This window comes from Pseudomonas sp. GCEP-101, assembly GCF_025133575.1.
In the GTDB taxonomy this organism is placed as follows: domain Bacteria; phylum Pseudomonadota; class Gammaproteobacteria; order Pseudomonadales; family Pseudomonadaceae; genus Pseudomonas; species Pseudomonas nitroreducens_B.
Genome location: NZ_CP104011.1, coordinates 3,445,502 through 3,555,956, shown reverse-complemented (window position 1 = coordinate 3,555,956; position 110,455 = coordinate 3,445,502). Strand labels below are relative to the sequence as shown.

Genomic DNA, 110,455 nt, shown 5'->3' with positions numbered 1-110,455 from the left:
ATGGGGGACTCCGAATGAAGCCGCGCATTATACGCAAGCGATCCGCTCGCGGCCGGCACCTTGTCCGGGAAACTGCGGAAAAATCCGTCACATGCATCCGAGCTCTGCGTCGGAGCCCTGCGTCGGCGCGGGCTGCGCGGGCATTTGGCTTTTGCCGCGAGCCGGCGGAAAGACTACAATTCGGGACCGATCACCTCCGAGGTAGTACCCGATGTCCTTCGCCGACCAATTGTCCCGCCTGCAAGCCTTTCTCGATGCCGATGACCTGCACGAGGAAGCCTTGGATTACGTGGCGGCACACGGCTACCTGACCGCCCTGGCGATCTGCCCGGAGGAAGTGCCCGAGCGCGAGTGGATCGACGCCCTGTTCGCCGAGCCGCCGCACTACCGCAGCGAGGACGAGCGCACCCAGATCGAATCCACCCTGGTCCAGCTCAAGGCGCACATCACCCGCCAGATGGCCGGCGACGAGGAGCTGGAGCTGCCCTGCGAACCCTACCTGGGCGACGAGCCGGACGACTCCGATATCCGCGGCTGGTGCATCGGCTTCATGGAAGGCGTGTTCCTGCGAGAAGCGGTGTGGTTCGAGCAGGCCGAGGAAGAGGTCAGCGAGCTGCTGCTGCCGATCATGGTCGGTTCCGGCCTGTTCGACGAACAGCCCGAGTTCGACGAAATCGCCCGCGACCGCCAACTGGTGGACGACATGGTCGCGCAGATTCCCGAGCTGCTGACCAACCTGTTCCTGCTCTGCCAGGCGCCGGAAGAAAAGCCGGCCCTGCTCAAGCCCCGCAGCCATTGATCCGCCGCCGGAGCCGCGGCATGCGGCTCCGGCTTCGCTTCGCGCCCGTCGATGCCACCGGAAATCCGCCAAAGCCGTCACGCCTGGGTTCGCTACTGCCTGCTTGGCGTGGGCTGGCTCAGCGTGGCGCTGGGCGTGATCGGCATCTTCCTGCCGGTGCTGCCCACCACCCCGTTCCTCCTGCTGGCCGCCGCGTGTTTCATGCGCAGCTCCCGGCGTTTCTATGACTGGCTGGTGAACCACCCGAAACTCGGCCCGTGGATCCGCGACTACCTCGACGGCGAGGGCATCCCGCTCAAGGGCAAGGTCTACGCCATTGGCCTGATGTGGTGCAGCATCCTCCTCTCCGGCTTCCTGGTGCAGCGGCCCTGGGCCTGGGCGTTCATGCTGACGAGTGCGACGCTGGTGAGCCTCTATCTGATCCGGATGAAGACCCGGCGGTTGGATTGAATCCTCAGTGGGGAGAGGGAAAACCTCCAAACGCCGAAGCCCCCGACACCACCTCTTCCGTGCCTCACGCGCATTCCCCCCAGCCCCGTCCCCCGCTGCCTCGCGCCACGTGGCGATGCGCCAGCGCAAGTTTGCGAAGAGCGCCTAGACTCCACACATCCCACATGGAGCGCTGGCGATGCAGCCACCCCGAGGAGCCCTTAGGCTGTTCGCCAGCCCGCTGCGTCTGCGGGCCGGTGCGCTGCTGCTCGGGCTCCTTGCGCTGACGGCCGGCGCCGCGTGGAACTTCGACGCCATCCTGAAGAACGCCGAGCAGAAATACGGCAATCTCGGCACCGCCAAGAGCCGCATCGAATCCTGGGGCCGGCTGATCGACGACAGCGAAAACCTCGACGAAATGGCCAAGCTCAAGGCGGTCAACGCCTTCTTCAATGGCGCCCTGGTGTTCACCGACGACCGCACCGTGTGGCACCAGGAGGACTACTGGGCGACGCCGGTGGAGTCGCTCTACAAGGGCGCCGGCGACTGCGAGGACTACTCCATCGCCAAGTTCGTCACCCTGCGCCGCCTGGGCGTGGCCAGCGACAAGCTGCGCATCACCTACGTCAAGGCATTGCAGCAGAACCAGGCGCACATGGTGCTCACCTACTACGCCTCCCCCACTGCCGAGCCGCTGGTGCTGGACAACCTGATCCCGCAGATCAAGCCCGCCTCCCAGCGCAAGGACCTCCTGCCCGTCTACGCCTTCAATGCCGAGGGCCTGTGGCTGCCCGGCCCGGGCGGCGGCAAGCGCACCGGCGACAGCAAGAAACTGTCGCGCTGGCAGGACCTGTTGACCAAGATGCGCGCCGAGGGCCTGGACCTCGACGAGACGCGATAGGAGAAACCCGGCATGTCATTGCTCAAGCAACTGTTCCTGGCGATCTGCCTGTTCCTCGTGGTGGCCTTCGCCGGCAGCTTCGCCGCCAGCCTGGAAAGCTCCCGCGAGCAGATGATCAGCCAGTTGCGCTCCCACGCCCAGGACGCCGCGACCGCGCTGGGGCTGTCGCTCACTCCGCACGTGGACGACCCGGCGATGATCGAGCTGATGGTCAGCTCCATCTTCGACTCCGGCTACTTCGCCACCATCCGCGTGGTGAGCATTCCCGAGGGCAAGGTCATCGTCGAGCGGGAGAGCGACACGCAGAACCAGCAGGTGCCGGCCTGGTTCGCCAGGCTGGTCAACCTCAAGGCACAGGGCGGCGACGCATTGATCATGCGCGGCTGGGAGCAGGCCGCGCGGGTCGAGGTGGTCAGCCACCCGCAATTCGCCCTGGCCAAGCTGTGGGACGGCGCCCTGGGCAGCCTCGCCTGGCTGCTCGCCTGCGGCCTGGTCAGCGCCGTGCTCGGGGGCTGGCTGCTGCGCACCCAGCTCAAGCCGCTGGACCAGATGGTGCAACAGGCCCACGCCATCACCCGCCGCGAATTCCTCACCCTGCCCAAGGAGCCGCGCACCCCGGAGCTCAAGCGCGTGGTGCAGGCGATGAACCAGATGGTCGACAAGCTCAAGGCCCTGTTCGCCGAGGAAGCCACCCGCAGCGAGAAACTGCGCGAGGAGGCCTACCAGGACAGCCTCTCGGGCCTGGCCAACCGCCGCCTGTTCGACGCGCGGCTGGACGCGCAGCTCTCCCCCAGCGAACAGAATGCCGCCGGCTACCTGCTGCTGTTGCGCCTGAATGACCTGGCCGGTCTCAACCAGCGCCTGGGCGGCCAGCGCACCGACGCACTGATCCGCGACGTCGCCGAGCTGCTGGAGCGCGAACGCCAGCAGCACGGCACCCCCGACTGGCTGGCCGCGCGCAGCCGTGGTGGCGAGTTCACCCTGCTCGCGCCGGGCGTCGACAGTGCCAGCGCCGAACTGTTGGCCGACCAGCTCAGCGCCGCCCTGGAAAACCTGCGCAACACCGGCGCCAGCGACTGCACGCCGGTGGCGCACCTCGGCCTGGCGGCGTTCCGCCCCGGCGAGGCGGCGGCCAGCGTTCTGTCGCGTGCGGACCAGGCCCTGGCGCAGTCGCAATCCTCGCCGGATCGCCCCTGGCAGCGCCTGGACAGCTCCGGCAGCCAGCCCGTGCAGGACTCCCGCAGCTGGCGCGAGTGGCTCGACGACGCCCTGCACAAAGGCAAGCTGCAGCTATGGTTCCAGCCGGTGCGCGCCTGCGCCGAGAACGGTGAACTGCTGCACCAGAAGGTCCTCGCACGGCTGCTCGACCCCAAGGGCGAGGCCGTCGCCGCCGGGCAGTTCCTGCCGTGGATCGAGCGCTTCGGCTGGTCCGCGCGCTTCGACCTGGCGATGCTCGAACACGCCCTCGCCCACCTCGCCCAGCAACCGGGCCCGCTGGCCCTGTCGCTGTCAGCGGAGACCGTGCGCAGCGCCGAGCCCCTGCGCCAGCTGTTCGAGACCCTGCGCGCGCACCCGCAGGAAGCGCGACTGATGACCCTGGAAGTGGACGAACGCTACCTGCCGCCACCTGCCGAACTGGAGCGGCTCGCCCAGTCCGTGCAGGAAGTCGGCGCCAAGCTCGGCCTGCAGCACTTCGGCGGACGCTTCAGCCTGATCGGCAACCTGACCCGGCTTGGCCTTGCCTACCTGAAGATCGACGGCAGCTACATCCGCGCCATCGACCAGGACAACGACAAGCGCCTGTTCATCGAGGCCATGTACCGCGCGTCCAACAGCATCGACCTGCCGCTGATCGCGGAGATGGTCGAGACCGAGGGCGAGTTGCAGGTGCTGCGGGAGATGGGTATCGCCGGCGCGATGGGACGGCTGGTCGGGGCGCCGAAGCCTTCGCAGAGGAATGGCGGGTAGACCGTCGGCCCTGCCGGCGGATCGCGGGCGTGGCCCGCTCCTACAAAGGGCGGCCGCTCACTCTTGCAGGCTTCCAGAGAAACAACCGCGCACTCCGAATGCCCCGTTCAGGAGGCCTCGTTGAAGCGGAGTTTCAGGGGTTGAGCGACATGGATGTCGCGAGAGCTGCGATGGGCCAGGGATGGCCCTTCGCAGCGTGCCCCTGAAACTTCGCTTCAACGAGGGAATTTTTCGCCTAAGCGAAAAACCGAATGTCCGGGGCAAGACTTTTTGGTTCCTTTTGTGGCGTTTGACAAAAGGAACTCGCCGAGAGGCGAAACCAAATGTCCAGCGTACACCGAAGCGGCGCTGGAACACCCTGGTCAACGCAGCAAGCCGGCGAAACCGGAGCGAAGGCCAACGTCGGCCCTGCCGACGGATCGCGGGCATGGCCCGCTCCTACAGGGAAGCGCCGAGCGGGCCTAGTTCGCGAGCAAGCTCGCTCCTGCGAAAAACCGAACGTCTCAGTCCTTCTTGCCCTTCTTCGCACTGGCATACGCCGCCTCCAGCGCGTCGTTGATGGTCCTGAGCACCTTCACCCGCGCATAGCGCTTGTCGTTGGCCTCCACCAGCGTCCAGGGGGCGATCTCGGTGCTGGTGCGGTCGACCATGTCGCCCACCGCGTCCACGTACTGGTCCCACTTGTCGCGGTTGCGCCAGTCTTCCTCGGTGATCTTGTAGCGCTTGAAGGCAATCGACTCGCGCTCCTTGAAGCGCTCCAACTGGGTTTCCTGGTCGATGGACAACCAGAACTTCACCAGCACGATGCCGTAATCCGACAACTGCTCCTCGAAGTCGTTGATCTCCGCGTAGGCGCGCAGCCAGTCGGCGTCGCTGGCAAAGCCCTCGACCCGCTCCACCAGCACCCGGCCATACCAGGAGCGGTCGAAGATGGTGAACTGCCGGCGCGCCGGAATGTGCCGCCAGAAGCGCCACAGGTAAGGCTGCGCACGCTCCTCCTCGGTGGGCGCGGCGATCGGTACGATGCGGTACTGCCGCGGGTCCAGCGCGTCGGTGACACGGCGGATGGCGCCGCCCTTGCCGGCGGCGTCGTTGCCTTCGAACACGGCGATCAGCGAGTGGCTGCGGAAACGCTTGTCGCGCATCAGCGTCGCCAGGCGCGCCTGTTCCTTGGCCAGCTGCTCCTTGTACTGGTCCTTGTCCAGCTTCAGGCTCAGGTCCAGGGCGTCCAGCAGCCCTTTGTTGTCCAGGCTGGACACCAGCGGCGCCGCATGGGGTTGCGGGGTCGGGCGGTCGGTGCGCTTGAGCGCGGCCTGGAGGCTTTCGAGAATCGTGCGGCCGACCGTCAGGCTGCGGTAGCGCTCGTCGGAACCCTCCACCACGTACCAGGGCGCGTAGTCGCGGCTGGTGCGGCGCAATACGCGCTCGCCGTAGCGCACGAACTTGTCGTAGACCTCGTTCTGCTTCCAGTCGATCTCGCTCAGTTGCCAACTGCGGGTCGGGTCGTTCTCCAGCGCCTTGAGGCGTTCCTTGAGCTGCTTCTTGGAGAGATGGAACCAGAACTTGAAGATCAGCGCGCCTTCGTCGGAATACATGCGCTCGAAGCGCTCGGCGTCACCGATCAGGCCATCGAGCTGGCTGTCCTTGATCTCCCCGGTGACCCGCGCGTAGAGCATCTGGCTGTACCAGTTGCCGAAGAAGATGCCGGTGGTGCCCTTGGGCGGCAGGCGGCGCCAGAAGCGCCACTGCGGCGGCCGCGAAAGTTCCTCGTCGGTGGGCAGCATGAAGCTCTCGACGCGGATCAGGCGCGGGTCCATCCACTCGTTGAGCAGCTTCACCGTCTCGCCCTTGCCGGCGCCCTCGATGCCGTTGATCAGGATGATCACCGGGAAGCGCGCCTGCTGCTTGAGCTCGTACTGCGCCTCGAGCAGGGCCTCGCGCAGTACCGCGACTTCCTTCTCGTAGGTTTCCTTGTCGATGGAATGGCCGATCTCGGCGGACTCGAACATGCACCTCTCCTTGTTTCGAAGTGTCTAAAAGGTAGCGGATGTCGGTCGGGGTCTGCTGAGATTTTCCATTGCGCGTCCTACGCCACTTTCCTCGTGCGGCGTTCGGCAGAAAAACGCAACGTATCCCGCCGATGACCGCCCTGCCGCTTGATCTGGCGCGGCAACCGGGCGCATGCCGCAGGCGCTGAGATGGGGCCCGGGAATCGGCTAAACTGCCGCCTTCGTTTACCTGCCCTGCCCTTTTCCATGCCAGACATCAGCAGCGCCCAGATCGACTGGGACGAGAACGGCCAGCCAACCTCCCGCGTCTATGGCGACGTGTACTTTTCCCGCGACTCGGGCATCGCCGAGACGCACCACGTGTTCATCGACGGCAACCGCCTGCCGGAGCGCTTTGCCGCGCTGCCTGCCGGCGGGCGCCTGTGCATCGGCGAAACGGGCTTCGGCACCGGGCTGAACTTCCTCTGCGCCTGGAAGCTGTTCGAGGAACGCGCACCGCGCGATGCGCGACTGCACTTCGTCACCACCGAGAAGTACCCGGTGGCGCCGGACGACCTGCGCCGCGCATTCGCCCTCTGGCCGGAGCTGGCGCCGCTGTCCGCGCAGTTGCTGGAGCAGTATGTGGCGATCAACCCCGGCTTCCAGCGCCTGGTCTTCGCCGGCGGCCGCGTGGTGCTGACCCTGCTGGTGGGCGACGTGCTCCAGACCCTGCCGGAGCTGGACGCACGTATCGACGCCTGGTTCCTCGACGGCTTCTCCCCGGCGAAGAATCCGGAGATGTGGAACGATGCGCTCTATGCCCAGCTCGCCCGCCTGTCCGGGCCGGGCACGACCCTGGCCACCTTCACCAGCGCCGGCTTCGTGCGCCGCGGGCTCGGCGCTGCCGGCTTCAAGATCCGCCGTACACTGGGCTTCGGCAAGAAATGGGAGATGTCCCAGGGCGACTTCATCGGTGAGATGGCAACGGCCGGCAAACCCTGGTACGCCAGACCGTCCGGGGCAAAGTCGGTGCGCGAAGCGCTGGTGATCGGCGGCGGCATGGCCGGTTGCGCCAGCGCCGCCAGCCTCGCCGCGCGGGGTTGGCAGGTGACGCTGATCGAACGCCACGCGGGCCTTGCCGAAGAGGCCTCGGGCAACCCGCAGGGCGTGCTGTACCTCAAGCTGTCCGCCCACCACACGGCGCTCTCGCGGCTGATCGTCAGCGGCTTCGGCCACACGCGGCGGCTGATCCAGCGGCTGCGCCAGGGCGAGGAATGGTCCGATTGCGGCGTGCTGCAACTGGGCTTCGATGACGCCGAAACCCAGCGCCAGGGAAAACTGGCCGACGCCTTCCCGCCCACGCTGCTGCGCCAGTTGGACAAGGTCGAGGCGGAAAGTATCGCCGGCATCGGCCTGCCCGCCGGCGGGCTGTTCTACCCCGAAGGCGGCTGGGTGCATCCGCCCGCGTTGTGCCGGCACCTGGCGCACCATCCGAACATTCGCGTGCTGACCGGCGAGGAAGTCCGCCTGGAACGCGACGCCGATGGCTGGAGCGCCTGGAATGGCGAGCAGAAGCTTGCCAGCGCGCCGATCGCCATCCTCGCCACCGCCGCCGAGGTGCGCCGCTTCGCCAGTGCCCAAGGCCTGCCGATGAAGCGTATCCGTGGGCAGATCACCCGCCTGCCCGCCACCGCCGAGAGCGCCGCGCTGAGCACCGTGGTCTGCGCCGAGGGCTACGTCGCCCCGCCGCGCCTGGGCGAGCACACCCTGGGGGCCAGTTTCGAATTCAAACGAGACGACACTGAGCCATCATTGGAAGAGCACCTGGGCAACCTCGACCTGCTGGCGGAGATATCCATGGACCTGCGCGAACGCCTGCACGTCGCCCAGCTCGACCCGGCCACGCTGCAAGGCCGCGCCGCCTTCCGCTGCACCACGCCGGACTACCTGCCGCTGGTGGGCCCGCTGGCGGACCGCGAGGCCTTCACCCAGACCTACGCGGTGCTCGGCAAGGACGCGCGCCAGGTGCCGGAGACGCCCTGCCCCTGGCTCGACGGGCTGTACCTGAACAGCGCCCATGGCTCGCGCGGGCTGGTCACCGCGCCGCTGGCCGGCGAACTGCTGGCGGCCTGGATCGACGACGAGCCGCTGCCCGTGCCGCGCGCCGTGGCGGAGGCCTGCCACCCGAACCGTTTCTTCCTGCGCGACGTCGTGCGCGGCCAGAAGAATTCCTGATCACCGCACGGCCCGCCAGCGGGCCGTGCCAGCTTCCAGAGCGGACCACCGACATGGATGCACTGCTGTTCGAATCCTCCGCCATCGGCCTGATCCTCGGGCTGCTGCTGGGGCTTACCGGCGCCGGCGGCTCGCTGGTGGCCCTGCCCCTGCTGCTCAGCCTGCACCTGCCGCTGCACGACGCTATCGGCGTCAGCCTCGGTGCCGTGGCGCTGTCGGCAGCCATCGGCGCCGTGCCGCGTGCACGCCAGAGGCAGGTGGCGTGGAAGCCGCTGTTCTGGCTGGTGATCACCGGCTGGCCGGGCAACGCCGTGGGTCAGTGGCTGGGCAAGTTCGTGCCGGACGCCTGGCTGATCGTCGGCTTCTGCCTGCTGGTGCTGTGGTCGGCCTGGCGCATGTGGCAGGGCTCGGGCCAGCCACGCACGGGCGACAAGCCGATGCGCAACGCGCCGCTGCTGGGGGTGGGGTTGGCGGTGGGGTTGCTGTCCGGCCTGATGGGCGTAGGCGGCGGCTTCCTCATCGTGCCGGGGCTGCTGTGGTTCACGCCGCTGTCGATGCTGGCGGCAACGGCGACGTCCATGGCGGTCATCGCGCTGGTATCCGGGGGCGGCTTCCTGCTGTACCTCACCCATGCGCAGCCGCCGCTGCCCTTGCTGGCGTGCCTGGCGGCCGGCGGCGCCCTCGGCGTGCTGTTCGGCAATCGCCTGGCGGTACGCCTGGGCGGGGCAACGCTGCAGCGCCTGTTCGCCCTGATGCTGGTGGCGGTGAGCCTGTCGCTGGCCGCGCAGAAACTGGTAAGCGCCTAGCGCCCTAGCACTCTTCCTCCTCGGCGCCGGCGCCGGGGGTTTCGAACAGCTCGGCCGCGCGCAGCAGGCCGGCGAGAATGGCGTGCTGCTCCCACTCCGGCAGCCCGGCGAAACGCTCCAGCGCATGCTCGGGCAGTAACGCCGGACCGTACTTGAGCGCCCGTTGGCCGGCGGCGGCCAGGCTCAGCCATTGCTTGCGGCGGTCGTCCTCGTCGCGCCGCCGACTGAGCAGGCCCTTGCTTTCCAGGCGGGTCAGCGCGCTGGAAATCGAGGATTGCGACAGCGCCACCTGCCGCGCCAACTGACCAGCGGTAATTTCCCCCTCCAGGTCGACCACCTGCAGGATCAGCAGCTGCAGCGGCGTCAGTTCGCCGTCACGGCCCAGGCTCTTGGAGTGCACTTCCGCCGCCTGCTGCAGCCGTCTCAAGGCCTGCAACATCGCGAGTGCATGGGCGTTGCGCGTCGAAGTCTTGCTCTCGGCCATCTCAGTCCACCTGCTGCTTCGTCACTTTTCCTCAATGAAATCAAATAGAACTCTCGCCAGATCGCCGGGTCATCCCCTAAGGCGCCCATGAGACGCCACCCACTTCATCCCCAACGGAGATCCGGTAAGGACATGTGCGGAATAGCAGGAGAACTACGTTTCGATAACCAGGCTGCGGACCTCGCCGCAGTCGAACGCATCACCCATCACCTCGCCCCCCGGGGCCCCGATGCCTGGGGCTTCCACAGCGAAGGGCCGGTGGCCCTGGGGCACCGGCGGCTGAAGATCATGGACCTGGCCGAAGCCTCGGGTCAGCCGATGATCGATACCGCGCTGGGCCTGTCGCTGGTGTTCAATGGGGCAATCTACAACTACCCCGAGCTGCGCAGCGAGCTGGAAGCCCTGGGCTACCGCTTCTTTTCCGGAGGCGATACCGAAGTCCTGCTCAAGGGATACCACGCCTGGGGCGAACAACTATTGCCACGCCTCAATGGCATGTTCGCCTTTGCCATCTGGGAACGCGACAAACGGCGCCTGTTCATCGCCCGCGACCGTCTCGGCATCAAGCCGCTGTACCTGTCGCAGACCGGCAAGCGCCTGCGCTTCGCCTCCAGCCTGCCGGCGCTGCTCAAGGGCGGTGACATCGACCCGACCCTGGACCCGGTGGCGCTCAACCACTACCTCAACTTCCACGCCGTGGTCCCCGCGCCGCGCACCCTGCTGGCCGGCGTGCAGAAACTGCCGCCGGCCACCTGGATGAGCATCGACGCCAACGGTCACACCGAGCGCCAGCGCTGGTGGAACCTGGACTACGGCCCGCTGCCCGATGAGCGCGAGCTGACCCTGGATGACTGGGAAGACCGCCTGCTCGCCAGCCTGCGCGACGCCGTGAGCGTGCGCCAGCGCGCCGCCCGCGAAGTCGGCGTGCTGCTCTCCGGCGGGGTGGACTCCAGCCTGCTGGTGGGCCTGCTGCACGAGGCCGGCGTCGAGGACCTGCTGACCTTCTCCATCGGCTTCGAGGATGCCGGCGGCGAGCGCGGCGACGAATTCCAGTACTCGGACCTGATCGCCCGGCGCTATGGCACCCGCCATCACCAGCTGCGCATCGACGAAAACGAAGTGATCGCGCAGTTGCCCGCGGCCTTCCGCGCCATGAGCGAGCCGATGGTCAGCCACGACTGCATCGCTTTCTACCTGCTCTCGCGGGAAGTCTCCAAACACTGCAAGGTGGTGCAGAGCGGCCAGGGCGCCGACGAGCTGTTCGCCGGCTACCACTGGTACCCGAAAGTCGCCGGTGCCAAGGACCCGCTGCAGGCCTACCGCGCGGCCTTCTTCGACCGCAGCCACGGCGAATACCTCGCCACCGTGCGCGAAGCGATGCGGGTGGAGGACGTGGCCAGCGAGTTCGTCCGCGAGCACTTCGCCCAGCCCGGCGCGCAGGACCCGGTGGACAAGGCGCTGCGCCTGGACAGCACCATCATGCTGGTGGACGACCCGGTCAAGCGCGTGGACAACATGACCATGGCCTGGGGCCTGGAGGCCCGCGTGCCGTTCCTGGACTACCGCGTGGCCGAGCTGTCGGCGCGCATTCCGTCGCGCTTCAAGCTCGGCGATGGCGGCAAGCAGGTGCTCAAGGCCGCCGCACGCAAGGTCATCCCCAGCGAAGTGATCGACCGGCCCAAGGGCTACTTCCCGGTGCCCGGCCTCAAGCACCTGCAAGGCAATACCCGCGCCTGGGTCAGCGAGCTGTTGCTGGACCCGAGCCAGGACCGTGGACTGTTCGAGACGGCGATGTTCGACCGTCTGCTCAGCGACCCGGCAAGCGACCTCACCCCGCTGCGTGGCTCCAAGTTGTGGCAGTTGGCGGCCCTCAACCTCTGGCTGACGGAACAAGGCCTCTAGAGCCCGGCGGCGTCGGGTACGACGCCGCCTTTCCCAACCGCCCAGGACAGATGCCTTATCAGGGAGCGCACGATGAAACCCCATTCCAACCTGCCCCACCCCCACAACCAGCGACTGCTGCGCGGTCAGGCACCGACCTACGAGCGGCTGCAGGCGCGCCTGGCCGGCGAGCATGCGCAAAGCCACGGCCCGCTGATCCTGCAATGCGGCTGGGGGCGCCTGCTGATCGGCCACACCTTCCCCAATGCGGAAACACTCGCCGCCGAGTTGCTCAACGAGCAGCCGGGCGAGCGCGACATCGCGCTCTACGTCGCCGCGCCGCAGCAGGTGCTGGCCCATGCGCCGCAGCAACTGTTCCTCGACCCCTCCGACGCGCTGCGTCTGTGGTTCACCGATTACCGCCCCGCGCGCCGGCCCTTCCGTGGCTTCCGCATTCGCCGCGTGCACAGCGACGACGACTGGGCAGCGATCAACCGCCTGTACCTGTCACGCGGCATGCTGCCGGTCGACCCGGCCAAGGTCACCCCGCGCCACCAGGGCGGCCCGGCCTACTGGCTGGCCGAAGACGCCGAGACCGGCACGGTGATCGGCACCGTCATGGGCATCAACCACGCCAAGGCGTTCCGCGATCCGGAGGGCGGCTCCAGCCTCTGGTGCCTGGCGGTGGACCCGCAATCCAGCCGGCCGGGAGTGGGCGAAGCGCTGGTGCGCCACCTCATCGAGCACTTCATGAGCCGCGGCCTGGCCTACCTCGACCTGTCGGTGCTGCATGGCAACCAGCAGGCCAAGTCGCTCTATCGCAAGCTGCGCTTCCGCGAGCTGCCGACCTTCGCGGTGAAGTGCAAGAACGGCATCAACCAGTCGCTGTTCCTCGGCCCCGGCCCGGAAGAAGGGCTCAATCCCTACGCCCGGATCATCGTCGACGAGGCCCATCGGCGCGGCATCGAGGTGCAGGTACAGGACGCCGACGCCGGCCTCTTCACCCTCACCCAGGGCGGCCGACGCATCCGCTGCCGCGAGTCCCTGAGCGACCTCACCAGCGCCGTGAGCATGAGCCTGTGCCAGGACAAGACCCTCACCCACCGCGCCCTCGACCGCGCCGGCCTGCGCCAGCCGCAGCAGCGCCTGGCCGGCACCGCGCAGGAGAACGCCGCGTTTCTCGAGGAGCACGGCGCGCTGGTGGTCAAGCCGGTGGATGGTGAACAGGGCCAGGGCGTGGCCGTGGACCTGCGCACCGCGGAGGAAGTGGAGAACGCCGTCGCCCACGCCCGGCAGTTCGACAGCCGGGTCATCCTCGAGAGCTACCACGCCGGCCAAGACCTGCGCATCGTGGTGATCGGCTACGAAGTGGTGGCCGCCGCGATCCGCCGCCCCGCCGAGGTGATCGGCGATGGCCGGCACAGCATCCGCAAGCTGATCGAGGCGCAGAGCCGCCGTCGCCAGGCCGCCACCGGCGGTGAAAGCCGCATCCCGCTGGACGGCGAAACCGAGCGCACCCTGGCCGCTGCCGGCTTCGGCTACGACGACGTGCTGCCCAGCGGCCAGCGCCTGGCCGTGCGGCGCACCGCCAACCTGCACACCGGCGGCGTGCTGGAGGACGTCACCGAGCGCCTGCACCCGACGCTGGCCGACGCCGCCATCCGTGCCGCGCGGGCGCTGGAGATTCCGGTCACCGGCCTCGATCTGCTGGTCACCGAGGCCGACCAGCCGGACTACGTGATCATCGAAGCCAACGAGCGGCCCGGACTGGCCAACCACGAGCCGCAGCCCACCGCCGAACGCTTCGTCGACCTGCTCTTCCCGCTCAGCCGGGAACTGCTGCACCGCGACAACCGTGACCAGCCACACCCCAACGTGGAGGCCCCGGCATGAGCCAACTGCCCCAACCGGACCTGAACTACCTGCAGCGTGTGCTGCTGGAAATGCTCGCCATCCCCAGCCCCACCGGCTTCACCGACACCATCGTGCGCTACGTCGCCGAGCGCCTGGAAGAGATCGGCGTGCCCTTCGAGATGACCCGCCGCGGGACCATCCGCGCGACCCTGCTGGGACGGCGCAAGAGCCCGGACCGCGCGGTCTCGGCGCACCTGGACACCATCGGCGCCATCGTCCGCGAGATCAAGCCCAACGGCCGCCTGGCCCTGGCGCCGGTGGGTTGCTGGTCGAGCCGCTTCGCAGAGGGCAGCCGGGTCACGGTGTTCTGCGAGAACGGCGTATTCCGCGGCAGCGTGCTGCCGCTGATGGCCTCCGGGCATGCCTTCAATACCGCCGTGGATACCTTGCCGATCAGCTGGGACCACGTCGAACTGCGCCTGGACACCTACACCGCCAGCCGCGCCGACAGCGAATCCCTGGGCGTGGCCATCGGCGATTTCGTCGCCTTCGACCCGCTGCCAGAGTTCACTGAGAGCGGCCACATCAGCGCCCGTCACCTCGACGACAAGGCCGGCGTCGCCGCACTGCTGGCCTCGCTGAAGGCCATCGTGGAGAGCGGCCAGGTGCCGCCCATCGACTGCCATCCACTGTTCACCATCACCGAGGAAATCGGCTCCGGCGCAGCTGGCGCACTGCCCTGGGACGTCAGCGAGTTCGTCGGCATCGACATCGCCCCGGTGGCCGAGGGGCAGAACTCCAGCGAGCACGCGGTCAGCGTGGCCCTGCAGGACTCCGGCGGGCCGTATGACTTCCATCTCTCCCGTCATCTGCTGCGACTGGGCGAACGCCACGAGGTGGCGGTGCGGCGCGACCTGTTCCGCTACTACCACAGCGACGCGCAGTCGGCGATCACCGCCGGCCACGACATCCGCACCGCCCTGCTGGCCTTCGGCTGCGACGCCACCCACGGCTACGAGCGCACCCACATCGACAGCCTCGCCGCCCTGGCGAAACTGCTGACCGCCTACATGCTCAGCCCGCCGGTATTCGACAGCGACGCGGAACCCAGCGAGGGCACGCTGGAGCGCTTCAGCAAGCAACTGGAGCATCCGGTCCACATGGAAAGCACCACCCACGTACCGCCGGTGGACGAGCTGATCGACAGCGGCGATGGGGCGTCCGACAAGGGCAAGGATGCGGACAAGGGCAAGAAGTGAAGCTGCGCGCAGCGCAGCGCGGGACTACAATCCTGCGCTGCGATTTGCGAGTACCCGCCATGCTGATTCCCTTTGAGCTCATCGAAGCCGACACCCTCAACAACCTGCTGGAAGACTTCGTCACCCGCGAAGGCACCGACAACGGCGACGACACGCCGCTGGACGTGCGCGTGGAACGCGCCCGCCATGCGCTCAAGCGCGGCGAGGCGGTGATCGTCTTCGACCCGGAAAGCCAGCAGTGCCAGCTGATGCTCAAGAGCGAAGTGCCGAGGGAATGGCTGGAGGAGTGAGCCAGTGGGTGAGCCTGGGCCTGTTGTCGGAACGGTTTCAGCCGCGACTTCGGCACGTTGGATCAACCGCTGCCCTCTCCCTAACCCTGGCTACGCGCCCCGCTCCGAAGGGAGAGGGGACTGGATTGGCGCCGGCTGAAATCAAGGCATCAGCCGGCACGTATAGCCCCCTCTCCCTTCAGGGAGAGGGCTGGGGAGAGGGTGTCCAGCACAAACGTCGAGGCATGCATAACCAGAACGTAGGGTGCATAACGCCCACGGCGTTATCCGCCAACTGCTGAACGGCGGATCAGAGCGCGAGACGCTCACCGACCGCTCCGTCGCCGCCGGTCATTCTGTTCGCGAGCAAGCTCGCTCCTACAGGTTTGGCCGGAGCGCGGGCGACGTAGGGCACTTAACGCGGAACGCTTTATACGGCCTTCGGAATCCCGCTCAAGGCGCGAGGCGCGGTCCGAGCAGCACGACGCTGGCGCCGATCACGCACAGCGCCACGCCCACCCAGTCGCTCCACAGCGGGCGGCTCTTTTCCACGAAGGCCAGCCAGAACAGTGAGGCGGCGACGTAGATGCCGCCGTATGCGGCATAGGCGCGCCCGGCGTAGTTCGCCTCGACGCGGGTGAGCAGCAGGGCGAACAGCGTCAGGCTGAGCAGGCCGGGGACGATCCACAGGGCGCTCCTGTCCAGGCGCAGCCAGAGGTAGAAGGCGTAGCAGCCGGCGATCTCGCAGAACGCGGCGAGGACGAACCAGAGGTAATTGATCACAGCGGTCTTCTCTTGAAGGGCAGTCGGGAGAATTCAGCCGCGCAGACCGCCCTCGCGTTCCCAGGCGCAGCGCACTTTCAACTCGCCTTCGCGCGGGCTGTGGAAGCCGTTCTCGGACTCCCAGCGGAAGGTGTGGCTGCCGTTCACTTCCGTTTCCAGGTGCACCACCGCGCTGGCCCAGTAGAGGCGGCGCAGCAACGCTTCGAACTGTTCGACCCAGAGTTTCCACTCGTACTCGATGGCCGGGTAGCTGGCGCCGAAATGGATCACCTGGGACTGGTAAAGTCCCGCGCCTTCGGTCTCGCAGCGGCTGAACATCTCGCGGCCGAGGAACGGCCAGGCTTCGCCCATGGGCAGGCTGTCGAGCACCTTGCGGTTGGCGGCGCGGCGCAGGCGGCGCTCCATCGAGTCGCCGGGCCAGTCGCGAATGCAGCCATAGACGATGGATTCGGAGTGCAAGCGGGTGATTCCTTCAATGACACCGGTGCCTTCTAACACAGGCCTGGCATCGCGCAAAGCGCGAATCCCCGACGCTGCGCAGTAGCCCGAAAAAGCAAAAGCCCCGCGACATTCGCGGGGCTTTCACCGGGGTCCAACGTACATCAGCCAGGCAGGCCGGTGACTAAAACTAACCCTTTGCACCGAGCTGGGCAAGCCCTCTCTTTCACTGCACCGAAAGGGGGCAAATTTCTACGTCAAAACCTGCCGAGCGAGCGTGCGAGCCGGAACGGAACAAGGCACCGCCGTGCCGACGCGCAGCAGATCGTCATCCGCTTCTCAGCCCAGGCTGCGGCGCTTGGCCTGCATCTTCTCCGCCATCTTCGCCATCTCGTCGTACAGCGCCTGGGGGTTCTGCTGCTTGATCTGCCAGGCCAGACGGCCCTGCTCGTGGGGCAGGATCATGAACACGTCGCGGGCGACTTCCTGGTGGATGTAGTCGGCGATGTAGGCGGCGCTGATCGGCGAGCTTTCCAGCAGCTTGCCCACCTGGGTCTTCATTTCCGGGCTGGGGCCGCGGAAGGAGTCCAGCAGGTTGGTCTGGAAGAACGACGGGCAGACCACGTGCACCTTCACGTCCACCAGGCTGAGGTCGGCCAGCAGGCTTTCCGAGAGCGCCACCACGCCGGCCTTGGCGACGTTGTAGTTGCTCATCGCAGGGCCCTGCATCAGCGCAGCCATGGAGGCGATGTTGATGATGCGCCCCTTGCTCTTCTCCAGCAGCGGCAGGAAGGCCTTGCAGCCCTTGACCACGCCCATCAGGTTGATCGAGATCTGCCAGTCCCAGTCCTCCAGCGACAGTTCGCTGAAGAAGCCGCCGGAGGCGACACCGGCATTGTTGACGATGATGTCGATGCCGCCGAATTTCTCTTCGCAGGACTGCGCCAGCTGGGTCAGCTGGCTGTAGTCGCGCACGTCGCAGCGCTGGGTGAAGCCGTCGCCGCCGGCCTCGCGCACCAGCTTGAGGGTTTCCTGCAGGCCTGCCTCGTTGACGTCGGCCAGCGCCAGCTTCCAGCCCTCGCGGGCCCAGCGCAGGGCGATTTCGCGTCCGAGGCCGGAACCGGCGCCGGTGATCATGATGCGATTTTGCATAGGGGAGGTCTGCCTTTTCTTGTCGTGTTCGGGACGGAGGGTCGACAAGGACATGTCGACCACTGTGGCCCGAAGTGTAACCAAGGCTTTCAGCCTCCAGCGGCGAAATCAGGGCGCTGAATGCCCCCGGCAAACCGCCGGCGCACCAGCGCGGATCAGGCCTGGAGCAGCACGCAGAGTTTGCCCAGCACCAGGGCGATGCCGGCACAGACGAGCAGGTGGGCGGCGCAATTGAAGCGCTCGCGCTTGAGCTGGGCGAAGCCGCTGATACGGTAGCGCAGCATGAACACGCCCAGCGCCAGGGGAATGGCCGGGCCAAGGAAGGCGAACTGCCAATAGCGGTGCGGGTTGGCAACCGGGTCCAGGGTCATGGCTTCGGCCAGCGGCGGCAGGCCCAGCCCGCACTGGACGAGCAACCACACCACGCCCAGTACAAGCAGTACAACACCGAGCATCCCTACGACTCCCTGATGGCAAAGGCCCAGTATGGTAGTGCAGGTCTTGGCGATGGGATGTGCGACGAATCACCCTGTGGCGTATCGGCGCGGTGACAAAGGCGGGGAACGTTTAAAGCTGCGGCGAGGGTCGAGCGATCGCGGACGGAGTCCGCTCCTATGCACGACTCAGTGCTTTTCGTAGGAGCGGATTCATCCGCGATGCTCTCAGCGAAGCTCGGTCAGATCCTCCCGAGCAACAGCAACACCAGCAGCACGACCAGCACCACGCCGATCACGCCCGAGGGGCCGTAACCCCAGTTGCGCGAGTGGGGGAAGACCGGCAGGCCGCCGATCAGCATCAAGATCAGGATGATCAACAGGATAGTCCCGAGTCCCATATCGTCTCTCCTCTTTCAGTCGACGAGGGGCGATGGCTCGCGGGATGCGATTGGCCAGCGCTTGTAGATACCGACCGGGACGGCGACAGGAAGATTCAAAGAATCTGCGCAGGGTCGGCCTCAGCTCAGGTCGCGCGGCAGCGAGCCCTTGCGCAGGCGCAGGAACATCAGCGCGGCGGTGCGCGCGTCGCCGATGGCGGTGTGGCGGCCTTCGATGGGGATATCCAGATTCCGCGCCAGGGTGTCGAAGCGCAGGTCCAGGTGCAGGTCGGGGAAGCGCCGGCTCATCTTGCGGTGGTAGATCTCCGAGACCTCCACCCGCGGGTTGTCCAGCCGCGCGCCGAGCTGCTCGCGCAGGTGGCGACGCAGCACGGCGACGTCGAAGGACAGGTAATACCCCAGCAGCGGCCGCTCGCCGATGAAGGCCTGTACCCGACGCAGCGCCTCCACCAGCGGCAGTTGGCCTTCGAGGTCGGCGCGGCGCAGCTTGTGGATGCGGATCGACTCCCCGTCCAGCGACGGCGGCGGCTCCACCAGCAGCTCCAGGCGCTCGCCGAGGATCAGCTTGCCATGGCGGATCACCACCGCGCCGATACTGAGGATGTCGGCCTTGCGCGGGTCCAGGCTGGTGGTTTCCAGGTCCAGCGACACCAGCTCTTGCGCCTGCGCCGGGTCGTGCCGCCACCAGTACAGGCGGCGGCGCCAGGCGGACCAGTGCGGATCGGGTGCAGCAACGCAGGCGTTCATCGGGTCTCCAGGTGGAATTGGCGGGTCAGGCTCTGCTTGAACTTCTTCACCGTGTGCAGCCCGAAGCGCAGCAGGTCGCGCTCGTGACGACTCAGGCGCGATACATCCAGGCCCTGCACGCGGCCGTCGCGCTGGCCGTCCAGTTGCTGGCGCAGGCGCAGCTGGAGCAACAGCTCGAAGGTTTCGGCCAGGTTGTCGGCCAGCGATTCGTCCAGCACGCCGAGCGCTTTCAGGGCAGCCAGGCGGCCGAGGGTGCCGCGCTCCTCCAGCCCATGCCGCACCGCCAGCACGCGGGCGCCGTGGACGATGGGAAAGAGGCCGCCACGCTTGACGTCCAAATGCGCGTCCTGGGTCTTGAGCTGACCGAGGAAGGTCAGCGGCGTGTCGAACTGCAGCGCCGGCATGGCCAGGTCGCTCATCCAGCGGCCCGTGTCGCCGGCCAGTGCGTTCAGGCACTCGCGCAGGCCGTCGAAAAGCTGTCGGTTGCCCGCCACCGGCCAGGCATCGGCGAGGATCGACAGGCGCATCAGTTGCTCGGGGCGCCCCTGCAATGGCAGCTCGCGCAACTCGCGCTGCCACTGGGCCAGTGGTTTGCACCACTCCGGCCGGCTGGCCATGACCCCGCCGGGGCACGGCGGATAGCCGAATTCCAGCAGCGCCGCGGAGAAGCGCTGCATCAGCAGCAGCCCCTGCTCCACCGGCAGGCCGTCATCGAGGATCAGCGCGTTGTCCTGGTCGGTCTTGAGCAGCTGTTCCGCGCGCCCTTCGCTGCCCATCACCAGCAGGCAGCAACGGCCGCGCAGTACCGGCGGGACCTGCAGTTCGAACAGACGCTCGAGCAGCTGTTCGTTGAGGGCGCTGACCAGCTGCATGATGAAACGCAGGCGAATGCCATTGCCCGCCAGGGTCGCGATCAGCGTGTGCAGGGTCTCGGCGGCGGCGCGCAGCTCGGCCTCGCTTTCGGCGCGGGCGATACGCAGCGCCAGCACATGGGAGTGGGTGGAGAACAGGCTGAGCACCTGGGTCAGGTGCAGCAGGCCGACCACCCTGCCCTCCTCGCACACCGCCACCCGTTCGATGCGCTGGCGGGTCATGAGGATCATCGCGTCGAAGAGGAAGTCCCCCAGCTCCACGTGGCTCAACGGGCGGTGCGCCAGCGGGCCGATGGGTTGCGCCTCGCTGAAGCCGTCGCGAAAGTGCGCGGTCATCAGGTCGGTGCGGGTGACGATGCCCAGCGCGCCGTCCTCGCGCACCAGCAAGGCGTCCGCGCCACGGCTCAGCTGCAGGCGCGCGGCGTCGCCCAGGGGCAGCGCAGGCTCCACTTCGAGGGCCGGCAACAGGTGTTCGCGGGCGATGCGGGTGAGGATGAATTCGGCGAGGTTCTGCCCGTCCCGACGCTCCAGCTGGCGCTTGCTGGCCAGGTCCGCGCGGAAGAAGCGGGCGAACTGCGGGTTGTCCGCGCACAGCTGGTGGAACACCGTGGCCGGCAGTTCGTAGACGATGCTTTCTTCCACCGCCTGGTAGCGGTGCTTGCTGCTGCCGGAGAACAGCCCGCGCACGTCGAACAGGTCCTCGGCGCCGTACTGGGCGAACAGCTTGCCGTCCTCGCCGCGCTCCTCGATCACGCCCTTGAGCACGACGAACAGGCACGGCACCGGCGCGCCGGCGTCCAGCAGTACTTCATCGACCGTGTAGTAGCCCACGCTCAGCGCGTCGCGCAGCTGCTCGCGCTCCAGCGGGCGGAGCTGGTCGAAGGGTGGCGAGGCGAAGTTGAAATCGTCGGACATCCGTCATCCGTCCCTGTCAAAAAAGCGGGGCCGGAGGTGTCGCCACCCCCGGCCCCGGCAGGTTAGCTCAGGCTGTCAGTGGGCGACGGCGCCCGTGGCACCCAGGCCGGTCTGCGAGCGGATGAACTGCGGGAAGAAGCGCGCGCGCTCTTCGTCGGCCGCAGTGGACTTGTCGGTGATGGAGAAGAACCAGATACCGATGAAGGCCACGGCCATGGAGAACAGCGCCGGGTATTCGAACGGGTAGATGGGCTTCTCGTGGCCGAGGATCTGCACCCAGATGGTCGGGCCGAGGATCATCAGCACCACGGCGGTGATCAGGCCCATCCAGCCGCCGATCTTGGCGCCACGGGTGGTCAGCTTCTTCCAGTACATGGAGAGCAGCAGCACCGGGAAGTTGCAGCTGGCGGCGATGGAGAAGGCCAGGCCGACCATGAAGGCGATGTTCTGCTTCTCGAACAGGATGCCGAGGATGATCGCGACCACGCCGAGGCACACGGTGGTGATCTTCGACACGCGCAGCTCGTCCTTCTCGTTGGCCTTGCCGCCTTTCAGCACGCTGGCGTACAGGTCATGGGACACGGCCGAGGCGCCGGCCAGGGTCAGGCCGGCCACCACCGCGAGGATGGTGGCGAAGGCCACGGCGGAGATGAAGCCCAGGAACAGGCTGCCGCCCACGGCATCGGCCAGGTGCACCGCCGCCATGTTGTTGCCGCCCAGCAGGGCGCCGGTGGCGTCCTTGAAGTCCGGGTTGGTGCTGACCAGCAGGATCGCGCCGAAGCCGATGATGAAGGTCAGGATGTAGAAGTAGCCGATGAAGCCGGTGGCGAAGAACACGCTCTTGCGTGCTTCCTTGGCGTCACTGACGGTGAAGAAGCGCATCAGGATGTGCGGCAGGCCGGCGGTGCCGAACATCAGCGCGAAGCCCAGGGAGAACGCGGAGATCGGGTCCTTCACCAGGCCGCCGGGGCTCATGATCGACTCACCCTTGGGGTGAACCTTGATGGCTTCGGAGAACAGGGTGCTGATGTCGAAGTTGACGTGCTTGAGCACCATGATCGCCATGAAGGTGGCGCCCGAGAGCAGCAGCACGGCCTTGATGATCTGCACCCAGGTGGTGGCGAGCATGCCGCCGAACAGCACGTAGAGCACCATCAGAATGCCAACCAGCACTACCGCGACGTGGTAGTTCAGGCCGAACAGCAGCTCGATCAGCTTGCCGGCGCCGACCATCTGCGCGATCAGGTAGAAGGCCACCACCACCAGCGAACCGCAGGCGGACAGGGTACGGATGTCCTTCTGCTTCAAGCGGTAGGAGGCCACGTCGGCGAAGGTGTACTTGCCCAGGTTGCGCAGGCGTTCGGCGATCAGGAAGAGGATGATCGGCCAGCCGACGAGGAAGCCGATGGAGTAGATCAGGCCGTCGTAGCCGGAGGTGAACACCAGCGCGGAAATGCCCAGGAAGGACGCGGCGGACATGTAGTCGCCGGCGATCGCCAGGCCGTTCTGGAAGCCGGTGATGCTGCCGCCGGCGGTGTAGAAGTCGGCGGCGGACTTGCTGCGCTTGGAGGCCCAGTAGGTGATGCACAGGGTCAGGCCGACGAAAGCGACAAACATTACGATGGCGGAGACGTTCAGCGGCTGGCGCTGCACCTCGCCAGTGAGGGCGTCAGCCCAGAGTGCGGGGGCAAATGCGGCCAAAGCGAGGGCCGCTGAGATTCGGCCTTTCATTGCTGGGCCTCCTTGAGGATTTCCTGGTTCAGGCGGTCGAATTCACCGTTCGCGCGGCGCACGTAGATGCCGGTGAGCACGAAGGCAGAGAGGATCAGCCCGACGCCCATGGGGATGCCCCAGGTGACGGACGAATCGGCACTGATCTTCGCGCCGAGCAGCTGCGGCTGGAAGGCGATGAGCAGGATGAAGACCACGTACAGGCCCAACATGATCAGGGAGAGCAGCCAGGCGAATCGCTCGCGCTTGGCCACCAACTCTTTGAAGCGCGGATTGGTATCAATCCGCTGGTAGATGCTGTCGTTCATTTTGTTCTTGTCCTCACAGCGGGGATGACGCGGATGTCGTCGATCCCTAATTTATGTCGCCGCTGCAAGCGCTCCAGACGACTTTAGTCGTAGCGGGAGGCGGACCGGTTTCGCGTTTTTTTCGAACAAGCCCGGAATAGACGCTGCCGCATGAAAAAATCCCCCGCGAACCTTCCGGTTCGCGGGGGATTTTTCTGTGTCGAAGGCGGGGTTGGCGCTAACGGCTTACAGCCATTGCTTCACCCGATCCGGGTGCGCCTCGACCCACTTCTTGGCAGCCACTTCCGGCTTCTCGCCGTTCTGCACGGCGAGCATGACTTCGCCGATTTCCTGGCCGTCCTTCCACTGGAATTTCTTCAGGAAGGCCCAGACTTCCGGCGCCTTCTTCTCCAGCGCCGGGTTGGCGACGCTGTCGACGTGCTCCTCTTCGCCGTAGACCTTTTTCGGGTCTTCGAGGAACTTCAGCTTCCACTTGGCGAACATCCAGTGCGGAATCCAGCCGGTGACGGCGATGGCCTTCTTGTCGTTCTCCGCGCGGGTCAGCTCGGCGATCATGCCGCTGCCGGAACTGGCCACCAGTTTGTAGTCCAGGCCGTAGTCCTTGATGGCCTGGTCGGTCTTGAGCATCACCCCGGCGCCGGCGTCGATGCCGACGATGCGGCCGTCGAAGTCGGCCTTCTGCGCCTGCAGGTCGGCGATGCTGTTGGCTTTCACGTACTCGGGCACGATCAGGCCGATCTTCGCGCCCGGGTAGTTCACGCCCAGGTTGACCACCTTGTCCTTCATCTTGTCGTAGTAGGCGCCGTGGGTGACCGGCAGCCAGGCCGAGAGCATGGCGTCGAGCTTGCCGCGCGCCACGCCCTGCCACATGATCCCGGCCGCCACCGGCATCAGCTTGACCTGGTAGCCGAGCTTCTCGCGCATGATCTCGGCGGCGACGTGCGTGGTCGCCACGCTGTCCGACCAGCCGTCCACGTAGCCGATGGTAATTTCCGGCTTGGCCGCCGCAGTGGCCAGCCCGGCTGCCGCCGACAGCACCAGCCCTGCGCCCAGGCCCAACAGGCGTCGCATCATTCGCATGGTTTTCTCCCCGTGATTTTATCGGCGCGCCTGGGCGAACCCGGCGCATTTCGCGGTCTTGGCCGCCCCTTCATGATCGGCGCACGCTGCTGGCGAACTGCTCTGAGAGCGACGCCAAGCCGTCCGATCCGCGACAGAACCCGTCCATCCACGACCGCGCCTTTCCATCCACGACGAGGGTGCCGGCCTATCGCCTCCATGCAGAGGCTCGATTACCGGAATGGGCGCGGGCGCAGTAGTCTTTCAGCAACGGAGAATCATTCTCACCTGAGGATCGCCACCATGCTCAAGACCGTCACCTTCACCCTGATGCACTTCACCATCGCCTTCAGCGTCGCCTACGCGCTGACCGGCAGCATCACCGTGGGCGGTCTGGTGGCGGTGGTCGAGCCGCTGTGCAACGCCGTGGGCTTCCACTTCCACGAGAAGTTCTGGAAGCGCATCGAAGGCGCTGGCGCGGGCGACGCCGCACCGGCGCACAACTGGATTCACCGCCACGCCTGAGCGGCGGTGCAGGTGGGCACTGACGGCGGCCGAAGGCGTTGCTAAGATGCGCGCCTCGTCACGGTTCGCGTGCCCCCATGCCCCAGTCCTCGCGCTTTCCGCTCCTCCCCTATTGCCTCGCCCTGCTGCTTGCCGTGACCGCCCTCTGCGGCCTCTGGTACGGCCTGGGCAAGCCGGTGATCCTGCCGGACGCGGCGACGCCCACGCACAAGCTGCAGTGCGCGTCCTACAGCCCGTTCGCCAAGGACCAATCGCCCTTCGACCAGCCCTTCGTCCTGCGCCCGGAGCAGATGGACGCGGACCTGGCCCTGCTGGCGACGCGCTTCGAATGCGTGCGCACCTATTCGATGACCGGCCTGGAAGGCATTCCGGCGCTGGCCCGCAAGCATGGGCTGAAGCTGATGCTCGGCGCCTGGGTCAACGCCAACCCGGTGGACACCGAGCGTGAGGTCGAGGCGCTGATCAAGGCGGCCAACCAGTACCCGGACGTGGTCCAGGCGGTGATCGTCGGCAACGAGACCCTGCTGCGCAAGGAAGTCACCGGACGCTACCTCGCCGGACTTATCCACAAGGTGAAGGCCCAGGTGCGCCAGCCGGTGACCTATGCCGACGTCTGGGAGTTCTGGCACCAGCACCCGGAAATCGCCCCGGCGGTGGACTTCCTCACCATCCACCTGCTGCCCTACTGGGAAGACAACCCCACCCGCATCGACGACGCCCTCGCCCACGTGGCGAAGATCCGCGAGGACTTCGGCCGCGAGTTCGCGCCCAAGGACATCCTCATCGGCGAGACCGGCTGGCCCAGCGAAGGCCGCCAGCGCGAAACCGCCCTGCCCAGCCGGGTCAACGAGGCGCGCTTCATCCGTGGCTTCGTGCACATGGCCGAGGAAAAGGGCTGGCACTACAACCTGATCGAAGCCTTCGACCAACCGTGGAAGCGCCAGAGCGAAGGCGCCGTGGGCGGCTACTGGGGCCTGTTCAGCGCCGACCGCGAGGAAAAGGGCGTGCTTGCCGGGCCGGTCAGCAACCTGCCGCGCTGGCCGCTGTGGCTGGGGCTCTCCGGCGCGATCCTGCTCGCCGGGCTGCTGGCGGGCGGCCGCCCGGGTTCTGCGCGCAATGCCGTGCTGCTGCCGCTGGCCAGCGCGCTGGGCGGCGGCTGCATCGGCCTGTGGCTGGAGCAATCGGCGATCACCAGCCGCTTCTGGGGCGAATGGCTATGGGCCGCGGCGCTGACGGGCCTGAACCTGCTGGTGCTGCTGCATGTCAGCCTGGCCCTGTCGGCTCGGGCGGGCTGGCGCTCGTCGGCGTTCGCCTGGCTGCAACGCCGCGCCGGCCTGTGGCTGGGGGCCGCCGGTTTCGCCGGCGCGGTGCTGATGCTGGGGATGGTCTTCGATGCGCGCTACCGCAGCTTCCCCAGCGCCGCCCTGCTGTTCCCCGCGCTGGTCTACCTGTGCCGGCCGGTCGCCGCGCCGCGCCGCGAAGCGCTGCTGCTGGCGCTGATCATCGCCCTGGGGATTCCGGCGCAACTGGCGCTGGAAGGGCTGAGCAACCTGCAGGCGCTGGGTTGGGCGGCGGTGAGCCTGCTTCTGCTCGGCGCCCTGCTGCGTGGGCTGCGCGCCGAACGCTGCGCATGAGTCAGTGCGGTTGCGCGCGGACCAGGCGCAACCCCGCCAGCACCACGGCGAACACGGCAAACCCGGCGTTGTAGAGCACCAGCGCCGGCAGGCCGAACAGCATCGCCAGCACCGCCAGCCACCAGCCCGCCTGGCGCGGCGCGAAGAACGCCAGCAGCGAAAGGCCCAGCGCCAGCTTGCCGAACACGGCGAAATGAATCGCCCAACCCAAGCGCTCGCGCACACCGCACTGCCAGCGCGCGGCCTCGTCGGCGCAGATGCCGACCCAGCGGCCATCCTCCATCAGCCCGTAACGCAGGCCATAGCTGGCAGCCAGCCAGAGCGCCAGGGCGAGCAGCAGGAGGATCACGGGGAAACGACGGGACATGGCGCCACGACTCCGGGCAGGCGGGGAAATCGGCGCCCAGCATAGCGAGCATGGGGGCCGATGCAAGGGGCGCCGATTCGCGCCTAGACTTCGTCCATCCACGGAGCCTTCGATGAAGCGATCGTCCCTGTTCCTGCTGGTCTGCCTGGCGACCAGCTTCTGGTGGCTATGGCCGACCGACCGGCCCGCGGCGCCGCAGCCGCGCAGCCAGGCCTTGGCCGACGGCGGGTGGCGCGTCGAGCGCTATGCCATCTACCCGTTGCAGGACTTCAGCATCGAGGCGCGCGTACTGGGCCGCGAGGATTACCACCTGGGCCGCGAGGCTGAGCTGTCGCCCACCGACCTCGCCCTGGGCTGGGGCCCGATGGATGACCCGATGGTGCTCGCCGATATCCGCATCACCCAGGGCAACCGCTGGTTCTACTGGCATGCCGACACGCTGCCGATACCGCGCCGCGAGTTGGAAACCCACGCCGCCAACATGCACATGATCCCGGCCGACGACGCCGTGGCGCGCGCCCTGGCCCAGGTCCGCGCGGGCGAGCACGTTCGCCTGGCGGGCAAGCTGGTGCGCGTCGAGGGCGACGACGGCTGGCGCTGGGTCAGTTCGCTGACCCGCGAGGACACCGGCGCCGGCGCCTGCGAACTGGTCTGGCTGGAGCGCCTGGAGCACTATTGAAAAGCCCTGTTGCCAGCGGCGCGGGGCTTTGGGCATGCTCGGCAGGTTTCGCTTTCCAAGGAATTGCCCATGCCTCGCGTCACCCTGCGCCCCGCCACTCCCGACGACATCCCGCTGATCCTCGAACTGATCCGCGAACTGGCCGACTACGAAAAACTGGTCCACGAAGTGAAGGCCGACGCCCAGCGCATGCGGGATCACCTGTTCGGCCCGCGCCCCTATGCCGAGGTGCTGATCGGCGAAGTGGACGGCACGCCGCAGGGGTTCGCGCTGTTCTTCCACAACTACTCCACCTGGCTCAGCCAGCCCGGCATCTACCTCGAAGACCTCTACGTGCGCCCCGCCGCCCGTGGCGCCGGCCTGGGCAAGGCGCTGCTGACGGAACTCGCGCGGCTGGCGGTGGAGCGTGGCTGCGGGCGCCTGGAATGGTCGGTGCTGGACTGGAACGAGCCGGCCATCGGCTTCTACCGCAGCCTGGGCGCTCGCCCGCAGGACGAATGGACCGTCTATCGTCTAACCGGCGACGCGCTGAAAGACCTCGCGCGCAAAGGCTGACAAGCGAGTCGCACTTGTAGGAAATATGCTGGTCTTACTCGGCGGCCAGCCTAGAGTTGGCCCTCCTTTGAAAGGACTCCGAACCATGACACTTCTTCGCCGCGTGGCCGCCTTGATCGGCGGCCTCGCACTGGGACTCGCCGGGCCGGCTTTTGCCCGCGATGTGGATCAGGCCAACTACGGCTTCCCGCTGCTCAACCCGTTCGAGGCGACCATCGCCACCACCCCGCCGGAGCTGCGCCCGCAGCTGCCGGAAGACGATGACATCCGCCAGTCCGACTACGCCCTGAAGCTGCGTCCGGAGCGCGAGTACGAGCTGCCGAGCAACTTCTGGCCGGTGAAGAAGCTGCATTACCGCCTGGCCCGCCAGGACCACGAGGCGCCGCTGGTGTTCATCATCGCCGGCACCGGGGCGAACTATGCCAGCAGCACGCCGGAGTACCTCAAGCGCCTGTTCTACGGCGCCGGCTACCACGTGGTGCAGCTGTCCTCGCCGACCAGCTGGGACTTCATGGTCGGCGCCTCCCGCGTCGCCACCCCCGGCTATACCCCCGACGACGCCGACGACCTGTACCGGGTGATGCAGGCCGTGCGCGCGCAGCATCCGGACCTGCCGGTCAGCGACTACTACCTGACCGGCTACAGCCTGGGCGCGCTGCATGCGGCGTTCGTCAGCAAACTCGACGAGTCCCGCCGCAGCTTCAACTTCAAGCGCGTGCTGCTGCTCAACCCGCCGGTGAACCTGTACACCTCGGTGAGCAACCTCGACAAGCTGGTGCAGACCCAGGTCAAGGGCATCAACGACACCAACACCTTCTATCAGGTGGTCCTGGCCAAGCTGACCCGCTACTTCAAGCAGAAGGGCTACGTCGACCTGAACGACGCCTTCCTGTTCGACCTGCAGCAGTCCAAGCAGCACCTCTCCAACGAGGAGATGGCCATGCTGATCGGCGCGGTGTTCCGCTTCTCCTCCGCCGACATCGCCTTTACCTCCGACCTGATCAACCGCCGCGGGCTGATCACCCCGCCCAAGTACCCGATCACCGAAGGCACCAGCCTGACGCCCTTCTTCAAGCGCGCCATGCAGTGCGACTTCGAGTGCTACATGACCGACCAGCTGATGCCGCTGTGGCGCGCCAAGTACGACGGCGGCAGCCTGCCGCAACTGGTCGACCAGGTCAGCCTGTACGGCGTCCAGGATTACCTGAAACAGAGCCCGAAGATCGCCGTCATGCACAACGCCGACGACGTCATCCTCGGCCCCGGCGACATCGGTTTCCTGCGCCGCACCTTCGGCGATCGCCTGACGCTCTACCCGCGCGGCGGCCATTGCGGCAACCTCAACTACCGCGTGAACGCCCAGGACATGCTGGATTTCTTCAAGGGACAGAATGCCGCTTCCGCAGGCATCGCCACCGCGCAGACAGGGAACTGACGCCATGCCATCACGCCACTCCTGGACCCTCGCCCTGCTGCTGGCCTGCGGCTTCGCCCAGGCCGAGACGCCGCAGCCGGTCAGCACGCCGACCACCACCGCCTTCGACATGGCGCCGGACGACGACGGCTTCAAGCACCCGCTGGACGCCCTGAAGTTCAACCCCGGCCTCGACCAGCGCGAGTTCGAGCGCGCCACCTTCGACGCGCTCAACGTCTACGACCCCTGGGAGTCGTGGAACCGCCGCATCTACCACTTCAACTACCGCTTCGACGAGTGGGTATTCCTGCCCGTGGTGCACGGCTACGAATACGTCACCCCGCGCTTCGTGCGCACCGGCGTGAGCAACTTCTTCAGCAACCTGGGCGAAGTGCCGACGCTGCTCAACAGCGTCGCCCAGCTCAAGCCCGAGCGCGCGGCCAACAGCACCGCGCGGCTACTGTTCAACACCATCATCGGCATCGGCGGCCTGTGGGACCCGGCCACCGCCATGGGCCTGCCCAAGCTCAGCGAAGACTTCGGCCAGACCCTGGGCTACTGGGGCGTGCCCGAAGGCCCGTACGTGATGCTGCCGATCCTCGGCCCCTCCAACCTGCGCGACACCGGCGGCCTGGTCACCGACTTCATCGCCGCCCGCGAGGTCAATTACCTTAACTACTCCGAGCTGAGCCGCGAGTACTGGGAACTGCCGGTGCTGGAGATCATCGACAAGCGCTACAGCAACGGCTTCCGCTACGGCCAGATGAACACGCCCTTCGAGTACGAGAAGCTGCGCTACTTCTACACCGAAGCCCGGCGCCTGCAAATCCAGGAGTGACACGGCACCGCCGCCCTCGGGCGGCGGTTTTCTTCGCGACCAACAATCGAATCCATCGATAGTTAAACTGAAAAACTCGCAACCATTTATCCATCCAATGGGACTAGGATGATCTCCATTCACAGATCAAGGAGGTCCCCATGACCCGCTTACGTACCGTGATCGACCAGCACATCGGCCACCCGGCCTCCGACGGCGCCGGCGTGCGCCTGACCCGTGTGATCGGCGGCCCGGGCATCGAACGCTTCGACCCGTTCCTGATGCTCGACCAGTTCGACACGCAGAACCCTGACGACTACATCGCCGGCTTCCCCGCGCACCCGCACCGCGGCTTCGAGACCGTAACCTACATGCTCGAGGGGCGCATGCGCCACGAGGACCACCTGGGCAACACCGGCCTGCTCAAACCCGGCGGCGTGCAGTGGATGACCGCAGCCCACGGCATCATCCACAGCGAGATGCCCGAGCAGGTGGAAGGCGCCATGCGCGGTTTCCAGCTGTGGCTGAACCTCCCGGCCAAGGACAAGCTGGCCCCGGCCGGCTACCGCGACATCGAGCCCGAAGACGTGCCGCGGGTGACCACCGCGCAGGGCGTCGGCGTGACCGTGATCGCCGGGCGCTTCGACGACGGCGAGACCGCCATCGATGGCGCCGTGCAGCGGCCGGGCACCGAGCCGCACTACTACGACCTGGTGCTGCCGGCAGGCGCCGCCGTGGCGCCGCGCATTCCGGCGGGCCATCGGGTCATGCTGTACGTCTACGAAGGCTCGCTGCAGGTGCCGGGCGAGCGTGGCGACGACACCGTGGCCACCAACCGCCTGGTGCGCCTGGGCCAGGGCGATGAGATCCGCCTGTCCAGCGACCAGGGCGCGCGCGTCCTGCTGCTGGCCGGCAAGCCGCTGAACGAGCCGATCGTGCAGTACGGCCCGTTCGTGATGAACAGCCGCGAGGAAATCGAACAGGCCCTGCGCGATTACCGCGACGGTGTATTCGCCGTCTGAAGCCTCGCCGGCCTTCTGTAGGAGCGGGCCATGCCCGCGATCAGCGGACAAGGTCCGCTGTTACAGACCTCTGCGGTTTACAGCGACCAATCCTCCATCCCCAGGAAGCGCGCGATCTCCGCGCGCTTTTCCATGGCATCGCGGTAGCCCAGCTCGATCAGCGCGTTGCAGTACCCCGGTTCGAACAACAGGTAGCTGAGCACCCCTGCCCCGCTCGCCTTGGTCGCGCCCGGCCCGCGCAGGAACAGGCGCAGCGCGCGCGGCAGCTCGTGGCGATACTGCGCGGCGATCTCGTCCAGCGGCCGGCTCGGCGAAATCAGCAGGACATCCACCGGCGCCAGTCCCAGCGTCGCGCGGCGCGCCTCTTCGGGCACCAGCGAGCTGAGGAAATTGATGCGGTGCAAGAGTTCGATATCACCCTCGAGGCTGTCGATGAAGGTGCTGTTGAGCAGGTGGATGCCCACCTGCGCCAGGCTCGGCGGCTGGCCCGTGCGGTAGTTGGCCACCTGCTCGTTGGCGCTGCCCACCGTGGGGTTGCCGCTGACGCCGATCACCAGCACGCGGTTGGCCCCCAGGTGCAGCGCCGGGCTGATCGGCGCCTGCTGGCGCACCGCCCCGTCGCCGAAATACTCGCGGAAAATCTTCACCGGGCGGAACAGCAACGGGATCGCCGAACTGGCCAGCAGGTGCTCGATCTGCAGCCGCGTCGGAACGCCGATGCGCCGATGACGCAGCCAGGGATCGATGGTCGCGCGGCCCTGGTAGAAGGTCACCGCCTGTCCGGATTCGTAGCCGAACGCGGTGACCGCCACCGCCCGCAGATTGCGCCGACGCACGGCCGCGGCGATGCCGGAGAGGTCCAGTTCCCGCTCGAGGAGGTAGCGCAGCGGCGTGCTGTCGAGCAGCGCCACCGGCTCGCGCTTGCCCAGCCCCAGCAGACTGTGGCCAAGAAACCTGAAGGCCTGGCTGAACACGCCGGGCCAGTCGGCGCGGTACACCTGGCCGGTGCGAAAGCCCTTCCAGACCTTGGTCAGGCGCTCCACCGCGGCGGTGAAGGACAGCGCCCCGCAGGCCAGCCCGACGGCGTTGATGGCGCCGGCGGAGGTGCCGACAATCACCGGGAAGGGATTCTCCGCGCCCTCCGGCAACAGCTCGGCAATGGCGGCCAGTACACCGACCTGGTAGGCCGCCCGCGCGCCGCCACCGGAGAGGATCAGGCCGGTGACAGCCGGCGATTCGTGGGGAGTGGCAGGGGCAATGGCGGAGTCGGTCACGGCACAGATCCTTGTCGCGTCGTTTCCAGCGTAGCCCGCCGGAGCGTCACTTCTTCTTGGCGTAGAGCTTCGGCTCGCCCTCGGGGCGGCTCTTGAAGCGCCGGTGCGCCCAGAGGTATTGCTCGGGCTGGCGGCGAATCTCGCTTTCAACCCACTGGTTGATGCGAATGCAGTCGGCCTCTTCGCTCTCGCCGGGGAAGTCTTCCAGCGGCGGATGGATGGTCAGGCGATAGCCCGAGCCATCGGCCAGGCGCGACTGGGTGAACGGCAGCACCAGCGCGCGGCCCAGGCGCGCGAACTTGGTGGTGGCGGTGACGGTGGCGGCCTGGATGCCGAACAGCGGTACGAACAGGCTCTGCTTGGCGCCGTAGTCCTGGTCCGGCGCGTACCAGATGGCGCGGCCGGCGCGCAGCACCTTGAGCATCGCGCGCACATCTTCGCGCTCGATGGCGGTGGCGTCGGCATTGTGCCGCTCGCGGCCGGTGCGCTGGACGAAATCGAACAGCGGGTTGTCGTGCTCGCGGTACATGCCGTCGATGGTCTGCACCTGGCCCAGCAGCGCCGCGCCGATTTCCAGCGTGGTGAAGTGCGCGGCCATGAGGATCACGCCCTTGCCCTCGGCCTCGGCCTTCTTCAGGTGCTCCAGGCCCTCGATGTGGGCGAGCCTGGCCAGCCGCGCCCTGGGCCACCACCAGCTCATGGCCATCTCGAAGAAGGCGATACCGGTGGAGGCGAAGTTTTCCTTGAGCAGACGCTTGCGCTCGCCGGCAGACAGCTCCGGGAAGCACAGCTCCAGGTTGCGCGCGGCAATCGCCCGGCGGCTGCCGACTACGCGGTACATCACCGCTCCCAGCGCGCGGCCCAGGCCCAGCAACGCCGAGTACGGCAGTTGCACCACCAGCCAGAGCACGCCAAGGCCGAGCCAGAGCGGCCAGTGGCGGGGATGGAGGAATTCTCGGCGAAAGGTGGGGCGGTCCATGGAACTTTCCGGTGACGATCAAAGCCCGACATTCTACCTTGCCGACACGTCCTGCGCCGCAAGCGTTGCCTAGCACTCGGCCACGCTTGCGGCTGCCGGGGCGGTCCGCTATAAGTCCACCCATTTTGACGACGCAGTCCGACCATGAGCCAAGCTGACCTTCTCGACCACGATCCCGTATTCCAGCTCAAGGGCAGCATGCTGGCCGTCACCGTCCTGGAACTGGCCCACAATGACCTGCCGCGCCTGGATCGCCAGCTCGCCGACAAGGTTGCCCAGGCGCCCAACTTCTTCCGCGACACACCGCTGGTGCTGGCGCTGGACAAGCTCCCCGACGGCGAAGGCCAGCTCGACCTGCAGGGCGTGCTGGACATCTGCCGCCGTCACGGCCTGCGCACCCTGGCCATTCGCGCCAGCCGCGAGGAAGACATCCGCCTGGCGACCATGTTCGATATCCCGGTGCTGCCGCCGTCCGGCTCCTCCCGCGAGCGCGTGGTCGAGGCCAGGGATGCCGTGCCGCAGGTGACCGGCGCCGCGCCGGTTCGTCGCCCACGGGGCGAGAAGCTCGCGGAAAAGGTGGTCGAGCAGGCCGCCGACGCGGGCGCACAGGCCCAGGCGCCCGCCGCCAGGCCCTCCGACAACGCCCAGGAAGCCAAAGCCGAGAAACCGGCTGCATCGGTCGAGGAAAAGTCTGCCGACGCGGCGGAAACCGCGCCGGAGGCTGCGGTTGAAAAGCCGGCCGAGCCGCCGGCACCGGTGGTCCGACCGACCAAGCTGGTGACCAGCCCGGTGCGTGGCGGCGTGCAGATCTACGCCGCCGGCGGCGACCTGATCGTGCTCGCCCCTGTCAGCCCGGGTGCGGAACTTCTCGCCGACGGCAATATCCATGTGTACGGTCCGATGCGCGGCCGCGCCCTGGCAGGCGTCAAGGGCGATACCAGCGCACGTATTTTCTGCCAGCAACTGGCCGCCGAACTGGTGTCCATCGCTGGTAATTACAAGGTCGCCGAAGACCTTCGACGCAGTCCGCAATGGGGGCAGGCGGTGCACGTCAGCCTGTCGGGTGACGTGTTGAACATCACCCGCCTTTAACGGATACTGCCGCGACTTTCAGGGACCAGAATTCTTCGTTTTTTCTTTGGGGTGAATCACCTTGGCCAAGATCCTCGTAGTCACTTCCGGTAAGGGTGGCGTCGGTAAAACCACCACCAGCGCAGCCATCGGCACCGGCCTGGCCCTGCGCGGCCACAAGACCGTCATCGTCGACTTCGACGTGGGCCTGCGTAACCTCGACCTGATCATGGGCTGCGAACGCCGCGTGGTGTACGACTTCGTCAACGTCATCAACGGCGAAGCGACCCTGACCCAGGCCCTGATCAAGGACAAGCGCCTCGAAAACCTGTTCGTGCTGGCCGCCAGCCAGACCCGCGACAAGGACGCCCTGACCCAGGAAGGCGTCGGCAAGGTCATCGAAGAACTCAAGCAGTCCTTCGACTACGTGATCTGCGACTCCCCGGCCGGCATCGAGAAAGGTGCCCACCTGGCCATGTACTACGCCGACGAGGCGATTGTCGTGACCAACCCGGAAGTCTCCTCGGTTCGCGACTCCGACCGCATGCTCGGCCTGCTGGCGAGCAAATCCGCCCGCGCCGAGAAAGGCGAGGAAGCGATCAAGGAGCACCTGCTGCTGACCCGCTACAACCCCGAGCGCGTCACCAAGGGCGAAATGCTCGGCGTCGAGGACGTCGAGGAAATCCTGGCCATCCGTCTGCTCGGCGTGATCCCGGAATCCCAGGCGGTGCTCAAGGCATCCAACCAGGGCGTACCGGTCATCCTCGACGAAGAAAGCGATGCCGGCCAGGCGTACAGCGACGCCGTCGAGCGGCTGCTGGGCAAAGACATGCCCCACCGCTTCCTCGACGTGCAGAAGAAAGGATTCCTGCAACGACTGTTCGGAGGACGTGAATGAGCCTTTTAGATTTCTTCCGCAGCCGGAAGTCGCAATCCAGCGCCTCTATCGCGAAAGAAAGACTCCAGATCATCGTCGCCCATGAGCGCGGCAACCGTTCGCAACCGGACTACCTCCCGCAGCTGCAGAAAGACCTGCTGGAAGTGATCCGCAAATACGTGCCCATCGACCAGGAACAAGTCCAGGTCGAGCTGGCCAACCAGGGCAGCTGTTCGATCCTGGAACTCAACATCACCCTGCCGGAGCGTTGATCCGGCTTGGGTGAACCTGCGGCGGCCTCGGCCGCCGCAGTCATTTCTGTCCTTTTTATTCGCCTACGAGCTTCCATGCCGCTTTCCCAGATCGAATTCGTCCACGAGGACGCCGCCCTCTTGGTGGTGAACAAGCCCACCCTGCTGCTCTCGGTGCCCGGCCGCGCGGACGACAACAAGGACTGCCTGATCACCCGCCTGCAGGAAAACGGCTATCCGGAAGCGCGCATCGTCCACCGCCTGGACTGGGAAACCTCCGGCCTGATCGTGCTGGCCCGCGATGCCGACAGCCACCGCGAGCTGTCCCGCCAGTTCCACGACCGCGAGACCGAGAAGGCCTACACCGCGCTGTGCTGGGGCGAACCCGAGCTGGACAGCGGGCGAATCGAAGCGCCGCTGCGCTATGACCCACCGACCAAGCCGCGCCACGTGGTGGACTTCGAGCAGGGCCGCCATGCGCTGACCTTCTGGCGGGTGATGGAGCGCCACGGCAACTGGAGCCGCGTCGAGCTCACGCCGATCACCGGCCGCTCCCACCAGTTGCGCGTGCACATGCTGAGCATCGGTCACCCGCTGCTGGGCGACCGCCTGTACGCCGAAGGCGAAGCCCTCACCCTGCGCGACCGCCTGTGCCTGCACGCCAGCATGCTGGCCCTGACCCACCCGCAGACCGGCGAGCGCCTGCGCTTCGAATCGCCCGCGCCGTTCTGACGGCTTCGGCTGTTGCCGGAGCGACTGCCTTCCTTCTGGCAGGTTTGTGCCGACGCTTCCCCCTCACCCCAGCCCTCTCCCGGAGGGAGAGGGAGCAGTCTGACGGCTTCGGCTGTTGCCGGAGCGACTGTCTTCCTTCTGGCAGGTTTGTGCCGACGCTTTCCCCTCACCCCAGCCCTCTCCCGGAGGGAGAGGGAGCAGATTGTGCCGGCGGACGCTGTAGTTTCATCCTGCACCGAACAGTCCCCTCTCCCTCCGGGAGAGGGTTAGGGTGAGGGCAGCCCCGAGCGCTGGAGCGTCACTGTATGAGCGGACGCTGTCCGCGATGCTTAGCCGGCCAGCTCGGAGCAGCCGGAACTGATCACGGACGAAGTCCGCTCCTACGGGCGCCTCACTTTCCGGCGGCCCTGTAGGAGCGAGCTTGCTCGCGAACGTGACTGACGCCGGAGCTCGGGTGGGTTCGCGAGCATGCTCGCTCCTACGAAGAGCCCCAGGCCGCAGAATCGTGCATTTACGTTAAACTTCCGGCCATTCGCTGTCCGGAGTTACCCATGCGTACAGAACTCAACCAGGGCCTGATCGATTTCCTCGCGGCCTCCCCCACCCCGTTCCACGCCACCCAGGCCCTCGCCCGGCGCCTCGAAGAGGCCGGCTACCAGCGCCTGGACGAGCGCGACGCCTGGCGCACCGAGGCCGGCGGCCGCTACTACGTCACCCGCAACGACTCCTCGCTGATCGCCTTCAAGCTCGGCACCGCGCCGCTGCTGGAGAACGGTCTGCGCCTGGTCGGCGCGCATACCGACAGCCCCTGCCTGCGCGTCAAGCCGAACCCCGAACTGGTGCGCAACGGCTACTGGCAACTGGGTGTCGAGGTCTATGGCGGTGCGCTGTTCGCGCCCTGGTTCGACCGCGACCTGTCCCTCGCCGGCCGCGTCACCTTCCGCCTGGCCGGCAAGGTCGAGAGCAAGCTGATCGACTTCAGGACGCCCATCGCGGTGATCCCCAACCTGGCGATCCACCTCAACCGCGAAGCGAACATGGGCTGGTCGATCAATGCGCAGACCGAACTGCCGCCGATCCTCGCCCAGGTCGCCGCCGGCGAGACCCGCGACTTCCGCGACCTGCTCGGCGAACAGCTGCAGCTGGAGCACGGCATCACCGCCGACGCCATCCTCGACTATGAGCTGAGCTTCTACGACACCCAGCGCGCCGCCGTGATCGGGCTCGACCAGGCCTTCATCGCCGGCGCCCGCCTGGACAACCTGCTGTCCTGCTTCGCCGGCCTGCAAGCGCTGCTGGGCAGCAGTGACGAGCAGAGCGGTCTGCTGGTCTGCACCGACCACGAAGAAGTGGGTTCCTGCTCCGCCTGCGGCGCCGACGGCCCGTTCCTCGAGCAAGTGCTGCGCCGCCTGCTGCCCGAGGGCGACGCCTTCACCCGCACCGTACAGCGCTCGCTGTTGGTGTCCGCCGACAACGCCCATGGCGTGCACCCCAACTACGCCGACAAGCACGACGGCAACCACGGCCCGAAGCTCAACGGCGGCCCGGTGATCAAGATCAACAGCAACCAGCGCTACGCCACCAACAGCGAGACCGCCGGGTTCTTCCGCCACCTGTGCCTGGAGAACGAAGTGCCGGTGCAGAGCTTCGTGACCCGCAGCGACATGGGTTGCGGCTCCACCATCGGCCCGATTACCGCCAGCCAGATCGGCGTGCGCACCGTGGACATCGGCTTGCCGACCTTCGCCATGCACTCCATCCGCGAACTGGCCGGCAGCCAGGACCTGCACTACCTGGCCAAGGTCCTCAGCGCCTTCTACGACAGCGCCGACCTGCCCTGACCCGAACGCCCGGCACCCGCCGGGCGTTTTGTTTCTGGAGAGTCCACGAGGAGAGCCAGCCATGCCAATCACCGGAAGCTGCCTGTGCGGCGACATCGGCTATGAGATCGACGGCCTGGACATGCCCATCGGCCATTGCCACTGCCGCACCTGCCAGAAAGCCCACTCGGCAGCCTTCGCCAGCACCGCCGGGGTAGTGCGCGAACACTTCCGCTGGACCCGCGGCGAGGACAAGGTGGCGGCGTACGAATCGTCGCCCGGCAAGCTGCGCAAGTTCTGCCCGCGCTGCGGGACGCAACTGATCGCCGAGCGCGCCGGCCAGCTCCACGTCATCGTCCGCGTGGCCAGCCTGGACGACGACCCGGGCGCGCGCCCGATGCGGCATATCTGGGTGTCCCATGATCGGCCGTGGCTGGCGCAGGACGGGATTCCGGCTTATCCGGAGTGGAACCCGGATCGCTGACGGCAGCTGCTTTTCGTAGGAGCGAGCTTGCTCGCGAATCGTGAAGCGTCGGAGTTGCCTGATACACCCTCTCCCTAACCCTCTCCCTGAAGGGAGAGGGGACTGTCTTGAACGTGCGGAAAGTTGAGAGCTCGCCGGTTGACTCAAAAGCATCAAGGCACACCGATCTACTCCCTCTCCCTTCGGAGCGGGGCGCGCAGCCAGGGCTGGGGAGAGGGGGCAAACCGGCAGTGACGTCGTTGGGCGGTTCGCGAGCAAGCTCGCTCCTACACGTCTGGTTCAGCGCCAGAGGGTCAATCCGGCACTTCCACGCTTACGTGAATGGCATCGTGCCGCCAGAACTCCAGGTCGCAGTCGATGATGCGCCCGTGCTGGTCGCCGTTGATGCGGGTGATGCGCAGCGCCGGGCTGCCCTCGGCGACGCGCAGCACGCTGGCCGCCTCGCCGTGCAGGGCGGTGGGCACCATGTCGAAGCGTACGCGGCCGTAACGGATGTCGTAGCGGCTGGCGTACAGCTCGGTCAGCGAACAGGTCAGGTCACTGTCGAGAATGCCCGGGAAGTACGCCGGGTTCAGGTAGTGCTCGACATAGAGCACCAACCGTCCATCCACCCGGCGCACGCGGCGGATCTGGTAGACGCTGGACAGCGCCGGCAACTCCAGCAGTTCGCAGATCGCCGCGCTGGCGGGCACCTGGCGGGCCGAGAGGACTTCGGTTGCCGGCAGCCGGCCCTGCCCTTCCACCATGGCGTGGAAGTGGCTGCGCACCAGCGGGTTGTACAACAGGCGCGGCGGCGAGACGAACCAGCCGCGGCGTTCCTCGCGATAGATCAGCCCCTGCGCCTCCAGCTGCCCCAGCGCCTCGCGCAGGGTGATCCGCGTGGTGTCGAACAGCTCGCTCAGCTTGCGTTCGGCCGGCAGCTTGCCGCCGGCGCTGAGCAGGCCGCTGTCGATCTGTTCGATCAGGGCGCGGCAGATCGCCGTCACCGTGGGTAGCGCCGTATCGCGCATTCGTTTCCCTCTTTTGGACTAGTCCAGCCCCAGAACAGGGCATTTCCTTCCCCAGCCGGGGCACGTTCATCCTAGGAAAACCCGATGACCGTCCCGTGACAATGCCTTTTCAAGCAGCCGCCATGCCAGTTAACGACACCAGCGTAGCCCAGGCGAATCGCGGTATTGGCGATGGTCTACGCTTTTCCCCGACGACTCGCTGGCAGCGCGCGGCCGGGTCAGCGCGCCAGCGGCTTACATCAAACTGTCATCCGCCTTGCTTAGATTGGCCTGCGTCTTGCTGATCTAGACCACGTTTGAAAACACCAAAACCGAAGGAGCACCGAATGAAACGCTTGCTTGCTTCACTGCTGGGATCGGCCATTGCCCTGGGCAGTGGCCTCGCCATGGCGGCCAACGCCGATCTGCAATCGCTGGAAGCCGCCGCCCGCAAGGAGGGCCAGGTCAACAGCGTGGGCATGCCCGATAGCTGGGCGAATTGGAAAGACACCTGGAAGGACCTGGAAAGCAAGTACGGCCTGAAGCACATGGACACCGACATGAGCTCGGCCCAGGAACTGGCCAAGTTCAAGGCCGAGAAGGAAAACGCCAGCGCCGACATCGGCGACGTCGGCGCCGCCTTCGGCCCCATCGCCATCCAGATGGACGTCAGCCAGCCCTACAAGCCCAGCACCTGGGACCAGGTGCCGGAGTGGGCCAAGGACAAGGACGGCCACTGGGCGCTGGCCTACACCGGCACCATCGCCTTCATCGTCAACAAGCAACTGGTGAAGGACGTGCCGCACAGCTGGGCCGACCTGCTCAAGGGCAAGTACAAGGTCACCATCGGTGACGTCAGCGCCGCGGCGCAGGCGGTCAACGGCGTGCTGGCCGCCAGCATCGCCAACGGCGGCGACGAGAAGAACATCAAGCCGGGCCTGGAGTTCTTCGCCCAGCTCGCCAAGCAGGGCCGCCTGTCGCTGACCAACCCGGTGATCAACACCCTGGAGAAGGGTGAAGTGGAAGTCGGCATCGTCTGGGACTTCAACGGCCTGAGCTACCGCGACCAGATCGACCCGTCGCGCTTCGAAGTGCTGATCCCCTCCGACGGTTCGGTGATCTCCGGCTACACCACCATCATCAACAAGTACGCGAAGAACCCGAACGCCGCGAAGCTGGCGCGCGAGTACATCTTCAGCGACGCCGGGCAGATCAACCTGGCCAAGGGCAACGCCCGGCCGATCCGCGCCGAGCACCTGACCCTGCCGGCGGACGTGAAGGCCAAGCTGCTGCCCAACGAGCAGTACGCCAAGGCCCAGCCGATCAAGGACGCCAAGGCCTGGGAAGAAACCTCCAAGCGTCTGCCGCGCCTGTGGCAGGAAAACGTCATCATCAACATGCAATGACGCCCAGCCGCCCCGGTTCGCGCCGGGGCGGCCGCGTTTCGACGAAGGCCCCGCCCCATGCGCCACGACGTCATCCTGGTTGTCCTCGACGGCCTCAACTACAGCGTCGCCCACGATTGCATGGGCCACCTGCAGGCCCTGTGCAACGCCGGCCGCGGCCAGCTGTACCGGCTCGAATGCGAGCTGCCCTCGCTGTCGCGCCCGCTGTATGAATGCATCCTCACCGGTGTGCGCCCCATCGACAGCGGCATCCTGCACAACGATGTGTCGCGCCTGTCCAACCAGCGCAGCCTGTTCCACTACGCCCGCGACGCCGGCCTGACCACTGCCGCCACGGCCTACCACTGGGTCAGCGAGCTGTACAACCGCACGCCCTTCGACCCGGCGCGCGACCGGCATACCGACGACCAATCCCTGCCGATCCAGCACGGCCACTTCTACTGGACCGACCATTACCCCGACTCGCACCTGTTCACCGACGCCGAGTCGCTGCGCCGCCGGCATGCGCCCAACTGCCTGCTGGTGCACCCGATGAACATCGACGACGCCGGCCACAAGCACGGCCTGGGTACGCCACAGTATCGCAACAGCGCGCGGCACGTGGACATCATCCTTTCCGAATACCTGCACCAGTGGCTGGCTGCCGGCTATCAGGTGATGGTCACCGCCGACCACGGCATGAACGACGACCGCAGCCACGGCGGCATCCTTGCCGAGGAGCGCGAAGTGCCGCTGTTCGTCTTCGGCGAGGCGTTCAGCCTCGATGACCAGGCGCGCCCACGCCAGGTCGAACTCTGCGGCACGCTGTGCGAGATCCTCGGCGCCGCCCACGACAAACCGGTCTGCCGGGAGTTGCTCAAGGCATGAGATCGAACACCGGAAAACTCTTCGCCCTGCTCTGCCTGCTGCCCTTCGCGCTGTTCTTCTTCGCCTTCCAGCTCGCACCGCTGCTGTGGGTGATGATCAACAGCGTGCGCACGGGCGACGGCTGGGGCCTGGCCAACTTCGGCGAGATCTTCGGCTCGCCGTTCTACCGGCAGGCGATCCGCTACAGCCTGGAAATCTCGGTGTGGTCGAGCCTGATCGGGCTGTTCGTCGCCATCCTCGGCAGCTACTCGCTGCGCCAGGTGGACAGCAAGCTGCGCGACTTCGTGATGGCCTTCGCCAACATGACCAGCAACTTCGCCGGGGTGCCGCTGGCCTTCGCCTTCATCATCATCCTGGGCTTCAACGGCGCGATCACGCTGCTGCTGAAACAGGCGGGGATCATCGAGGACTTCAACCTCTACTCGAAGACCGGCCTGATCATCCTCTACACCTACTTCCAGATTCCCCTGGGGGTGATGCTGCTCTACCCGGCCTTCGACGCCCTGCGCGAGGACTGGCGCGAATCCGCCGCTCTCCTGGGCGCCAGCCACTGGGCGTTCTGGCGGTACATCGGCATCCCGGTGCTGACGCCGGCCCTGCTGGGCACCTTCGTCATCCTGCTGGCCAACGCGCTGGGCGCCTACGCCACGGTCTACTCGCTGACCACCGGCAACTTCAACGTGGTGCCGATCCGCATCGCCGGGCTGGTCTCTGGCGACGTGTTCCTCGACCCGAACCTGGCCAGTGCGCTGGCGATGGTGCTGGTCGGCCTGATGAGCATCATTACCCTGGCCCACCAGTGGCTGCTGCGCCGGAGCTACCATGTCGCGAAATAGGATCTGCCATCAGTCATTTCCTCTGATTGCGTTGCCGCCAGAAAGTGGCCCAGGCAAGGCGCAGCCTGCCGCCAATGGCATTCCCTTGGCAAAGGCTGCAACGCGGCATGGGCCGCTTTCTGGCGCAACCCGAAGGGACGGGCCAGCTATTGCGCAGTGCAGCGTTGCTCGTCGCTCATTTGGAATGACCAAACCACCCTCCTCGCGTCTCGCCCTGCGCAATAACTGGCTCCGTCGCAACAGAGGAAATGACTGATGGCAGACCCACGTTCGCTGTACCACCGCGTGGTGGTCTACGCGCTGTTCCTCATCCTGCTGGTGCCGCTGGCCGCCACCCTGCTCTACTCGCTGGCCACCTCGTGGAGCGCCAGCGTATTGCCGGACGGCCTGACCCTGAAGTGGTTCCTGACCCTGTGGAGCGACCCGCGCTTCCTCGTCGCCTTCGGCCAGTCGCTGCTGGTGTGCTTCGGCGCGCTGATCCTCAGCGTGGTGCTGGTGCTGCCGCTGATGTTCGTCATCCACTACTACTTCCCGCGCCTGGACGCGCTGATGAACGTGCTGATCCTGCTGCCCTTCGCGGTGCCGCCAGTGGTGTCGTCGGTGGGCCTGCTGCAGCTCTATGCCTCGGGCCCGGTGCCCATCGTGGGCACGCCGTGGATCCTGATCGGCTGCTACTTCACCATCGCCCTGCCGTTCATGTACCGGGCGATCAGCAACAACCTGCAGGCGATCAACCTGCACGACCTGATGGACGCCGCCCACCTGCTCGGCGCCAGCACCTGGCAGGCCGCCCTGCTGGTGGTGCTGCCGAACCTGCGCAAGGGCCTGATGGTGGCGCTGTTCCTGTCCTTCAGCTTCCTCATTGGCGAGTTCGTCTTCGCCAACCTGCTGGTGGGCACCCGCTACGAAACGCTGCAGGTGTTCCTCAACAACATGCGCAACAGCAGCGGCCACTACACCAGCGCGGTGGTGGTTTCCTACTTCCTCTTCGTCCTGCTGCTCACCTGGGCGGCGAACCGTTTAAGCAAGGACAAGGCATGAGCTTCCTCAGCGTCGAGACACTGAACAAGAGCTACGGCACCACCACGGTGTTCCAGGACATCGATTTCGCCGCCGAGCGCGGCGAGTTCGTCACCCTGCTCGGCCCCAGCGGCTGCGGCAAGTCCACCCTGCTGCGCTGCATCGCCGGCCTCACCGCGGTGGACAGCGGGCGCATCCTGCTCGATGGCGAGGACATCGTGCCCAAGAGCCCGCAGAAGCGCGGCATCGCCATGGTGTTCCAGAGCTACGCGCTGTTCCCCAACATGACCGTGGAGCAGAACGTCGCCTTCGGCCTGCGCATGCAGAAGGTACCGGCGGCGGAGTCGGCCCAGCGCGTGCGCGAGGCCCTGGAGATGGTCGAGCTCGGCCCGTTGGCCGCGCGCTACCCGCACCAGCTTTCCGGCGGCCAGTGCCAGCGCGTCGCCCTGGCCCGTTCGCTGGTCACCCGCCCCCGCCTGCTGCTGCTCGACGAGCCGCTGTCGGCGCTGGACGCGCGCATCCGCAAGCACCTGCGCGAGCAGATCCGCCGCATCCAGCAGGAATTGAAACTGACCACGGTGTTCGTCACCCATGACCAGGAAGAAGCGTTGACGCTGTCCGACCGCATCGTGCTGATGAACGCCGGGCGCATCGTCCAGAGCGGCGACGCCGAAACCCTCTACACCGCGCCGGAGAACGCCTTCGCCGCCGGCTTCATCGGCAACTACAACCTGCTCGATGCCGCCCAGGCCACCAGGCTGCTGGACCGGCCGTTCCGCCAGCAGGTGGCGATCCGCCCCGAATCCCTGCGCCTGAGCGTGGAGCCGGGCGAAGGCATCCCGGTTCGGGTACTCTCCCACAGCCTGCTGGGCAACGTGATCCGCTACCGGGTCGACGCCAATGGCGTCGAGCTGACCGTGGACGTCCTCAACCGCAGCGCCGAGCGCCTCTACCCGGCCGGCACCCAGCTCGGCCTGCAAATCGATAGTGAAAGCATTCGGGAGGTGGCCTGATGGCCCTGGTGATATTCGACCTCGACGACACCCTGATCGACGGCGATTGCGCGAGCCTGTGGAGCCAGCGCATGGCCGATCTGGGCTGGGTGGACGCGGAGTCGTTCCTCAAGCGCGACGCCGAACTGATGGCGCTGTACGCGCAGGGCAAGCTGCCCATGGAGGATTACATGGCCTTCACCCTGGAGCCGATGGCCGGGCGCAGCGTGGAGGAAATCGAGCGCGAAGTGGGCACCTTCGTCGAGGACGTGATCGAACCGCTGATCCACAGCGACGCCTGCGCCACCCTCGCCCGCCATCGCGAGGGCGGCGACCGCCCGCTGGTGATCTCCGCCTCCGGCGTGCACCTGGTGCAACCGATCGCCGAACGCATCGGCATCGACGAGGTACTGGCCATTGACCTGGAGGTGGTGAACGGCCACTACACCGGTCGCACCGTCGGCGTGCTCACCTACCGCGAAGGCAAGGTGCTGCGCCTGCTCGACCTGCTCGAAGGCGACGACAGCCAACTGGCCGAGGCGCACTTCTACTCCGACTCGCGCAACGACCTGCCGCTGCTCAAGCTGGTGGGCAAGCCGCACGTGGTGAACGCTGACCCGGTGCTGCTGGAACACGCGCAGAAGATGGGCTGGGACGTCCTCAACTGGAAGTGACGTCGCGCAATGGAAAAGGGCCGCGGAAGCGGCCCTTTTCATCTGCGGTTCTGCAGGCGCGAGCTGGCTCGCCGAGCCTCAGCTCAGGCTCTCGTCGATCAGCACCACCACCTTGCCCTGTACCTGGTTGCTCGCCAGGGCATCGAAGGCGCTCTGTGCATCCCGGATCGGGAAGGTGCGCTCCAGCTGCGGGCTGAGCTGGCCGGATTCGAACAGCGGCCAGACCTTCTGCCCCAGCTCGGCGATCAGTCGCGCCTTGTAGTCGGCATCGCGCGAGCGCAGGGTGGAGCCGATCAGCTGGATACGCTTGCCCAGCAGCAGGGCGAGGTCCAGCTCGGCCTTGCGACCACCCATCAGCCCGATAACCACCCATCGTCCGTCGCGGCCGAGGATTTCCAGGTCCAGCTGGGCGTAATTCGCGCCCACCGGATCAAGGATGACGTCGAACGGGGCAAAATCCCGCAGCGATTCCAGGCTCTCGCCGCGCAGCGCGCCGCCTTCGGCCCCCAGCGCTTCACAGTAGGCCAGGCGGTCGGCGGACCCGACGCTGACCCAGCACGGGCTGCCGAACGCCTTGCACAGCTGGATGCCGGCGGAACCCACACCGCTGGCGCCCGCGTGCAGCAACACCTTCTCGCCCGGTTGCAGCGCGCCGAGCATGAACAGGTTCAGCCAGGCCGTGGCGTACACCTCCGGCAGCGCGGCGGCTTCGGCCAGGCTCAGGCCCGCGGGCACCGGCAGCGCATGGCGTTCGTCCACCACCACCTGCTCGGCCATGCCGCCGCCGGCCAGCAGCGCACACACGCGGTCGCCCACCTGCCAGGTGCTGCCGGCGCCGACTTCGGTCACCACGCCGGCGCATTCCAGGCCGATGACGTCGCTCGCCCCCGGCGGCGGCGGATAATGGCCGGCCACCTGCAGCAGGTCGGCGCGGTTGAGCCCGGCCGCCGCGACCTGGATGCGGATCTGCCCCTGCGCACAAGTCGGATTGGCGCGCTCAGCCCATTCCACTCGCCCTTCGATACCTTGCAATGCGTTCACGCTGCCTCCATAGTGACTTCGCAGGGCCCGCTCCGTATGGTCGGGCCCTTTTTCTGCGCCGAATTCACCTGCGATTGAACCCGGCGCCGCCAATTACGGCCTAATATGCGTCATAACTCCGCGATCAGTCGAATCAGCATGAAGCGATTTTTGCCCCGTACCGCCCTGTTGTTCATCCTCGGCGCAACCGCCCTTTCCTCGTTCGCAGCGACCACCAGCCCGAACGTCTGGGACGGCCTGCAACCAGACCGGGATCAGGTGATCGCCAGCCTCAACATCGTTGAGCTGCTCAAGCGCCATCACTACAACAAGCCGCCGCTGAACGACGAGCGCTCGGCAAAAATCTACGACAGCTACCTCAAGACCCTCGATCCGGCGCGCATGTACTTCACCGCCGCCGACATCGACCAGTTCGCGCCCTGGCGCACCCAGTTCGACGACTTCCTCAAGAGCGGCGAGCTGGAGCCCGGCTTCACCATCTACAAGCGTCACCTCGATCGCCTTAAGGAGCGCCTGGACTTCGCCCTGGCAACCCTGAACAAGGGCGTCGACAAGATGGACTTCACCACCGACGAAACGCTGGAAATCGACCGCGAGAAGTCGCCCTGGGCGAAGGACAGCGCCGCGCTGGATGAGCTGTGGCGCAAGAAGGTGAAGGACGAGGTCCTGCGCCTGAAGATCGCCGGCAAGGACAACAAGGCCATCCAGGAACAGCTGACCAAGCGCTACAAGAACCAGCTGATGCGCCTGGAGCAGACCCGCAGCGAAGACATCTTCCAGGCCTACATCAACGCCTTCGCGCAGACCTACGACCCGCACACCCAGTACCTGTCGCCGGACAGCGCGGAAAACTTCGACATCAACATGAGCCTCTCGCTGGAAGGCATCGGCGCCGTGCTGCAGAGCGACAACGACTACGTCAAGGTCGTGCGCCTGGTACCGGCCGGCCCCGCTGAGAAGAGCAAGCAGATCGCCACCTCCGACAAGATCATCGGCGTCGCCCAGGGCAAGGGCGAGATGGTCGACGTGGTCGGCTGGCGCCTGGATGAAGTGGTCAAGCTGATCCGCGGCCCGAAAGGCTCGCAGGTCCGCCTGGAGGTGATCCCCTCGACCAACGCGCCGAACGACCAGACCAGCAAGATCGTCACCATCACCCGCGAGGCGGTGAAGCTGGAAGACCAGGCGGCGAAGAAGTCGGAAATCACCATCGACCACGAAGGCAAGAACTACAAGCTGGGCATCATCGACGTGCCGGCGTTCTACCTCGACTTCAAGGCCTACCGCGCCGGCGATCCGGACTACAAGTCCACCACCCGCGACGTGAAGAAGCTGATCGGCGAACTGCAGAAGGACAAGGTCGACGGCATCGTCATCGACCTGCGCAACAACGGCGGCGGCTCGCTGCAGGAAGCCACCGAGCTGACCGGCCTGTTCATCGACCAGGGCCCGACCGTGCTGGTGCGCAACAGCGACGGCCGCGTCGACGTGCTCAACGATGACGAAGGCAAGGCCTACTACACCGGCCCGATGACCGTGCTGGTCAACCGCCTGTCCGCCTCGGCGTCGGAGATCTTCGCCGGCGCCATGCAGGACTACCATCGCGCGCTCATCGTCGGTGGCCAGACTTTCGGCAAGGGCACCGTGCAGACCATCCAGCCGCTGAACCATGGCGAGCTGAAGCTGACCCTGGCCAAGTTCTACCGCGTCTCCGGCCAGAGCACCCAGCACCAGGGCGTGATCCCGGACATCAGCTACCCGTCCATCGTCGACGACAAGGAAATCGGCGAAAGCGCCCTGCCCGACTCGATGCCGTGGGACACCATCAAGCCCGCGCTGAAGGCTCAGGCCGATCCGTTCAAGCCGTTCCTCGACCAGCTGCGCACCCGTCACGATGCGCGCACCGAGCACAACGCGGACTTCGTCTACGCCCGCGAGCGCCTCGCCCTGGCCCAGGAGCTGATGAAGGAAAAGACCGTCAGCCTCAACGAAGCCAAGCGTCGCGCCCAGCAGACCAGCATCGAGAACCGTCAACTGGCCATGGAGAACGCCCTGCGCAAATCCAAGGGCCAGGAACCGCTCAAGGAGCTGAAGAAGGAAGACGAGAACGCCCTGCCGGAAGAGGACAAGACCAAGCCGCAGGACGACGCCTACCTCACCGAATCCGGGCATATCCTGATCGATTACCTGAATCTGGATTCTCAGGTGGCCAAACACTGATCGGGTGACATCAAACAGTCATGACACTGTCGTGAAATGCACAGGGCCGGGAAACCGGCCCTTTGCTTTTCCAGCCACCGAGAACCGTCATGACCGTCACCGAGCAGTTGAGCGCGCTGGACCAGATCCTCGCTCACGGCGACCTGCACTGCCTGTTCCAGCCCATCCTGTCGCTGTCGGAACGGCGCCTGGTGGGCTACGAGGCCCTTACACGCGGCCCGTCCAACGGCCCGCTGCACTCTCCGCTGACGCTGTTCAGCATCGCCCGCAGCAGCGGTCGTCTGAGCCAGCTGGAGCTGCTTTGCCGGCGCAAGGCCTGCGCGCGTTTCCGCGACCTGAAGCTGGCGGGCAAGCTGTTCCTCAACGTCTCGCCGGAGTCGCTGCTGGAACCGACCCACCAGCCCGGCCGCACGCTTCAACTGCTGCAGACCTTCGGCATCTCGCCCAGCGACGTGGTGATCGAGCTGACCGAGCAGACGCCCATCGAGGATTTCACCCTGCTCGACACGGCGCTGCACCACTACCGCGCCATGGGCTTCTCCATCGCCCTCGATGACCTGGGCGCCGGCTATTCCAGCCTGCGCCTGTGGTCCGAACTGCGCCCGGACTATGTGAAGATCGACCGCCATTTCATCGAAGGCATCCACCTGGATGCGGTGAAGCGCGAGTTCGTCGGCTCGATCCTGAAGATGGCCCACGCCTCCCGCGCCCAGGTGATCGCCGAAGGCATCGAGATTGCCGAAGAACTGGCGGTGCTCTCGGAAATGGGCGTGGACCTGGTGCAGGGCTACCTGCTCGGCCGCCCCAACGAATCCCCTCCGCGCGATGCCCGCGCCCTGCTCCCGGAAGTCGACAGCGCCGGCGCCCTGCTCGCCGAGGACCAGTCGGACCTCGAACCCCTACTGCTGGAGCAGCCGGCGGTGCGCGACAGCACGCCCATCGGCGACGTGCTGGAAGCCTTCCGCGCCCAGGCCAACCTGAACTCCCTGGCGGTGCTGAACCGCGACGAACAGCCGGTGGGCATCGTCCATCGCCATGCGCTGTCGGATGCCCTGCTCAAGCCCTTCGCACCGGAGCTGTATGCGCGCAAGCCGATCAGCCGGCTGATGAGCGAGGACTTTCTCGCGGTGGAGCGCAGCCAGTCGCTGCAGCAGGTCAGCCGCCTGCTCACCAGCCGCGCGCGGCAACGCATCGAGGAGGACTTCATCATCACCCTGAACGGCCGCTACCTCGGCCTGGGCCGGGTGATCGACGTGCTCAAGCTGATCACCGAACTGAAGATCCGCCAGGCCCGCCACGCCAACCCGCTGACCCTGCTGCCGGGCAACGTGCCGATCCAGCAGTGTCTGTCGCGCCTGCTGCAACAGGGCCGCGAAGCCGTGGTGTGCTACGTCGACATCGACAGCTTCAAGCCCTTCAACGACCTCTATGGCTACGCCCGTGGCGATGAAGTGCTGCTCTGCCTGGCGCAGTGCCTGGGCGAGCGCGTGGACCCGACGCGGGACTTCGTCGGCCACATCGGCGGCGACGATTTCATGCTGGTGCTGGGCACGCAGGACTGGCGCGAACGGCTCAATCACCTGCTGGAGGATTTCCAGGGCCAGTGCCGGCGCTTCTACAACCGCGAGCATCTGGACGCAGGCTGCTTCGTCGCGCACAACCGCCAGGGCCGGCGCGAGGAATATCCGCTGCTGTCATTGTCGATCGGCGTGGTGCACGTGAAGAGCGGCGCTGGGCAGCGGCTGGATGCCAGCCAACTCGCGGGGCTGGCGTCGGAGGCCAAGCGACACGCGAAGAACATGCCCGGCTACAGCCTGCACATCCTCACCGCCGAGTGAGTCAGAGGCCCAGCTGGCGGGCGCGCGCCTCGTAGCGCTCGGCCTGGCCCTCATCAGGCACCAGACCAGGGCCCCCGCTGCGGTACAGTTCGCCGAGCTTGCGCGCCGCCAGCGGGTGGCCCGCCTCGGCGGCCTGCGCCCAATAGCGCGCGGCTTCCTGCGCATCGCCGGCGTGACGGGTGTCGCCCTTGAGTGATTGCACGCCCACCTGGTAGGCGGCCTTGTCATCGCCGGCCGCCGCCGCAAGGCGCAACAGCCGCAGGCCCTCCTCGCGGGCGCCAAAACCCTGCCCGCGAAACAGCAGCAGATGCCCATAGAAGCTCTGTGCGCCAACATCGCCCAGCGCGGCCATGCGCGCGAACTGGCCCTGCATCCAGGCCCAGGCGCGCGGCTGGCGAACCATCCAGGGCCAGCCCATGAGGCGCCGCGCCACGGCGTAGCTCAACCGCGCGCGCAGGCGCCAGAACAGCTCGCGGGGCGTTGCCACCTCAGGGCTCCTCGGGGTACTCGAACTCGAATACGCGCACCACTTCAGCCGCATGCCAGCCGGCGGCGGCGGGGCCATCCGGTGCGCCGGAGAATCGGCCGAGGCGCTCGACGTATTCGAAGAAGCCGGTGCGCGGCAGGCGGCTGGCGCCCTGGCTGATCACCAGCGAGCTGCGCAGCGGACGGCCGGCCCGCGCATCCAGCGCCGCCAGATGTTCCAGTGCGGCGGTCAGCACGGTCATCGCCGGGGTCGGCAGTTGCAGGCGCTCGATCAGCGCCCGGTAGGTGAGCAGATGGCGTTGGCGGCGGGCATCTTCCAGCTCGCCGAGCAGGCCTTCCCAATGCTTGCGACTGATCTGCACGCTCAAGAAGCCGACTCCCCAGTGCCCAGGGCACGACGCAGGCCATGCTGGATGGCGTCGCTGGCTTCGCGCTCGCCGTTCTCGATCTGCCCCAGGTAGGACGGGCTGATGCCCACCGCCCGCGCCAGCGTCTCGATGGACAGGCCGCGGGCTTCGCGCAGTGTTTTCCAGTCCGGCTTCTCGTCGAATGCCGGGGCGGCAACCGGCTTGACGACCTGGGCGACACCGCGGCCGGCGGCGGCCAGGAGGGCCTGGTAGTCGGCCCAGGGAACCACGGCGTACTCCGCTTCGCCGTCACGCATGATGACTTGAACGTTCATGACAACACTCCTTGCAGGCGGCCATCTTAACAGCCTGATGCGCGCCTGTGCCGGCTATACTGCGCAGCGCCCATGCCACCAGACCAGGGGACCGACTTGCAGCGTTTCCTTCCGTTCTGCCTTTGCCTGGCCAGCGCCCTGTGTGGCGCCGAGGAACTTCGCTGGGGCTATTCGCCAAGCAATGGCATGCCCTACGCGGAAAGTATCGACCATGAATTGGCACCTGGCTTCATCCGCGACCTGGGCGAAACCGTCGGACAGCGTCTGGGGCTCGAGGTTCGCTTCGTGGAAATGCCGGACAAGCGCGCCGAAACGGCACTCGCCCAGGGCACTATCCACCTGCTGTGCATCAACAACCCGCAGTGGATGAAGGCGCCGGAAAAACTGCATTGGTCGCCCAGCCTGTTCGAAGAAGAGGACGCACTGGCCCAGCGGGTGGACGCGCCCCCTATGGAAGACCTCGCCCGGCTGCACGACGTCCGCATCGGCACCAGCCTTGGCTACGTCTACCCTGCCCCGCTGATGCAGGCCTTTGCCGAAGGCCGGGCGAAGCGCGTGGATGTGCGTGACCTGGATACCCGCCTGCACATGCTCGAAGCCGGTCGCCTGGAGGCGCTGATCGATATGCGTCGGCCGCTGGAATTTCTCCTCGCCCAGCATCACGACCTGCCGGTGGCGATCAGCCGCAGCAACGTGCAGCGCTATTCCATCTACTGCTCGTATGGCCCGGCGTTGCCGATACCTGCCGAACGCCTGGATGCCGTGCTGCAGGCCCTGGTGGAGGACGGCTCCATCCAGCGCCTGCTGGGCGAGCAGAGCGCGCGGCTGCGTCAGAGGCGCTGAATGGCCTCCGGCGGCGGCAACTGTTTCAGGGCTTCGCGGGTTTCCACCCCCTGCGCATCGCGCCAGACCTTGAACGCATCGATTTCCGACTGCCAGCGGCGCACGACCCAGGCGAGCACCGCCAGGTCATCGAGGAAGCCGACACCCAGCAGCCAGTCCGGAATCAGGTCCACCGGCGACAGGAAGTACAGCAAGGCCGCCACCACGGATACCAGCGCCTGGGAACTGATGCCGCGGTAATCGCCACGCACCCAGGCCACCAGCAATTCCTGCAGCAGCTTCAGATCGGTCTTCGCCAGCTTCACCCGGCCACTCTTGCGCGCCACGGCGAACAGCAGCGCAGGCACCCGGCCGCCGGCGATAAACCGGCTGGCCAGCTTCAGGAAACGATCGAATCCCGGAGGCTTTTTCATCGACTCACCTCGATAGGAAAATTCGCACAGGGCAGGTTCAGGTTATCCACCTTTCCTGTGGATAACTCTGTTGAAAGCCACCCACGATATCGCCCAAACGCCCGCGCCATGAGGGTTGCAGACAGATCGGCGATTTTTTGTTCACCCCTGTAAATGCGTTAAAAATCATGCAGTTGCGGCTATGCGAAGGGCCCGGCAATGTCAAGGGGAGGCGATTGTTTCAACTGCGTCAAATATGTGCATAAGGGTAACACCGGGCCAAAGGTTACTCCCTTTCAGACCCGACGGTCAGCGCGCCGTTCCAGAGCGCTTGGCGCAGAAACGAAAACGCCCCGTGGATCACGGGGCGCTCTCACTGGTACGAAGGTACTCAGTTATTTCTTGGGCGCTTCTGCCGCCGGGGCCGGAGCGTCGGCCTCAGGCTGGTTCGGGTCCTTGATGGCCAGCAGCTCCAGGTCGAATACCAGGACGGAGTTGGCCGGAATGGTCGGGCTCGGGCTCTGGGCGCCGTAGGCCAGCTCGCTCGGGATGTACAGCTTGATCTTCTCGCCGACGTGCATCAGTTGCAGGGCTTCGACCCAACCCGGGATCACGCCGCCAACCGGCAGGTCGATCGGGCTGCCACGCTGGATGGAGCTGTCGAAGACCGTACCATCGACCAGCTTGCCTTCGTAGTGAACGGTGACTACGTCGGTGGCCTTGGGCTGCGGGCCGTCGGCTTTCTTCACGACTTCGTACTGCAGGCCGGACTTGGTGGTGACCACGCCGTCACGCTTGCCGTTTTCCGCGAGGAATTTCTTGCCGGCTTCCAGGGCCTCGGCATTCTTCTTGGCAACCTGCTCTTCAGCGCGCTTCTGCAGGGCGGTGAAGGCCTCGGTCAGCTCTTCGTCGGTCAGCTTCTGCTTCTGCTTGCCAACGGCATCCTCGATGCCCAGGGCGACGGCTTTCGAATCCAGGTCACTCATGCCTTCCTGGGCGAGGCTCTTGCCCATGTTCAGGCCGATGCCATAGGAGGCTTTCTGCGCAGGCGTCTTGAGTTCCACTTCGGCGGCCTGTTTGTCGCAGCCCGCGAGAACCAGGCCGACCAGCGCGATCGCTGCCGCCAACCGATGTTGTTTCATGCTGAATCCTTGTCTTTGCGCCGTCATGGCTGAAGTGATGAAGCCGCGAGCTTATCAGGCGCTCGTGGCCAGTGGCTATGGGCAATAGGAACCACGGCTGGGAGAGAAGTTCCCACACCAAACTTATAAGAAAATTAACAGGATAAGTCTGACGGCCAGCCCGCATTCGCCGACTCAGGCTCGGCAGATTTTTAAGGGAAAAATCGCAGGCAAAGAAAAAGCCCCCAGGTATTGCTACCTGAGGGCTCTTTGAAATGTGGCGCAGCGGACGGGACTCGAACCCGCGACCCCCGGCGTGACAGGCCGGTATTCTAACCGACTGAACTACCGCTGCGTCGGACCTCGAGTGGTGGGTGATGACGGGATCGAACCGCCGACCCTCTGCTTGTAAGGCAGATGCTCTCCCGGCTGAGCTAATCACCCTTCGTCTCGAAGTGGGGCGCATTCTACGGAGGACATTTGAACCTGGCAAGCCCCCGGATGAAAAAAATTTTCAGATGTTCCAAAGGCTTAGAGGACGAGAGCGAATGACGAAACGGGGTTGGCCTGAACCGCGCCGAACGGAATAATGGGTCCTTTGTGTCCAGGAGTTAGCCCCTCATGTGGTTCCGCAACCTGCTCGTATACCGCCTCACCCAGGATCTGCAGATCGACGCCGATGCCCTGGAGAAGGCCCTGGCCAGCAAGCCGGCGCGCGCCTGCGCCAGCCAGGAACTGACCACCTACGGTTTCTCCGCGCCGTTCGGCAAGGGCCCGGACGCTCCGCTGGTGCATGCCAGCGAAGGCTTCTTCCTGGTCAGCGCGCGCAAGGAAGAGCGCATTCTTCCCGGCAGCGTGGTGCGCGATGCGCTGAAAGAGAAAGTCGACGAGATCGAAGCGGCGCAGATGCGCAAGGTCTATAAGAAGGAACGTGATCAGCTCAAGGACGAGATCGTCCAGACCCTGCTGCCGCGCGCCTTCATCCGCCGCTCGGTGACCTTCGCCGCCATCGCGCCGAGCCTCGGCCTGATCCTGGTCGACACCTCCAGTGCGAAGAAGGCCGAAGACCTGCTCTCCACCCTGCGCGAGGCGCTGGGTTCGCTGCCGGTGCGACCGCTGACCGTGAAGACCGCGCCGACCGCCACCCTGACCGACTGGGTGAAGACCCAGGAAGCCGCCGGCGACTTCTTCGTGCTCGACGAGTGCGAACTGCGCGACACCCACGAAGACGGCGGCGTGGTGCGCTGCAAACGCCAGGACCTGACCAGCGAGGAAATCCAGCTGCACCTGACCTCCGGCAAGCTGGTCACCCAGCTGTCCCTGGCCTGGTCGGACAAGCTGTCCTTCGTCCTCGACGACAAGGTGGCGATCAAGCGCCTGCGCTTCGAAGACATGCTGCAGGAGAAGGCGGAGCAGGACGGCGGCGAAGATGCGCTCGGCCAGCTCGACGCCAGCTTCACGCTGATGATGCTGACCTTCGCCGAGTTCATCCCGGCGCTGATCGAAGCGCTCGGCGGCGAGGCGATGCCCGAAGGCATCTGATGCCCCGTCAGGCGCCGCGCCCGCGCGGCGCCTGACACCCCAAACAGGCCCACCTGAAAAGAAGGACGACCCATGCGTGCTCTCATCCTGCTCAGCCGCTTCATGGGCAACACCTTCGCCCTCTGGGTGCTGCTCTTCGCCATCCTGGCATTCTTCGTTCCCGCCCTGTTCACGCCGCTCACCGTCGCCATCGTGCCCCTGCTCGGCGTGGTGATGTTCGGCATGGGCCTCACGCTCAAGGTCGAGGACTTCGCCGAAGTCGCCCGGCACCCATGGCGCGTCACGCTCGGCGTGATCGCCCACTTCGTCATCATGCCCGGCATGGCCTGGCTGCTCTGCCAGCTGATGCACCTGCCGCCGGAAATCGCCGTGGGCGTGATCCTGGTCGGCTGCTGCCCCAGCGGCACCGCCTCCAACGTGATGACCTGGCTGTCGCGCGGTGACCTGGCGCTGTCGGTGGCCATTGCCGGCGTCACCACCCTCCTCGCCCCGCTGCTCACCCCGGCGCTGATCTGGCTGCTGGCCTCGGCCTGGCTGCCGGTGTCGTTCGGCGCGCTGTTCTGGTCGATCCTGCAGGTCGTGGTGGTGCCCATCGTGCTCGGCCTCGTCGCCCAGCGCCTGCTCGGCGCACGGGTACGCCACGTGGTGGACGTGCTGCCGCTGATCTCGGTGATGTCCATCGTCATCATCGTCGCCGCCGTGGTCGCCGCCAGCCAGGCGAAGATCGCCGAATCCGGCTTGCTGATCATGGCCGTGGTGATGCTGCACAACGGCTTTGGCTTCCTCCTCGGCTACTTCACCGCCAAGGTCTTCGGCTTGCCGCTGGCGCAGCGCAAGTCGCTGGCGCTGGAAGTCGGCATGCAGAACTCCGGGCTCGGCGCGGCCCTGGCCAGCGCGCACTTCTCGCCGCTGGCAGCGGTGCCCAGCGCGCTGTTCAGCGTCTGGCACAACATCTCCGGCGCCACGCTGTCGACCTGGTTCCGGCGCATGACCGACGAGCCATCGCCGCAGAAACACGCCCCGCAATAGGGCAGGAATCCGGCGCCGGGTTGCCCGGCGCCCTGATTTTGTGCAAAATAATGCACATCGTGAGGACGACCTCACCACCTTCCGGTGCTCCAGCGGGGACGGCCCTTCGTATCCATCCACCGTCTGGAGAGCGTCATGTCCTGGATCATCCTGTTCATCGCCGGCCTGTTCGAAGTCGCCTGGGCCGTCGGCTTGAAATACACCGAAGGTTTCACCCGCCCGATACCGACCGCTCTGACCGTGCTGGCAATCATCACCAGCATGGGCCTGCTGGGCCTGGCCATGCGCAACCTGCCGCTGGGCACCGCCTACGCCATCTGGACCGGCGTCGGCGCAGTGGGCACCGTCATCGTCGGCATCGTGCTGTTCGGCGAGTCCATGGCGCCGGTACGCCTGCTCAGCGTCGCGCTGATCCTGTGCGGACTGGTCGGCCTGAAATTGAGCCACTGACGCTGTATCGGTTCTCGATACCGGCGGGCTGTCGCTTTCCCGAAAATTTGTCGGTATGCTGCGGGCCACTGTGTTTGCTAGGGTCACTGTGGCTCGTGACCTGGCGGGGCCATTCCCCGCCACCCGGCTTCGACTGCACCTTGCAACTCAGGACGAGCGCGGACCTTTTTTTTCCGCACAACAATATTCAATTGTTCAAGGTGTAATTCCATGTCGAATCGTCAGACCGGCACCGTCAAGTGGTTCAACGACGCCAAGGGCTTCGGCTTCATCACTCCGGAAAGCGGCAACGATGTCTTCGTGCACTTCCGCTCCATCCAGGGCACCGGCTTCAAATCGCTGCAGGAAGGCCAGAAGGTCTCCTTCATCGTGGTTGAAGGCCAGAAGGGCCTGCAGGCTGACGAAGTTCAGGTCATCTGAACCGCGACACGCCCATGAAAAAGCCCCGGCACTGCCGGGGCTTTTTCTTTGCCGCGGGAAAACTCAGCGAGCCGCCCCGCGCAGCGCCGCCACCTGTTCCTGCAGCACCTGGCGCCGGGCCTCCTGCGGCGCCACCGGCTCGCCGGCCACCAGGCTGACCCGCGACCACAGGCGGCGGAAGAAGCCCTTCTGCGGGTCGCGGCTGAAGAAGCTGCCCCACAGGCCCTGCAGCGCCATCGGGATCACCGGTACCGGGGTTTCCTCGAGGATGCGCTCCACCCCACCGCGGAACTCGTTCATCTCGCCGTCCAGGGTCAGCATGCCCTCGGGGAAGATGCACACCAGCTCACCGTCGCGCAGGTACTCGGCGACCTTGGCGAAGGCCTTCTCGTAGGTTTCGGCATCCTCGTTGCGCCCGGCGATGGGCACCGCGCCGGCGGTACGGAAGATGAAGTTGAGCACCGGGATGCGGAAGATCTTGTAGTACATGACGAAGCGCACCGGACGACGCACGGAGCCGGCGATCAGCAGCGCATCGACGAAGGACACGTGATTGCACACCAGCACCGCCGCCCCTTCATCGGGGATGGCGTCGAGGTTGCGGTGATCCACCCGGTACATCGAATGGGTCAGCAGCCAGACCAGGAAGCGCATGGTGAACTCGGGCACGATCTTGAAGATGTACACGTTCACCGCGACGTTCATCAGCGAGAGCACCAAGAACAGTTCGGGGATCGTCAGCTTCGCCACCGACAGCAGCAGGATCGAGACGATCGCCGCGACCACCATGAACAGCGCGTTGAGGATGTTGTTGGCGGCGATCACCCGCGCGCGCTTGTCCTCCTCGGTGCGCGCCTGGATCAGCGCGTACAGCGGGACAATGTAGAAGCCGCCGAAGATGCCGATGCCGAGGATGTCCGCCAGTACCGCCCAGGACTGCGAATGCTCCAGCACCGCGAGCCAGTTGTACGGCTGCTCGCCCTGCGGGAAGCCGCCCGAATGCCACCACAGCAGGATGCCGAACAGGCTCAGGCCAATGGAGCCGAAGGGCACGAGGCCGATCTCCACCTTCTTGCCGGAGAGCTTCTCGCACAGCATCGAACCCAGCGCGATGCCCACCGAGAAGACGGTGAGGATCAGCGTCACCACACTCTCGTCGCCGTGCAGCAGCTCCTTGGCGTAGGTCGGAATCTGCGTCAGGTAGACCGCGCCGAGGAACCAGAACCACGAGTTGCCCACCAGCGAGCGCGACACCGCCGGGCGCTGGCGCAGGCCGAGCAGGAGGATGCTCCAGGACTGGCGGAAGATGTTCCAGTCGATCTTCAGCTCCGGCAGCGCGGCGGCCGCGCGGGGAATCTCGCGGCTGGCGAGGAAGCCGCAGGTCGCCACCAGCACCACGGCGATGCCGACGCCAGCGGCGTAGTCCTGCCGCGACATCAGCACACCGGCGCCGATGGTGCCGCAGAGGATGGCGAGGAACGTGCCCATCTCCACCAGGGCGTTGCCGCCCACCAGCTCGTCCTCGCGCAGGTGCTGCGGCAGGATGGAGTACTTCACCGGGCCGAACAGCGCGGAGTGGGTGCCCATGGCGAACAAGGCGAGGAACAGCAGCGGCAGGCTGCCGAACAGGAAGCCCGCGGCGCCCACCAGCATGATGACGATCTCGGCCAGCTTCAGCCCGCGCATCAGCGCGTCCTTGTTGAACTTCTCGCCGAACTGTCCGCCCAGGGCGGAGAACAGGAAGAACGGCAGGATGAACAGCAGCGCGCAGAGGTTGACCAGCAGGTTGCGGTCACCGCCGACGGTGAGGTGGTAGAGGATCGCCAGGATCAGCGACTGCTTGAAGATGTTGTCGTTGAACGCACCCAGCAGCTGGGTGATGAAGAAGGGCAGGAATCGCTTGGTGCCCAGCAGGGCGAATTGCGAATGTTGAGACATCGTCCTTGTTTACCTGCGTAGCGGCCTCGGGCCGGAATGACAGCACGGATATGACGGCAACAGCGTGAAGAAAAGCCACATTTTCCGCACAAATCCATTGCGCTGGCGACAAATTCGCAAAGCGCGGGCCAAGAAAAAGCCCGTCACGCAGGACGGGCTTTTCCAGGTGTCGGCACCGATCAGAAGCCGACGCTGCCCTGCACATAGAAGGTGCGCGGCTCGCCGAGGTAGATGCCGGCGTTGTTGTCGCTCGAACGGGTGTAGTTCATCTGGTCGAAGAGGTTCTTCACCCCGGCGGCGACCTTCAGGTTCGACGCCTGCGGACCGAAGTCGTAGCCCACGCGGGCGTTCCACAGCACGTAGCCGGGGATGTCGCCGTACTGGCCATCGGCGCTCGGCTCGGTGATGTAGTTGCCGGTGAAGCTGCCGTTGGCGTTGGTGGTCGGGCCGGGCGCGCGCTGCTTCGACTGGGCGAAGCCGTCGAAGTTGTAGGTCCAGCGGTCATGCTCGTAGCGCAGGCCGATGGTGGCCACCTGGCGCGAGTAGAGCGGCAGGTCGCGGCCCTTGAAGCCGGGAATGTCGCCTTCGTAAGTCGCGCGGGTGTAGGTCAGGGTGCCGTAGGCGGTCAGGCCGGCGAGGACCGGGTCGAGCGCGGCCATGTCGTAGTGCGCCGAGGTCTCGATGCCCTGGTGCTTGGTGGCGCCCAGGTTGGTCCAGCCCACGTCGTTGCTGATGTACTGCAGCTCGTCGTCGAAGTCGATGTAGAACAGCGTGACTTCGCCGCCCCAGCTGCCGTTGTCGTAGCGCGTGCCCACTTCGTAGGTCTTCGCCTTCTCCGGCTGCAGGCCGCTGGCGGTATTGTTGCCGCTGCCGCCCTGGCCGAGCTGGAAGTACTGCAGGCTGCCGAAGGACGTCTCGTAGTTGGCGAACAGCTTCCATTCGTTGGACAGGTGGTACATCACCGCCAGCGCCGGCAGCGGCTCGTTGTAGTCCTTGCTGCGGTTCTTCTCCTGGACCGGCTTGCCCTTGTTGTCGATGACGGGGCGCTCGTGCCAGTCGGTGGAGATGCGCTCGAAGCGGATGCCCGGGGTGACGGTCCAGTTGCCCACATCGATCTTGTCGTCGAGGTAGACGGAGTTCGCCTCGGTGCCGCCGGTGCGGTCCTGGTAGGTGTGGCCGTCGCCGCCGGGGGTCGGCAGCGTGGTCGGGATGTTGTTGATCAGCGCGACCTGGCTGGCGCGCTCGTGCATCGCTTCCTTCAGGTAGCGGTAGCCGATGCTGGCTTCCTGGGTGGTCGGGCCGACCATGAAGATCTTCGAGACGCGCGGCTCGATGCCGAAGGTGTGGTAGTCGCGCGGGTAGGATGCCAGCGTCTTGAGGTCGCGGTTGGCGATGGTGCTGCCGCGGAAGCTGTCGCTGTAGTAGGTCAGCACTTCGACCTGGGTGAGGTCGTCGATCTGCCGCTTGTACTTGAGCGACACGTCCTTGCGGCGGCCGGTGAAGTTATCGTAGTCGCGCACCGACTGGTACGGGTCCTTGTCGAACTGCGCCTGGTTCAGGCCGCCGGGCATGTCGGCGCTGCCGTCGTAGTAGTGGAAGTTGGCGGAGAACTCGTCGACGTCGGTGGGCGCCCAGTGGGTCTTGAACATCACGTCGTCGATGTCGGTGGCGTCGTTGCTGTCGCGGTAGCCCGCGCCCTTCACGCCCGAATACAGCAGTGCGGCGCCCATGCCGTTGTCGGCCGTGCCGCCGAGGAAGGCGTTGTAGAGCTTCTTCCAGCCGCCGTGGGAGGCGGTTTCCACGGTGCTGCCGACATCGCCGGAGAACTCCTTGGGAATCGCGCGGGTGACGAAGTTGATCACCCCGCCGACGTTCTGCGGACCATAGCGCACGGAGCCGGCGCCACGCACGACGTCGACGCTGTCGAGGTTGCCCACCGACAGCGGGAACATCGACAGCTGCGGCTGGCCATAGGGCGCGACGGCAGCCGGTACGCCATCGATGAGCACGGTGGAGCGCGGCGACAGGCGCGAGGTGAGGCCGCGCACGCCGACGTTGAGGGACACATCGCTGCCGCCGGTACCGTTGTTGTCCTGCACCTGGACGCCGGGAATGCCGCGCAGCACGTCGCGCACGTTCTGCGCGCCCTCTTCGATCATCTGCTCGCGGCGCACCACGGTGCGGGCGCCGGGGTGGTTCTGCACCACCTGCTGGTCGGCCTCGCCGAGCCAGTCACCGACCACGGTGACGGTCTCCAGCTCCTTGGTGTCTTCCTCGGCCTGCGCCGGCAGCAGCGGCGCGGCCAGGGTGATGGCGATCGCCAGGCGCGACCACGAACGGACTTGCGACATGCTTCCCCCTCCCCGGGTACTTCGTGAAGGGGGAGGAAATTAGAACTGATTGTAAATTTTGTAAATGCAAATGTATCGCAAATGAAAAAATATTCCGGTTGACTCAGATTATCTTTTCGGTTTTTGAAGACGCCTCTTCGGCCGCCGCACGAGGCCAGCCAGCGTTGGGGCAGAAGGTGGACGGCGGACAATCAGACCGAACGGAACGAGCGGGCGCACGCCTGGCGGTATTCGCCGGGGCCGACGCCATAGGCCTGCTTGAACTGCCGGCTGAGGTGGCTCTGGTCGGCGAAGCCCAACTGCATCGCCACGGTCAGCGGCATGCAACCCTCCTTGAGCAGCGCCCTCGCCTGCTCCAGCCGGCGCTGCTTGAGCCAGGCGTGGGGCGGCAGGCCGGTGGCCTTGCGGAATACGCGGGCGAAGTGGAACGGCGACAGGCCGACGGCGGCGGCCAGTTCCTCCAGCGAGGGCGGCTCCATCAGCCGCGAGCCGAGCAGCTCGCGGGCGCGCGCCACGGCCACCGGTTCGTGGCCGGCCGGCGGCGCCTCGGGTATCCGCGCGTGGCGCTGGAACAGCAGCAGGAGCGCCTCGCGCCAGCAGGTCTGGCGCTGCAGCACGCTGGCATCGGAATCCACCAGGCGGTGCGCCGCGAACAGCGCCTGGACCAGTTCCGGATCGAACACCACGCTGGCGTCGAACGACGGCGTGCCACCACCGCCCAGCTCCAGTTCCTCCAGCACGCCGGAGACCTGCGCCAGCTCCGGGTAGAAGCCGCGGTAACGCCAGCCGGCCTCGTCGGCCTTGGAGCCGGTGTGGACCTCGTCGGGGTTGATCAGCACCACGCTGCCGGCCGGCGCGACGTGCTCGGCGCCGCGATGGTGGAAGCGCTGTGCACCCTGCTCGATCATGACGAAGGCGAAGCCCTCATGGACGTGGGGCGAGAACACCTGCTCGATGTAGCGCGCGTGCAGCAGCTCGACGCCGCCCAGCTCCTGGGCGCGCCAGAAGCGGGTGCGTTCGCCGCTCGCGTGGTGTTCTGCCATGGATTACACCGCCCTGGAATTATCTGAACGCCGCGCCATCGCGGGCACCTCCGTGCCTGTGCTGGCCCTCACCCCAGCCCTCTCCCAAAGGGAGAGGGGACCGTTCGGCGCAGGATGAAACTATCGCACCAGGCGGCGCGGATAGCTCCCTCTCCCTCTGGGAGAGGGCTGGGGTGAGGGGGGTTGCAAGCACAGCACAGAGTACCACTCAGCCGTTGAAGCCCGCCTCCAGCGCGGCCTTCACCTGCGGCCATTCCTGGTCGGTGATGCTGTAGAGGATGGTGTCGTCGAGCCGCCCGCCGGCCAGGCGCCGGTGGTTGCGCAGGATCCCCTCGCGCACTGCGCCGAGCTTCTCGATGGCGCGCTGCGAGCGCAGGTTGCTGGCGGCGGTCTTGAGCTGCACGCGCACCATCTTCCAGCTGTCGAAGGCGTGGCGCAGCATCAGGTATTTCATCGTGGCGTTGAGGCCGCTGCCGTGCTGGGCCTGGTCCAGCCAGGTGGCGCCGATCTCGCACGCCGGCAGCGCCGGGAGGAAGTCCATGAAGCGCGTGGTGCCGACTATCTGGTTGCCCAGGCGCACCACCAGCGGCAGGGCGCGGCCCTCGCGCTGTTCGGCCAGACCCTGGCGGTACCAGTCCGGGCGCCCCGGCGCGCTCATGAACTGCAGCACGTCGCGGTTCGCTTCCGCCAGGCTCACCAGTTCCGGCACGTCGGCCTCCACCATGGGCTCCAGGCGCAGGGCCCCGCGCTGCAAGGTGATGGGTAACGGTCTGAACATGGCGCCCTCCTCGACACACGACGCGAAATCATCGCTCACATCAGAGCGTAGCGGCCCGGCGAAGTGCCGCGCACCAGTTCAGGTGCGACGGACGGACCGCGAGAAGGCCGGCACGCTACCAGTACGGCGCCCGGCTCTCAAGTGTGAGACAGGGCACAGCGCCACTGAGACATTGGTAGCAGGCGTCTGACAGTTCCGGACTTTGGTGCGAAACTGCTGCGAGCGCTCCTGCGGGGGAGCCAGTCATTTCCGGAGTCAGCATGTCGTTGTCCAGTGGGCTGATCGCAACGGTCGCCCTGCTCTACATGGCGGTCCTGTTCGCCATCGCGTTCTATGGCGACCGCCGTCGCGCCCCTCTTTCGCCGCGTGTCCGCGCCTGGGTCTACAGCCTGTCGCTGGCGGTGTACTGCACCAGCTGGACCTTCTTCGGCGCCGTCGGCCAGGCCGCCGACCAGCTCTGGTCGTTCCTGCCGATCTACGTCGGCCCCGTGCTGCTGATGCTCTTCGCACCCTGGGTGCTGCAGAAGATGATCATGATCAGCAAGCAGGAGAACATCACCTCCATCGCCGACTTCATCGCGGCACGCTACGGCAAGTCCCAGGCGCTGGCGGTGGTGGTAGCGCTGATCTGCGTGGTCTGCGTGCTGCCCTACATTGCCCTGCAGCTCAAGGGCATCGTCCTCGGCGTGAACCTGCTGATCGGCGCCGGCCCCGACTCCACCGGCATCCGCGCCCAGGACACGGCGCTGATCGTGTCGCTGATCCTCGCGCTGTTCACCATCGTCTTCGGCACCCGCAACCTGGACGTCACCGAACACCACCGCGGCATGGTGCTGGCCATCGCCTTCGAGTCGCTGGTCAAGCTCACCGCCTTCCTCGCCGTGGGGATCTTCGTCACCTACGGGCTCTATGACGGCTTCGGCGACCTGGTGGACAAGGCCCGCGTCGCGCCGCAGCTCAACGAGTACTGGAAGGAGACCGTGCACTGGCCGGCGATGCTGCTGCAGACCGGCGTGGCGATGACCGCCATCATGTGCCTGCCGCGGCAGTTCCATGTGCTGGTGGTGGAGAACATCGAGCCGCGCGACTTGAACCTGGCGCGCTGGGTGTTCCCGATCTACCTGGTGCTGGCCGCGCTGTTCGTCGTGCCCATCGCCCTCGCCGGGCAGATGCACCTGCCCGCCGGCGTGATGCCCGACTCCTTCGTCATCAGCCTGCCGCTGGCCGAGGCGCACCCGGCGCTGGCCCTGCTGGCCTTCATCGGCGGCGCGTCGGCGGCCACCGGCATGGTGATCGTCGCCAGCGTGGCGCTCTCCACCATGGTCTCCAACGACATGCTGCTGCCCTGGCTGCTGCGCCGCAAAGGCGAAGCCGAGCAGCCCTTCGAGGTGTTCCGCCATTGGCTGCTGACCGTGCGCCGGGTGAGCATCGCGCTGATCCTGCTGCTGGCCTATGTCAGCTACCGCCTGCTCGGTTCCACCGCGAGCCTCGCCACCATCGGCCAGATCGCCTTCGCCGCCATTGCCCAGCTGGGCCCGGCGATGATCGGCGCGCTGTACTGGAAGCAGGCCAACCGCCGCGGCGTGTTCGCCGGCCTCGCCGCCGGCTCTCTGCTGTGGGCCTACACCCTGGTACTCCCGGTGGTCGCCAAGGGCCTGAGCTGGCCGCTGCACACCTTCCCCGGCCTCGCCTGGCTCGCCGGTCGCCCGTTCGGCCTGTCCATCGAACCGCTGACGCTCGGCGTGCTGCTGTCGCTGATCGGCAACTTCGCGTTGTTCGGTCTGGTCTCGGTGTTCTCCCGCACCCGCGTCTCCGAGCACTGGCAGGCGAGCCGCTTCATCGGCCAGGAAATCTCCCAGAAGCTCAGCTCGCGCTCGATGCTCGCCGTGCAACTGGAAGACCTGCTGATGCTCGCCGCCCGCTTCGTCGGCGAGGAGCGCGCGCGGCAGAGCTTCATCCGCTTCGCCTACCGCCAGGGCAAGGGCTTCACCCCCAGCCAGAACGCCAACGACGAGTGGATCGCCCACACCGAGCGCCTGCTCGCCGGCGTGCTCGGCGCGTCCTCCGCGCGCGCCGTGGTGAAGGCCGCCATCGAAGGCCGCGAGATGCAGGTGGAGGACGTGGTGAAGATCGCCGACGAAGCCTCCGAAGTGCTGCAGTTCAACCGCGCGCTGCTGCAGGGCGCCATCGAGAACATCACCCAGGGCATCAGCGTGGTGGACCAGTCGCTGCGCCTGGTGGCCTGGAACCATCGCTACATCGAGCTGTTCGAGTACCCGGACGGGCTGATCTACGTCGGCCGGCCCATCGCCGACATCATCCGCTACAACGCCGAGCGCGGCCTGTGCGGCCCCGGCGACCCGGACCTGCACGTCGCCAAGCGCCTGTACTGGATGCGCCAGGGCACGCCGCATACCTCCGAGCGGCTGTTCCCCAACGGCCGGGTGATCGAACTGATCGGCAACCCGATGCCCGGCGGTGGTTTCGTCATGAGCTTCACCGACATCACCAACTACCGCGACGCCGAGCAGGGCCTGAAGAACGCCAACGAGAGCCTGGAGCAGCGCGTGCAAGAGCGCACCTTCGAGCTGTCCCAGCTCAACCACGCGCTCATCGAAGCCAAGGGCACGGCCGAGGCGGCGAACCAGTCCAAGTCGCGCTTCCTCGCCGCGGTCAGCCATGACCTGATGCAACCGCTGAACGCCGCGCGGCTGTTCTCCGCCGCCCTCGCCCACCAGGAACAACTGCCCGAGGAAGCCACCGAACTGGTGCGTCACCTGGACTCCTCGCTGCGTTCAGCCGAAGACCTGATCACCGACCTGCTGGACATCTCGCGTCTGGAAGGGGGCCGAGTCAGCGCGGAGGTCGCGGCCTTCCCGCTGAGCAACCTGTACGACACCCTGGGCGTGGAATTCCGCGTGCTGGCCCAGGAGCACGGCATCGACTTCCACGTGCGCGGCAGCAAGCTGCGCGTGGAGAGCGACATCAAGCTGCTGCGCCGGGTGTTGCAGAACTTCCTCACCAACGCCTTCCGCTACGCCAAGGGCCACGTGCTGCTGGGCGTACGCCGCGAGGCCGGGCACCTGCGCCTGGAAGTCTGGGACCACGGCCCGGGCATCCCGCCGGACAAGCTGCAGGTGATCTTCGAGGAGTTCAAACGCCTGGACAGCCACCAGACCCGCGCCGAAAAAGGCCTGGGCCTGGGCCTGGCCATCGCCGATCGGCTGTGCAAGGTGCTGGGGCATCGCCTGGAAGTACGCTCCTGGCCGGGCAAGGGCAGCGTGTTCAGCGTCAGCGTGCCGCTGGCCCGCCAGCCGGCACCGGCCCCCTTGAACGGGCACAAGGTGGAAACCCCGCAACAACTCAACGGCGCGCAGGTGCTCTGCGTGGACAACGAAGACAGCATCCTCACCGGCATGAACAGCCTGCTCAGCCGCTGGGGCTGCCGCGTGCTCACCGCGCGCAGCCGCGCGGAATGCCAGGCGCTGCTCGACGAGGACGCGCGCCCGCAACTGGCGCTGATCGACTACCACCTGGACGACGGCGAACTGGGCACCGACCTGATGGCCTGGCTGCGCACCCGCCTGGGCGAGCCGGTGCCGGGCGTGGTGATCAGTGCCGACGCCCGCCCGGAGCTGGTGGCGCAGATCCACGCGGCAGGGTTGGACTTCCTGCCCAAGCCGGTGAAGCCGGCGGCATTGCGGGCGTTGTTGAGTCGGCATTTGAGTCTGAGGTAAGTCGCCCAGCCGAGCTTTGGCTGCGGCGGCGGTTCGCGAGCAAGCTCGCTCCTACAGGCGCGGTATACGCGCTCTTCGTAGGAGCGAGCTTGCTCGCGAACCGCCCACCGTCATCAGCCAGATCATCCTCACGCTACCCTCCCCCGCCACTGCAACAGCACCACGCCGGCAATGATCAACCCAACCGCCAGCAGCCCCTCCGGCGAAAGCCGCCGCACCGGGAAGCCGGCCCAGCCGAACTGATCGCACAGCGCCGACATCAGCATCTGCCCCGCCACCACGCAGGCCAGGAAGGTCGCCGCGCCCAACTGCGGCGCCAGCATCACCGCGACCGTCAGGTACGCCGCGCCAAACAGCCCGCCCAGCCAGCCCCACCAGGGCGTGGTGGCGATGCCCGCTGCCGGCGGCAGCGGCACACGAAAGGCCAGCAAGGCGACGATCACCGCCACCAGGCTCACGCCCAGGGACGTCAGGCTGGCGCTCAGCGGATGGCCCAGCTGGCGGCCGAGCAACGAATTGCTGCCCGCCTGCAAGGCGACCAGCGCGCCCACCCCAATGGCGGGCAATAGCAGCAGCAGTTTCGACATCGAGTGATCTCCCTGGCTTGTCGATGCCGTGCAGCTTCTGCTATCCATCCTGCGCATGGAAATGAATGATTGGTACAACCGGAATGCACTCGATTCATGACCTGCGCCGCATCGATCTGAACCTGCTGGTGGTCCTCGACGCCCTGCTGGAGGAGCGCCACGTCTCCCGCGCCGCGCAGCGCCTGGCGATGACCCAGCCGGCGGTGAGCCACGCGCTGGGCCGCCTGCGCGACCTGCTCGACGACCCGTTGCTGGTGCGCGCCGGCAACCAGATGCAGCTGACCCGCCGCGCCTTCGAGCTGGCCGGGCCGCTGCGGGAGATTCTCGGCGGCGTGCGCCGGCTGGTGCTGGGCGATGAGTTCGACCCGGCCAGCGCCGAGCTGGAGTTGCGCCTGGGCATGTCCGACTACGGCGCGTGGGTGGTACTGCCCGCCCTGCTGCCGACCCTGCGCCGCGAAGCGCCGGGCATTCGCCTGGACGTGCGTCAGGCCTCGCGGGTGGGGATGGCCGAGCAGGTGGCCAGCGGCGAACTGGACGGCGCCCTCGGCGTGTTCCCGATGCTGCCCGAGGGCCTGCGGGTGCAGCCGTTGTTCGAGGAGCGCTTCGTCTGCCTGTGCTCGCTCGAAACCCTCGGCGGCAGGAAGCGCCTGGACCTGGAAGACTACCTCGCCGCCCCCCACCTGCGGGTCGCCCTGCAGCAGAGCCCGGCCGAAGAGATCGACAGTCACCTGGAAAAACTCGGCCGGCGTCGTCAGGTGGCCGCCACCGTGCCGCACTTCAGCGTCGCGCCCAGCCTGCTCGCCGGCACCGACCTGGTGCTGACGATTGCCGAACGGATGCTCCCGGAGGACCTCGACGCCCACGGCCTGGCCAGTTTCGAGCCGCCGCTGCAACTGGCGCCGTTCGACTTCGTGCAGATCTGGTCGGACACCAGCGAAGACGACCCCGCGCGGCGCTGGTTGCGCGGCAAGCTGGCCCGGGCGGCGAGCTGAGCCTTACTCCGGCGTCTCCAGACGGCGGAGGATTTCCCCGACGCGCTCGCCAAGCATCTCGTTGGCCGAGCGCTTCAGGCCGCGCGCCAGCTCCACCAACACCACCTGCTCGGCGACCGGCCGCAGGCGCTGGAAGACTTCGGCGAGGCGCTCCAGGTCCGCCGCGCCGGGTAGCAGGTCAGCACCGGGCTTGTCCACCAGATGGGTCACCACCAGCCGCACGATGCCGGCGGCCAGGTGTTCGGTGTCCGTGCGCAGCACCGCCAGATGCTCCAGCAGCGCCGCCAGGGGAATGCCGGCGCGGTACAGCTCGACCCCGGCATTGAACAGCCGCGGGCTGGGGATGCTGATGCGTTCGCCATCGAAGGCCAACAGGCCCTGCGCCAACGCCTGGTCGATCACCGCGTCATCGAGTTCGTCGCCGAACAGCGCCTGCAGTTCGCTGAACTCGATGCTGCCAGGCGACTCCAGGTTCCACGGGCCGACGATGGCCTGGTCGAGACCGAGCACATGGTCCAGGTCGTGGCCGTGCTCCCAGCTTTCCAGCAGTTCCTTGATGTTGGCGATGTTGTAGCCGCGCTCCAGCAGCCGGTTGATCAGGCGCAGACGGCGCAGGTGGCTGGCGAAGTACACCCCGGCGCGGCCACGGCGCTCGGGCGGCGGCAGCAGGCCGCGGTCCTGGTAGGCGCGCAGGTTGCGCACGGTGCTGCCGGCCTCGCGGGCCAGTTCATCCACCGTGTATTCGCGCTCCTCTTCCAGCGCCGAGGGTGCATCGTCGGGGCGCTGCAACAGGCGCTGCAGGAGGTTAAGGGGTGTGCTCATGGGGCGGATGATAGCCAGCGCCAGCGTGGCGCCACAATCCAAAGCGCTAATCCATTCGTGACCGTTCGCGCGGCCGCAAGGCCCAACCAAAGACGGGACCTGCACCCGGCGAAAATCCGCCGCCTCGCCACAACCCGCGCCGCCAGCGGTTCCCCACGACGGTAACACCCGACGTCGGTGCGCACGGCATGGCGCAACACGCGCCGATGGGTCAGCATCGATCGTGACATCAACCGATGTAAAGATAACAACAACCAGCCTGGAGAAAGTCATGTCCCAAGGCGCGTGGGGGTCTACTCCCGACGATCTGGCTGCCGAAGACCTGCTGCATTTCCGCGAGACTCAGCAACTGGCCTACCGCTGCTGCGAAACCATTGCCGGCGAACTGCGCCCCGGCATCAGCGAGCGCGAGACCGCCGCGCTGATGAAGACCTGGCTGCTCGATCACGGCGTGCGCGACTGGTTCCACCAGCCCTTCGCCTGGTTCGGCCCGCGCACGGCGTTCAAGGGCTTCGACGGCCTGCGCCACCTGGGCGGTTTCAACCTGGCCTTCTACCCCGGCAAGCAGCGCCTGGAAGAAGGCATGCCCTTCATCCTCGACTGCGCGCCGACCCTGGGCGCCTACACCGCGGACGTCGGCTATTCCGGCGCGCTGGGCCACAACCTGCTGCTGGAGCGCCTGCTGGACGACCTGCTGGCGCACCGCAACCTCATCGTCGAGCAGGTGCGCCAGCGCCTGCCGCTGGCCGAGGTCAGCCAGGCGGTGGACCGCCTCTGCCAGCGCCAGGGCACCCAGCCGCGGCACAAGGCCTACCCCTTCCAGGTGCTGGCCCACCGCGTGGAAAAGCTTGGCGCGCGGAACAGCGGCCCGTCACTGGCGCGCTTCGGGGTGCGCAATATCGCCACGCTGATGAAGAACGCGTGGATCACGGGCCGCCGCGAGGGCTGGTCGCCGCTGTGGTCGAGCAACGAGCGCTCGCGGCACGCGCCAACGCCCGGCCTCTGGGCGGTCGAACCGCACCTGGGCCTGCGCGGTGTCGGCGCCAAGTTCGAGGAGCTGCTGGTGGTCACCGAGGATGACGCCTACTGGCTGGACGACGACCTGCCCCACGTGCGCCGCTGGATCGCCCGCGGCCTGATCAGCGCCCCGGCTCGGCGGGAGGTGGCATGAACGCCATGCTGGAAAAGTCCCTGCCGACGCCCGAACGCCTGGAGGTGCAGTCCGGCAACGTACGCCTGGCTGTGTGGCGCTGGGGCGAACCGCATCTGCCGATGCTGCTGTTCGTCCACGGCTACCCGGACAACCACGAGGTCTGGCTGCCGCTGATCCGCCAGTTGGCCGGGCGCTACCAATTGGTCGCCTATGACGTGCGCGGCGCCGGTGAATCCGACAAGCCACGCAAGACCCGCGACTATCGCCTGGAGCTGCTCAGCCAGGACCTCAGGGCGGTGCTCGATGCCGTCAGCCCGCAACGCGCGGTGCACCTGGTGGCCCACGACTGGGGCTCGATCCAGACCTGGGAGAGTGTTACCGATCCGCAGCTGCGCACGCGCATCGCTTCCTACACGAGCGTCTCCGGGCCGTGCCTGGACCATGTCGGCTTCTGGATGCGCGACCGCCTGCGCCGCAAGACGCCGCGCGCGCTGCTGCAGGTGGCCAGCCAGCTGCTGCACTCCTGGTACATCTACTACTTCCACCTGCCGCTGCTACCGTCGCTGTCGTGGCGCTTCGGCGCCGCGAAGGCCTGGCCGCAGTATCTGCGCAAGGTCGAAGGCATTCGCAACCCGGTACGCAATCCGCACCAGGCCAGCGACGGCGAACATGGGGTGAAACTCTACCGGGCCAACTTCATCCCCTCGATCTTCACGCCGCGCAAGCGCCATACCGAGGTGCCGGTGCAGCTGATCGTGCCGACCCGCGACCGCTACGTCGGCCAGCAGTTGTTCCAGCAACTCTCCTTGTGGGCACCGCGCCTGTGGCGCCGCGACGTCACCGCCGGGCACTGGCAACTGCTCGCCGAGCCGACTCAATTGGGCCGCTGGATCGACGAGTTCGTCAGCCACCTCGAAGGCGGCGAAGCCACCCCGGAACTGCAACGTGCCGCGCTGAAACCCGGCGCCGGCCCCTTCGCCGGCAAGCTGGTGGTGGTGACGGGCGCGGGGGGCGGCATCGGCCGTTCGACCCTGCTGAGCTTCGCCGAGCGCGGCGCCAGCGTGCTGGCCGCGGACATCGACCCGGCCGCCGCCGAACGCAGCGCCGAGCTGGCCCGCGCGGTGGGCGCCAATGCCTACAGCTATTGCGTCGACGTGGGCGACAGCGCGGCCATGGAGCGCTTCGCCCAGTGGGTGAAGAACAGCCTCGGCGTGCCGGACGTCGTGGTCAGCAATGCCGGCATCGGCATGGCCGGGCCGATGCTCCAGACGACCCCGGCGGAGTGGGAGCGCCTGCTGCGCATCAACCTGTGGAGCGTGATCGACGGCTGCCGGCTGTTCGGCAAGCAGATGGTGGAGAGCGGCAAGCCGGGGCACCTGGTCAACGTCGCCTCCGGCGTGGCCTTCGCGCCGTCGCGCAACTATCCGGCCTACGCCACCAGCAAGGCGGCGGTGCTGATGCTCAGCGAATGCCTGCGCGCCGAACTGGCCGGCAACGGCATCGGCGTCAGCGCGGCGTGCCCGGGCTTCGTCGACACCGGCATCGTCCAGGCCACGCGCTTCGCCGGCCTGGACGACGAACAACAGGCCAGGCAGCGCGCGACAGTGCAGCGCTTCTACCGTCGGCGCCGGCTCAGCCCGGACACCGTCGGCGAGCGCATCGCCCGCGCCGTGGAACGCAACCAGCCGGTGGTGAAGGTCGGCAGCGAAGTGCACCTGGGCGCCCTGCAATGGCGCTTCATGCCCTGGCTGTCGCGCCTGTTCGCCCGTCTCAATCTGACTGCCTAGGGGTCTCCATGAACGACCACCACCATAAGCTGGTACAACGCAAGGTGCAGTTCGACTACAGCGATTCGCCGCTGCACTGGATTCCCGGCGAGCCCGAGGCATCGCACGTGGTGAACGTCATCCACATGATGCTGCCGGCCGGCGAGCTGTGGTTCTGCCGGCTCTACAACAAGGCCTTGCCCTTCGTGACGGACAACCGGCTGCGCGACGACGTGCAGGGCTTCATCCGTCAGGAGGCGATGCACGCCCGCGCCCACAGCGGCGCGCTGGAGCGCTACCTGAGCCACCACGGCATCGACTCCACGCGCTACCTGAAGGTGATGGATTACCTGTTCGAACAATTGCTCAGCGACACCCCGCTGGGGCTGACCTTGTTCAACCGCACGGCCTGGCTCAGGCGCTGGTGGATCGGCCAGCGCTGCGCCATCGTCGCGGCGGTGGAGCACTTCACCTGCGTGCTGGGCAAATGGATCCTGGAGGCCGACGCACTGGACCGCGCCAAGGCCGACCCGGTGCTGCTGGACCTGTTCCGCTGGCACGGCGCCGAGGAGGTGGAGCACCGCAACGTGGCCCACGACCTGCACGTGCACCTGGGCGGTACCTTCGTCAGCCGGCAGTTATGGATGTTCGTGGTCTGGCCGCTGATCATCTACCTGTTCGCCTTCGGCACCCGCACCCTGTCGAGGCAGGACCCGAGCCTCACCCGGCCGCGCTCCTTCGCCGCGATCTGGCGCGACGGCTCGAAGACCGGCGTGCTGCCTAAGATCAGCTCGGTGACCACCAGCTTCCTGCGCTACTTCAAGCCCTGGTACCATCCCGACCACGAGGCCAACACCCAGGAAGCGCTGGATTATCTCGCCCGCTCACCCGCCGCCAGCCGCGCCGCGCGCGCGTCGTAAGGCCTGCCGGCGCGCCCGCGCAGTGGATGCGCGGCGCGCGTCGATCGCATACTGCGGCATCCGTTATTCGACTCAGGGATGCCGCCGTATGCCGATGGGAACCTACCCGCTTTACCCCGCCCTCGCCGCCCGCGTGGAACGCCTGCCCGAGCAGGTGGAGGTGGTCATCGCCGGCAGCGGCATCATGGGTTGCGCCACCGCCTGGTACCTCGCCGGCCTGGGCCTGAGCGTGCTGGTGCTGGACAAGGCCGGCCTCGCCAGCCAGCAGTCCACCCGCGCCTGGGGTTTCGTCCGCCAGCAGGCGCGCGACCCGGCGGAAGTGCCGCTGATGATGGCCGCGATTTCCCTGTGGGAGCGTCTGGAAGAACAGCTGCAACTGCCGCTGGAATGGCGCCAGGGCGGCTGCCTGTACCTGGCCGAAACGCCGGAGCAGCAGCACAAGTACGAGGACTGGCTGAAGGTCGCCGCCAACTTCGGCCTCGGCACCCGGCTGCTGGGCCGCGCGGAGGTCGCGCAACTGATGCCGGCACTGAGCGACCCCGCACGCGGCGCCCTGTATACCGCCAACGACGGCCAGGCCGAGCCTCGCCGTGTCGCCCCCGCCTTCGCGCTGCGCGCCATCGAGCGCGGCGCGGTGTTCGTCGAAGGCTGCGGCGTCACCGGCATCGACCGTGCGGCCGGCGCCATCTGCGGCGTGCAGACCGAACGTGGTTATGTGAAGACTCGCCAATTGCTGGTCTGCGCCGGCGCCAGCAGCTGGCGCCTGGTGGAAAGCCTCGGGCTGCCGCTTCCGCAGCAGGCCGTGCGCTGCACGGTCTCGCGCACCAGCCCGGGCCCGGACATCGGCGCACAGAGCTTCATCGGCCACGGTATTGGCTTGCGCCAGCGCGCCGATGGCAGCCTCAACCTGGCGGACGAAACCCAGGCCGATATCGACCTGAACCTCGATTATCTGCGTGGGGCCCGTCACTACCTGCCGCACCTTCCGGAGCACCGCGCGGGCTTTTCCCTCAAGCTCAACGGCGCGTTCCTCCACGACCTGCGCCAGCGCCTGCCCGGTTCTGAACGCAGCGTGAACGGCCCGCTGCTCGGCGAGCGCGATCCGCAGGTGAAGGCGAACACCTCACGCGTGTTCCAGGCACAGCGCAACCTGGCCAGGGCATTCCCGGCGCTGCGCGAGGTGAAGGTGGTGGAAAGCTGGGCCGGCCTGATCGACGTGCTGCCCGACGGTATCCCGGTGCTCGACGCACCGCCTGAGGTGCCCGGCCTGCTGGTCGCCACCGGCTTCTGCGGCCACGGCTTCGCCATGGGGCCCATCGTCGGCCAGTTGATGAGCCAGTGGATTCACACGGGCGAGCCGGGCATGGACCTGCACGCCTTCCGCCTGCGGCGCTTCGCCGATGGGACGGCGGGCAAGCCCTACTCGTTATTCTGAAAGTAGGCGCTTCGCTCTACGTAGGAGCGAGCTTGCTCGCGAACCGGCATTTCCCGAAACGTCGATTCCACCGGCAGACTCTTCAAGGAGCGCGCCCTGCGCGCATTCGCGGGCCTGGCCCGATTGCCCGATAGTCCCGCGTTCGGGTCGGCCCTCACCCTCTCCCAGAGGGAGAGGGGACCGTTCGGTGCAGGATGAAACCACAGCATCAGCCGGCACGATCTGCCCCCTCTCCCTCTGGGAGAGGGCTGGGGTGAGGGAGAGACGCAGGCACAAAGCTGCCAGAAAGGATCCTCGTCTCTACACAAACGCAGCGTTACTCGCCCTCTTCCACCACCGGCGAATCATCGCTCAACGCGCGCTCCAGCCAATCCGTCGGCAGGCTCTTGCTGGCCCGCGCGCCCAGCAGCTTGACCTGCTCGGCACGGCTGATCAGGTTGCCGCGCCCTTCGCTGAGCTTGTTGCGCGCGGCGGCATAGGCCTTGTCCAGCTGCTGCAGGCGCGTGCCCATCTCGTCGAGGTCCTGCACGAACAACACGAACTTGTCGTACAGCGCCCCGGCGCGCTCGGCGATTTCCCGGGCGTTCTGGTTCTGCCGCTCCTGGCGCCACAGGCTGTCGATCACCCGCAGCGTCGCCAGCAGCGTGGTCGGGCTGACGATCACGATGTTGCGCTCGAAGGCCTCCTGGAACAGGTTCGGCTCGGCCTGCAGCGCCGCCGAGAAGGCCGCTTCCACCGGCATGAACAGCAACACGAAATCGAGGCTGTGCAGGCCTTCGAGGCGGCGGTAATCCTTCCCGGAAAGCCCTTTCACGTGATTGCGCAGCGACAGCACATGGGCCTTGAGGGCCTGCTGGCGAATCACCTCGTCCTCGGCTGCGATGAACTGCTGATAGGCCGTCAGGCTGACCTTGGCATCCACCACCACCTGCTTGTCGCCGGGCAGGCGGATCAGCACGTCCGGCTGGAAGCGCTCGCCATCCGGCGCGCGCAGGCTGACCTGGGTTTCGTACTCGCGGCCCTTTTCCAGGCCGGCATGCTCCAGCACGCGTTCGAGCACCAGCTCGCCCCAGTTGCCCTGGGTCTTCTGGCCCTTCAGTGCGCGGGTAAGGTTGGTGGCCTCCTCGCCCAGGCGCAGGTTCAACTGCTGCAGGCGCTCCAACTCCTTGGTCAGAGAAAAACGCTCGCGGGCCTCGGCCTGGTAGCTCTCCTCCACACGCTTCTCGAAGGACTGGATACGCTCCTTGAGCGGGTCGAGCAACTGCCCCAGGCGTTGCTGGCTGGACTCGGCAAAGCGCTGCTCGCGCTCGTCGAAGATCTTCCCGGCCAACTCGGCGAATTGGGCGCGCAAGTCCTCCTTGGCGGCTTGCAGGTCGCCCAGGCGCTGCTGGTGATGGTCCTGCTGCTCACGCAACTCGGCGGACAACGCCGCGTGCTCGGCGGAAAGGCGGCGCAGTTCGGCCTCCTTGTCGGCGCGCTCGGCCTGCCAGTCCTGCTCGGCATTATCCAGGCGGGCCAGCGCCTGCTTGTTCAACTCGATTTCCCGACGCAGCGCGGCGGCCTCGGCGGACAGTTCGTTATGCCGGCCGCTCAGGCGCTGGAAGGCCTCGCGGTCCGCCTCGGCCTGGGCGCTGAGTCCGTCCTGCGCCAGTTGCGCCGTGGCCAACCGTTCGCGCAGCAGGCCGGCCTCCTGCTCCACCGCCAGCCTGCGCGCCTGCAAGCGCCAGGCAAGCGCCGCCATGGGCAGCAGACCGGCAAGCGCACCGAGCAACAGGGCGGTCAGATCGAGGGGCATGCAGGACTCCGAGGTGTGGCAATCGATCGCGCCAGTCTATCAGTCACCCACCCGAAGAGCCTTCGTCCACTGTAAAGGCCCTGGAACAAGGCTCCTGAGCAAGCGCTCGGGACAATCCACAGAAGCTGTGGATAACTCAGTGGAGAACTTGCTGAAAACCGTCCATACCCCCAGTGAACTGGGGCCATGTGACAGATTGGTGATTTTTTCACCAATCAAAATTTCCCTTATTTTTCAACAAGTTAAAAAACGCAAGGAAATTTGTGGGGTGGCGATGTGCAATGTTCCGAGGGCTTGACAGAGTGCGTCAGCATTGTGCACAAGTGCGCGCCACGCAGCAGCCGACCGCCCCGTTTCAGGGCAGTGGATAGGAAGTGTTCTCAGGCAGACAGTGCATTCAACCGGACACGGGAAGCTCCCGCTCCCCCGCCACTACCGGTGAATGTCAGGCAATCTGCACCTGGCGGCGCGGCATACGCTGCGGCCGGACAATACGCGGTGGTTCGGGAAGCTGGATCGCTTGCTGCTCGGCGGCACAGACCCGCGCATACATGCGCTCGGCCGCGCTGCGGCTGCTGCAGTCGTAGAAGAACTGGTTGAGGTACACGCGCCAGCGACGATGGTCGCTGGGATGGACGGCTATCCGTATATCCATGGTCTGGCGCTCCCTGCTTGGCCATCCCGCAACATACACCGCCCACCGCCAGGCGACAGTGGCAGACGATGAACGGTCAGGCCGGATGCGGCAGCCTGCCATTCACCAAGTACTGTTCGCGCCGGTACAGTCGCGGGCTGTCGGGCACCTGGGCATGCTTGAAGGCGACGTACTCCGCAGTGGTTTCGCACAGCCAGGGCATGAGGTTGCGCGGGCGCTTCTCGGTGAAGGCCGAGGGCACGAACAGCGCCACGTTGATCCCGCCCTGGGGACAGCGTGCCGAGCGATACTCGAACGCTTCGATGCCCGCTTCGCGCATCGCGCTGCCCAGCCCCTGGGTCACGCTGTAATCCTGCGGATCGGTCAGGGCCGCGTGTTCACGGAAGGGCGGCAAGTGCAGGCGCACACCCTTCTGCACCTGGAAGCGCGCCTCGAAAGATGCGTGCTCGGACAGGATTCGCCCGCTGGGCGGCGGCGTCGCCATGCCCTCCCACAGCACGAAGCGGTAGAACGCCGACTCGGCCATGGCGGTTTCCAGCTTCAGCGCACCGTAGAACAGGCTCGGCTCATGCCGGCGGCCGAAGCGCGAACCCCAGCGCAGCGGCGGATAGCGGAACGGCGTCTTCAGCAGGTAATGCAGCGGCTCGGCGGGCGGCGGCATGCGTGGCTTGCTGGTTTCCAGCAACTCCTCGAGCAGGGCCTGTTCCTCCAGGGTGTCCACCAGTTGCAGCGTGGCCACCTGGCCCTGGCTTTCCACCAGGCGCACCAGACGCCCGCGCATGGGGGCGACGACCGAATCCTCGTAGTTCGCCCAGAGCCGGGCACCGGCGGCGAAGGACATTCAGACCTTGCCCCGAATGGCGTCCAGATACTCGACCACCGCGACCAGCCCTTGTACCTGCTCCATCAACTGCAGCGGCACGCCGCCCAGGTGGCGGTTCTCGGTACACAGGAAGTGACGCATGTCCTCATGGTTGCCACCGAACAGGGCGAACAACGCACGGTAGATGCGCACCAGCAACAGCGCCAGTTCGCCGGTCTTGCTGTCCACACGCAGGCCGTTCTGCTTCCAGCGGCTCACCGCGCTGCGGTCCACGCCGACGATGGCGGCCAGCTGCTGCTGGGTCATCGCCAGGTGCTCGCGGGCAGTCAGCACCGCCTTGGCCAATACGGCATCGGCAGCCGGGTTTTCCCTCAGCAGAGCGCTCATGACAGAACTCCATCCAGTGCATTTACCGCAAACATATCATCAAATGCCGCAAACACACAAAACAGAAGAAACCGGGAGGCACCCTGAGCGCTGTGTATCGGCAGGCTGACAAATCGGGAAAACTCTTTACCGGACATTTACTTGGCCTTGGCACTCCTTGACGCAACGGCGAGGTCTCATGAAGTACCCGGATTGTCCGGGACTTGAAAATGGCAACACGCACCGCACCGCCGGTTGCGCCAGGAGAACACCATGAAGAAGTCCGTCGCCCTACTCTGTGCCGCCCTGATGCTCGGCAGCCCGCTGGCCAGTTTCGCCCAGCCCGGCCCCGGCCCGGACAACGGCCCGAACTGGCAGGACAACCGCGGGCCGCAACAGCAGCAACGTCAGCAGCCGCCGCGCGGCCCGCAGGGCAACTACCCTGCGCAAGGCCGACACGGCGAGCACTACGACCACGGCTACCGCAATCCGGATTACCGGCCGCAGCCCGGCTTGCCGGTGCCCCATCGCGACTGGCGCCGCGGTGTCGTCGTGGAGCCGGTCTATCGCGGCGACCGCTACTGGGTCACCGACTGGAATGCCCGCCACCTGTACGCCCCGCCGCGCGACCATCGCTGGCTGTACGTCAACGGTGACTACATTCTGGTGGCCATCGCCAGCGGTGTGATCGTCAACATCCTCAGCGGCTACTGATGCGCCTCAGGCGCTGGCGCTGACCATTGAGCCAGCGCCACTGCCACCGGCCCGGCGGATGGCATCGGCCAACGCCGCGGCGGTCTGCTGCATTGCCGCACTGGTACTGGCGATGCGGCTCTGCACGGACATCAGCGCAGCGGTGCGCTCGGCATCCGAGGCGTAATGGCGCTGCTGCGCCTCGGCCAGCTCGCGCTGTTCCTGCTGCAACTGCTTCTGCAACTCCTTCAGGCGCTTCTGCAACTGCTCGACCGCCGTGCTGGCGGTGCTTCCCGAGCTTTGCTGGCTCTTGCCGCCGGCCGCAGCGGCGCTGGTTTGCAGACGCGGACTGTCGGTGGCGCTGCCGCTCTGGGTCGCGCCTGCCGACGCAGTGGTTTCGCCAGCCACGCGCAACTGGCTGGCAAATGTCTGGATGGAGGGGTTGATGGAAAGGCTCATGCCGGATGTCCTTTGTTCCGGGAATTCAGCCGTTCTATCGGCCGCCGGAGCAAAAGCTTGAAAGCGCCTTCGCACGCCTGCGCAAACGCCCTAGGATAGACGCCTTTATTTGCAGCCCGCCGCCATGGACAAGAAACGCGCTTACCAACTGATCCTCGCCCGCCTCGCCGAAGACCTGGACATCGCCGTACGCGCCGCCCAGACCGCCCACGAGACGGCAACCCACGAGGAGAACATCGCCGAGAACAAGTACGACACCCTCGGCCTGGAAGCGGCCTACCTCGCCGCCGGCCAATCGCGCCGCGTCGAGGAAATCCGCCAGGCGCTGTCGCTGTTCGAAAACCTGCAGCTGCGCGATTTCGATGAAGAAATGGGCATCCAGACCAGTGCCCTGGTGCAATTGGTCAACGAGCAGGAGCAGCAGCGCTGGGTCTTCATCGGCCCGGACGGCGCCGGCCTCAAGGTGCAATACGACGGCATTGACGTCCTCGTCATCACCACCCGCGCACCACTGGGCAACGCCCTGCTTCATCGCCATCCCGGCGACGAGGTGGAAGTCGGTGCCGGCAACGCGCGCCAACGCTACGAAATCCTCGACGCCTACTGAGCGCGCCGCGGGCCATCGCGCGCATCGATGAAAAATCTGAGCGAAACAGACAATACCCGACGCGCCGGCTGACGCAGGCTAAGCTTCAAGGCCACACCTCATCCCCTCCCGGCCTCAAGGAGAAGCATCATGCTGTTCAATTGGTCCGAGTATGTCCCTGCCGTGAAAAAAGCCTTCGGCGCCCTGGGCAAGAAACACCCGAAGATGATCGCTGCCTACCAGGCCCTGGAAGCCGCCGCCGCGGACGGCGACGCCCTGGACGCCAAGACCCGCGAGCTGATCGCCATCGCCGTGGCCATTACCACCCGCTGCGACGGCTGCATCGGCGTCCACGCCGAAGCCGCGCGCAAGGCCGGCGCCACCGAAGCCGAGATCGCCCAGACCCTGGCCACCGCCATCTCCCTCAATGCCGGCGCCGCCTACATCTATTCCCTGCGCGCCCTCGAAGCGTACGAATCCGCCGCCGCGCCGAAATGATCCACCGCCCGCGACGCCACGGCGCCGCGGGCCTGCCTCTTTCCCTCAGGGCTGCCATGGGTTATCAGTGGCGCTTCGCCAAGCAAAGCCTGCCCCCATGTCACAACAACCCACCCTCGGTTTCTGGAAACTCACCCTCGCCATCGCCGCGGGCATCTGGCTCGGCTGCCTGGCCGTCGCCGCCACGGCCTGGCTGGCCTGGCCCACGCTGCCGCCTGGCCTCGCCACCCGCCTCGTCCCACCCGTTGCGCCTGCGCCCGTCGCTCCACCGCCGCCGCGCAGCCAGGAAGAAATGTTCCAGCGCTACCTCGAACGACAGCAGACGGTGCAGGAGCAACAGAATCGTCAGATAGAGAAGTCGGAGCAGGAAAAACGCTTCAACAGCGCGCCGTGCCAGTTCTGGCGCCAGCAGTACCAGGCCAATCCCACGGAAGGGAATCGGCAGAAGATGGATGGGTATTGCGGGTGAGGGAGCGCAGGGCGGGGAATTTCACGACGCAGAAAAGACAAAACCCCTGAAACGCTAGGCATTTCAGGGGTTCTGGCCATATGTAATGGCGGAGAGATAGGGATTTGAACCCTAGGAGCCATTGCTGACTCAACGGATTTCGAATCCGTCCCGTTCGACCACTCCGGCATCTCTCCGTGCGGCGCGCATGATACCAGCTTGAAGTCCGAACGCGAAGCTTTGTTTTCGGATTTTTTTGCGTGGTATCAGGCGCTTGCGTGCGCTCGTCGGATCAGAGCGGTACGCCGAGGCGGTGAGCCACTTCTTCGTAGGCTTCGATGACGTCGCCCAGGCCCTGGCGGAAGCGGTCCTTGTCCATCTTCTTGCGGGTTTCCTTGTCCCACAGGCGGCAGCCGTCCGGGCTGAACTCGTCGCCGAGGACGATCTTGCCGTGGAACAGGCCGAACTCGAGCTTGAAGTCCACCAGCAGCAGGCCGGCGTCGTCGAACAGCTTGCTCAGCACTTCATTGACCTTGAAGGAATAAGCCTTCATTTCGGCCAGTTGCTCCAGGGTCGCCCAGCCGAAGGCCTGGACGTGGGATTCGTTGATGAACGGGTCGCCCAGGGCGTCGTTCTTCAGGAACAGTTCGAAGGTCGGCGGGGTGAGCTGCAGGCCCTCTTCGACGCCCAGGCGGCGCACCAGGCTGCCGGCGGCGTAGTTGCGCACGACGCACTCGACCGGAATCATGGCGAGCTTCTTGACCAGCACTTCGTTGTCCGACAGCAGGGCGTCGAACTGGGTCGGGATGCCGGCGGCTTCGAGCTTCTGCATGATGAAGGCGTTGAACTTGTTGTTCACCATGCCTTTGCGGTCGAGTTGCTCGATGCGCTTGCCGTCGAACGCCGAGGTGTCGTTGCGGAACAGCAGGACGAGGCGGTCGGCGTCGTCGGTGGTGTAAACCGACTTGGCCTTGCCGCGATAGAGTTCTTCGCGTTTTTCCATGATGGGCTCCGCTTGTTTAAGGGGTGGGCTCAGGCGATGGTGCGCCAGTCGAGTCCAGAATGCTGATCGGCTACCTGCAGCCAGTCCGGGTCGCACCCGAGGGTGTCGACGAAGCTTTGCCGGGCCAGCTGCGGCGAGTTGTTCTTTTCGCTGAGATGCGCCAGCACCAGGTGCTGCAGGCTTCCCCAGCCCAGCTGGGCCACCAGTTCGGCGGCCTGCCGGTTGTTCAAATGTCCCCACTGGCCGCCTACACGGACCTTGAGTGGGTAGGGATACGGACCGCGGGCCAGCATGTCGGTATCGTGATTCGCTTCGATGATCAACGCATCGAGGCCACGATAGCATTCCAGCACCTGCGCCGTGGCGGCTCCCAGATCGGTGAGCTGGCCAAAGCGCTTCCGGCCATCGGAAAACACGTACTGCAGGGGCTCCCGCGCATCGTGGGAGACGCTCACCGCAGTGACTTCCAGGTCTTTCAGTACCAGGCGGTCGCCGCATTTGAGCAGCCCCGCTGGTGTCGCCGGCTTGCGCATTCCCTGCAGGGTACCGGCGCTGAGGTACACGGGTATTCGATGGTGCCGGGCCAGCAGTTCGACGCCGTTGATGTGATCGGAGTGTTCGTGCGTGACCAGTACCGCGTCCAGCTGCCCGGGCTCTACGCCCAGGCGCGCCAGACGGCGGATGGTTTCACGCAGCGGAAAACCGCAGTCGATCAGTATCCGGGTGTCAGAACTGCTCACCAAGGCCGAATTGCCCCGGCTTCCGCTCCCCAGGACCGCGAAGTGCATTCCGCATACTCTCCTGGAGTTTCTCCAACACGCCCTGCGCCACGTCAGCCGGTGCGGAGGTGTTGATGTCTTTGTCGACGGTGATCTGGACGGTGTTGCTCACGCTGGTCAGGCGAACCTGGTAGCGCTGGGCCTTGGCGTCCTCTTCTTCCTTGGTCTTCTCGCCACCGCCGAACAGGCGGCTGAAGAAGCCAGGCTTGTCTTCGTCCTTCTTCTTCGCGCCTTCGGCGATGTTGACGTAGTACACGCCCAGGCTGCGATTGAGGTCGTCGACGCGGATGTCGGCGCGATCCAGGGCACGGCCTACGCTGACCCAGGCGCGGTCGAAGTCGGAGTCGACGGTGAGCACCGGGTTGCCGCTGCCGTCCTTGTTCAGCTGGACGGCGCCGGGGGTGTCGTAGTCCGAGTGCGCGGCGAGCAGGGAGACGGAGCCGCCCTTCTCGGCACTGGTGGCCATGCTGGCGATCATTTCATCGAGCAGCGCGGCATCCAGGCTCGGCACGGCCGGCTTGGTCGGCCAGTCACCGCTGGCGGTGCTGCCGGCCGGACGGGTTTCACTCAGTACGTAGACTTCGCTGGTGTTGGTCTGCACGCCCGGCTCGATGCGCACGCGAACGCGCGCTTCGCTGTCAGGCTCGACGCCCGACACACGGCTGCTCAGGCGACGCGCCAGGGGCGCGGAGAGCTGCGACAGCGGCTGCCAGTTGGTGCTGAACTCGCCGGTCTGCGGACGCTCGTTGGCGATGGAGAAGCCGTTGTCCTGGAAGAACTGGTGAGCGACCGGCCAGACTTCGGCCGGCGGACGCTGGGCAACCAGCCAGCGCGAGTCGCCACTCTTCTGCAGGCTGAAGTCGCTGACTTCACCGGAGCCGGCCAGCGGTTGCGGGCGCGGCACTTCGAACTCGCCTTCCTTCTCGGTGCTGGTGGCGACGTTCATGGGAATCGGCAGCAGCGGGTCGAGCGGCTTGCTCTGCAGGCCTTCGGGCACCTTCATCGGTGCGGTTTCGCGGGCGTTCAGGTAATCGTCGCCACGGTCGCGGAAGTAGCCTTCCGGGCCCCACAGCCAGCCGCAGCCGGAGGTGTTGCCGATAACCAGGGCGAGCGCAGTCAGTCCTGCCAGTCGCTTCATGCGAGGGGGCTCCTTAAGCCAGGACGCCGGTCTGGCGCATGGCCTGACGCAGCGGTTCGTGGCAGCGCGGGCTGAGCCAGGTCAGGGGCAGGCGGATGCCCTCTGGAATCAGCCCCATTTCGTGCAGGGCGAACTTGACCGGGATGGGGTTGGATTCGATGAACAGTGCCTTGTGCAGCGGCATCAGGCGATCGTTGATGGCGCGGGCGGCGGCGGCATCGCCACGCATGGCGGCGGCGCACAGGTCGCTCATGGCGCGCGGGGCGACGTTGGCGGTCACCGAGATGTTGCCCTTGCCGCCCATCAGCATCAGCTCGACGGCAGTGGCGTCGTCACCGGAGTAGACGAGGAAATCCTTGCCGACGCGGTCCAGTACTTCCTTGCCGCGCTGCAGGTCGCCGGTGGCTTCCTTGATGCCGACGATGTTCGGCACCTTGGACAGGCGCTCGACGGTCTCGGGCAGCATGTCGCAGGCGGTGCGGCCCGGCACGTTGTAGAGGATCTGCGGGATGGCCACGGCTTCGGCGATGTGGCGGAAGTGCTGGTACAGGCCTTCCTGGGTCGGCTTGTTGTAGTACGGGGTCACCAGCAGGCAGGCATCGGCGCCGCCGGACTTGGCAGCCTCGGTCAGCTCGACGGCTTCGCGGGTGGAGTTGGCGCCGGTGCCGGCGATGACCGGGATGCGGCCGTTGACCTGGTCGACCACGCGACGGATCACGTCCAGGTGTTCGTTCACGTCCAGAGTGGCCGATTCACCCGTGGTGCCGACCGCTACGATGGCGTTGGTACCTTCCTGCAGGTGGAAGTCCACCAGCTTCGCGAGGCTGTCCCAATCCAGTCGACCCTGAGCATCGAAGGGGGTGACCAGCGCCACCATACTGCCCGCAATCATGCAACCGCTCCTGCCGGAAAAAGAAAGCCGTAATGGTACTGTCGCCACCGGCCACGCACAAGGTGACGCAGCGACCCGCGAGCGGCCAGACATTCCCCTCATCGGCGCTTTTCGCTACCCTTCCTCCTTTGTCGATGCGGCCCGGTTGGCCGCCATTCCCAGGAAAGCTGCATGTCCACCTCTCACCCTCGTGAACAATTCCTTCTGATCAGTGCTCTGGGCCCGAACCCGATGGAGTTGACCAGCGTGCTGTGCCGCACCTGCGTCGACAACCGTTGCTCGGTGGTCAGCAGCCGCCTGACCCGTCACGGCGAGTTCAGCGCGCTGATCCTGCAGGTCTCCGGCAGCTGGGATGCCCTGGCCCGCCTGGAAGGCGGCCTGTCGCCGCTGGCCAAGCGCCACGGCTTCACCCTCAGCGTCACCCGCAGCAATGTCCACGTCACCCGCGCCCAGGCCCTGCCCTACGTGGCGTACGTCAGCGCCGTCTATCGTCCGGACATCCTCAACGAGCTGTGCCAGTTCTTCATCGATCACAACATCGAGCTGGAGAACCTCACCTGCGACACCTACCAGGCGCCGCACACCAACACCAGCATGCTCAACGCCACCATCACCGTGACCCTGCCGGCCGGCACGCAGATCAGCTGGCTGCGCGATCAGTTCCTCGATTTCGCCGATGCACTGAACCTGGACGCGCTGATCGAACCCTGGCGCCCGCAGCATCCGTAAGACGGCTCTCAAGGAGAACGTCCCCATGGCAGTCGAATTGAACCAGCCCGTTGCCGACTTCCAGGCGCCGGCCACCAGCGGCGTCGAATTCCGCCTGTCCGCATTCAAGGGCAAGCAGATCGTCCTGTACTTCTACCCCAAGGACAGTACCCCCGGCTGCACCACCGAAGGCCAGGGCTTCCGCGACAAGATCGAGGACTTCGCCCAGGTCAACACCCTGGTGTTCGGCGTGTCCCGCGATGGCATCAAGTCCCACGAGAACTTCAAGGCCAAGCAGTGCTTCCCCTTCGAGCTGATCAGCGACAAGGATGAAGCCGTCTGCCAGCTGTTCGACGTGATCAAGCTGAAGAAGCTCTACGGCAAGGAATACCTGGGCGTGGACCGCAGCACCTTCCTCATCGATGCCCAGGGCGTGCTGCGCCAGGAGTGGCGCGGCGTGAAAGTGCCGGGCCATGTGGATGCCGTGCTCGCCGCGGCCCAGGCACTCAACGGCTGAGCAGTCGAACCCGGCGGCAGCCGCGCCGCAGACGAAAAAGGCCGCTGATCAGCGGCCTTTTTCTTTTTCGATCCCGGAACGCATTCACATCATCGGGCTGACCTGCGGCTGCGCGGCCGGCTGTCGCGGCCAGGCATCGAGCACCGCTTTCACCAGGGTCGCCAGCGGGATGGCGAAGAACACGCCCCAGAAGCCCCACAGCCCGCCGAACAGCAGCACCGCGCAGATGATCGCCACCGGGTGCAGGTTCACCGCTTCGGAGAACAGCAGCGGCACCAGCACGTTGCCATCCAGCGCCTGGATGATCGCGTGGGCGGCCATCAGGTAGATGAACTGGTCGCTCCAGCCCCACTGGAACAGCCCGATCATCGCCACCGGCACAGTGACCACCACCGCGCCGATGTAAGGCACCACCACCGACAGGCCGACCAGCAGGGCCAGCAGCGCCGCGTAGTTCAGGCCCAGCACCGCGAAGGCGATGTAGGTCGCCACGCCGGTGATGAAGATCTCGATGACCTTGCCCCGGATGTAGTTGGCGATCTGCTGGTTCATCTCGTTCCACACCTGCTTCATCAGCCCGCGTTCGCGGGGCAGGTAGCGGCGGAACCAGTGGTAGAAGCGCCGGCGATCCTTGAGGAAGAAGAACACCAGGATCGGCACCAGCACCAGGTAGATCATGACGTTGACCACCACCGGCAGGCCCGACAGGGAGAAGGTCAGCGCCCACTGGCCGAGCTGGCCCAACTCGTTGCGCGCCGCCTCGACGGTGCGCAGTACCTGCTCCTCGGTGACCATGTCCGGGTAGCGCTCGGGCAGCATCAGCAGGGTCGCCTGCCATTCGCCGAGCATGCCGGGCAACTCGTTGAACAGGGTGAACAACTGCTTCCACAGCAGCGGCACCAGCACCAGCAGGAACACCGCGAGCAGGCCGAGAAACAGCGAATACACCAGCCACACCGCGAACAGATGCGGTACGCGCAATCGCTCCAGCACGCCAACCATGCCCTGGATGAGGAAGGCGATGACCATCGCCGCCAGCACCGGCGCGAGCATCCCGCCAAAGGCCAGGATGACGGTGAATCCCAGCCCGAGAATGACCGCCAGCACTATCGCCTCCTCATCGGAGAAATAGCGCTGCATCCAGTCCTGCAAAACCTTGAGCATCAACGAACCTGCGAAACGAAAGGGATAACGTCGCGGTTACCCGCGATCGGAGGCTACTTCTTGCGCAGCCAGTAGCGATAGACGCCGGCTTCGACCTCTTCATGCAGCAGCGAGTGCCCGGCCAGATCGGCGAAAACGCGGAAGTCACGCTGGGAGCCAGCGTCGGTGGCGGTCACCTTGAGCACCGCGCCGCTGGGCAGACGGTTCAGCTCGAGCTTGGCCTTGAGCAGCGGCAACGGACAATTGAGACCGCTGGCGTCCAGCTCCGCGTCACAGACGGGGACGGATGGCGTGGAATCGGACATCGAAACGAACTCCGGTGAGGGCGCCCAAGAATACCGAAAGCGTTGGAAAAGTAACCAGGCCCGTCGAATCAGCGATTCGTTAATCCGGCCGTCAGCCTCAGGTTTTAAAAAGGACGACAACGGGGAAATACCCGTTTTGAATTGCGCCGCACTTGCGACCTGCAAACTAGGCATAGGCGTTAGCCTGCGGCTAAAGTAGAGCCTTTCTCGGAACGAGCCTCGTGTACATGAAAGTACTCCGCCCTGCCCTGCTGTCGCTCGCTATCGCCCTCGCCACGCCGGCCCTGGCGGACGACCTGCCTTCACTGGGGGACGCCAGCTCGTCCATCGTCTCCCCGGAGCAGGAGTTCCAGCTCGGCCGCGCCTGGCTGAGCATGCTGCGCAACCAGGTCGACACGCTCAACGATCCGCAACTCAAGGACTACGTCGAGTCCAGCGTCTATCGCCTGGCCGAGTCCAGCGAACTGCAGGACCACCGCCTGGCCTTCATCCTGATCCGCGACAAGCAGATCAACGCCTTCGCCGCACCGGGCGGCGTGGTGGGTGTGAACGGCGGCCTGTTCATCTACGCCCAGACCGAAGGCGAGTACATCGCCGTACTGGCGCACGAACTTGGCCACCTGAGCCAACGCCACTTCGCCCGTGGCATCGAAGCGCAGCAGCGCATGCAGATTCCGGTGATGGCCGCCATGCTCGCGGGCATCGTCGCCGCCGCGGCCGGTGCCGGCGATGCCGGCATCGCCGCGATTGCCGGTACCCAGGCCGCGGCGATCCAGAACCAGCTGCGCTTCTCCCGGCAGAACGAGCAGGAAGCCGACCGCGTCGGCGTCGCCACGATGGTTCGCGCCGGTTACGACCCGCGCTCCATGCCCAACATGTTCGAACGCCTGGCCCGCCAGTACCGCTACGAGGGCAAGCCGCCGGAGTTCCTGCTGACCCACCCGGTCACCGAATCGCGTATCGCCGACACCCGCAACCGCGCCGAGCAGTACCCCAAGGGCGGCAAGGAAGACTCGCTGCGCTACGAGCTGATGCGCGCGCGCGTCCAGCAGATGTTCGAGGACACGCCGGGCATGGCCAGCAAGCAGTTCCGCGCCCAGCTTGACGAAGACCCGAAGAACGACGCCGCCCGCTATGGCCTGGCGCTGTCGCAGACCAAGATCGGCCAGCTCAACGAAGCCCGGAGCAACCTTCAGCAGCTGCTGGCCAAGGCGCCCAACGACATCAGCTACAACCTGGCGATGGCCGACGTGGATATCACCGCCAACAAGCTGTCTGACGCCCAGGCGCGGGTACAGAAGATGCTCGGCCAGTACCCGGACAGCTACCCGCTGATCCAGGCCAACGCCGACCTAATGATGAAGACCAACCGCGCGCCCGACGCCGAGAAGACGCTGTTCAAGCTGTCCCAGCGCCGCCCGCTGGACCCGGACGTGTGGAACCGCCTGGCCGACGCCTGCACCCTCAGCGGCAACGCCATTGGCGTGTACCAGGCCCGCGCGGAATATTACGCACTGACCGGCGACTACAAGCAGGCCATCGAGCAGCTGGACTTCGCCAAGCGCCGCGCCGGCGGCAACTTCACCCTCGCCGCGCGCCTGGATGCCCGCCAGCAGGAGTTCCGCGAACAGGAACGCATCCTCAAGGAGATGATGGGCCGCTGAGCGGAACCCGTAGGAGTGAGCTTGCTCGCGAACGCACTGGTTTCGGTGTCATGCGGTTCGCGAGAAAGCTCGCTCCTACAAAAAGCCAAGAAAAAGCCCGGCATCTGCCGGGCTTTTTCGTTCACGCAGTCGATCAGGCATTGCCCGCCAGCTTCAGCTTCGCCGCCTGGGTGAAGTCGAGCATGCGCTTGAGCGGCTTGATCGCCTTGGGAATCAGTGCCGGGTCGACGAAGATTTCTCCCGAGCCTTCTTTCAGGCACGCCAGGGTGCGCTCCAGGGTGTTCATGGCCATCCACGGGCAATGCGCACAACTGCGGCAGGCCGCGCCATTACCGGCGGTGGGCGCCTCGATGAATTCCTTGTCCGGGCACAGCTGCTGCATCTTGTAGAAGATGCCGCGGTCAGTGGCGACGATGAAGCGCTTGTTCGGCATCGTCTGCGCCGCCTTGATCAACTGGCTGGTAGAACCCACCGCATCGGCCAGTTCCACGACGGCTTCCGGCGACTCCGGGTGCACCAGGATTGCGGCGTCCGGGTAGACCGCCTTGAGGTCTTCCAGTTGCTTGGCCTTGAACTCCTCGTGAACGATGCAGGCACCGTCCCAGAGCAGCATGTCCGCGCCGGTTTCACGCTGGATATAACGCCCCAGGTGCTGGTCCGGCGCCCACAGGATCGGCTCGCCGTTGTCCATCAGGTGCTCGACGATTTCCACGGCGCAACTGGAGGTCACCACCCAGTCGGCGCGCGCCTTTACCGCCGCCGAGGTGTTCGCGTAGACCACCACGGTGCGCTCGGGATGCTGGTCGCAGAACGCAGAGAATTCTTCCACCGGGCAGCCCAGGTCCAGCGAGCAGGTCGCCTCCAGGGTCGGCATCAGCACACGCTTTTCCGGGTTGAGGATCTTCGCGGTTTCGCCCATGAAGCGAACCCCGGCCACCACCACGGTCTGGGCCGAATGCTGGTTGCCGAAGCGGGCCATTTCCAGCGAGTCGGAAACGCAGCCGCCGGTTTCCTCGGCCAGCGCCTGGATGACCGGGTCGCAGTAGTAGTGCGCGACCAGCACGGCGTTCTGCGCCTTCAACTCGGCCGCGATGGCCGCCCGGTACTCGGCTTCTTCCTGCGCGCTCAGCACCCGCGGCTGCTTCGCCGCCAGATGGGCCTGGACCAGCAGGCGTTCGGAAATCTGGGACATCGTGTGGAAACCTCAACAGGCACGGTCTGATTATGCGGGCGATTTTATCACCACCGCCTTGCCGGCGACGCGCCGTCGATGGCCGTATGGCGGACTTTTTCCGGCACATGGCAAAAGCCCCGTGACCTTTCGATCACGGGGCTTTCACAGGATGTGGTGGTGGGTCGTGTAGGATTCGAACCTACGACCAATTGGTTAAAAGCCAACTGCTCTACCGACTGAGCTAACGACCCGACGTGGTGCGTATAATACTGATTTCTAACGTAAAAACAACACCCCGTGAAAACTTTTTTTCAGAAATATCGCGTTGGGTCGGAAATCCCGGCGGCAGCAAAGCCTTCGGAACGCAGCCGGCAGCTGTCGCATTTGCCACAGGCACGCCCATCCTCATCGGCCTGATAGCAGGAAACCGTAAGGCTGTAGTCGACGCCCTGGGCGATGCCCGCCTCGATGATCTGCGCCTTGGAGAGGAATTGCAGCGGCGCCTGGATGCGGAAACCCTCGCCCTCCACGCCAGCCTTGGTCGCCAGGTTGGCCATGCGCTCGAAGGCTTCGACGAACTCCGGGCGGCAGTCCGGGTAGCCGGAATAATCCACGGCGTTCACGCCGATGAAGATATCCCGCGCGCCCAGCACCTCGGCCCACCCCAGCGCGAGGGACAGGAACACCGTGTTGCGCGCCGGCACGTAGGTCACCGGAATGCCCTCGCTCGGCGCTTCCGGCACCTCGATGCTGCTGTCGGTCAGCGCCGAACCGCCGATGCCATTGAGGTTCAGGCCGATCACCTTGTGCTCGATCACGCCCTGCTGGCGCGCCACGCGTTCGGCAGCCTGCAACTCGGCGCGGTGACGCTGACCATAGTCGAAGCTCATGGTGTAGCAGTCGTAGCCATCAGCCTTGGCCATGGCGACCACGGTCGCGGAGTCCAGGCCGCCTGACAGCAGGATCACGGCTTTCTGGTGGTTCCCGGAGTTCTTGATGGACATGAATGGCTCCTCCGCGCTCAGTGGCCCGGCTCGTCGTTCCAGAGAATCTTGTGCAGTTGCAGCTGCAAGCGTACTGGCAGGTTATCGCTGACGATCCAGTCCGCCAGCGCGCGCGCATCCACCTGGCGGTGGCTGGGCGAGAACAGCACCTCGCCAGCGCGGTGCTCCAGGCGGTACTCGATCAGCTTGGACACGGCCCAGTCATAGTCCTCGCGGGAGCAGATGACGAACTTAACCTGATCGTTGGGGGTGAGCTCGCCGATGTTCTCGTAGCGGTTGCGCGCCACCTCACCGGAACCCGGAGTTTTCAGATCAAGAATTCGGCTGACGCGACGGTCGGTTTCGGAAATATCCAACGCACCGCTGGTCTCCAGGGAAACCTCGTAACCGGCATTGCACAGGCGCTCGAGCAGCGGGATGCAGTTCGGCTGGGCCAGTGGCTCGCCTCCCGTCACGCAGACGTAGCGCGGACGGTACTGCGCGACCTGCTCGAGGATGGCATCAAGGCTCTGGATTTCACCGCCACTGAAGGCATAGGCGGTATCGCAGTAGTTGCAGCGCAGGGGACAGCCGGTCAGGCGTACGAACACGGTCGGCAAGCCGGCGGTGCGCGTTTCCCCCTGCAACGAGTAGAAAATCTCGGTAATGCGCAGGGTCTGTTGCATATCAGCCACGGGCGTGACGGCGATACAGGCCATCCGCCTCCGTTGCGTTGAAGTCGTGAGCGCAGGGTGGGCGCTCGGCAAGCCCGGAACTCAGCAGACATCAGCCGAGCTGAAACCGCTGGCGATTTCCGGGGGCGGGGATTTTAACGAAAAAACCCGCGACAAGCGCGGGTTTTCAAACAGCAGTATCGGAAGCTTACTTCAGATTCTTCAGATCACGCTGCGACAACTGTGCGGCGGAAGTACCCGGGTACTGGGCCACGACCTGCTGCAGAATGCCCCGGGCCTTGTCGGAGTTACCCAGGCGACGCTCGACGTCGGCGAGCTTGTACAGCGAATCCGGCACCTTGGCGCTGCTCGGGTAGGCCTGGCTGACACGGGCGAAAGCCTGGCCTGCGCCCTGCAGGTCGCCCTTGGCAAGGTTCACTTCGCCGAGCCAGTATTGCGCGTTGCCAGAGTACTGGCTGCTCGGGTACTTGCGCAGAAAAGCGCCGAAGGCCTGGCTGGCCTTGTCGAAGTCCTTGGCCTTGATCAGGTCGAAGGCGGCGTCGTAGTAGAGCTTCTCTTTGGCCGGGTCACCCGGCTCGCTGCTGGCGGCAGGCTGCTGTTGCTGGGCGGCGGCGACGCCTGCTCCGGCGGCAGCTCCGGCACTGGCGCCGACAGCGGAGGAATCCTGTTGAACAGCAGCACCGGCCGCTCCTGCACCTGCACCGCTGGAAAGGCGGCTGTCGATGTCCTGGAAGCGCTCCTGGTTCTCCTGCTTCATCTGTTGGATCTGGTTCTGCTGCTCTTCGAGCATGCCGCGCAGACGGGACAGCTCGTCCTGCATCTGCTGCAGCTGCATGAACAGCTGAGCCTGACCGGAGACGGGAGTATTCATCCCGCCTCCGGCGTAGGCGCCATCAGCGCCTGCGGTGCCATAACCCGAGGGCGGCGTGCTGGCATAGCCACCATTGCCGTCCTGTACCGGAACCGCGGCTGCCGCCATCAGGGGCAGTCCGCATGCGATCAAGGTCAGAAAACGCAGGCGCATCGGCATCACGTCTTACTTCTTCAGCTCAACGCGACGGTTCTGGGCCCAGGACTGCTCGTCGTGGCCAGTGGCAACCGGACGCTCTTTGCCGTAGGAAACCAGTTCCAGCTGAGCCGGGGAAACGCCCTGCAGTACCAGGTAGCGCTGAACGGCCTTAGCACGACGCTCGCCCAGAGCCATGTTGTACTCGCGGGTGCCGCGCTCGTCAGTGTGACCTTCCAGGACTACGCGCTGGCCGGAACCTTTCAGGTCCTTGGCGTGTACGTCCAGGGCACGCATGGCTTCCGGCTTGAGGTCGGAGCTGTCGTACTCGAAGTAGAAGGTGGTGATAGCGCGCAGAGCGGCTTCGTCGCTCAGGGAGCCGTCAACGGCACCGCTGTTGGCGCCGTAGCCAGCGTTCGGATCAACGCCGCCATTGGCGCCTTCGCCAGTAGCATCGCCTTTCTTGGACGAACAGCCGACGGCAACAGCCATGGCGAGGGCGATAACGGCAAACTTGCCGAATTTCAGCATTTCCATCATGTAACTCCTAATGAACCCCAGTGTATAAGTTTGAAACAGTTGGCAACCGTCAGTTCAGGTAAGGGGACCAGGAAGGCTCTCGCACGTCGCCTTGAGCGGTGGGTAGCGGTAACCGAACACGTCCGTTGATGCTCACGAGCATCAACACGCCCCGGTCCTGCTGGCGGGTGGCGTATATTAGCATCGTGCCATTTGGCGCAACAGTGGGCGAGTCATCCAGGTTGGTATTGGAAAGTACCCGGAGATTACCGCGCTGAAGGTCCTGCGCTGCGATCTGGAAGTTGGTGAAACCGTCCTGGCGGTGAACCATGACCAGGGTCTTCTCATCCGCCGAGAGTTTCGGGTTGGCGTTGTAGTTGCCGATGAAGGTCACGCGGTCGGTGGCGCCCGAGTTCACGTTCATCTTGTAGATCTGCGGCTTGCCACCACGGTCCGAGGTGAAGTACAGGGTCGAGCCGTCCGCGCCCCAGAAGGGTTCGGTGTCGATCGCCGAGTTGTTGGTCAGGCGACGCAGCTGTCGGCTGCCCAGGTCCATCACGTAGATCTCCGGGTTGCCGTCGCGCGACAGCACGAAGGCCAGGCGGTTGCCGTCCGGCGAGAAGGCCGGAGCGCCGTTGAGGCCTTCGAAGTTGGAGATCTGCTCGCGGCGACCGGTGTCGACGTACTGCATGAAGATGCGCGGACGCTTCTGCTCGAACGAGACGTAGGCAATGCGACGGCCATCGGGCGAGAAACGCGGCGACAGGATCGGCTCGCGCGATTGCAGCAGGGTCACCGGGCGCGCGCCGTCATAGTCGGAACGCTGCAGGGTGTAGCGGGTGTTGTCCACCGAGAAGCGCTCCGCGGTCACGTAGAGCAGCTTGGTGGAGAACGCGCCCTTGATGCCGGTGAGCTTCTCGAACGACTGGTCGGCGATGTAGTGCGACATGTCGCGCAGTTGCTCGGTGGTGCCGCCCACGCTGCCGGTCAGGACCTGCTGCTGGGTAGCCACGTTGAGCAGGGCGTACTGGATCTGCAGGCGGCCGCCGCTGGGCACGATGCTGCCGACCAGGACGTACTGCGCGCCGAGGGCCTGCCAGTCGCGGTAGATCACTTCGCTGGCCTGGGCCGGCTGGCTGATCATGTTCTGGCGCGGGATCGGCTCGAAGTAACCGGAGTTGCGCAGGTCGTTGCCGATGATGTTCGACATGTCCTCGGGCAGCACATTGCCACCCTGCCAGCCAAACGGGACCACGGCGATCGGGACGGCCGAATCACGGCCGCTGGAGATTACCAGCGGGTCGGCGGCCTGCGCTGCACCGGCCACCAGGGCCAGGGCGAAGAGCGCGAAGCGAATCAGGGTACTCACAGATCTAAATCCTCCGGTTTGAAGACCATGCGGCGCTGACGATACAGCTTATCGAAAGTGGCGCGATCCAGATTTTGCAGTTCGGGAATACGGCCCACATTTCGGACCGCAGCCACGGCCGAATCGTCGAACGGCTTGTCACCGCTGGAGCGGGTCACGCTCACGTTGGTGATGGCTCCGCTGGGCAGCATCTGAATCAGCACTTCTACGCTCATTCCATTGCGAGCTGAAGGCGGACGGTTCCATTGCTGGCTCACCAGGCTGACGATCAGATCGTCGAAGTTGCCCGCTACCTCGTTGCCTTGCTCGTCGGCCAGTGCCTGCTGCCGCTGCGGGGTGTCCGACAGCAGTTCAGCCAGGGCCTGGGCCTTCTTGTCTTCCGTTGCCTTGCGGGCTGCGGCGGCGGCTGCAGCGGCAGCCTTCTTCTTCGCAGCCTCGACCGCGGCAGCCTTTTTCTTGGCTTCGTCCGCGGCGGCTTTCTTCTTCGCGTCCTCGGCGGCCTTCTTCTTGGCTTCCTCGGCAGCTTTCTTCTTCGCCTCTTCAGCGGCCTCTTTCTTGGCCTCTTCCTCGGCTTTCTTCTTGGCGATATCCGCCTGCTGCTTCTGCTCGGCAGCCTTCGCTTCAGCGGCCTTCTTGGCGGCTGCCGCGGCATCGGCCGCCTTCTTGGCGTCGTCTGCCTTCTTGGCTTCTGCGGCCTTCTCGGCTTCTGCGGCTTTCTCGGCCTTCTCGGCGGCCTCAGCAGCCTTTTGAGCCGCGTCGGCCTTCTTTTGTTCCTCGGCTTTCGCAGCAGCCAATGCCTGCTGCTCAGCCTTCTTCTGCTCGAGCTGCTCCTGCTCGTACTGCTTGGCCGCAGTCTTCTTCGCCTCGCCGGCTATCTTCTGGTTAGTCTGCTGGGTCGCCTGGCTCTTGGACTTGAGCTGGTACAGGGTGGCCTGGACGATCGGCCGTGACGGCGGCAGCTCAGGCGTGCTGGCCCAACTGACGAACAACATGGCGAAGATCAGGACGTGCAGCGCCACGGCGAGGACCGTGGGCCAGAAGTAGCCTTCCGATTGAGAACGCTCGAGCTGGTGCATCAATTACCTGGTGCCTCGGTAATCAGACCGACGTTGCCGACCCCGGCTTTCTGCAGGCCGCCCATGACGGCCATGACCGAGCCGTAGTCGACTGCCTTGTCCCCACGGACGAAGACCTGGACCTTCTTACCCTGGCGGCTGTTCTCGGCCATGATGCCGGAGGCTGCGCTGACCAGTTGGTCCAGCGACACGGCGGTCTGGCTGGCCTTGCCCTGGTCCGGGTCCACTTCGGAGCCCATGTTCCAGTAGTAGGTCTTGTCGGCCTTGATGGAGATGGTGAGCACGCGGGAATCGTTATCCTGCGGCAGCGCTTCGCTGGAAACCTTGGGCAGGTCGACCTTGACGCCCTGGTTGAGCATGGGCGCGGTCACCATGAAAATGACCAGCAGCACCAACATCACGTCGATGTAGGGCACCACGTTCATTTCCGCGACCGGCTTGCGCTTGTGACGAACTCTTGCCATGACGGCTTACCTCTTGGTCGTCTTCAATCGTCGCTGGTGTGCACTTTGCGGTGCAGGATCGCCTGGAATTCGTCGGCGAAGGTGTAGTAGCGGCCGATGAGCATTTCCGAGCGAGCGGAGAAGCGGTTGTAGGCGATAACGGCGGGGATGGCCGCGAACAGGCCGATGGCGGTGGCGATCAGCGCTTCGGCGATACCCGGCGCCACGGTGGCGAGGGTGGCCTGCTGCACGGTGGCCAGGCCACGGAAGGAGTTCATGATGCCCCAGACAGTGCCGAACAGACCGATGTACGGGCTGGTGGAACCGACGGTGGCGAGGAATGGCAGGCTGGTTTCCAGCTTCTCTTCCTCACGGGAAATGGCGACGCGCATGGCGCGCGAAACGCCTTCCATCACGGCATCCGGGTCGACGCCGGCCTGCTGGCGCAGACGGGAGAATTCCTTGAAGCCGGCGCGGAAGATCTGCTCGACCCCCGAATCCGGATCGGGGTTGCTGCCCGCCTGACGATAGAGCTTGGACAGGTCGATGCCCGACCAGAAGCGCTCTTCGAAGGATTCCAGGGCCTTCTTCGCCGAGCGCATCATGTTGCTGCGCTGGAAAATCATGATCCAGGAAGTGACCGATGCGGCCACCAGGGTCAGCATCACCAGCTGTACCACGACGCTGGCGTTACTGATCAAGCTCCACATGGAAGTATGGTCGACGACGTTCGGTTCCACGTTAATCTCCTGCTGAAAGGGTGTCCGGACTGCCGGCAAATGCCGCACGCAACACATCTGGGATGGCGCGGGGTTTCAAGGTGTCCGCCCGCACGCACGCCACCACGAATCGCCCCTCGCAGAGCAAGGTCGAATCCGACGCCCGTCGAACCTGTTGACGAAACTTCAGGCTCGCACGGTTCAACTCCTCCACTTCGGCGCTGACGAGCAGCTCATCGTCCAGGCGGGCGGGGGCGTGATAACGCGCCTCGGCCGAGTGAACGACGAAAAGCAGGTTCTCCCCCGCCAGCTGTGACTGGGCGAAGCCCAGATCACGCAGCCGCTCGGTACGAGCCCGCTCCATGAACTTGAGGTAGTTGACGTAGTAGACGATGCCGCCGGCGTCGGTGTCCTCGTAATAGACCCGATACCGCTGTTGGAACGGCTGACCCCCGTGTTGCGCGCGCATACTCTAGAACCAAGTAAAGACTTTGCCAATCGGCAATCGTCTACAAATGCAATTAATTACCATCTTCAGGGGCAAACAGATCCGGCGTCGCCCCCTCCCCCATCCGCTTCGGCACGTTCAGGCCGAAATGCAGGTACGCATGCCGGGTCACTACACGCCCCCGAGGTGTGCGCATGATATAGCCTTGCTGGATCAGATAGGGCTCCAGCACGTCTTCAATCGTGTGTCTTTCTTCACTGATGGCCGCCGCCAGGTTGTCGATACCCACCGGACCACCGTCGAACTTGTCGATCATGGTCAGCAGCAGGCGACGATCCTGATGATCGAAACCGCGCTCGTCCACATCCAGCAGGTTCAGCGCCTTGTCGGCGATATCGCTGCTGATGTGTCCGGTGCCACGCACTTCGGCGAAATCCCTCACCCGCCGCAGCAGGCGGTTGGCGATACGCGGGGTACCGCGGGCGCGCCGGGCGATTTCATAGGCGCCCGCCGGCTCGATTTCAAGGCCCAGGATGCCTGCCGAACGGCTGACGATGCTGGTCAGGTCCTCCACGCCGTAGAACTCCAGGCGCTGGACGATCCCGAAACGGTCGCGCAGCGGGTTGGTGAGCATGCCGGCGCGAGTGGTCGCCCCCACCAGGGTGAAGGGTGGCAGGTCGAGCTTGATCGAGCGCGCGGCCGGGCCTTCGCCGATCATGATGTCCAGCTGGAAATCTTCCATCGCCGGATACAGCACTTCTTCGACGATGGGCGACAGGCGATGGATCTCGTCCACGAACAGCACGTCGTTGGGTTCGAGATTGGTCAACAGCGCGGCGAGATCGCCGGGGCGCTCCAGCACCGGGCCGGACGTGCTCTTGATCGAAACACCCATCTCCTGGGCGATGATGTTCGCCAGGGTGGTCTTGCCCAGGCCGGGCGGGCCGAAGATCAGCGTGTGATCGAGGGCTTCCTGACGCCCACGGGCCGCCTGGATGAACAGTTCCATCTGCTCGCGCACCACCGGCTGGCCGACGTAGTCCGCCAGCTTGAGCGGGCGGATGGCGCGGTCGAACTGCTCTTCGCGGTCGCGACCGGAGACAGAGGAAATCAGGCGATCGGCTTCGATCATCGATAGCTACCTAGACCATGCCTTTCAATGAGCGGCGGATGAGTTCTTCGCTGGACAAGCCTTCCTCCTGCACAGCGGCCACGGCACGGCTCGCCTCCTGGGGTTTGAAGCCCAGGGCGATCAGCGCGCTGACCGCATCGGACTCGGCGCTTGAGACTGCGGCGACCAGCTTGGGTTCCACCACCAGCGGCGCGATGGAGGGAATATTCTCCCACGCCTTGAAGCGATCCTTGAGCTCCACCAACAGGCGTTCGGCGGTTTTCTTGCCGACGCCGGGAATCTTCACCAGGGTGGAAGTATCCTGCGCCTGCACGCAACGCACCAGCTCATCGACTTCCAGGCCGGACATCAACGCCAGGGCCAGCTTCGGCCCCACCCCGTTGAGGCGGATCAGCTCGCGGAACAGCTCGCGCTCGCGCTTCTCGGCAAAGCCGTAGAGCAGGTGGGCATCCTCGCGCACCACCAGGTGGGTGTGCAGGGTCACCGGCTCGCCCAGGCTCGGCAGACGGTACAGGGTGGTCATCGGCACTTCCAGCTCGTAGCCCACGCCATTCACGTCGACGATCAGGTGCGGCGGCTGCTTTTCCGCCAGGGTGCCACGCAGGCGTCCAATCACGGGTGTTTGTCCTTGCTCAATGTTTTTCCGGATATCACAGGCGCAGGCGACCGCCACGACGACGGGCGCCAACCAGGCCGTGCGGCACCAGGCTCTGCCGGGTGTGCGCGTGGCACAGGGCGATAGCCAACGCATCGGAGGCGTCGATCTGCGGCTTCTGCGTAAGCTTGAGCAGGTGCATCACCATCATCTGCACCTGCTGCTTGTCCGCCCCGCCGGTGCCGGCGATGGCCTGCTTGACCTGGCTGGCGGTGTACTCGGCAATCTGCAACCCCTCTTCCGCCGCCGCGACGATGGCGGCGCCGCGCGCCTGGCCCAGCTTCAGCGCCGAATCGGCGTTGCGCGCCATGAACACCTGCTCGATGCCCATCATGGTCGGCTGGTAGGTCTGGATGACCTCGCGCACGCCACGGAAGACGATCTGCAGGCGCTCGAACAGCTCGCCGTTGCCGGTCCGGATGCAGCCCGACGCCACGTATTCGCAGCCGCGGCCGGTGTCGCGCACCACGCCGAAGCCGGTAATCCGTGAGCCTGGGTCGATGCCGAGAATCAGGGTCATGTCCGTTCGATCACACCTAGTCTGCAACGCGCCTTTCACATAACAAAAACCGGAAGCGGGAGGCGCCGCTGACGACCACTCCCGCTTCCGGCTTCGCACATCGCCGGCGGTGGGATCAGCCCAGCTGGGCCATCACCTCGTCGGGGATATCCGCATTGGAGTAGACGTTCTGCACGTCATCCAGGTCTTCGAGCATGTCGATCAGCTTGAGGACCTTCTGCGCGGTGTCCAGGTCCAGGGTCGCGGTGGTCGACGGGATCATGGTGATCTCGGCTTCCTCGCCCTTGAAACCGGCTTCGGTCAGCGCTTCGTTGACCGAGATGAAGTCGGCGAAGGTGGTGAAGACGTCGATGGAACCATCGTCGTTGACCACCACGTCGTCGGCGCCGGCTTCCAGCGCGGCATCCATCAGGGCTTCTTCGTTCACGCCCGGCGCGTAGCTGATCTGGCCCTTGCGCTCGAACAGGTAGGCCACCGAACCATCGGTACCCAGGTTGCCGCCGCACTTGCTGAAGGCATGGCGCACTTCGGCCGCGGTGCGGTTGCGGTTGTCGGTCATGGCTTCGACGATGATCGCCACGCCGCTGGGCGCGTAACCTTCGTAGGTCAGCTCGGCCATGTTGTCCGCTTCGCTGGAGCCCACCCCGCGCTGGATGGCGCGATCGATGGTGTCGCGGGTCATGTTGGCGGTCAGCGCCTTGTCCACGGCCAGGCGCAGACGGGGGTTGTCCGCCGGCACCCCGCCACCCTGCTTGGCGGCGACGGTCAGCTCACGAATGAGCTTGGTGAAGATCTTGCCCTTCTTGGCGTCCTGACGTTCCTTGCGGTGCTTGATGTTGGCCCATTTGGAATGACCAGCCATAACTCACTCCGTATCGCTTGTTTGCTTCGCAGGCGGCGCCCGGCGTGGCCGGCGCCGCTGCAATCTGAATCGACTTACTCGGCGGCCTTCTGCTGCTCGCGCAGGCGGATGTGCAGCTCGCGCAGCGCCTTGCCGTCCACGGTGCCCGGAGCCTGGGTCATGACGTCGCCGGCGCTCTGGGTTTTCGGGAAGGCGATGACTTCGCGGATCGACGCCGCGCCGGTCATCAGCATCACCAGGCGGTCCAGGCCGAAGGCCAGGCCACCGTGGGGCGGTGCACCGTACTTGAGGGCGTCGAGGAGGAAGCCGAACTTCTCTTCCTGCTCCGCATCGTCGATGCCCAGCACGCGGAACACCGCCTGCTGCATGGCCTTGTCGTGGATACGGATGGAGCCGCCGCCCAATTCGGTGCCGTTGAGCACCATGTCATAGGCACGGGACAGCTTGCCGGCCGGGTTGGCCTCCAGCTCTTCCGGGGTGCACTTGGGCGCGGTGAACGGGTGGTGCAGCGAGGTCAGGCTGCCGTCGTCGTTCTCTTCGAACATCGGGAAGTCCACGACCCACATCGGCGCCCACTCCTTGGTGAGCAGGTTGAGGTCATGACCGACCTTGATACGCAGCGCGCCCAGGGCGTCGCAGACGATCTTGGCCTTGTCGGCGCCGAAGAACACGATGTCGCCATCGACCGCACCGACGCGATCTAGGATCACGTTCAGGTTCGGCTCGGCGATGTTCTTGACGATCGGCGACTGCAGGCCTTCCACGCCCTTGGCGCGTTCGTTGACCTTGATGTAGGCCAGGCCCTTGGCGCCGTAGATGCCGACGAACTTGGTGTAGTCGTCGATCTGCTTGCGCGGCATGCTCGCACCGCCCGGAACGCGCAGGGCAGCAACGCGGCCCTTCGGATCGTTGGCCGGGCCGGAGAAGACCTTGAACTCGACGTCCTTCAGCTGATCGGCGACGTCGACCAGTTCCAGCGGGATGCGCAGGTCAGGCTTGTCCGAACCGTAGCGGCGCATGGCCTCTTCGAACGGCATGTGCGGGAATTCGTCGAACTCGACGTCCAGCACTTCCTTGAACAGCTGGCGAACCATCTTCTCGGTGATCTCGATGATGTCGCTTTCTTCGAGGAAGCTGGTCTCGATGTCGATCTGGGTGAATTCCGGCTGGCGGTCGGCACGCAGGTCTTCGTCGCGGAAGCACTTGGCGATCTGGTAGTAACGGTCGAAGCCGGCGACCATCAGCAGCTGCTTGAACAGCTGGGGCGACTGCGGCAGGGCGAAGAAATGGCCCGGGTAGGTACGGCTCGGCACCAGGTAGTCGCGCGCGCCTTCCGGGGTCGGTCGACCGAGGATCGGGGTTTCCACGTCCAGGAAGCCGTTGTCGTCCAGGTAGCGACGGATGCTGCTGGTGATGCGCGCGCGCAGCTTCAGCTTGGCGGCCATTTCCGGGCGACGCAGGTCGATGAAGCGGTAGCGCAGGCGGGTTTCCTCGCCCACGTCGGAGTACTCGTCCAGCGGGAACGGCGGGGTTTCGGCCTGGTTCAGCACTTCCAGCTCGTGGCCCAGCACCTCGATGGCGCCGGAAGCCATGTTGGCATTGCGCGCGCCTTCAGGACGCAGGCGCACCTTGCCGGTGATCTTCACCACGTATTCGCTGCGCACGCGGTCCGCCTTGGCGAAGGTCTCGACGCGATCCGGGTCGAACACCACCTGGGCCAGGCCTTCACGATCACGCACGTCGAGGAAGATCACCCCGCCGTGGTCGCGGCGGCGATGGACCCAACCGCAAAGAGTGACTACCTGGCCGTCCAGGCTCTCGTTCAACTGGCCGCAATAGTGGCTGCGCATCATGGTGTGTTTCGCTTCTCGAAAGTCTTGAATTCTAGGGAACCGCTCATTCGCTGGCGGAGCAGCCGCCACCACCGCAACCGGTGGCCGGACAGGCCGCAGGGGCATCGCCGGAGGCGAGGTTCTTCTTCGCTCCGGTCTTGAAGTCGGTCTCGTACCAACCGCTGCCGCCCAGGCGGAAGCCCGGTGCCGACAACATCTTCTTCAATTCGGGAGCCTTGCAGGCCGGACAATCGACCAACGGCGCATCGCTGATCTTCTGCAGCGATTCCAGCTGATGCGCGCAGGACTGGCACTGGTACTCGTAAATCGGCATGGGACACCTTGACTGATCACACTGCCACGGGCCCGCATCCCGCGGCAAAGACGCGGATTATAGCCTGAAAAATCCGCAGGTTGCAGCCAGGCTCCGGCAAGGAAGAAGCGGCCGGCTGCACAGCCTGTTAATAGAAATTCCCAATCGATTACCTTGATATAGACCAAGAGCTTCACATCGGACCGGGTGATAGCCTCGAATGCAACGCTTTTGAATCCACCGATGCCCACGATGAGGAGATCACCATGGAAATCAACATCGGAATCGCCGAGCAGGATCGAGCCGCCATCGCCGAAGGCCTGTCCCGGCTGCTGGCCGACACCTACACGCTGTACCTGAAGACCCACAACTTCCACTGGAACGTCACCGGACCGATGTTCAACACCCTGCACCTGATGTTCGAAGGGCAGTACAACGAACTGGCACTGGCCGTGGACAGCATCGCCGAGCGCATCCGCGCCCTGGGCTTCCCGGCGCCGGGCACCTATGCGGCGTATGCGCGCCTGTCATCGATCAAGGAAGAGGAAGGCGTGCCGGATGCTCAGCAGATGATCCGGCTGCTGGTGCAGGGCCAGGAGGCAGTGGTGCGCACCGCGCGCAGTATTTTCCCGCTGGCCGACAAGGTGGCCGACGAGCCCACCGCCGACCTGCTGACCCAACGCATGCAGGTTCACGAGAAGACCGCATGGATGCTGCGCAGCCTGCTCGCCGACTGATCCCTCCTTATATAAGGAAGCCCGCCGCGCGGCGGGCTTGCTCCCCCTACGAATGGCCTAAGCGGTTGATTTGAGAAGGCAAGTGGTTTGCTGTTAAATAACCGCCGTGCGTTTCGCGCATAGGCCGTCCGGCACGCTTTCATTTACTTTTCCGGCGTCGCACTCAGGGACGGCTGCTTCTTTTTTCGTTACCGCTCAAGGTGAATCCGTAGCCATGCTGAAGATCGTCCATCTCGTGACGGGCGTCGCCGCACTCGTGCTGTCTCTTGTTCCGAGCCTGCGCAGCGATGCCCTTCCCTACCTGCAACAAAGCGACGCCGTTTACCTGGCCCTGCTCGGCCTGACCAGCCTGCTGCTCGCGCCGGTCGGCCAAGTGAAACAGCCCTCAGCCCTGCAAGGCCTGGCCACCGCCCTGGTGGTGCTGGCCGTGGTGCTGCAAGTGCTGATTCTGCTTGCGCCGCTGCCCTTCATCGGCGAGCAGCCGGCCATCGTCCTGCCACTGCTGAGCCTCGCAGGCGCGGTGGTCATGCAGTGGCTGGCCAACCTGAATCCGCGGCGCAGCAGTGCGCCGAGCGAAACCTTCGCCGGGGAGAACCGCGAAACCGGCACCGTGAAGTGGTTCAACACATCCAAGGGCTTCGGCTTCATTTCCCGCGACTCCGGCGAGGACATCTTCGTCCACTTCCGCGCTATCCGCGGCGAGGGCCACCGCATCCTGATCGAAGGCCAGCGCGTAGAGTTCTCGGTGGTCCAGCGCGACAAGGGCCTGCAGGCGGAGGATGTGATCGCCGCCCTGCCCAACCGCCGCTAAGCACCACCCCATGAAAAAGCCCGCCATCAGGCGGGCTTTTTCATGGGCGCATCAATAGTGCGGCGGCGGCGCTTCATCATCGGCCACGCCCACCTGCCCCTGCAGGTCTTCCAGGCGCTTGAGCAGCGCCTGCATCTGCAGGCGCAGGCGCTCGATCACCCGCTCCTGCTCGTAGACCACATCACTCAGGGTCTGCAGCGCATCATCCTGGAAGGCCAATCGGCTTTCCAGGTCGGTCACGCGGTTTTCCAGATCCATCATTCACTCCTGGCTGAAGCGAAAACCATCGCCCAGCGCCATGCGCAGCTTCTCGCGCACCCGCGCCAGCTCCTCGCCCGTGTATGCCACAGCCGGGTGCTTGCCCCATACCGGGCCCGGCCAGGCGGCATCGCCGTGCTTGCGCACGATCACGTGCACATGCAACTGGCTGACGACGTTACCGAGGTTGGCCACGTTCATCTTGTCGGCATCGAAGGTGTCCTTGAGCACCTCGGCCAATTGCGTGGCTTCGCGCCACAACTGCTGCTGGTCGGCGGCGTCCAGCTGGAAGATTTCACTGACTTCCTCCCGCCGCGGGACCAGGATGAACCAGGGGTACTGCGAGTCGTTCATCAGCAGCAGGCTGCTCAGCGGGAAGTCACCCACCGCGATGGTGTCCTGTTGAAGACGGGAATCCAGGGCGAACATAAGACCTCTCCTGTTCGACGAAGCTTGTTTAAGCCTAGCTCCCCGAAGGAGCCGAAGGGCGCGAAGAATACTAGAGAGCCCCGCCGGCGAACATGCCCACCCCGCGCCCCCTCGCGGAGCAGGCCGCTCAAGACCCCGCACCAGCATGGCGCATGACGCGGATTGGCATATCCCGACAGCAGGCGCGTGCGGGAATCTGCACGGCAATCACCGCCATCGGCGGCGAAAAATCGATTAAACAGCTACAAATACGGGATGCTGAAAAACGACATCGGTGCGCGCCCATGTTGCAAATCGCCAACAGAAGCCGTGAAATGCGTCATCGCGTCGCAAGACGGGCACTGTGAAGGCACATCCGGGCATTTGTGCACGGTTGTTGCTAGAGCCAAGGACATCGCACCGACGGCCACCCCTATTCGAAGAAGTGGTCGCGGACGCGGGAGAACTTAAGAAGTGGTCAATGGAATAGAGAACCACAGGGACTGAAGTACCAATGAAGCAATCAGGGGGCAATCTCTTTTTGCAACATGAGAACTGCTTGAATGCGACATGTGTCATGCAGCTTTGCGACAGTCCCGTAAAGTTTTTGTGTGTTTATTTGGGCAACTATCGCCAACTGAACACGCGTGCTATAAGTTAGCGCCGACAAAAAGAATGAGCCGTCACCGCGGCACTGTGATGGCAGATAATTTCAAAACCAAAGGAGCAATCACAATGAAAGTGATGAAGTGGAGCGCCATCGCCCTGGCGGTATCTGCAGGCACCACGCAACTGGCAATGGCCGAGCCCTTCGTAGGCAATCAGGCTGATGCAAAAGGCTTTGTCGAAGACAGCAGCCTGAACTTCCTGGTTCGCAACTACTACTTCAATCGCAACAAGAAAGACGGCGCCACCGATGCCCGTGACTGGACCCAAGGTTTCTGGGCCAATTACAACTCCGGCTTCACCCAAGGCACCGTTGGTTTCGGTGTTGACGCCTTCGGCTACCTGGGTCTGAAACTCGACGGTGGCAGCGGCTACGGCGGCACCGGCAACCTGCCGGTTCACGATGACGGCAACAAGGCCGACGACTTCGGCAAGGCCGGCGGCGCTATCAAGATCCGCATCTCCAAGACCGAGCTGAAGTTCGGTGACATGCAGCCCACCGCCCCGGTGTTCGCCGTCGGCGGCACCCGCCTGCTGCCGCAAACCGCCAGCGGCTTCAGCCTGATGAGCAGCGAAATCGACGGCCTGGATCTGGAAGGCGGTCACTTCTACTCCGGTACCGGCCAGGACACCACCAACCGCGACGGTGAAATCTGGTCCCAGTACGGTGGCGTCACCGCCAACAGCGCTGACTTCCTGGGTGGCAAATACGCCATCAACGACCAGTTCTCCGCTTCGCTGTACGGCGCCAAGGTCGAAGACCTGTGGAACCAGTACTACGTCAACCTGAACTACACCCTGCCGATCGCGGACAACCAGTCCCTCGGCCTGGACTTCAACTACTACAACACCCGCGACGAAGGTTCCGCCAAGCTTGGCGACATCAGCAACAACACCTTCTCGCTGGCCGCCGCTTACACCATCAGCGCGCACACCCTGACCCTCGCCTTCCAGAAAGTGAACGGCAACACTCCGTTCGACTACATCGGTATCGGCGACAACAACGCTGGCGGCGACTCGATCTTCCTCGCCAACTCCGTTCAGTACTCCGACTTCAACGGCCCGGGTGAAAAATCCATCCAAGGCCGTTACGACCTGAACATGAAAGAGTACGGCGTACCGGGCCTGACCTTCATGGGCCGCTACATCTACGGTAAGGACATCGACGGCGACAAGATCGATCCGACCAGCCCCTATGCCAACTACGGCTATGGCCCGGACGGCAAACACCGCGAGACCAACCTGGAAGCCAAATACGTTATCCAGAGCGGCCCGGCAAAAGACCTTTCCTTCCGTGCTCGTCAGGCTTGGCACCGCGCCAACTCCGACCAGGCTGAAGGCAACATCGATGAATTCCGCCTGATCATCGACTACCCGCTGTCCGTTCTGTAATCCAGAACGAACTGCAGGTAACAAAAAGCCCGGCTTGCGCCGGGCTTTTTTATTGCAACTTACCTACAACTTCGAACGTATCCGTTACATCGGCAATACATAGGTGCCGGTGACATGGGCCACCAACTCCTGCGGATTACTGACCGAATAGACAGCCACTTCGCACACCACTTGGCGGCGCCCCAGCTTCAATATCTTCGCCTCCGCCAACAGGTCTTCGGGCTTGGGCTTGCTGAGAAAATTGATATTCAGGTTGGACGTCACGGCCATCTCGACGTTATCCAATTGCGCGAGGATTACCGCATACATTGCCGCATCCGCCAACGCCATGATGGTCGGCCCGGACACCGTTCCGCCGGGGCGTACCAGCTTTCCATGGAAGGGTATCCGCGCGAAGGCGCTGCGCCCTTCCAGTGCATCGATGCGGAAATCCATGTCGTCCGCCATGGGCAATCCCGCGCGGATGAACGCCTGTACCTGGGCTGCATTCAAACGACTCACGCCACTCCTCCGTCTCCGCCCGCCGCGCCCTGTACGCAGCAAGACCTGCACCGTACAATGCCCAGCCTATATTCCCCTTCGCAACCGACAAAACGGCCAAAGATGCGTACCAGTCAGTACCTGCTGTCCACCCTGAAAGAAACCCCTTCCGATGCGGTCGTCATCAGCCACCAGCTGATGCTGCGCGCCGGCATGATCCGCAAGCTGGCGTCCGGTCTCTACACTTGGCTGCCAATGGGTCTGCGGGTACTGCGCAAGGTGGAGGCCATCGTTCGCGAGGAAATGAACGCCGCCGGCGCCCTGGAAGTGCTGATGCCCGCCATCCAGCCCGCCGAACTGTGGCAGGAATCCGGCCGCTGGCAGCAGTATGGGCCCGAGCTGCTGCGCCTGAAGGATCGCCATGACCGCGACTTCTGCGTCGGCCCGACCCACGAGGAAGTGATTACCGATCTGGCACGCAACGAGCTGAACAGCTACAAGCAGCTGCCGATCAACATGTACCAGATCCAGACCAAGTTCCGTGACGAGATCCGTCCACGCTTCGGCCTGATGCGCGGCCGCGAGTTCATCATGAAGGACGCCTATTCCTTCCACACCAGCCAGGACTCGCTGCAGGCCACCTACGACATCATGTACCAGGCCTACAGCAAGATCTTCACCCGCCTGGGCCTGGATTTCCGCGCCGTGCAGGCCGACAACGGCTCCATCGGCGGCAGCGGCTCCCACGAATTCCATGTGCTGGCCGGCTCCGGTGAGGACGACATCGTCTTCGGCGAGTCCACCGACTACGCCGCCAACATCGAGAAGGCCGAGGCCCTGCCCCGCGAATCCGCTCGCGGCGCCGCCACCGAAGAACTGCGCCTGGTCGACACTCCCGAGACCAAGACCATCGCCGCACTGGTGGAAAAGTTCGGCCTGCCGATCGAGAAAACCATCAAGACCCTGGTGGTTCACGCCGCCGAGGAAGGCAAACTGATCGCCCTGATCGTCCGTGGCGACCACGAACTCAACGAGATCAAGGCCGGCAACCACCCGCTGGTGGCCAGCCCCCTGCAGATGGCCAGCGAAGCCGACATCAAGGCTGCCATTGGCGCCGCACCCGGCTCCCTCGGCCCGCTGAACCTGCCGCTGCCCTGCATCATCGACCGCTCGGTCGCGCTGATGAGCGACTTCGCCGCCGGCGCCAACGTCGACGACAAGCACTACTTCGGCGTCAACTGGGAACGCGACCTGCCGGTACCGGAAATCGCCGACCTGCGTAACGTCGTCGAGGGCGACCCGAGCCCGGACGGCAAGGGCACGCTGGTCATCCGTCGCGGCATCGAAGTCGGCCACATCTTCCAGCTCGGCACCAAGTACAGCGAAGCCATGAAGCTGTCCGTACTGGGCGAGAGCGGCAAGCCGGTCACGCTGATCATGGGCTGCTACGGCATCGGCGTATCCCGCGTGGTCGCCGCCGCCATCGAGCAGAACTACGACGACCGCGGCATCCTCTGGCCGGCCGCCCTGGCACCCTTCCAGATCGCCATCGTGCCGATGAAGTACGAGAACGAAGCCGTGCGCGCCGCCGCCGACAAGCTGTACGCGGACCTTACCGCCACCGGCTTCGAAGTGCTGCTGGACGACCGCGACAAGAAGACCAGCCCCGGCGTGAAGTTCGCCGACATGGAACTGATCGGCATCCCGCACCGCATCGTGGTCAGCGAGCGCGGCCTGGACGAAGGCACCCTGGAGTACAAGGGCCGCCGTGACGCCGAGTCGCAGCCTGTCGCCCTGTCCGACCTGCAAGCCTTCATCACGGCCAAGATCCGCAACTGAGCAGAGCGATGTCCACCGGAAGTACCTCCAGCCTCGCGGCTGCCGCCTTGTGCGGCAGCCTCCTGCTGAGCGGCTGCGCCAACCAGCTGCCGCAACGCAGCGAGCATGAAGAGCGCGTCGAGCGCAAGCTGCTCGACCACAGCCTGCAGATCGACGTAGGCACGCCGGCCACCCTGGAACTGCCGCAGCGCCGCATTCGCGTGCAGGAACAGAAGACCTTCGAAGTCACCGAGTTCGAGGTCACCCGTCGCTACGACCGCTACACGCCGTACCAGGGCTGGCGCAAGGTGTATGAGATGCCCCTGGGCGTCGTCGCCTTCGTCGGCGGCATCGGCGCCAACGTGGTCAACGTGTTCGCCCTCGGCAACCTGCCCGAGAGCATCACCCGCGGCTGGATCCGCTATGGCATCGATGGCATGAACCCGTTCATGAACGTCGAGTCCAACGGCCGCGCCGAGCAGAACCTGGCCTCGATCGACGAAACGCAGCGCGACAAGCGCACCGAGTACTCCAGCCTGCCCTGGTCGGAGCGCCCGGTGACCGTCACCGCCGGCAAGAGCTCCCAGGAACTGCTCACCGATCGCCATGGCGTGCTGCGCCTGAACCTGCTGGAAGGCCCGTTCAGCGACGACGAAGTCAGCCGCATCGGCCGTCTGCAGTTCAGCGTCCAGGACCCGTCGGACGACACCCGCGCCGATGCCAGCCTGCTGGTCAGCCGCTCCCTGCGCGGCAAGCTGCAGGAAGCCCACGCGCTGATCTATGACGACCTGGAAGGCGAGGACGTGCACCGCTGGGTGCACCGGGTAAAGCGCCTGTCCGACCTTGGCCTGGAAGAAGAAGCCAGCGAGCTGGAGCAGAGCCTGATCGAACTGACCCGCAACGATCCGGAGCTGCAGAAGGAATTCCTCCACAGCCTGATGACCGACGCCGGTCGCCTGGCAGCGGACCCCGGCGTCAGCAACTGACGTCTAGCGGCGAACGATGAAGCCGGTGATGCCCTGGGGCGTCATCGGCTCCAGCTCCACTGCGGCCACCTTGGCCTTC

Annotated in this window: 113 protein-coding genes, 4 tRNA genes and 2 pseudogenes (2 of these 119 cut by a window edge); 55 read left to right on the top strand and 64 right to left on the bottom strand. The window is 65.7% G+C overall.

All coding sequences use genetic code 11. From position 1 onward, the window contains the following. On the bottom strand, positions 1-2 hold a 2-nt sliver of the coding sequence (gene recQ / locus N0B71_RS16400; RefSeq protein ID WP_259753655.1) for a DNA helicase RecQ. It extends 2,143 nt beyond the left edge of the window; just 2 of its 2,145 coding nucleotides fall inside the window; the start codon is cut by the window's left edge — 2 of its three bases fall inside, at positions 1-2; the stop codon falls past the left edge of the window. A 209-nt stretch (positions 3-211) separates the two neighbouring features. On the opposite strand from recQ, the gene N0B71_RS16395 reads away from it, so the two are divergent. The 4 genes from N0B71_RS16395 to lapD all read left to right on the top strand — a co-directional run bounded on the left by N0B71_RS16395 (position 212) and on the right by lapD (position 4,097). Beyond that, the gene (locus N0B71_RS16395) at positions 212-799 is read left to right on the top strand and encodes a YecA family protein (RefSeq protein WP_259753654.1); all 588 of its coding nucleotides are present in this window, start codon (positions 212-214) and stop codon (positions 797-799) included. A 51-nt stretch (positions 800-850) separates the two neighbouring features. Next, a complete protein-coding gene (locus N0B71_RS16390) occupies positions 851-1,249 on the top strand; it encodes a YbaN family protein (RefSeq protein WP_259753653.1) in 399 nt (132 codons plus the stop codon). Between the two features lie 178 nt (positions 1,250-1,427). After that, positions 1,428-2,129, top strand: coding sequence for a cysteine protease LapG (gene lapG / locus N0B71_RS16385; RefSeq protein ID WP_259753652.1), 702 nt, complete (start codon positions 1,428-1,430; stop codon positions 2,127-2,129). Between the two features lie 12 nt (positions 2,130-2,141). Beyond that, on the top strand, positions 2,142-4,097 hold the full coding sequence (gene lapD / locus N0B71_RS16380; RefSeq protein WP_259753650.1) for a cyclic di-GMP receptor LapD: 1,956 nt from the start codon (positions 2,142-2,144) through the stop codon (positions 4,095-4,097). 503 nt (positions 4,098-4,600) lie between these two features. On the opposite strand, the gene pap is transcribed toward lapD, so the two are convergent. Next, positions 4,601-6,106 carry a polyphosphate:AMP phosphotransferase gene (gene pap, locus N0B71_RS16375; protein ID WP_259753649.1) on the bottom strand — a complete coding sequence of 502 codons (1,506 nt, stop codon included), beginning with the start codon at positions 6,104-6,106 and terminating at the stop codon, positions 4,601-4,603. A 246-nt stretch (positions 6,107-6,352) separates the two neighbouring features. On the opposite strand from pap, the gene mnmC reads away from it, so the two are divergent. Further along, positions 6,353-8,320: a bifunctional tRNA (5-methylaminomethyl-2-thiouridine)(34)-methyltransferase MnmD/FAD-dependent 5-carboxymethylaminomethyl-2-thiouridine(34) oxidoreductase MnmC gene (mnmC, locus tag N0B71_RS16370; RefSeq protein ID WP_259753647.1), complete on the top strand. Its 1,968-nt coding sequence runs from the start codon at positions 6,353-6,355 to the stop codon at positions 8,318-8,320. A 53-nt stretch (positions 8,321-8,373) separates the two neighbouring features. Beyond that, positions 8,374-9,126, top strand: coding sequence for a sulfite exporter TauE/SafE family protein (locus tag N0B71_RS16365; protein ID WP_259753645.1), 753 nt, complete (start codon positions 8,374-8,376; stop codon positions 9,124-9,126). Positions 9,127-9,130: 4 nt separating this feature from the next. Here the strand turns inward: N0B71_RS16365 and N0B71_RS16360 are convergent, their stop codons facing one another. Further along, the gene (locus N0B71_RS16360; protein ID WP_259753644.1) at positions 9,131-9,610 is read right to left on the bottom strand and encodes a MarR family winged helix-turn-helix transcriptional regulator; all 480 of its coding nucleotides are present in this window, start codon (positions 9,608-9,610) and stop codon (positions 9,131-9,133) included. A 132-nt stretch (positions 9,611-9,742) separates the two neighbouring features. Here N0B71_RS16360 and N0B71_RS16355 point away from each other — a divergent pair, with 132 nt between their 5' ends. The 4 genes from N0B71_RS16355 to N0B71_RS16340 all read left to right on the top strand — a co-directional run bounded on the left by N0B71_RS16355 (position 9,743) and on the right by N0B71_RS16340 (position 14,894). Next, a complete protein-coding gene (locus N0B71_RS16355; protein ID WP_259753642.1) occupies positions 9,743-11,512 on the top strand; it encodes an N-acetylglutaminylglutamine amidotransferase in 1,770 nt (589 codons plus the stop codon). 72 nt (positions 11,513-11,584) lie between these two features. Then, the gene (gene ngg, locus N0B71_RS16350) at positions 11,585-13,384 is read left to right on the top strand and encodes an N-acetylglutaminylglutamine synthetase (protein ID WP_259753640.1); all 1,800 of its coding nucleotides are present in this window, start codon (positions 11,585-11,587) and stop codon (positions 13,382-13,384) included. Continuing rightward, a complete protein-coding gene (locus tag N0B71_RS16345) occupies positions 13,381-14,604 on the top strand; it encodes an osmoprotectant NAGGN system M42 family peptidase (protein WP_259753638.1) in 1,224 nt (407 codons plus the stop codon). Before ngg ends, N0B71_RS16345 begins: the two co-directional genes overlap by 4 nt. Positions 14,605-14,663: 59 nt before the next feature. Beyond that, positions 14,664-14,894 carry a YheU family protein gene (locus tag N0B71_RS16340; protein ID WP_259753636.1) on the top strand — a complete coding sequence of 77 codons (231 nt, stop codon included), beginning with the start codon at positions 14,664-14,666 and terminating at the stop codon, positions 14,892-14,894. 432 nt (positions 14,895-15,326) lie between these two features. Here the strand turns inward: N0B71_RS16340 and N0B71_RS16335 are convergent, their stop codons facing one another. The 10 genes from N0B71_RS16335 to N0B71_RS16290 form a co-directional block, all read right to left on the bottom strand. Continuing rightward, positions 15,327-15,656, bottom strand: coding sequence for a YnfA family protein (locus N0B71_RS16335; RefSeq protein ID WP_259753634.1), 330 nt, complete (start codon positions 15,654-15,656; stop codon positions 15,327-15,329). A 33-nt stretch (positions 15,657-15,689) separates the two neighbouring features. Next, positions 15,690-16,115 carry a hypothetical protein gene (locus N0B71_RS16330; protein ID WP_259753632.1) on the bottom strand — a complete coding sequence of 142 codons (426 nt, stop codon included), beginning with the start codon at positions 16,113-16,115 and terminating at the stop codon, positions 15,690-15,692. A 318-nt stretch (positions 16,116-16,433) separates the two neighbouring features. Next, positions 16,434-17,246, bottom strand: coding sequence for an SDR family oxidoreductase (locus tag N0B71_RS16325; protein ID WP_259753630.1), 813 nt, complete (start codon positions 17,244-17,246; stop codon positions 16,434-16,436). 155 nt (positions 17,247-17,401) lie between these two features. Continuing rightward, positions 17,402-17,701: a hypothetical protein gene (locus N0B71_RS16320; RefSeq protein WP_259753628.1), complete on the bottom strand. Its 300-nt coding sequence runs from the start codon at positions 17,699-17,701 to the stop codon at positions 17,402-17,404. 221 nt (positions 17,702-17,922) lie between these two features. Beyond that, the gene (locus N0B71_RS16315) at positions 17,923-18,081 is read right to left on the bottom strand and encodes a DUF3309 family protein (RefSeq protein ID WP_017522017.1); all 159 of its coding nucleotides are present in this window, start codon (positions 18,079-18,081) and stop codon (positions 17,923-17,925) included. A gap of 120 nt (positions 18,082-18,201) precedes the next feature. Continuing rightward, entirely contained in the window at positions 18,202-18,828 is a 627-nt protein-coding gene (locus N0B71_RS16310) for a 3'-5' exonuclease (protein ID WP_259753625.1), read from the bottom strand. After that, positions 18,825-20,615: a DUF294 nucleotidyltransferase-like domain-containing protein gene (locus N0B71_RS16305; RefSeq protein WP_259753623.1), complete on the bottom strand. Its 1,791-nt coding sequence runs from the start codon at positions 20,613-20,615 to the stop codon at positions 18,825-18,827. Before N0B71_RS16305 ends, N0B71_RS16310 begins: the two co-directional genes overlap by 4 nt. A 75-nt stretch (positions 20,616-20,690) precedes the next feature. Continuing rightward, positions 20,691-22,346: a cation acetate symporter gene (locus N0B71_RS16300; RefSeq protein ID WP_259753622.1), complete on the bottom strand. Its 1,656-nt coding sequence runs from the start codon at positions 22,344-22,346 to the stop codon at positions 20,691-20,693. Then, positions 22,343-22,654 carry a DUF485 domain-containing protein gene (locus tag N0B71_RS16295; RefSeq protein ID WP_024763446.1) on the bottom strand — a complete coding sequence of 104 codons (312 nt, stop codon included), beginning with the start codon at positions 22,652-22,654 and terminating at the stop codon, positions 22,343-22,345. The genes N0B71_RS16300 and N0B71_RS16295 overlap by 4 nt, the downstream gene beginning before the upstream one ends. 225 nt (positions 22,655-22,879) lie before the next feature. Further along, complete coding sequence (locus N0B71_RS16290) at positions 22,880-23,734, bottom strand: glycine betaine ABC transporter substrate-binding protein (RefSeq protein WP_259753619.1); 855 nt, start codon at positions 23,732-23,734, stop codon at positions 22,880-22,882. 282 nt (positions 23,735-24,016) lie between these two features. Here N0B71_RS16290 and N0B71_RS16285 point away from each other — a divergent pair, with 282 nt between their 5' ends. After that, positions 24,017-24,238 (top strand): DUF2061 domain-containing protein, encoded by a 222-nt coding sequence (locus N0B71_RS16285; protein ID WP_259753617.1) that lies wholly within the window; start codon positions 24,017-24,019, stop codon positions 24,236-24,238. Between the two features lie 77 nt (positions 24,239-24,315). Beyond that, positions 24,316-25,872 (top strand): glycoside hydrolase family 17 protein, encoded by a 1,557-nt coding sequence (locus N0B71_RS16280; RefSeq protein WP_259753616.1) that lies wholly within the window; start codon positions 24,316-24,318, stop codon positions 25,870-25,872. Position 25,873: 1 nt separating this feature from the next. Here the strand turns inward: N0B71_RS16280 and N0B71_RS16275 are convergent, their stop codons facing one another. Beyond that, complete coding sequence (locus N0B71_RS16275) at positions 25,874-26,239, bottom strand: hypothetical protein (RefSeq protein WP_259753614.1); 366 nt, start codon at positions 26,237-26,239, stop codon at positions 25,874-25,876. 112 nt (positions 26,240-26,351) lie between these two features. On the opposite strand from N0B71_RS16275, the gene N0B71_RS16270 reads away from it, so the two are divergent. The 5 genes from N0B71_RS16270 (at position 26,352) to N0B71_RS16250 (ending at position 30,726) form a co-directional block, all read left to right on the top strand. Then, complete coding sequence (locus N0B71_RS16270; RefSeq protein ID WP_259753608.1) at positions 26,352-26,918, top strand: hypothetical protein; 567 nt, start codon at positions 26,352-26,354, stop codon at positions 26,916-26,918. 69 nt (positions 26,919-26,987) lie between these two features. Further along, positions 26,988-27,473, top strand: a complete 486-nt coding sequence (locus N0B71_RS16265; protein ID WP_259753606.1) for a GNAT family N-acetyltransferase — start codon at positions 26,988-26,990, stop codon at positions 27,471-27,473. A gap of 85 nt (positions 27,474-27,558) precedes the next feature. Continuing rightward, positions 27,559-28,908, top strand: a complete 1,350-nt coding sequence (locus N0B71_RS16260) for a serine/threonine protein kinase (RefSeq protein WP_259753604.1) — start codon at positions 27,559-27,561, stop codon at positions 28,906-28,908. A 4-nt stretch (positions 28,909-28,912) separates the two neighbouring features. After that, positions 28,913-29,725: an MlaA family lipoprotein gene (locus N0B71_RS16255; protein ID WP_259753602.1), complete on the top strand. Its 813-nt coding sequence runs from the start codon at positions 28,913-28,915 to the stop codon at positions 29,723-29,725. Between the two features lie 140 nt (positions 29,726-29,865). Beyond that, the gene (locus tag N0B71_RS16250) at positions 29,866-30,726 is read left to right on the top strand and encodes a pirin family protein (RefSeq protein ID WP_259753600.1); all 861 of its coding nucleotides are present in this window, start codon (positions 29,866-29,868) and stop codon (positions 30,724-30,726) included. A 77-nt stretch (positions 30,727-30,803) separates the two neighbouring features. On the opposite strand, the gene N0B71_RS16245 is transcribed toward N0B71_RS16250, so the two are convergent. Both N0B71_RS16245 and N0B71_RS16240 read right to left on the bottom strand, forming a co-directional pair. Then, on the bottom strand, positions 30,804-31,985 hold the full coding sequence (locus N0B71_RS16245) for a patatin-like phospholipase family protein (protein ID WP_259759589.1): 1,182 nt from the start codon (positions 31,983-31,985) through the stop codon (positions 30,804-30,806). A 61-nt stretch (positions 31,986-32,046) separates the two neighbouring features. Then, complete coding sequence (locus N0B71_RS16240) at positions 32,047-32,979, bottom strand: lipid A biosynthesis lauroyl acyltransferase (RefSeq protein ID WP_259753597.1); 933 nt, start codon at positions 32,977-32,979, stop codon at positions 32,047-32,049. A 144-nt stretch (positions 32,980-33,123) separates the two neighbouring features. Here N0B71_RS16240 and minC point away from each other — a divergent pair, with 144 nt between their 5' ends. The 6 genes from minC (at position 33,124) to N0B71_RS16210 (ending at position 38,214) form a co-directional block, all read left to right on the top strand. Beyond that, positions 33,124-34,071, top strand: coding sequence for a septum site-determining protein MinC (gene minC, locus N0B71_RS16235; protein WP_259753596.1), 948 nt, complete (start codon positions 33,124-33,126; stop codon positions 34,069-34,071). Between the two features lie 61 nt (positions 34,072-34,132). Next, a complete protein-coding gene (minD, locus tag N0B71_RS16230) occupies positions 34,133-34,948 on the top strand; it encodes a septum site-determining protein MinD (protein WP_259753594.1) in 816 nt (271 codons plus the stop codon). Then, positions 34,945-35,199, top strand: a complete 255-nt coding sequence (minE, locus tag N0B71_RS16225) for a cell division topological specificity factor MinE (protein WP_017522035.1) — start codon at positions 34,945-34,947, stop codon at positions 35,197-35,199. Before minD ends, minE begins: the two co-directional genes overlap by 4 nt. A gap of 75 nt (positions 35,200-35,274) precedes the next feature. Then, positions 35,275-35,910, top strand: a complete 636-nt coding sequence (locus N0B71_RS16220; RefSeq protein WP_152221710.1) for an RluA family pseudouridine synthase — start codon at positions 35,275-35,277, stop codon at positions 35,908-35,910. Between the two features lie 551 nt (positions 35,911-36,461). Further along, positions 36,462-37,751: a M18 family aminopeptidase gene (locus N0B71_RS16215; RefSeq protein ID WP_259753587.1), complete on the top strand. Its 1,290-nt coding sequence runs from the start codon at positions 36,462-36,464 to the stop codon at positions 37,749-37,751. A 61-nt stretch (positions 37,752-37,812) separates the two neighbouring features. Next, the gene (locus tag N0B71_RS16210) at positions 37,813-38,214 is read left to right on the top strand and encodes a GFA family protein (RefSeq protein ID WP_259753585.1); all 402 of its coding nucleotides are present in this window, start codon (positions 37,813-37,815) and stop codon (positions 38,212-38,214) included. A 293-nt stretch (positions 38,215-38,507) separates the two neighbouring features. On the opposite strand, the gene N0B71_RS16205 is transcribed toward N0B71_RS16210, so the two are convergent. Further along, entirely contained in the window at positions 38,508-39,224 is a 717-nt protein-coding gene (locus tag N0B71_RS16205; protein WP_259753583.1) for a UTRA domain-containing protein, read from the bottom strand. A 326-nt stretch (positions 39,225-39,550) separates the two neighbouring features. Between N0B71_RS16205 and N0B71_RS16200 the strand changes: the two genes are divergently transcribed. From N0B71_RS16200 to N0B71_RS16175, 6 genes are all read left to right on the top strand, one after another. Then, positions 39,551-40,609 (top strand): ABC transporter substrate-binding protein, encoded by a 1,059-nt coding sequence (locus N0B71_RS16200; protein ID WP_259753581.1) that lies wholly within the window; start codon positions 39,551-39,553, stop codon positions 40,607-40,609. Between the two features lie 57 nt (positions 40,610-40,666). After that, positions 40,667-41,476 carry an alkaline phosphatase family protein gene (locus N0B71_RS16195; RefSeq protein ID WP_259753579.1) on the top strand — a complete coding sequence of 270 codons (810 nt, stop codon included), beginning with the start codon at positions 40,667-40,669 and terminating at the stop codon, positions 41,474-41,476. After that, entirely contained in the window at positions 41,473-42,312 is an 840-nt protein-coding gene (locus N0B71_RS16190) for an ABC transporter permease (RefSeq protein ID WP_259753577.1), read from the top strand. Before N0B71_RS16195 ends, N0B71_RS16190 begins: the two co-directional genes overlap by 4 nt. 255 nt (positions 42,313-42,567) lie before the next feature. Beyond that, positions 42,568-43,353: an ABC transporter permease gene (locus N0B71_RS16185; RefSeq protein ID WP_259753575.1), complete on the top strand. Its 786-nt coding sequence runs from the start codon at positions 42,568-42,570 to the stop codon at positions 43,351-43,353. Beyond that, positions 43,350-44,345 carry an ABC transporter ATP-binding protein gene (locus tag N0B71_RS16180; protein ID WP_259753573.1) on the top strand — a complete coding sequence of 332 codons (996 nt, stop codon included), beginning with the start codon at positions 43,350-43,352 and terminating at the stop codon, positions 44,343-44,345. The genes N0B71_RS16185 and N0B71_RS16180 overlap by 4 nt, the downstream gene beginning before the upstream one ends. Further along, the gene (locus N0B71_RS16175) at positions 44,345-44,998 is read left to right on the top strand and encodes an HAD family hydrolase (RefSeq protein ID WP_259753572.1); all 654 of its coding nucleotides are present in this window, start codon (positions 44,345-44,347) and stop codon (positions 44,996-44,998) included. Before N0B71_RS16180 ends, N0B71_RS16175 begins: the two co-directional genes overlap by 1 nt. 78 nt (positions 44,999-45,076) lie before the next feature. Here the strand turns inward: N0B71_RS16175 and N0B71_RS16170 are convergent, their stop codons facing one another. After that, positions 45,077-46,039: an NAD(P)H-quinone oxidoreductase gene (locus N0B71_RS16170; RefSeq protein WP_259753570.1), complete on the bottom strand. Its 963-nt coding sequence runs from the start codon at positions 46,037-46,039 to the stop codon at positions 45,077-45,079. Positions 46,040-46,177: 138 nt separating this feature from the next. Between N0B71_RS16170 and N0B71_RS16165 the strand changes: the two genes are divergently transcribed. Continuing rightward, positions 46,178-48,256 (top strand): carboxy terminal-processing peptidase, encoded by a 2,079-nt coding sequence (locus tag N0B71_RS16165; RefSeq protein WP_259753568.1) that lies wholly within the window; start codon positions 46,178-46,180, stop codon positions 48,254-48,256. A gap of 89 nt (positions 48,257-48,345) precedes the next feature. Continuing rightward, positions 48,346-50,094, top strand: coding sequence for a bifunctional diguanylate cyclase/phosphodiesterase (locus tag N0B71_RS16160; RefSeq protein ID WP_259753566.1), 1,749 nt, complete (start codon positions 48,346-48,348; stop codon positions 50,092-50,094). Between the two features lies 1 nt (position 50,095). Here the strand turns inward: N0B71_RS16160 and N0B71_RS16155 are convergent, their stop codons facing one another. The 3 genes from N0B71_RS16155 to N0B71_RS16145 all read right to left on the bottom strand — a co-directional run bounded on the left by N0B71_RS16155 (position 50,096) and on the right by N0B71_RS16145 (position 51,262). Further along, a complete protein-coding gene (locus N0B71_RS16155) occupies positions 50,096-50,512 on the bottom strand; it encodes a sel1 repeat family protein (RefSeq protein WP_259759587.1) in 417 nt (138 codons plus the stop codon). 70 nt (positions 50,513-50,582) lie between these two features. Then, the gene (locus tag N0B71_RS16150; RefSeq protein ID WP_259753565.1) at positions 50,583-50,948 is read right to left on the bottom strand and encodes a hypothetical protein; all 366 of its coding nucleotides are present in this window, start codon (positions 50,946-50,948) and stop codon (positions 50,583-50,585) included. Further along, positions 50,945-51,262, bottom strand: a complete 318-nt coding sequence (locus tag N0B71_RS16145) for a helix-turn-helix domain-containing protein (RefSeq protein WP_259753563.1) — start codon at positions 51,260-51,262, stop codon at positions 50,945-50,947. The genes N0B71_RS16150 and N0B71_RS16145 overlap by 4 nt, the downstream gene beginning before the upstream one ends. Before the next feature lie 72 nt (positions 51,263-51,334). On the opposite strand from N0B71_RS16145, the gene N0B71_RS16140 reads away from it, so the two are divergent. Beyond that, positions 51,335-52,105 carry a substrate-binding periplasmic protein gene (locus N0B71_RS16140; protein WP_442964614.1) on the top strand — a complete coding sequence of 257 codons (771 nt, stop codon included), beginning with the start codon at positions 51,335-51,337 and terminating at the stop codon, positions 52,103-52,105. Here N0B71_RS16140 and N0B71_RS16135 read toward each other — a convergent pair. From N0B71_RS16135 to N0B71_RS16120, 4 genes are all read right to left on the bottom strand, one after another. Then, positions 52,093-52,518: a YkvA family protein gene (locus N0B71_RS16135; RefSeq protein ID WP_259753560.1), complete on the bottom strand. Its 426-nt coding sequence runs from the start codon at positions 52,516-52,518 to the stop codon at positions 52,093-52,095. The genes N0B71_RS16140 and N0B71_RS16135 overlap by 13 nt on opposite strands. Before the next feature lie 374 nt (positions 52,519-52,892). Beyond that, positions 52,893-53,639, bottom strand: coding sequence for an FKBP-type peptidyl-prolyl cis-trans isomerase (locus tag N0B71_RS16130; protein ID WP_259753559.1), 747 nt, complete (start codon positions 53,637-53,639; stop codon positions 52,893-52,895). 257 nt (positions 53,640-53,896) lie between these two features. Beyond that, a tRNA-Asp gene (locus N0B71_RS16125) sits at positions 53,897-53,973 on the bottom strand. 13 nt (positions 53,974-53,986) lie between these two features. Then, positions 53,987-54,062, bottom strand: a tRNA-Val gene (locus N0B71_RS16120). A gap of 177 nt (positions 54,063-54,239) precedes the next feature. Here N0B71_RS16120 and rdgC point away from each other — a divergent pair. The 4 genes from rdgC to N0B71_RS16100 all read left to right on the top strand — a co-directional run bounded on the left by rdgC (position 54,240) and on the right by N0B71_RS16100 (position 57,059). After that, positions 54,240-55,160 carry a recombination-associated protein RdgC gene (gene rdgC / locus N0B71_RS16115; RefSeq protein WP_259753557.1) on the top strand — a complete coding sequence of 307 codons (921 nt, stop codon included), beginning with the start codon at positions 54,240-54,242 and terminating at the stop codon, positions 55,158-55,160. A gap of 72 nt (positions 55,161-55,232) precedes the next feature. Then, complete coding sequence (locus tag N0B71_RS16110) at positions 55,233-56,189, top strand: bile acid:sodium symporter family protein (RefSeq protein ID WP_259753556.1); 957 nt, start codon at positions 55,233-55,235, stop codon at positions 56,187-56,189. 135 nt (positions 56,190-56,324) lie between these two features. Further along, on the top strand, positions 56,325-56,639 hold the full coding sequence (gene sugE / locus N0B71_RS16105; RefSeq protein WP_259753554.1) for a quaternary ammonium compound efflux SMR transporter SugE: 315 nt from the start codon (positions 56,325-56,327) through the stop codon (positions 56,637-56,639). A gap of 210 nt (positions 56,640-56,849) precedes the next feature. Continuing rightward, positions 56,850-57,059, top strand: coding sequence for a cold-shock protein (locus N0B71_RS16100; RefSeq protein ID WP_024763416.1), 210 nt, complete (start codon positions 56,850-56,852; stop codon positions 57,057-57,059). 63 nt (positions 57,060-57,122) lie between these two features. Here the strand turns inward: N0B71_RS16100 and N0B71_RS16095 are convergent, their stop codons facing one another. The 4 genes and pseudogenes from N0B71_RS16095 to N0B71_RS16080 all read right to left on the bottom strand — a co-directional run bounded on the left by N0B71_RS16095 (position 57,123) and on the right by N0B71_RS16080 (position 63,186). Beyond that, positions 57,123-58,997: an MFS transporter gene (locus N0B71_RS16095; protein WP_259753552.1), complete on the bottom strand. Its 1,875-nt coding sequence runs from the start codon at positions 58,995-58,997 to the stop codon at positions 57,123-57,125. A 179-nt stretch (positions 58,998-59,176) separates the two neighbouring features. Next, positions 59,177-61,348 carry a TonB-dependent receptor family protein gene (locus N0B71_RS16090; RefSeq protein ID WP_259753551.1) on the bottom strand — a complete coding sequence of 724 codons (2,172 nt, stop codon included), beginning with the start codon at positions 61,346-61,348 and terminating at the stop codon, positions 59,177-59,179. 191 nt (positions 61,349-61,539) lie between these two features. Beyond that, on the bottom strand, positions 61,540-62,391 hold the full coding sequence (locus N0B71_RS16085; RefSeq protein WP_259753550.1) for an AraC family transcriptional regulator: 852 nt from the start codon (positions 62,389-62,391) through the stop codon (positions 61,540-61,542). Positions 62,392-62,599: 208 nt separating this feature from the next. Continuing rightward, positions 62,600-63,186: pseudogene (locus tag N0B71_RS16080) on the bottom strand (GNAT family N-acetyltransferase). Between the two features lie 243 nt (positions 63,187-63,429). On the opposite strand from N0B71_RS16080, the gene N0B71_RS16075 reads away from it, so the two are divergent. Next, the gene (locus tag N0B71_RS16075) at positions 63,430-66,906 is read left to right on the top strand and encodes a PAS domain-containing hybrid sensor histidine kinase/response regulator (RefSeq protein ID WP_259753546.1); all 3,477 of its coding nucleotides are present in this window, start codon (positions 63,430-63,432) and stop codon (positions 66,904-66,906) included. Between the two features lie 128 nt (positions 66,907-67,034). Here the strand turns inward: N0B71_RS16075 and N0B71_RS16070 are convergent, their stop codons facing one another. After that, positions 67,035-67,493 carry a DMT family transporter gene (locus N0B71_RS16070; protein WP_259753545.1) on the bottom strand — a complete coding sequence of 153 codons (459 nt, stop codon included), beginning with the start codon at positions 67,491-67,493 and terminating at the stop codon, positions 67,035-67,037. Positions 67,494-67,576: 83 nt separating this feature from the next. Between N0B71_RS16070 and N0B71_RS16065 the strand changes: the two genes are divergently transcribed. Next, positions 67,577-68,485 carry a LysR family transcriptional regulator gene (locus N0B71_RS16065; RefSeq protein WP_259753543.1) on the top strand — a complete coding sequence of 303 codons (909 nt, stop codon included), beginning with the start codon at positions 67,577-67,579 and terminating at the stop codon, positions 68,483-68,485. Between the two features lie 3 nt (positions 68,486-68,488). On the opposite strand, the gene N0B71_RS16060 is transcribed toward N0B71_RS16065, so the two are convergent. Beyond that, on the bottom strand, positions 68,489-69,187 hold the full coding sequence (locus tag N0B71_RS16060) for a MerR family transcriptional regulator (RefSeq protein ID WP_259759585.1): 699 nt from the start codon (positions 69,185-69,187) through the stop codon (positions 68,489-68,491). A gap of 391 nt (positions 69,188-69,578) precedes the next feature. On the opposite strand from N0B71_RS16060, the gene N0B71_RS16055 reads away from it, so the two are divergent. The 4 genes from N0B71_RS16055 to N0B71_RS16040 all read left to right on the top strand — a co-directional run bounded on the left by N0B71_RS16055 (position 69,579) and on the right by N0B71_RS16040 (position 74,581). Further along, positions 69,579-70,478: a M24 family metallopeptidase gene (locus tag N0B71_RS16055; protein WP_259753541.1), complete on the top strand. Its 900-nt coding sequence runs from the start codon at positions 69,579-69,581 to the stop codon at positions 70,476-70,478. Further along, positions 70,475-72,247, top strand: coding sequence for an SDR family oxidoreductase (locus N0B71_RS16050; protein ID WP_259753539.1), 1,773 nt, complete (start codon positions 70,475-70,477; stop codon positions 72,245-72,247). Before N0B71_RS16055 ends, N0B71_RS16050 begins: the two co-directional genes overlap by 4 nt. Positions 72,248-72,255: 8 nt before the next feature. Beyond that, complete coding sequence (locus N0B71_RS16045) at positions 72,256-73,146, top strand: metal-dependent hydrolase (protein WP_259753537.1); 891 nt, start codon at positions 72,256-72,258, stop codon at positions 73,144-73,146. An 88-nt stretch (positions 73,147-73,234) separates the two neighbouring features. Then, complete coding sequence (locus N0B71_RS16040) at positions 73,235-74,581, top strand: NAD(P)/FAD-dependent oxidoreductase (RefSeq protein ID WP_259753535.1); 1,347 nt, start codon at positions 73,235-73,237, stop codon at positions 74,579-74,581. Between the two features lie 316 nt (positions 74,582-74,897). Here N0B71_RS16040 and rmuC read toward each other — a convergent pair whose 3' ends face one another. The 4 genes from rmuC to N0B71_RS16020 form a co-directional block, all read right to left on the bottom strand. Next, positions 74,898-76,262: a DNA recombination protein RmuC gene (gene rmuC / locus N0B71_RS16035; protein ID WP_259759584.1), complete on the bottom strand. Its 1,365-nt coding sequence runs from the start codon at positions 76,260-76,262 to the stop codon at positions 74,898-74,900. Between the two features lie 559 nt (positions 76,263-76,821). Beyond that, positions 76,822-77,031, bottom strand: a complete 210-nt coding sequence (locus N0B71_RS16030) for a hypothetical protein (RefSeq protein WP_259753533.1) — start codon at positions 77,029-77,031, stop codon at positions 76,822-76,824. Between the two features lie 76 nt (positions 77,032-77,107). Further along, positions 77,108-77,872: an RES family NAD+ phosphorylase gene (locus tag N0B71_RS16025; protein WP_259753531.1), complete on the bottom strand. Its 765-nt coding sequence runs from the start codon at positions 77,870-77,872 to the stop codon at positions 77,108-77,110. Continuing rightward, positions 77,873-78,241, bottom strand: a complete 369-nt coding sequence (locus N0B71_RS16020) for an MbcA/ParS/Xre antitoxin family protein (protein ID WP_259753529.1) — start codon at positions 78,239-78,241, stop codon at positions 77,873-77,875. Between the two features lie 252 nt (positions 78,242-78,493). Here N0B71_RS16020 and N0B71_RS16015 point away from each other — a divergent pair, with 252 nt between their 5' ends. Next, positions 78,494-78,934, top strand: a complete 441-nt coding sequence (locus N0B71_RS16015) for an RcnB family protein (protein WP_259753527.1) — start codon at positions 78,494-78,496, stop codon at positions 78,932-78,934. A gap of 6 nt (positions 78,935-78,940) precedes the next feature. Here N0B71_RS16015 and N0B71_RS16010 read toward each other — a convergent pair whose 3' ends face one another. Continuing rightward, a complete protein-coding gene (locus N0B71_RS16010) occupies positions 78,941-79,372 on the bottom strand; it encodes a hypothetical protein (RefSeq protein WP_259753526.1) in 432 nt (143 codons plus the stop codon). A 124-nt stretch (positions 79,373-79,496) separates the two neighbouring features. Between N0B71_RS16010 and N0B71_RS16005 the strand changes: the two genes are divergently transcribed. The 3 genes from N0B71_RS16005 (at position 79,497) to N0B71_RS15995 (ending at position 80,925) form a co-directional block, all read left to right on the top strand. Next, on the top strand, positions 79,497-79,979 hold the full coding sequence (locus N0B71_RS16005; protein WP_259753524.1) for a GreA/GreB family elongation factor: 483 nt from the start codon (positions 79,497-79,499) through the stop codon (positions 79,977-79,979). 129 nt (positions 79,980-80,108) lie between these two features. After that, positions 80,109-80,456: a carboxymuconolactone decarboxylase family protein gene (locus N0B71_RS16000; protein ID WP_017522075.1), complete on the top strand. Its 348-nt coding sequence runs from the start codon at positions 80,109-80,111 to the stop codon at positions 80,454-80,456. 97 nt (positions 80,457-80,553) lie between these two features. Continuing rightward, positions 80,554-80,925: a hypothetical protein gene (locus N0B71_RS15995; protein ID WP_259753523.1), complete on the top strand. Its 372-nt coding sequence runs from the start codon at positions 80,554-80,556 to the stop codon at positions 80,923-80,925. A gap of 86 nt (positions 80,926-81,011) precedes the next feature. On the opposite strand, the gene N0B71_RS15990 is transcribed toward N0B71_RS15995, so the two are convergent. The 5 genes from N0B71_RS15990 to dapA all read right to left on the bottom strand — a co-directional run bounded on the left by N0B71_RS15990 (position 81,012) and on the right by dapA (position 84,716). Then, positions 81,012-81,101: transfer RNA gene (locus tag N0B71_RS15990), tRNA-Ser, on the bottom strand. 95 nt (positions 81,102-81,196) lie between these two features. After that, the gene (gene purC, locus N0B71_RS15985; RefSeq protein ID WP_038803299.1) at positions 81,197-81,907 is read right to left on the bottom strand and encodes a phosphoribosylaminoimidazolesuccinocarboxamide synthase; all 711 of its coding nucleotides are present in this window, start codon (positions 81,905-81,907) and stop codon (positions 81,197-81,199) included. A 29-nt stretch (positions 81,908-81,936) separates the two neighbouring features. Continuing rightward, positions 81,937-82,695 carry an MBL fold metallo-hydrolase gene (locus tag N0B71_RS15980; RefSeq protein WP_259753522.1) on the bottom strand — a complete coding sequence of 253 codons (759 nt, stop codon included), beginning with the start codon at positions 82,693-82,695 and terminating at the stop codon, positions 81,937-81,939. Next, positions 82,634-83,824: an outer membrane protein assembly factor BamC gene (gene bamC / locus N0B71_RS15975; protein WP_259753521.1), complete on the bottom strand. Its 1,191-nt coding sequence runs from the start codon at positions 83,822-83,824 to the stop codon at positions 82,634-82,636. Before bamC ends, N0B71_RS15980 begins: the two co-directional genes overlap by 62 nt. Positions 83,825-83,837: 13 nt before the next feature. Continuing rightward, positions 83,838-84,716 carry a 4-hydroxy-tetrahydrodipicolinate synthase gene (gene dapA, locus N0B71_RS15970; RefSeq protein WP_259753520.1) on the bottom strand — a complete coding sequence of 293 codons (879 nt, stop codon included), beginning with the start codon at positions 84,714-84,716 and terminating at the stop codon, positions 83,838-83,840. A gap of 171 nt (positions 84,717-84,887) precedes the next feature. Here dapA and N0B71_RS15965 point away from each other — a divergent pair, with 171 nt between their 5' ends. Together N0B71_RS15965 and N0B71_RS15960 are read left to right on the top strand one after the other, a co-directional pair. Further along, positions 84,888-85,445, top strand: coding sequence for a glycine cleavage system protein R (locus N0B71_RS15965; RefSeq protein ID WP_259753519.1), 558 nt, complete (start codon positions 84,888-84,890; stop codon positions 85,443-85,445). 25 nt (positions 85,446-85,470) lie between these two features. Further along, positions 85,471-85,941 (top strand): peroxiredoxin, encoded by a 471-nt coding sequence (locus N0B71_RS15960; protein ID WP_259753518.1) that lies wholly within the window; start codon positions 85,471-85,473, stop codon positions 85,939-85,941. Positions 85,942-86,025: 84 nt separating this feature from the next. Here the strand turns inward: N0B71_RS15960 and N0B71_RS15955 are convergent, their stop codons facing one another. After that, complete coding sequence (locus N0B71_RS15955) at positions 86,026-87,105, bottom strand: AI-2E family transporter (RefSeq protein WP_259753517.1); 1,080 nt, start codon at positions 87,103-87,105, stop codon at positions 86,026-86,028. 53 nt (positions 87,106-87,158) lie between these two features. Then, the gene (locus N0B71_RS15950; RefSeq protein ID WP_259753516.1) at positions 87,159-87,410 is read right to left on the bottom strand and encodes a sulfurtransferase TusA family protein; all 252 of its coding nucleotides are present in this window, start codon (positions 87,408-87,410) and stop codon (positions 87,159-87,161) included. 227 nt (positions 87,411-87,637) lie between these two features. Between N0B71_RS15950 and N0B71_RS15945 the strand changes: the two genes are divergently transcribed. Beyond that, positions 87,638-89,074, top strand: coding sequence for a M48 family metalloprotease (locus N0B71_RS15945; protein WP_259753515.1), 1,437 nt, complete (start codon positions 87,638-87,640; stop codon positions 89,072-89,074). Between the two features lie 133 nt (positions 89,075-89,207). On the opposite strand, the gene nadA is transcribed toward N0B71_RS15945, so the two are convergent. The 17 genes from nadA to N0B71_RS15860 form a co-directional block, all read right to left on the bottom strand. Then, positions 89,208-90,266 carry a quinolinate synthase NadA gene (gene nadA, locus N0B71_RS15940; protein ID WP_259753514.1) on the bottom strand — a complete coding sequence of 353 codons (1,059 nt, stop codon included), beginning with the start codon at positions 90,264-90,266 and terminating at the stop codon, positions 89,208-89,210. A gap of 157 nt (positions 90,267-90,423) precedes the next feature. Continuing rightward, positions 90,424-90,499 (bottom strand) — tRNA-Lys (locus N0B71_RS15935). A gap of 60 nt (positions 90,500-90,559) precedes the next feature. Further along, the gene (gene queC, locus N0B71_RS15930; protein WP_259753513.1) at positions 90,560-91,252 is read right to left on the bottom strand and encodes a 7-cyano-7-deazaguanine synthase QueC; all 693 of its coding nucleotides are present in this window, start codon (positions 91,250-91,252) and stop codon (positions 90,560-90,562) included. A 17-nt stretch (positions 91,253-91,269) separates the two neighbouring features. After that, entirely contained in the window at positions 91,270-91,917 is a 648-nt protein-coding gene (gene queE, locus N0B71_RS15925; protein ID WP_259753512.1) for a 7-carboxy-7-deazaguanine synthase QueE, read from the bottom strand. Positions 91,918-92,113: 196 nt separating this feature from the next. Beyond that, on the bottom strand, positions 92,114-92,956 hold the full coding sequence (ybgF, locus tag N0B71_RS15920) for a tol-pal system protein YbgF (protein WP_259753511.1): 843 nt from the start codon (positions 92,954-92,956) through the stop codon (positions 92,114-92,116). A gap of 6 nt (positions 92,957-92,962) precedes the next feature. After that, a complete protein-coding gene (pal, locus tag N0B71_RS15915; protein WP_017522099.1) occupies positions 92,963-93,469 on the bottom strand; it encodes a peptidoglycan-associated lipoprotein Pal in 507 nt (168 codons plus the stop codon). 52 nt (positions 93,470-93,521) lie between these two features. Beyond that, positions 93,522-94,820, bottom strand: a complete 1,299-nt coding sequence (gene tolB, locus N0B71_RS15910) for a Tol-Pal system beta propeller repeat protein TolB (RefSeq protein WP_259753510.1) — start codon at positions 94,818-94,820, stop codon at positions 93,522-93,524. Further along, complete coding sequence (tolA, locus tag N0B71_RS15905; protein ID WP_259753509.1) at positions 94,817-95,899, bottom strand: cell envelope integrity protein TolA; 1,083 nt, start codon at positions 95,897-95,899, stop codon at positions 94,817-94,819. The genes tolB and tolA overlap by 4 nt, the downstream gene beginning before the upstream one ends. Further along, positions 95,896-96,360 (bottom strand): protein TolR, encoded by a 465-nt coding sequence (gene tolR, locus N0B71_RS15900; RefSeq protein ID WP_259753508.1) that lies wholly within the window; start codon positions 96,358-96,360, stop codon positions 95,896-95,898. The genes tolA and tolR overlap by 4 nt, the downstream gene beginning before the upstream one ends. A gap of 23 nt (positions 96,361-96,383) precedes the next feature. Further along, a complete protein-coding gene (gene tolQ / locus N0B71_RS15895) occupies positions 96,384-97,079 on the bottom strand; it encodes a protein TolQ (protein WP_259753507.1) in 696 nt (231 codons plus the stop codon). A 1-nt stretch (position 97,080) separates the two neighbouring features. Further along, the gene (gene ybgC / locus N0B71_RS15890; protein ID WP_259753506.1) at positions 97,081-97,527 is read right to left on the bottom strand and encodes a tol-pal system-associated acyl-CoA thioesterase; all 447 of its coding nucleotides are present in this window, start codon (positions 97,525-97,527) and stop codon (positions 97,081-97,083) included. 52 nt (positions 97,528-97,579) lie between these two features. Next, entirely contained in the window at positions 97,580-98,638 is a 1,059-nt protein-coding gene (ruvB, locus tag N0B71_RS15885) for a Holliday junction branch migration DNA helicase RuvB (protein ID WP_259753505.1), read from the bottom strand. Between the two features lie 10 nt (positions 98,639-98,648). Beyond that, complete coding sequence (gene ruvA, locus N0B71_RS15880; RefSeq protein ID WP_184589721.1) at positions 98,649-99,254, bottom strand: Holliday junction branch migration protein RuvA; 606 nt, start codon at positions 99,252-99,254, stop codon at positions 98,649-98,651. 34 nt (positions 99,255-99,288) lie between these two features. Continuing rightward, on the bottom strand, positions 99,289-99,813 hold the full coding sequence (gene ruvC / locus N0B71_RS15875; RefSeq protein WP_207885031.1) for a crossover junction endodeoxyribonuclease RuvC: 525 nt from the start codon (positions 99,811-99,813) through the stop codon (positions 99,289-99,291). A gap of 115 nt (positions 99,814-99,928) precedes the next feature. Next, positions 99,929-100,675: a YebC/PmpR family DNA-binding transcriptional regulator gene (locus N0B71_RS15870; protein ID WP_259753504.1), complete on the bottom strand. Its 747-nt coding sequence runs from the start codon at positions 100,673-100,675 to the stop codon at positions 99,929-99,931. 74 nt (positions 100,676-100,749) lie between these two features. Then, the gene (aspS, locus tag N0B71_RS15865; protein ID WP_259753503.1) at positions 100,750-102,528 is read right to left on the bottom strand and encodes an aspartate--tRNA ligase; all 1,779 of its coding nucleotides are present in this window, start codon (positions 102,526-102,528) and stop codon (positions 100,750-100,752) included. 43 nt (positions 102,529-102,571) lie between these two features. After that, positions 102,572-102,841 (bottom strand): FmdB family zinc ribbon protein, encoded by a 270-nt coding sequence (locus tag N0B71_RS15860; protein ID WP_015478285.1) that lies wholly within the window; start codon positions 102,839-102,841, stop codon positions 102,572-102,574. Positions 102,842-103,086: 245 nt separating this feature from the next. Here N0B71_RS15860 and N0B71_RS15855 point away from each other — a divergent pair, with 245 nt between their 5' ends. From N0B71_RS15855 to N0B71_RS15850, 3 genes and pseudogenes are all read left to right on the top strand, one after another. Further along, the gene (locus N0B71_RS15855; protein WP_259753502.1) at positions 103,087-103,557 is read left to right on the top strand and encodes a Dps family protein; all 471 of its coding nucleotides are present in this window, start codon (positions 103,087-103,089) and stop codon (positions 103,555-103,557) included. A 214-nt stretch (positions 103,558-103,771) separates the two neighbouring features. Next, positions 103,772-104,035: pseudogene (locus tag N0B71_RS28175) on the top strand (cold shock domain-containing protein membrane protein); the annotation flags it as partial. A 66-nt stretch (positions 104,036-104,101) separates the two neighbouring features. Continuing rightward, positions 104,102-104,368, top strand: a complete 267-nt coding sequence (locus N0B71_RS15850; protein ID WP_311197250.1) for a cold-shock protein — start codon at positions 104,102-104,104, stop codon at positions 104,366-104,368. Positions 104,369-104,419: 51 nt separating this feature from the next. Here N0B71_RS15850 and N0B71_RS15845 read toward each other — a convergent pair whose 3' ends face one another. Next, positions 104,420-104,626, bottom strand: coding sequence for a SlyX family protein (locus N0B71_RS15845; RefSeq protein ID WP_259753501.1), 207 nt, complete (start codon positions 104,624-104,626; stop codon positions 104,420-104,422). Positions 104,627-104,629: 3 nt separating this feature from the next. Continuing rightward, positions 104,630-105,055, bottom strand: coding sequence for an HIT family protein (locus N0B71_RS15840; RefSeq protein WP_259753500.1), 426 nt, complete (start codon positions 105,053-105,055; stop codon positions 104,630-104,632). Positions 105,056-105,769: 714 nt separating this feature from the next. Here N0B71_RS15840 and N0B71_RS15835 point away from each other — a divergent pair. Further along, positions 105,770-107,092, top strand: a complete 1,323-nt coding sequence (locus N0B71_RS15835) for an OprD family porin (protein WP_259753499.1) — start codon at positions 105,770-105,772, stop codon at positions 107,090-107,092. 84 nt (positions 107,093-107,176) lie between these two features. Here N0B71_RS15835 and N0B71_RS15830 read toward each other — a convergent pair whose 3' ends face one another. Continuing rightward, positions 107,177-107,584 (bottom strand): PaaI family thioesterase, encoded by a 408-nt coding sequence (locus N0B71_RS15830; protein WP_259759582.1) that lies wholly within the window; start codon positions 107,582-107,584, stop codon positions 107,177-107,179. Between the two features lie 111 nt (positions 107,585-107,695). On the opposite strand from N0B71_RS15830, the gene N0B71_RS15825 reads away from it, so the two are divergent. Both N0B71_RS15825 and N0B71_RS15820 read left to right on the top strand, forming a co-directional pair. Next, complete coding sequence (locus N0B71_RS15825) at positions 107,696-109,411, top strand: proline--tRNA ligase (RefSeq protein WP_259753498.1); 1,716 nt, start codon at positions 107,696-107,698, stop codon at positions 109,409-109,411. A gap of 8 nt (positions 109,412-109,419) precedes the next feature. Next, on the top strand, positions 109,420-110,376 hold the full coding sequence (locus tag N0B71_RS15820; RefSeq protein WP_259753497.1) for a hypothetical protein: 957 nt from the start codon (positions 109,420-109,422) through the stop codon (positions 110,374-110,376). Positions 110,377-110,379: 3 nt separating this feature from the next. Here N0B71_RS15820 and N0B71_RS15815 read toward each other — a convergent pair whose 3' ends face one another. Continuing rightward, positions 110,380-110,455: the final stretch of an acylphosphatase gene (locus tag N0B71_RS15815; protein WP_259753496.1), read on the bottom strand. It continues 200 nt past the right edge of the window; only the last 76 of its 276 coding nucleotides appear in the window; the start codon falls outside the window, past its right edge; its stop codon occupies positions 110,380-110,382.

Bases quoted from the DNA above. Each gene is read 5' to 3' on its own strand.
- bamC (WP_259753521.1), bottom strand. From the start codon at position 83,824: ATGAAGCGACTGGCAGGACTGACTGCGCTCGCCCTGGTTATCGGCAAC.
- N0B71_RS16205 (WP_259753583.1), bottom strand. From the start codon at position 39,224: ATGCGCGATACGGCGCTACCCACGGTGACGGCGATCTGCCGCGCCCTG.
- lapG (WP_259753652.1), top strand. From the start codon at position 1,428: ATGCAGCCACCCCGAGGAGCCCTTAGGCTGTTCGCCAGCCCGCTGCGT.
- N0B71_RS16110 (WP_259753556.1), top strand. From the start codon at position 55,233: ATGCGTGCTCTCATCCTGCTCAGCCGCTTCATGGGCAACACCTTCGCC.
- N0B71_RS16265 (WP_259753606.1), top strand. From the start codon at position 26,988: ATGCCTCGCGTCACCCTGCGCCCCGCCACTCCCGACGACATCCCGCTG.
- queC (WP_259753513.1), bottom strand. From the start codon at position 91,252: ATGTCCATCAAGAACTCCGGGAACCACCAGAAAGCCGTGATCCTGCTG.
- N0B71_RS16075 (WP_259753546.1), top strand. From the start codon at position 63,430: ATGTCGTTGTCCAGTGGGCTGATCGCAACGGTCGCCCTGCTCTACATG.
- N0B71_RS16135 (WP_259753560.1), bottom strand. From the start codon at position 52,518: ATGAAAAAGCCTCCGGGATTCGATCGTTTCCTGAAGCTGGCCAGCCGG.
- N0B71_RS15980 (WP_259753522.1), bottom strand. From the start codon at position 82,695: ATGCACTTCGCGGTCCTGGGGAGCGGAAGCCGGGGCAATTCGGCCTTG.
- pal (WP_017522099.1), bottom strand. From the start codon at position 93,469: ATGGAAATGCTGAAATTCGGCAAGTTTGCCGTTATCGCCCTCGCCATG.
- N0B71_RS16145 (WP_259753563.1), bottom strand. From the start codon at position 51,262: ATGAACGTTCAAGTCATCATGCGTGACGGCGAAGCGGAGTACGCCGTG.
- N0B71_RS16390 (WP_259753653.1), top strand. From the start codon at position 851: ATGCCACCGGAAATCCGCCAAAGCCGTCACGCCTGGGTTCGCTACTGC.
- N0B71_RS16360 (WP_259753644.1), bottom strand. From the start codon at position 9,610: ATGGCCGAGAGCAAGACTTCGACGCGCAACGCCCATGCACTCGCGATG.
- N0B71_RS15955 (WP_259753517.1), bottom strand. From the start codon at position 87,105: ATGCTCAAGGTTTTGCAGGACTGGATGCAGCGCTATTTCTCCGATGAG.
- N0B71_RS16050 (WP_259753539.1), top strand. From the start codon at position 70,475: ATGAACGCCATGCTGGAAAAGTCCCTGCCGACGCCCGAACGCCTGGAG.
- N0B71_RS16300 (WP_259753622.1), bottom strand. From the start codon at position 22,346: ATGAAAGGCCGAATCTCAGCGGCCCTCGCTTTGGCCGCATTTGCCCCC.
- N0B71_RS15965 (WP_259753519.1), top strand. From the start codon at position 84,888: ATGTCCACCTCTCACCCTCGTGAACAATTCCTTCTGATCAGTGCTCTG.
- N0B71_RS16210 (WP_259753585.1), top strand. From the start codon at position 37,813: ATGCCAATCACCGGAAGCTGCCTGTGCGGCGACATCGGCTATGAGATC.
- N0B71_RS16285 (WP_259753617.1), top strand. From the start codon at position 24,017: ATGCTCAAGACCGTCACCTTCACCCTGATGCACTTCACCATCGCCTTC.
- N0B71_RS16130 (WP_259753559.1), bottom strand. From the start codon at position 53,639: ATGAAACAACATCGGTTGGCGGCAGCGATCGCGCTGGTCGGCCTGGTT.
- N0B71_RS16030 (WP_259753533.1), bottom strand. From the start codon at position 77,031: ATGGATATACGGATAGCCGTCCATCCCAGCGACCATCGTCGCTGGCGC.
- ruvB (WP_259753505.1), bottom strand. From the start codon at position 98,638: ATGATCGAAGCCGATCGCCTGATTTCCTCTGTCTCCGGTCGCGACCGC.
- N0B71_RS16055 (WP_259753541.1), top strand. From the start codon at position 69,579: ATGTCCCAAGGCGCGTGGGGGTCTACTCCCGACGATCTGGCTGCCGAA.
- lapD (WP_259753650.1), top strand. From the start codon at position 2,142: ATGTCATTGCTCAAGCAACTGTTCCTGGCGATCTGCCTGTTCCTCGTG.
- N0B71_RS16290 (WP_259753619.1), bottom strand. From the start codon at position 23,734: ATGCGAATGATGCGACGCCTGTTGGGCCTGGGCGCAGGGCTGGTGCTG.
- N0B71_RS15995 (WP_259753523.1), top strand. From the start codon at position 80,554: ATGTCACAACAACCCACCCTCGGTTTCTGGAAACTCACCCTCGCCATC.
- N0B71_RS16215 (WP_259753587.1), top strand. From the start codon at position 36,462: ATGCGTACAGAACTCAACCAGGGCCTGATCGATTTCCTCGCGGCCTCC.
- N0B71_RS16255 (WP_259753602.1), top strand. From the start codon at position 28,913: ATGCCATCACGCCACTCCTGGACCCTCGCCCTGCTGCTGGCCTGCGGC.
- N0B71_RS15950 (WP_259753516.1), bottom strand. From the start codon at position 87,410: ATGTCCGATTCCACGCCATCCGTCCCCGTCTGTGACGCGGAGCTGGAC.
- N0B71_RS16395 (WP_259753654.1), top strand. From the start codon at position 212: ATGTCCTTCGCCGACCAATTGTCCCGCCTGCAAGCCTTTCTCGATGCC.
- rdgC (WP_259753557.1), top strand. From the start codon at position 54,240: ATGTGGTTCCGCAACCTGCTCGTATACCGCCTCACCCAGGATCTGCAG.
- ngg (WP_259753640.1), top strand. From the start codon at position 11,585: ATGAAACCCCATTCCAACCTGCCCCACCCCCACAACCAGCGACTGCTG.
- ybgC (WP_259753506.1), bottom strand. From the start codon at position 97,527: ATGCGCGCGCAACACGGGGGTCAGCCGTTCCAACAGCGGTATCGGGTC.
- mnmC (WP_259753647.1), top strand. From the start codon at position 6,353: ATGCCAGACATCAGCAGCGCCCAGATCGACTGGGACGAGAACGGCCAG.
- N0B71_RS16320 (WP_259753628.1), bottom strand. From the start codon at position 17,701: ATGCTCGGTGTTGTACTGCTTGTACTGGGCGTGGTGTGGTTGCTCGTC.
- N0B71_RS16185 (WP_259753575.1), top strand. From the start codon at position 42,568: ATGGCAGACCCACGTTCGCTGTACCACCGCGTGGTGGTCTACGCGCTG.
- N0B71_RS16140 (WP_442964614.1), top strand. From the start codon at position 51,335: ATGCCACCAGACCAGGGGACCGACTTGCAGCGTTTCCTTCCGTTCTGC.
- N0B71_RS16070 (WP_259753545.1), bottom strand. From the start codon at position 67,493: ATGTCGAAACTGCTGCTGCTATTGCCCGCCATTGGGGTGGGCGCGCTG.
- N0B71_RS16355 (WP_259753642.1), top strand. From the start codon at position 9,743: ATGTGCGGAATAGCAGGAGAACTACGTTTCGATAACCAGGCTGCGGAC.
- N0B71_RS15945 (WP_259753515.1), top strand. From the start codon at position 87,638: ATGAAAGTACTCCGCCCTGCCCTGCTGTCGCTCGCTATCGCCCTCGCC.
- N0B71_RS16100 (WP_024763416.1), top strand. From the start codon at position 56,850: ATGTCGAATCGTCAGACCGGCACCGTCAAGTGGTTCAACGACGCCAAG.
- tolR (WP_259753508.1), bottom strand. From the start codon at position 96,360: ATGGCAAGAGTTCGTCACAAGCGCAAGCCGGTCGCGGAAATGAACGTG.
- N0B71_RS16045 (WP_259753537.1), top strand. From the start codon at position 72,256: ATGAACGACCACCACCATAAGCTGGTACAACGCAAGGTGCAGTTCGAC.
- nadA (WP_259753514.1), bottom strand. From the start codon at position 90,266: ATGTCCCAGATTTCCGAACGCCTGCTGGTCCAGGCCCATCTGGCGGCG.
- N0B71_RS16190 (WP_259753577.1), top strand. From the start codon at position 41,473: ATGAGATCGAACACCGGAAAACTCTTCGCCCTGCTCTGCCTGCTGCCC.
- N0B71_RS15825 (WP_259753498.1), top strand. From the start codon at position 107,696: ATGCGTACCAGTCAGTACCTGCTGTCCACCCTGAAAGAAACCCCTTCC.
- N0B71_RS16010 (WP_259753526.1), bottom strand. From the start codon at position 79,372: ATGAGCCTTTCCATCAACCCCTCCATCCAGACATTTGCCAGCCAGTTG.
- N0B71_RS16025 (WP_259753531.1), bottom strand. From the start codon at position 77,872: ATGTCCTTCGCCGCCGGTGCCCGGCTCTGGGCGAACTACGAGGATTCG.
- N0B71_RS16005 (WP_259753524.1), top strand. From the start codon at position 79,497: ATGGACAAGAAACGCGCTTACCAACTGATCCTCGCCCGCCTCGCCGAA.
- N0B71_RS16270 (WP_259753608.1), top strand. From the start codon at position 26,352: ATGAAGCGATCGTCCCTGTTCCTGCTGGTCTGCCTGGCGACCAGCTTC.
- N0B71_RS16175 (WP_259753572.1), top strand. From the start codon at position 44,345: ATGGCCCTGGTGATATTCGACCTCGACGACACCCTGATCGACGGCGAT.
- N0B71_RS16220 (WP_152221710.1), top strand. From the start codon at position 35,275: ATGCCGCTTTCCCAGATCGAATTCGTCCACGAGGACGCCGCCCTCTTG.
- purC (WP_038803299.1), bottom strand. From the start codon at position 81,907: ATGGAAAAACGCGAAGAACTCTATCGCGGCAAGGCCAAGTCGGTTTAC.
- aspS (WP_259753503.1), bottom strand. From the start codon at position 102,528: ATGATGCGCAGCCACTATTGCGGCCAGTTGAACGAGAGCCTGGACGGC.
- minC (WP_259753596.1), top strand. From the start codon at position 33,124: ATGAGCCAAGCTGACCTTCTCGACCACGATCCCGTATTCCAGCTCAAG.
- N0B71_RS16155 (WP_259759587.1), bottom strand. From the start codon at position 50,512: ATGGGCTGGCCCTGGATGGTTCGCCAGCCGCGCGCCTGGGCCTGGATG.
- N0B71_RS16275 (WP_259753614.1), bottom strand. From the start codon at position 26,239: ATGTCCCGTCGTTTCCCCGTGATCCTCCTGCTGCTCGCCCTGGCGCTC.
- N0B71_RS15845 (WP_259753501.1), bottom strand. From the start codon at position 104,626: ATGGATCTGGAAAACCGCGTGACCGACCTGGAAAGCCGATTGGCCTTC.
- N0B71_RS16160 (WP_259753566.1), top strand. From the start codon at position 48,346: ATGACCGTCACCGAGCAGTTGAGCGCGCTGGACCAGATCCTCGCTCAC.
- N0B71_RS16365 (WP_259753645.1), top strand. From the start codon at position 8,374: ATGGATGCACTGCTGTTCGAATCCTCCGCCATCGGCCTGATCCTCGGG.
- sugE (WP_259753554.1), top strand. From the start codon at position 56,325: ATGTCCTGGATCATCCTGTTCATCGCCGGCCTGTTCGAAGTCGCCTGG.
- N0B71_RS16295 (WP_024763446.1), bottom strand. From the start codon at position 22,654: ATGAACGACAGCATCTACCAGCGGATTGATACCAATCCGCGCTTCAAA.
- N0B71_RS16250 (WP_259753600.1), top strand. From the start codon at position 29,866: ATGACCCGCTTACGTACCGTGATCGACCAGCACATCGGCCACCCGGCC.
- N0B71_RS15820 (WP_259753497.1), top strand. From the start codon at position 109,420: ATGTCCACCGGAAGTACCTCCAGCCTCGCGGCTGCCGCCTTGTGCGGC.
- N0B71_RS16315 (WP_017522017.1), bottom strand. From the start codon at position 18,081: ATGGGACTCGGGACTATCCTGTTGATCATCCTGATCTTGATGCTGATC.
- N0B71_RS16280 (WP_259753616.1), top strand. From the start codon at position 24,316: ATGCCCCAGTCCTCGCGCTTTCCGCTCCTCCCCTATTGCCTCGCCCTG.
- N0B71_RS16000 (WP_017522075.1), top strand. From the start codon at position 80,109: ATGCTGTTCAATTGGTCCGAGTATGTCCCTGCCGTGAAAAAAGCCTTC.
- N0B71_RS16345 (WP_259753638.1), top strand. From the start codon at position 13,381: ATGAGCCAACTGCCCCAACCGGACCTGAACTACCTGCAGCGTGTGCTG.
- pap (WP_259753649.1), bottom strand. From the start codon at position 6,106: ATGTTCGAGTCCGCCGAGATCGGCCATTCCATCGACAAGGAAACCTAC.
- ybgF (WP_259753511.1), bottom strand. From the start codon at position 92,956: ATGCCGATGCGCCTGCGTTTTCTGACCTTGATCGCATGCGGACTGCCC.
- N0B71_RS16015 (WP_259753527.1), top strand. From the start codon at position 78,494: ATGAAGAAGTCCGTCGCCCTACTCTGTGCCGCCCTGATGCTCGGCAGC.
- N0B71_RS16200 (WP_259753581.1), top strand. From the start codon at position 39,551: ATGAAACGCTTGCTTGCTTCACTGCTGGGATCGGCCATTGCCCTGGGC.
- N0B71_RS15860 (WP_015478285.1), bottom strand. From the start codon at position 102,841: ATGCCGATTTACGAGTACCAGTGCCAGTCCTGCGCGCATCAGCTGGAA.
- N0B71_RS16020 (WP_259753529.1), bottom strand. From the start codon at position 78,241: ATGAGCGCTCTGCTGAGGGAAAACCCGGCTGCCGATGCCGTATTGGCC.
- N0B71_RS16325 (WP_259753630.1), bottom strand. From the start codon at position 17,246: ATGCAAAATCGCATCATGATCACCGGCGCCGGTTCCGGCCTCGGACGC.
- N0B71_RS16040 (WP_259753535.1), top strand. From the start codon at position 73,235: ATGCCGATGGGAACCTACCCGCTTTACCCCGCCCTCGCCGCCCGCGTG.
- N0B71_RS16310 (WP_259753625.1), bottom strand. From the start codon at position 18,828: ATGAACGCCTGCGTTGCTGCACCCGATCCGCACTGGTCCGCCTGGCGC.
- N0B71_RS16065 (WP_259753543.1), top strand. From the start codon at position 67,577: ATGCACTCGATTCATGACCTGCGCCGCATCGATCTGAACCTGCTGGTG.
- N0B71_RS16195 (WP_259753579.1), top strand. From the start codon at position 40,667: ATGCGCCACGACGTCATCCTGGTTGTCCTCGACGGCCTCAACTACAGC.
- N0B71_RS16180 (WP_259753573.1), top strand. From the start codon at position 43,350: ATGAGCTTCCTCAGCGTCGAGACACTGAACAAGAGCTACGGCACCACC.
- N0B71_RS16095 (WP_259753552.1), bottom strand. From the start codon at position 58,997: ATGTCTCAACATTCGCAATTCGCCCTGCTGGGCACCAAGCGATTCCTG.
- N0B71_RS15835 (WP_259753499.1), top strand. From the start codon at position 105,770: ATGAAAGTGATGAAGTGGAGCGCCATCGCCCTGGCGGTATCTGCAGGC.
- N0B71_RS16340 (WP_259753636.1), top strand. From the start codon at position 14,664: ATGCTGATTCCCTTTGAGCTCATCGAAGCCGACACCCTCAACAACCTG.
- N0B71_RS15840 (WP_259753500.1), bottom strand. From the start codon at position 105,055: ATGTTCGCCCTGGATTCCCGTCTTCAACAGGACACCATCGCGGTGGGT.
- N0B71_RS16260 (WP_259753604.1), top strand. From the start codon at position 27,559: ATGACACTTCTTCGCCGCGTGGCCGCCTTGATCGGCGGCCTCGCACTG.
- N0B71_RS16240 (WP_259753597.1), bottom strand. From the start codon at position 32,979: ATGGACCGCCCCACCTTTCGCCGAGAATTCCTCCATCCCCGCCACTGG.
- minE (WP_017522035.1), top strand. From the start codon at position 34,945: ATGAGCCTTTTAGATTTCTTCCGCAGCCGGAAGTCGCAATCCAGCGCC.
- N0B71_RS15870 (WP_259753504.1), bottom strand. From the start codon at position 100,675: ATGGCTGGTCATTCCAAATGGGCCAACATCAAGCACCGCAAGGAACGT.
- N0B71_RS16305 (WP_259753623.1), bottom strand. From the start codon at position 20,615: ATGTCCGACGATTTCAACTTCGCCTCGCCACCCTTCGACCAGCTCCGC.
- N0B71_RS15960 (WP_259753518.1), top strand. From the start codon at position 85,471: ATGGCAGTCGAATTGAACCAGCCCGTTGCCGACTTCCAGGCGCCGGCC.
- ruvC (WP_207885031.1), bottom strand. From the start codon at position 99,813: ATGACCCTGATTCTCGGCATCGACCCAGGCTCACGGATTACCGGCTTC.
- N0B71_RS15855 (WP_259753502.1), top strand. From the start codon at position 103,087: ATGGAAATCAACATCGGAATCGCCGAGCAGGATCGAGCCGCCATCGCC.
- N0B71_RS16165 (WP_259753568.1), top strand. From the start codon at position 46,178: ATGAAGCGATTTTTGCCCCGTACCGCCCTGTTGTTCATCCTCGGCGCA.
- N0B71_RS16090 (WP_259753551.1), bottom strand. From the start codon at position 61,348: ATGTCGCAAGTCCGTTCGTGGTCGCGCCTGGCGATCGCCATCACCCTG.
- dapA (WP_259753520.1), bottom strand. From the start codon at position 84,716: ATGATTGCGGGCAGTATGGTGGCGCTGGTCACCCCCTTCGATGCTCAG.
- queE (WP_259753512.1), bottom strand. From the start codon at position 91,917: ATGCAACAGACCCTGCGCATTACCGAGATTTTCTACTCGTTGCAGGGG.
- N0B71_RS16085 (WP_259753550.1), bottom strand. From the start codon at position 62,391: ATGGCAGAACACCACGCGAGCGGCGAACGCACCCGCTTCTGGCGCGCC.